Source organism: Mycobacterium sp. 2YAF39 (genome assembly GCF_052114565.1).
GTDB lineage: Bacteria > Actinomycetota > Actinomycetes > Mycobacteriales > Mycobacteriaceae > Mycobacterium.
The window spans coordinates 169,297-281,564 of record NZ_JBFREZ010000007.1; the positions used below are offsets into that span (position 1 = coordinate 169,297).

112 protein-coding genes, 4 tRNA genes and 1 pseudogene (2 of these 117 only partly in view) are annotated in these 112,268 nt (G+C 65.7%); 65 read left to right on the forward strand and 52 right to left on the reverse strand.

Features of this window, described 5'->3' with window-relative positions; all coding sequences use genetic code 11:
* The 10 genes from pdxS to AB4Z42_RS20660 all read right to left on the reverse strand — a co-directional run.
* A protein-coding gene (gene pdxS, locus AB4Z42_RS20615; RefSeq protein WP_442011074.1) for a pyridoxal 5'-phosphate synthase lyase subunit PdxS crosses the window boundary here: on the reverse strand, positions 1 to 837 show its 5' portion. 75 nt of this gene lie to the left of the window's left edge; 837 of the gene's 912 nt are visible here — the first part of the coding sequence; the start codon lies at positions 835 to 837; its stop codon lies off the left edge, out of view.
* Between the two features lie 66 nt (positions 838 to 903).
* Positions 904 to 1,971: an NUDIX hydrolase gene (locus AB4Z42_RS20620; protein WP_442011075.1), complete on the reverse strand. Its 1,068-nt coding sequence runs from the start codon at positions 1,969 to 1,971 to the stop codon at positions 904 to 906.
* On the reverse strand, positions 1,968 to 3,149 hold the full coding sequence (locus tag AB4Z42_RS20625) for a glycosyltransferase family 4 protein (RefSeq protein WP_442011076.1): 1,182 nt from the start codon (positions 3,147 to 3,149) through the stop codon (positions 1,968 to 1,970). Before AB4Z42_RS20625 ends, AB4Z42_RS20620 begins: the two co-directional genes overlap by 4 nt.
* Positions 3,149 to 3,991: a phosphatidylinositol mannoside acyltransferase gene (locus AB4Z42_RS20630; protein WP_442011254.1), complete on the reverse strand. Its 843-nt coding sequence runs from the start codon at positions 3,989 to 3,991 to the stop codon at positions 3,149 to 3,151. Before AB4Z42_RS20630 ends, AB4Z42_RS20625 begins: the two co-directional genes overlap by 1 nt.
* Positions 3,992 to 4,071: 80 nt before the next feature.
* Entirely contained in the window at positions 4,072 to 4,761 is a 690-nt protein-coding gene (gene pgsA, locus AB4Z42_RS20635) for a phosphatidylinositol phosphate synthase (protein WP_442011077.1), read from the reverse strand.
* A complete protein-coding gene (locus tag AB4Z42_RS20640) occupies positions 4,758 to 5,315 on the reverse strand; it encodes an HIT family protein (protein ID WP_442011078.1) in 558 nt (185 codons plus the stop codon). The genes pgsA and AB4Z42_RS20640 overlap by 4 nt, the downstream gene beginning before the upstream one ends.
* Complete coding sequence (gene thrS, locus AB4Z42_RS20645) at positions 5,312 to 7,366, reverse strand: threonine--tRNA ligase (RefSeq protein ID WP_442011079.1); 2,055 nt, start codon at positions 7,364 to 7,366, stop codon at positions 5,312 to 5,314. The genes AB4Z42_RS20640 and thrS overlap by 4 nt, the downstream gene beginning before the upstream one ends.
* A 73-nt stretch (positions 7,367 to 7,439) precedes the next feature.
* Positions 7,440 to 7,877 carry a TIGR02611 family protein gene (locus AB4Z42_RS20650; protein ID WP_442011080.1) on the reverse strand — a complete coding sequence of 146 codons (438 nt, stop codon included), beginning with the start codon at positions 7,875 to 7,877 and terminating at the stop codon, positions 7,440 to 7,442.
* On the reverse strand, positions 7,874 to 8,503 hold the full coding sequence (locus tag AB4Z42_RS20655) for a PaaI family thioesterase (RefSeq protein WP_442011081.1): 630 nt from the start codon (positions 8,501 to 8,503) through the stop codon (positions 7,874 to 7,876). The genes AB4Z42_RS20650 and AB4Z42_RS20655 overlap by 4 nt, the downstream gene beginning before the upstream one ends.
* Before the next feature lie 46 nt (positions 8,504 to 8,549).
* On the reverse strand, positions 8,550 to 9,398 hold the full coding sequence (locus AB4Z42_RS20660; protein WP_442011082.1) for an aldo/keto reductase: 849 nt from the start codon (positions 9,396 to 9,398) through the stop codon (positions 8,550 to 8,552).
* 60 nt (positions 9,399 to 9,458) lie between these two features.
* Here AB4Z42_RS20660 and AB4Z42_RS20665 point away from each other — a divergent pair, with 60 nt between their 5' ends.
* From AB4Z42_RS20665 to AB4Z42_RS20675, 3 genes are all read left to right on the forward strand, one after another.
* Positions 9,459 to 9,956, forward strand: a complete 498-nt coding sequence (locus AB4Z42_RS20665) for a DUF1990 family protein (RefSeq protein WP_442011083.1) — start codon at positions 9,459 to 9,461, stop codon at positions 9,954 to 9,956.
* Positions 9,957 to 10,063: 107 nt separating this feature from the next.
* The gene (locus AB4Z42_RS20670) at positions 10,064 to 10,771 is read left to right on the forward strand and encodes a GAF and ANTAR domain-containing protein (RefSeq protein WP_442011084.1); all 708 of its coding nucleotides are present in this window, start codon (positions 10,064 to 10,066) and stop codon (positions 10,769 to 10,771) included.
* Between the two features lie 233 nt (positions 10,772 to 11,004).
* Positions 11,005 to 11,835 carry a L,D-transpeptidase gene (locus tag AB4Z42_RS20675; protein WP_442011085.1) on the forward strand — a complete coding sequence of 277 codons (831 nt, stop codon included), beginning with the start codon at positions 11,005 to 11,007 and terminating at the stop codon, positions 11,833 to 11,835.
* Between the two features lie 297 nt (positions 11,836 to 12,132).
* On the opposite strand, the gene AB4Z42_RS20680 is transcribed toward AB4Z42_RS20675, so the two are convergent.
* The 3 genes from AB4Z42_RS20680 to AB4Z42_RS20690 all read right to left on the reverse strand — a co-directional run bounded on the left by AB4Z42_RS20680 (position 12,133) and on the right by AB4Z42_RS20690 (position 14,674).
* Complete coding sequence (locus AB4Z42_RS20680; protein ID WP_442011086.1) at positions 12,133 to 12,600, reverse strand: hypothetical protein; 468 nt, start codon at positions 12,598 to 12,600, stop codon at positions 12,133 to 12,135.
* 255 nt (positions 12,601 to 12,855) lie between these two features.
* Positions 12,856 to 14,463 carry a DHA2 family efflux MFS transporter permease subunit gene (locus AB4Z42_RS20685; RefSeq protein WP_442011087.1) on the reverse strand — a complete coding sequence of 536 codons (1,608 nt, stop codon included), beginning with the start codon at positions 14,461 to 14,463 and terminating at the stop codon, positions 12,856 to 12,858.
* Between the two features lie 136 nt (positions 14,464 to 14,599).
* Positions 14,600 to 14,674 (reverse strand) — tRNA-Val (locus AB4Z42_RS20690).
* Between the two features lie 139 nt (positions 14,675 to 14,813).
* Between AB4Z42_RS20690 and AB4Z42_RS20695 the strand changes: the two genes are divergently transcribed.
* From AB4Z42_RS20695 to AB4Z42_RS20745, 11 genes are all read left to right on the forward strand, one after another.
* Positions 14,814 to 15,356: a DUF6636 domain-containing protein gene (locus AB4Z42_RS20695; protein ID WP_442011088.1), complete on the forward strand. Its 543-nt coding sequence runs from the start codon at positions 14,814 to 14,816 to the stop codon at positions 15,354 to 15,356.
* A gap of 68 nt (positions 15,357 to 15,424) precedes the next feature.
* Positions 15,425 to 15,497, forward strand: a tRNA-Gly gene (locus AB4Z42_RS20700).
* Positions 15,498 to 15,524: 27 nt separating this feature from the next.
* Positions 15,525 to 15,595 (forward strand) — tRNA-Cys (locus AB4Z42_RS20705).
* Between the two features lie 16 nt (positions 15,596 to 15,611).
* A tRNA-Val gene (locus AB4Z42_RS20710) sits at positions 15,612 to 15,686 on the forward strand.
* Positions 15,687 to 16,112: 426 nt separating this feature from the next.
* Positions 16,113 to 16,427 carry a hypothetical protein gene (locus AB4Z42_RS20715; RefSeq protein ID WP_442011089.1) on the forward strand — a complete coding sequence of 105 codons (315 nt, stop codon included), beginning with the start codon at positions 16,113 to 16,115 and terminating at the stop codon, positions 16,425 to 16,427.
* Between the two features lie 378 nt (positions 16,428 to 16,805).
* The gene (locus AB4Z42_RS20720; protein ID WP_442011090.1) at positions 16,806 to 16,985 is read left to right on the forward strand and encodes a hypothetical protein; all 180 of its coding nucleotides are present in this window, start codon (positions 16,806 to 16,808) and stop codon (positions 16,983 to 16,985) included.
* Positions 16,986 to 17,185: 200 nt separating this feature from the next.
* Positions 17,186 to 17,599: a hypothetical protein gene (locus AB4Z42_RS20725; protein ID WP_442011091.1), complete on the forward strand. Its 414-nt coding sequence runs from the start codon at positions 17,186 to 17,188 to the stop codon at positions 17,597 to 17,599.
* Positions 17,600 to 18,687: 1,088 nt separating this feature from the next.
* The gene (locus tag AB4Z42_RS20730; protein ID WP_442011092.1) at positions 18,688 to 19,431 is read left to right on the forward strand and encodes an ANTAR domain-containing protein; all 744 of its coding nucleotides are present in this window, start codon (positions 18,688 to 18,690) and stop codon (positions 19,429 to 19,431) included.
* A 523-nt stretch (positions 19,432 to 19,954) separates the two neighbouring features.
* Positions 19,955 to 20,158 carry a hypothetical protein gene (locus AB4Z42_RS20735; protein WP_442011093.1) on the forward strand — a complete coding sequence of 68 codons (204 nt, stop codon included), beginning with the start codon at positions 19,955 to 19,957 and terminating at the stop codon, positions 20,156 to 20,158.
* Positions 20,159 to 20,234: 76 nt separating this feature from the next.
* The gene (locus AB4Z42_RS20740) at positions 20,235 to 20,939 is read left to right on the forward strand and encodes an ANTAR domain-containing protein (protein ID WP_442011094.1); all 705 of its coding nucleotides are present in this window, start codon (positions 20,235 to 20,237) and stop codon (positions 20,937 to 20,939) included.
* Between the two features lie 145 nt (positions 20,940 to 21,084).
* Entirely contained in the window at positions 21,085 to 21,264 is a 180-nt protein-coding gene (locus tag AB4Z42_RS20745; RefSeq protein WP_442011095.1) for a hypothetical protein, read from the forward strand.
* A gap of 173 nt (positions 21,265 to 21,437) precedes the next feature.
* On the opposite strand, the gene AB4Z42_RS20750 is transcribed toward AB4Z42_RS20745, so the two are convergent.
* Complete coding sequence (locus tag AB4Z42_RS20750; protein ID WP_442011096.1) at positions 21,438 to 21,653, reverse strand: hypothetical protein; 216 nt, start codon at positions 21,651 to 21,653, stop codon at positions 21,438 to 21,440.
* 460 nt (positions 21,654 to 22,113) lie between these two features.
* On the opposite strand from AB4Z42_RS20750, the gene AB4Z42_RS20755 reads away from it, so the two are divergent.
* The gene (locus AB4Z42_RS20755; protein ID WP_442011097.1) at positions 22,114 to 22,533 is read left to right on the forward strand and encodes a hypothetical protein; all 420 of its coding nucleotides are present in this window, start codon (positions 22,114 to 22,116) and stop codon (positions 22,531 to 22,533) included.
* A gap of 4 nt (positions 22,534 to 22,537) precedes the next feature.
* Here the strand turns inward: AB4Z42_RS20755 and AB4Z42_RS20760 are convergent, their stop codons facing one another.
* On the reverse strand, positions 22,538 to 22,894 hold the full coding sequence (locus tag AB4Z42_RS20760; RefSeq protein WP_442011098.1) for a helix-turn-helix domain-containing protein: 357 nt from the start codon (positions 22,892 to 22,894) through the stop codon (positions 22,538 to 22,540).
* 73 nt (positions 22,895 to 22,967) lie between these two features.
* Here AB4Z42_RS20760 and AB4Z42_RS20765 point away from each other — a divergent pair, with 73 nt between their 5' ends.
* From AB4Z42_RS20765 to AB4Z42_RS20795, 7 genes are read left to right on the forward strand one after another with little or no spacing between them, the layout of a single operon-like run.
* Positions 22,968 to 23,456, forward strand: coding sequence for an SRPBCC family protein (locus AB4Z42_RS20765; RefSeq protein ID WP_442011099.1), 489 nt, complete (start codon positions 22,968 to 22,970; stop codon positions 23,454 to 23,456).
* 32 nt (positions 23,457 to 23,488) lie between these two features.
* Positions 23,489 to 24,211: a Clp protease N-terminal domain-containing protein gene (locus AB4Z42_RS20770; protein WP_442011100.1), complete on the forward strand. Its 723-nt coding sequence runs from the start codon at positions 23,489 to 23,491 to the stop codon at positions 24,209 to 24,211.
* A gap of 35 nt (positions 24,212 to 24,246) precedes the next feature.
* Entirely contained in the window at positions 24,247 to 24,729 is a 483-nt protein-coding gene (locus AB4Z42_RS20775) for an RNA polymerase sigma factor (RefSeq protein ID WP_442011255.1), read from the forward strand.
* Positions 24,726 to 25,319 (forward strand): methylated-DNA--[protein]-cysteine S-methyltransferase, encoded by a 594-nt coding sequence (locus tag AB4Z42_RS20780; protein WP_442011101.1) that lies wholly within the window; start codon positions 24,726 to 24,728, stop codon positions 25,317 to 25,319. Before AB4Z42_RS20775 ends, AB4Z42_RS20780 begins: the two co-directional genes overlap by 4 nt.
* 37 nt (positions 25,320 to 25,356) lie before the next feature.
* Positions 25,357 to 25,782: a PPOX class F420-dependent oxidoreductase gene (locus tag AB4Z42_RS20785; RefSeq protein WP_442011102.1), complete on the forward strand. Its 426-nt coding sequence runs from the start codon at positions 25,357 to 25,359 to the stop codon at positions 25,780 to 25,782.
* Positions 25,783 to 25,822: 40 nt separating this feature from the next.
* Positions 25,823 to 26,332, forward strand: coding sequence for a hypothetical protein (locus AB4Z42_RS20790; RefSeq protein WP_442011103.1), 510 nt, complete (start codon positions 25,823 to 25,825; stop codon positions 26,330 to 26,332).
* A 28-nt stretch (positions 26,333 to 26,360) separates the two neighbouring features.
* Positions 26,361 to 26,879, forward strand: a complete 519-nt coding sequence (locus AB4Z42_RS20795) for a GNAT family N-acetyltransferase (RefSeq protein WP_442011104.1) — start codon at positions 26,361 to 26,363, stop codon at positions 26,877 to 26,879.
* Here the strand turns inward: AB4Z42_RS20795 and zapE are convergent.
* Entirely contained in the window at positions 26,855 to 27,892 is a 1,038-nt protein-coding gene (zapE, locus tag AB4Z42_RS20800; RefSeq protein WP_442011105.1) for a cell division protein ZapE, read from the reverse strand. The two genes, AB4Z42_RS20795 and zapE, sit on opposite strands and share 25 nt — an antisense overlap.
* Before the next feature lie 34 nt (positions 27,893 to 27,926).
* Between zapE and AB4Z42_RS20805 the strand changes: the two genes are divergently transcribed.
* The 6 genes from AB4Z42_RS20805 (at position 27,927) to msrB (ending at position 42,257) form a co-directional block, all read left to right on the forward strand.
* A complete protein-coding gene (locus tag AB4Z42_RS20805) occupies positions 27,927 to 28,730 on the forward strand; it encodes a pyrimidine reductase family protein (protein WP_442011106.1) in 804 nt (267 codons plus the stop codon).
* A gap of 58 nt (positions 28,731 to 28,788) precedes the next feature.
* Positions 28,789 to 30,357 carry an alpha/beta hydrolase gene (locus AB4Z42_RS20810; RefSeq protein WP_442011107.1) on the forward strand — a complete coding sequence of 523 codons (1,569 nt, stop codon included), beginning with the start codon at positions 28,789 to 28,791 and terminating at the stop codon, positions 30,355 to 30,357.
* Between the two features lie 35 nt (positions 30,358 to 30,392).
* Positions 30,393 to 31,664: an arabinofuranan 3-O-arabinosyltransferase gene (aftC, locus tag AB4Z42_RS20815; RefSeq protein ID WP_442011108.1), complete on the forward strand. Its 1,272-nt coding sequence runs from the start codon at positions 30,393 to 30,395 to the stop codon at positions 31,662 to 31,664.
* A gap of 82 nt (positions 31,665 to 31,746) precedes the next feature.
* Entirely contained in the window at positions 31,747 to 32,814 is a 1,068-nt protein-coding gene (locus AB4Z42_RS20820) for an oxidoreductase family protein (RefSeq protein WP_442011109.1), read from the forward strand.
* Between the two features lie 2 nt (positions 32,815 to 32,816).
* Positions 32,817 to 41,834, forward strand: a complete 9,018-nt coding sequence (locus AB4Z42_RS20825; RefSeq protein WP_442011110.1) for a nuclear transport factor 2 family protein — start codon at positions 32,817 to 32,819, stop codon at positions 41,832 to 41,834.
* A 9-nt stretch (positions 41,835 to 41,843) separates the two neighbouring features.
* Complete coding sequence (msrB, locus tag AB4Z42_RS20830) at positions 41,844 to 42,257, forward strand: peptide-methionine (R)-S-oxide reductase MsrB (RefSeq protein ID WP_442011111.1); 414 nt, start codon at positions 41,844 to 41,846, stop codon at positions 42,255 to 42,257.
* A gap of 11 nt (positions 42,258 to 42,268) precedes the next feature.
* On the opposite strand, the gene AB4Z42_RS20835 is transcribed toward msrB, so the two are convergent.
* From AB4Z42_RS20835 to hemE, 5 genes are read right to left on the reverse strand one after another with little or no spacing between them, the layout of a single operon-like run.
* Entirely contained in the window at positions 42,269 to 42,580 is a 312-nt protein-coding gene (locus AB4Z42_RS20835; RefSeq protein ID WP_442011112.1) for a hypothetical protein, read from the reverse strand.
* Positions 42,581 to 42,620: 40 nt separating this feature from the next.
* Entirely contained in the window at positions 42,621 to 44,270 is a 1,650-nt protein-coding gene (locus tag AB4Z42_RS20840) for an NAD-dependent malic enzyme (RefSeq protein ID WP_442011113.1), read from the reverse strand.
* A gap of 24 nt (positions 44,271 to 44,294) precedes the next feature.
* Positions 44,295 to 44,987 (reverse strand): hydrogen peroxide-dependent heme synthase, encoded by a 693-nt coding sequence (hemQ, locus tag AB4Z42_RS20845; RefSeq protein ID WP_442011114.1) that lies wholly within the window; start codon positions 44,985 to 44,987, stop codon positions 44,295 to 44,297.
* A 23-nt stretch (positions 44,988 to 45,010) separates the two neighbouring features.
* The gene (locus tag AB4Z42_RS20850; RefSeq protein ID WP_442011115.1) at positions 45,011 to 46,384 is read right to left on the reverse strand and encodes a protoporphyrinogen oxidase; all 1,374 of its coding nucleotides are present in this window, start codon (positions 46,382 to 46,384) and stop codon (positions 45,011 to 45,013) included.
* Positions 46,381 to 47,445: a uroporphyrinogen decarboxylase gene (gene hemE, locus AB4Z42_RS20855; RefSeq protein ID WP_442011116.1), complete on the reverse strand. Its 1,065-nt coding sequence runs from the start codon at positions 47,443 to 47,445 to the stop codon at positions 46,381 to 46,383. The genes AB4Z42_RS20850 and hemE overlap by 4 nt, the downstream gene beginning before the upstream one ends.
* A 190-nt stretch (positions 47,446 to 47,635) precedes the next feature.
* Here hemE and AB4Z42_RS20860 point away from each other — a divergent pair, with 190 nt between their 5' ends.
* Positions 47,636 to 48,217 carry a DUF3000 domain-containing protein gene (locus AB4Z42_RS20860; RefSeq protein WP_442011117.1) on the forward strand — a complete coding sequence of 194 codons (582 nt, stop codon included), beginning with the start codon at positions 47,636 to 47,638 and terminating at the stop codon, positions 48,215 to 48,217.
* Positions 48,218 to 48,220: 3 nt separating this feature from the next.
* Positions 48,221 to 49,504: an HRDC domain-containing protein gene (locus AB4Z42_RS20865; RefSeq protein ID WP_442011118.1), complete on the forward strand. Its 1,284-nt coding sequence runs from the start codon at positions 48,221 to 48,223 to the stop codon at positions 49,502 to 49,504.
* A 5-nt stretch (positions 49,505 to 49,509) separates the two neighbouring features.
* Here AB4Z42_RS20865 and AB4Z42_RS20870 read toward each other — a convergent pair whose 3' ends face one another.
* Positions 49,510 to 50,418 carry an alpha/beta fold hydrolase gene (locus AB4Z42_RS20870; protein ID WP_442011119.1) on the reverse strand — a complete coding sequence of 303 codons (909 nt, stop codon included), beginning with the start codon at positions 50,416 to 50,418 and terminating at the stop codon, positions 49,510 to 49,512.
* A 37-nt stretch (positions 50,419 to 50,455) separates the two neighbouring features.
* Between AB4Z42_RS20870 and AB4Z42_RS20875 the strand changes: the two genes are divergently transcribed.
* Complete coding sequence (locus AB4Z42_RS20875; protein WP_442011120.1) at positions 50,456 to 52,153, forward strand: alkaline phosphatase D family protein; 1,698 nt, start codon at positions 50,456 to 50,458, stop codon at positions 52,151 to 52,153.
* On the opposite strand, the gene dxs is transcribed toward AB4Z42_RS20875, so the two are convergent.
* Positions 52,134 to 54,050: a 1-deoxy-D-xylulose-5-phosphate synthase gene (dxs, locus tag AB4Z42_RS20880; protein WP_442011121.1), complete on the reverse strand. Its 1,917-nt coding sequence runs from the start codon at positions 54,048 to 54,050 to the stop codon at positions 52,134 to 52,136. The two genes, AB4Z42_RS20875 and dxs, sit on opposite strands and share 20 nt — an antisense overlap.
* A gap of 9 nt (positions 54,051 to 54,059) precedes the next feature.
* Positions 54,060 to 55,361, reverse strand: coding sequence for a Na+/H+ antiporter NhaA (nhaA, locus tag AB4Z42_RS20885; RefSeq protein WP_442011122.1), 1,302 nt, complete (start codon positions 55,359 to 55,361; stop codon positions 54,060 to 54,062).
* 118 nt (positions 55,362 to 55,479) lie between these two features.
* Between nhaA and AB4Z42_RS20890 the strand changes: the two genes are divergently transcribed.
* Positions 55,480 to 55,947 carry a hypothetical protein gene (locus AB4Z42_RS20890; protein WP_442011123.1) on the forward strand — a complete coding sequence of 156 codons (468 nt, stop codon included), beginning with the start codon at positions 55,480 to 55,482 and terminating at the stop codon, positions 55,945 to 55,947.
* A gap of 57 nt (positions 55,948 to 56,004) precedes the next feature.
* Positions 56,005 to 56,871 (forward strand): alpha/beta fold hydrolase, encoded by an 867-nt coding sequence (locus AB4Z42_RS20895; RefSeq protein ID WP_442011124.1) that lies wholly within the window; start codon positions 56,005 to 56,007, stop codon positions 56,869 to 56,871.
* Between the two features lie 43 nt (positions 56,872 to 56,914).
* Here the strand turns inward: AB4Z42_RS20895 and AB4Z42_RS20900 are convergent, their stop codons facing one another.
* Together AB4Z42_RS20900 and AB4Z42_RS20905 are read right to left on the reverse strand one after the other, a co-directional pair.
* The gene (locus AB4Z42_RS20900) at positions 56,915 to 58,156 is read right to left on the reverse strand and encodes a class I SAM-dependent RNA methyltransferase (RefSeq protein WP_442011125.1); all 1,242 of its coding nucleotides are present in this window, start codon (positions 58,154 to 58,156) and stop codon (positions 56,915 to 56,917) included.
* Positions 58,153 to 60,150 (reverse strand): APC family permease, encoded by a 1,998-nt coding sequence (locus tag AB4Z42_RS20905; RefSeq protein WP_442011126.1) that lies wholly within the window; start codon positions 60,148 to 60,150, stop codon positions 58,153 to 58,155. Before AB4Z42_RS20905 ends, AB4Z42_RS20900 begins: the two co-directional genes overlap by 4 nt.
* A 76-nt stretch (positions 60,151 to 60,226) precedes the next feature.
* Between AB4Z42_RS20905 and AB4Z42_RS20910 the strand changes: the two genes are divergently transcribed.
* The gene (locus AB4Z42_RS20910) at positions 60,227 to 60,898 is read left to right on the forward strand and encodes a potassium channel family protein (RefSeq protein ID WP_442011127.1); all 672 of its coding nucleotides are present in this window, start codon (positions 60,227 to 60,229) and stop codon (positions 60,896 to 60,898) included.
* Positions 60,898 to 61,563, forward strand: coding sequence for a potassium channel family protein (locus AB4Z42_RS20915; protein ID WP_442011128.1), 666 nt, complete (start codon positions 60,898 to 60,900; stop codon positions 61,561 to 61,563). Before AB4Z42_RS20910 ends, AB4Z42_RS20915 begins: the two co-directional genes overlap by 1 nt.
* 1 nt (position 61,564) lies before the next feature.
* On the opposite strand, the gene AB4Z42_RS20920 is transcribed toward AB4Z42_RS20915, so the two are convergent.
* The 3 genes from AB4Z42_RS20920 to AB4Z42_RS20930 are packed head-to-tail and all read right to left on the reverse strand — an operon-like array spanning position 61,565 to position 64,096.
* Positions 61,565 to 63,019, reverse strand: a complete 1,455-nt coding sequence (locus AB4Z42_RS20920) for an MFS transporter (RefSeq protein WP_442011129.1) — start codon at positions 63,017 to 63,019, stop codon at positions 61,565 to 61,567.
* Positions 63,009 to 63,728, reverse strand: coding sequence for a DUF3159 domain-containing protein (locus AB4Z42_RS20925; RefSeq protein ID WP_442011130.1), 720 nt, complete (start codon positions 63,726 to 63,728; stop codon positions 63,009 to 63,011). The genes AB4Z42_RS20920 and AB4Z42_RS20925 overlap by 11 nt, the downstream gene beginning before the upstream one ends.
* Positions 63,725 to 64,096 (reverse strand): OB-fold nucleic acid binding domain-containing protein, encoded by a 372-nt coding sequence (locus AB4Z42_RS20930; RefSeq protein WP_442011131.1) that lies wholly within the window; start codon positions 64,094 to 64,096, stop codon positions 63,725 to 63,727. The genes AB4Z42_RS20925 and AB4Z42_RS20930 overlap by 4 nt, the downstream gene beginning before the upstream one ends.
* A gap of 136 nt (positions 64,097 to 64,232) precedes the next feature.
* Between AB4Z42_RS20930 and AB4Z42_RS20935 the strand changes: the two genes are divergently transcribed.
* Positions 64,233 to 64,931: an alpha/beta hydrolase gene (locus AB4Z42_RS20935; RefSeq protein ID WP_442011132.1), complete on the forward strand. Its 699-nt coding sequence runs from the start codon at positions 64,233 to 64,235 to the stop codon at positions 64,929 to 64,931.
* Here the strand turns inward: AB4Z42_RS20935 and AB4Z42_RS20940 are convergent.
* Positions 64,928 to 65,668 carry a DUF3710 domain-containing protein gene (locus AB4Z42_RS20940; RefSeq protein ID WP_442011133.1) on the reverse strand — a complete coding sequence of 247 codons (741 nt, stop codon included), beginning with the start codon at positions 65,666 to 65,668 and terminating at the stop codon, positions 64,928 to 64,930. The genes AB4Z42_RS20935 and AB4Z42_RS20940 overlap by 4 nt on opposite strands.
* Before the next feature lies 1 nt (position 65,669).
* Positions 65,670 to 66,134 (reverse strand): dUTP diphosphatase, encoded by a 465-nt coding sequence (gene dut / locus AB4Z42_RS20945; protein WP_442011134.1) that lies wholly within the window; start codon positions 66,132 to 66,134, stop codon positions 65,670 to 65,672.
* Between the two features lie 25 nt (positions 66,135 to 66,159).
* Here dut and AB4Z42_RS20950 point away from each other — a divergent pair, with 25 nt between their 5' ends.
* Positions 66,160 to 66,636, forward strand: coding sequence for a DUF3093 domain-containing protein (locus AB4Z42_RS20950; RefSeq protein WP_442011135.1), 477 nt, complete (start codon positions 66,160 to 66,162; stop codon positions 66,634 to 66,636).
* 5 nt (positions 66,637 to 66,641) lie between these two features.
* Here the strand turns inward: AB4Z42_RS20950 and AB4Z42_RS20955 are convergent, their stop codons facing one another.
* Positions 66,642 to 66,944, reverse strand: a complete 303-nt coding sequence (locus AB4Z42_RS20955; RefSeq protein WP_442011136.1) for a DUF4193 domain-containing protein — start codon at positions 66,942 to 66,944, stop codon at positions 66,642 to 66,644.
* A gap of 164 nt (positions 66,945 to 67,108) precedes the next feature.
* Between AB4Z42_RS20955 and cei the strand changes: the two genes are divergently transcribed.
* Positions 67,109 to 67,765, forward strand: a complete 657-nt coding sequence (cei, locus tag AB4Z42_RS20960; protein ID WP_442011137.1) for an envelope integrity protein Cei — start codon at positions 67,109 to 67,111, stop codon at positions 67,763 to 67,765.
* A gap of 36 nt (positions 67,766 to 67,801) precedes the next feature.
* Here the strand turns inward: cei and AB4Z42_RS20965 are convergent, their stop codons facing one another.
* Positions 67,802 to 68,647 carry an inositol monophosphatase family protein gene (locus AB4Z42_RS20965; protein WP_442011138.1) on the reverse strand — a complete coding sequence of 282 codons (846 nt, stop codon included), beginning with the start codon at positions 68,645 to 68,647 and terminating at the stop codon, positions 67,802 to 67,804.
* Positions 68,648 to 68,784: 137 nt separating this feature from the next.
* Between AB4Z42_RS20965 and ppgK the strand changes: the two genes are divergently transcribed.
* The 3 genes from ppgK to AB4Z42_RS20980 all read left to right on the forward strand — a co-directional run bounded on the left by ppgK (position 68,785) and on the right by AB4Z42_RS20980 (position 72,446).
* Positions 68,785 to 69,588 carry a polyphosphate--glucose phosphotransferase gene (gene ppgK / locus AB4Z42_RS20970; protein WP_442011139.1) on the forward strand — a complete coding sequence of 268 codons (804 nt, stop codon included), beginning with the start codon at positions 68,785 to 68,787 and terminating at the stop codon, positions 69,586 to 69,588.
* 202 nt (positions 69,589 to 69,790) lie between these two features.
* Positions 69,791 to 71,308: an RNA polymerase sigma factor gene (locus tag AB4Z42_RS20975; RefSeq protein WP_442011140.1), complete on the forward strand. Its 1,518-nt coding sequence runs from the start codon at positions 69,791 to 69,793 to the stop codon at positions 71,306 to 71,308.
* 40 nt (positions 71,309 to 71,348) lie between these two features.
* Positions 71,349 to 72,446: a methyltransferase gene (locus AB4Z42_RS20980; RefSeq protein WP_442011141.1), complete on the forward strand. Its 1,098-nt coding sequence runs from the start codon at positions 71,349 to 71,351 to the stop codon at positions 72,444 to 72,446.
* On the opposite strand, the gene AB4Z42_RS20985 is transcribed toward AB4Z42_RS20980, so the two are convergent.
* A complete protein-coding gene (locus AB4Z42_RS20985) occupies positions 72,443 to 73,225 on the reverse strand; it encodes a hypothetical protein (RefSeq protein WP_442011142.1) in 783 nt (260 codons plus the stop codon). The genes AB4Z42_RS20980 and AB4Z42_RS20985 overlap by 4 nt on opposite strands.
* Positions 73,226 to 73,304: 79 nt before the next feature.
* Between AB4Z42_RS20985 and AB4Z42_RS20990 the strand changes: the two genes are divergently transcribed.
* The gene (locus AB4Z42_RS20990; protein WP_442011143.1) at positions 73,305 to 73,670 is read left to right on the forward strand and encodes a RidA family protein; all 366 of its coding nucleotides are present in this window, start codon (positions 73,305 to 73,307) and stop codon (positions 73,668 to 73,670) included.
* A 2-nt stretch (positions 73,671 to 73,672) separates the two neighbouring features.
* On the opposite strand, the gene AB4Z42_RS20995 is transcribed toward AB4Z42_RS20990, so the two are convergent.
* Positions 73,673 to 74,032 (reverse strand): DUF952 domain-containing protein, encoded by a 360-nt coding sequence (locus tag AB4Z42_RS20995; RefSeq protein ID WP_442011144.1) that lies wholly within the window; start codon positions 74,030 to 74,032, stop codon positions 73,673 to 73,675.
* A gap of 131 nt (positions 74,033 to 74,163) precedes the next feature.
* On the opposite strand from AB4Z42_RS20995, the gene AB4Z42_RS21000 reads away from it, so the two are divergent.
* Entirely contained in the window at positions 74,164 to 74,355 is a 192-nt protein-coding gene (locus AB4Z42_RS21000; protein ID WP_442011145.1) for a DUF7455 domain-containing protein, read from the forward strand.
* 63 nt (positions 74,356 to 74,418) lie between these two features.
* A complete protein-coding gene (locus AB4Z42_RS21005) occupies positions 74,419 to 75,435 on the forward strand; it encodes a YihY/virulence factor BrkB family protein (RefSeq protein WP_442011146.1) in 1,017 nt (338 codons plus the stop codon).
* On the opposite strand, the gene AB4Z42_RS21010 is transcribed toward AB4Z42_RS21005, so the two are convergent.
* Positions 75,425 to 75,661 carry a DUF3039 domain-containing protein gene (locus AB4Z42_RS21010; protein ID WP_442011147.1) on the reverse strand — a complete coding sequence of 79 codons (237 nt, stop codon included), beginning with the start codon at positions 75,659 to 75,661 and terminating at the stop codon, positions 75,425 to 75,427. The two genes, AB4Z42_RS21005 and AB4Z42_RS21010, sit on opposite strands and share 11 nt — an antisense overlap.
* 66 nt (positions 75,662 to 75,727) lie before the next feature.
* On the opposite strand from AB4Z42_RS21010, the gene AB4Z42_RS21015 reads away from it, so the two are divergent.
* The 3 genes from AB4Z42_RS21015 to AB4Z42_RS21025 all read left to right on the forward strand — a co-directional run bounded on the left by AB4Z42_RS21015 (position 75,728) and on the right by AB4Z42_RS21025 (position 78,052).
* A complete protein-coding gene (locus AB4Z42_RS21015; RefSeq protein ID WP_442011148.1) occupies positions 75,728 to 76,129 on the forward strand; it encodes a DUF3099 domain-containing protein in 402 nt (133 codons plus the stop codon).
* Between the two features lie 148 nt (positions 76,130 to 76,277).
* The gene (locus AB4Z42_RS21020; RefSeq protein ID WP_442011149.1) at positions 76,278 to 77,237 is read left to right on the forward strand and encodes a sigma-70 family RNA polymerase sigma factor; all 960 of its coding nucleotides are present in this window, start codon (positions 76,278 to 76,280) and stop codon (positions 77,235 to 77,237) included.
* Positions 77,238 to 77,359: 122 nt separating this feature from the next.
* Positions 77,360 to 78,052, forward strand: coding sequence for an iron dependent repressor, metal binding and dimerization domain protein (locus AB4Z42_RS21025; RefSeq protein WP_442011150.1), 693 nt, complete (start codon positions 77,360 to 77,362; stop codon positions 78,050 to 78,052).
* On the opposite strand, the gene AB4Z42_RS21030 is transcribed toward AB4Z42_RS21025, so the two are convergent.
* Positions 78,049 to 79,086 (reverse strand): DUF4192 domain-containing protein, encoded by a 1,038-nt coding sequence (locus AB4Z42_RS21030; RefSeq protein WP_442011151.1) that lies wholly within the window; start codon positions 79,084 to 79,086, stop codon positions 78,049 to 78,051. The two genes, AB4Z42_RS21025 and AB4Z42_RS21030, sit on opposite strands and share 4 nt — an antisense overlap.
* A gap of 110 nt (positions 79,087 to 79,196) precedes the next feature.
* Positions 79,197 to 79,880, reverse strand: coding sequence for a hypothetical protein (locus AB4Z42_RS21035; protein ID WP_442011152.1), 684 nt, complete (start codon positions 79,878 to 79,880; stop codon positions 79,197 to 79,199).
* 131 nt (positions 79,881 to 80,011) lie between these two features.
* On the opposite strand from AB4Z42_RS21035, the gene sthA reads away from it, so the two are divergent.
* The 4 genes from sthA to AB4Z42_RS21055 all read left to right on the forward strand — a co-directional run bounded on the left by sthA (position 80,012) and on the right by AB4Z42_RS21055 (position 84,325).
* Positions 80,012 to 81,418: a Si-specific NAD(P)(+) transhydrogenase gene (gene sthA, locus AB4Z42_RS21040; RefSeq protein WP_442011256.1), complete on the forward strand. Its 1,407-nt coding sequence runs from the start codon at positions 80,012 to 80,014 to the stop codon at positions 81,416 to 81,418.
* Between the two features lie 160 nt (positions 81,419 to 81,578).
* Positions 81,579 to 82,547, forward strand: a complete 969-nt coding sequence (locus AB4Z42_RS21045) for a proteasome assembly chaperone family protein (protein ID WP_442011153.1) — start codon at positions 81,579 to 81,581, stop codon at positions 82,545 to 82,547.
* Between the two features lie 32 nt (positions 82,548 to 82,579).
* A complete protein-coding gene (locus tag AB4Z42_RS21050) occupies positions 82,580 to 83,602 on the forward strand; it encodes an alpha/beta fold hydrolase (RefSeq protein WP_442011154.1) in 1,023 nt (340 codons plus the stop codon).
* Between the two features lie 36 nt (positions 83,603 to 83,638).
* Positions 83,639 to 84,325 carry a PhzF family phenazine biosynthesis protein gene (locus AB4Z42_RS21055; protein WP_442011155.1) on the forward strand — a complete coding sequence of 229 codons (687 nt, stop codon included), beginning with the start codon at positions 83,639 to 83,641 and terminating at the stop codon, positions 84,323 to 84,325.
* A gap of 9 nt (positions 84,326 to 84,334) precedes the next feature.
* Here AB4Z42_RS21055 and nrdR read toward each other — a convergent pair whose 3' ends face one another.
* On the reverse strand, positions 84,335 to 84,805 hold the full coding sequence (nrdR, locus tag AB4Z42_RS21060) for a transcriptional regulator NrdR (protein WP_442011156.1): 471 nt from the start codon (positions 84,803 to 84,805) through the stop codon (positions 84,335 to 84,337).
* A gap of 168 nt (positions 84,806 to 84,973) precedes the next feature.
* A complete protein-coding gene (locus AB4Z42_RS21065) occupies positions 84,974 to 85,423 on the reverse strand; it encodes a LysM peptidoglycan-binding domain-containing protein (protein WP_442011157.1) in 450 nt (149 codons plus the stop codon).
* A gap of 207 nt (positions 85,424 to 85,630) precedes the next feature.
* Here AB4Z42_RS21065 and lexA point away from each other — a divergent pair, with 207 nt between their 5' ends.
* Entirely contained in the window at positions 85,631 to 86,338 is a 708-nt protein-coding gene (lexA, locus tag AB4Z42_RS21070; protein ID WP_442011158.1) for a transcriptional repressor LexA, read from the forward strand.
* Here the strand turns inward: lexA and AB4Z42_RS21075 are convergent.
* Positions 86,335 to 88,365 (reverse strand): LGFP repeat-containing protein, encoded by a 2,031-nt coding sequence (locus AB4Z42_RS21075; protein WP_442011159.1) that lies wholly within the window; start codon positions 88,363 to 88,365, stop codon positions 86,335 to 86,337. The genes lexA and AB4Z42_RS21075 overlap by 4 nt on opposite strands.
* A gap of 238 nt (positions 88,366 to 88,603) precedes the next feature.
* On the opposite strand from AB4Z42_RS21075, the gene AB4Z42_RS21080 reads away from it, so the two are divergent.
* Together AB4Z42_RS21080 and mbp1 are read left to right on the forward strand one after the other, a co-directional pair.
* Complete coding sequence (locus tag AB4Z42_RS21080; RefSeq protein ID WP_442011160.1) at positions 88,604 to 90,904, forward strand: molybdopterin-dependent oxidoreductase; 2,301 nt, start codon at positions 88,604 to 88,606, stop codon at positions 90,902 to 90,904.
* 78 nt (positions 90,905 to 90,982) lie between these two features.
* Positions 90,983 to 91,222: a microaggregate-binding protein 1 gene (gene mbp1, locus AB4Z42_RS21085; protein WP_442011161.1), complete on the forward strand. Its 240-nt coding sequence runs from the start codon at positions 90,983 to 90,985 to the stop codon at positions 91,220 to 91,222.
* Between the two features lie 55 nt (positions 91,223 to 91,277).
* Here mbp1 and AB4Z42_RS21090 read toward each other — a convergent pair.
* From AB4Z42_RS21090 to AB4Z42_RS21115, 6 genes and pseudogenes are all read right to left on the reverse strand, one after another.
* Positions 91,278 to 91,751 (reverse strand): annotated as a pseudogene (locus AB4Z42_RS21090) (alpha/beta fold hydrolase); the annotation flags it as partial.
* A gap of 430 nt (positions 91,752 to 92,181) precedes the next feature.
* Positions 92,182 to 93,594 carry a GTPase HflX gene (gene hflX, locus AB4Z42_RS21095; RefSeq protein ID WP_442011162.1) on the reverse strand — a complete coding sequence of 471 codons (1,413 nt, stop codon included), beginning with the start codon at positions 93,592 to 93,594 and terminating at the stop codon, positions 92,182 to 92,184.
* Between the two features lie 45 nt (positions 93,595 to 93,639).
* Positions 93,640 to 94,512 (reverse strand): diaminopimelate epimerase, encoded by an 873-nt coding sequence (gene dapF / locus AB4Z42_RS21100; RefSeq protein WP_442011163.1) that lies wholly within the window; start codon positions 94,510 to 94,512, stop codon positions 93,640 to 93,642.
* Positions 94,513 to 94,516: 4 nt separating this feature from the next.
* On the reverse strand, positions 94,517 to 95,425 hold the full coding sequence (gene miaA / locus AB4Z42_RS21105) for a tRNA (adenosine(37)-N6)-dimethylallyltransferase MiaA (RefSeq protein ID WP_442011164.1): 909 nt from the start codon (positions 95,423 to 95,425) through the stop codon (positions 94,517 to 94,519).
* Entirely contained in the window at positions 95,422 to 96,108 is a 687-nt protein-coding gene (locus tag AB4Z42_RS21110) for a hypothetical protein (RefSeq protein ID WP_442011165.1), read from the reverse strand. Before AB4Z42_RS21110 ends, miaA begins: the two co-directional genes overlap by 4 nt.
* A 9-nt stretch (positions 96,109 to 96,117) precedes the next feature.
* The gene (locus tag AB4Z42_RS21115) at positions 96,118 to 96,993 is read right to left on the reverse strand and encodes a DMT family transporter (protein WP_442011166.1); all 876 of its coding nucleotides are present in this window, start codon (positions 96,991 to 96,993) and stop codon (positions 96,118 to 96,120) included.
* A 175-nt stretch (positions 96,994 to 97,168) separates the two neighbouring features.
* Here AB4Z42_RS21115 and AB4Z42_RS21120 point away from each other — a divergent pair, with 175 nt between their 5' ends.
* Entirely contained in the window at positions 97,169 to 98,602 is a 1,434-nt protein-coding gene (locus tag AB4Z42_RS21120) for a DUF349 domain-containing protein (RefSeq protein WP_442011167.1), read from the forward strand.
* 12 nt (positions 98,603 to 98,614) lie between these two features.
* On the opposite strand, the gene AB4Z42_RS21125 is transcribed toward AB4Z42_RS21120, so the two are convergent.
* Together AB4Z42_RS21125 and miaB are read right to left on the reverse strand one after the other, a co-directional pair.
* Positions 98,615 to 99,223 carry an Rv2732c family membrane protein gene (locus AB4Z42_RS21125; protein WP_442011168.1) on the reverse strand — a complete coding sequence of 203 codons (609 nt, stop codon included), beginning with the start codon at positions 99,221 to 99,223 and terminating at the stop codon, positions 98,615 to 98,617.
* Positions 99,211 to 100,785: a tRNA (N6-isopentenyl adenosine(37)-C2)-methylthiotransferase MiaB gene (gene miaB, locus AB4Z42_RS21130; protein ID WP_442011257.1), complete on the reverse strand. Its 1,575-nt coding sequence runs from the start codon at positions 100,783 to 100,785 to the stop codon at positions 99,211 to 99,213. Before miaB ends, AB4Z42_RS21125 begins: the two co-directional genes overlap by 13 nt.
* A gap of 157 nt (positions 100,786 to 100,942) precedes the next feature.
* Between miaB and AB4Z42_RS21135 the strand changes: the two genes are divergently transcribed.
* From AB4Z42_RS21135 to AB4Z42_RS21150, 4 genes are read left to right on the forward strand one after another with little or no spacing between them, the layout of a single operon-like run.
* The gene (locus tag AB4Z42_RS21135; RefSeq protein ID WP_442011258.1) at positions 100,943 to 101,671 is read left to right on the forward strand and encodes an amino acid ABC transporter ATP-binding protein; all 729 of its coding nucleotides are present in this window, start codon (positions 100,943 to 100,945) and stop codon (positions 101,669 to 101,671) included.
* A 19-nt stretch (positions 101,672 to 101,690) separates the two neighbouring features.
* On the forward strand, positions 101,691 to 102,524 hold the full coding sequence (locus tag AB4Z42_RS21140) for a glutamate ABC transporter substrate-binding protein (RefSeq protein ID WP_442011169.1): 834 nt from the start codon (positions 101,691 to 101,693) through the stop codon (positions 102,522 to 102,524).
* 31 nt (positions 102,525 to 102,555) lie between these two features.
* The gene (locus tag AB4Z42_RS21145; protein WP_442011170.1) at positions 102,556 to 103,230 is read left to right on the forward strand and encodes an amino acid ABC transporter permease; all 675 of its coding nucleotides are present in this window, start codon (positions 102,556 to 102,558) and stop codon (positions 103,228 to 103,230) included.
* Positions 103,227 to 104,129 (forward strand): amino acid ABC transporter permease, encoded by a 903-nt coding sequence (locus AB4Z42_RS21150; protein ID WP_442011171.1) that lies wholly within the window; start codon positions 103,227 to 103,229, stop codon positions 104,127 to 104,129. Before AB4Z42_RS21145 ends, AB4Z42_RS21150 begins: the two co-directional genes overlap by 4 nt.
* On the opposite strand, the gene AB4Z42_RS21155 is transcribed toward AB4Z42_RS21150, so the two are convergent.
* From AB4Z42_RS21155 to recA, 3 genes are read right to left on the reverse strand one after another with little or no spacing between them, the layout of a single operon-like run.
* Positions 104,126 to 104,956, reverse strand: coding sequence for a TIGR03560 family F420-dependent LLM class oxidoreductase (locus AB4Z42_RS21155; protein WP_442011172.1), 831 nt, complete (start codon positions 104,954 to 104,956; stop codon positions 104,126 to 104,128). The two genes, AB4Z42_RS21150 and AB4Z42_RS21155, sit on opposite strands and share 4 nt — an antisense overlap.
* 29 nt (positions 104,957 to 104,985) lie before the next feature.
* A complete protein-coding gene (gene recX / locus AB4Z42_RS21160) occupies positions 104,986 to 105,540 on the reverse strand; it encodes a recombination regulator RecX (protein WP_442011173.1) in 555 nt (184 codons plus the stop codon).
* The gene (recA, locus tag AB4Z42_RS21165) at positions 105,506 to 106,558 is read right to left on the reverse strand and encodes a recombinase RecA (protein WP_442011259.1); all 1,053 of its coding nucleotides are present in this window, start codon (positions 106,556 to 106,558) and stop codon (positions 105,506 to 105,508) included. Before recA ends, recX begins: the two co-directional genes overlap by 35 nt.
* A gap of 231 nt (positions 106,559 to 106,789) precedes the next feature.
* Between recA and AB4Z42_RS21170 the strand changes: the two genes are divergently transcribed.
* From AB4Z42_RS21170 to AB4Z42_RS21195, 6 genes are all read left to right on the forward strand, one after another.
* Positions 106,790 to 107,119 carry a hydrogenase maturation nickel metallochaperone HypA/HybF gene (locus tag AB4Z42_RS21170; protein WP_442011174.1) on the forward strand — a complete coding sequence of 110 codons (330 nt, stop codon included), beginning with the start codon at positions 106,790 to 106,792 and terminating at the stop codon, positions 107,117 to 107,119.
* Between the two features lie 2 nt (positions 107,120 to 107,121).
* Complete coding sequence (gene hypB / locus AB4Z42_RS21175; protein WP_442011175.1) at positions 107,122 to 107,895, forward strand: hydrogenase nickel incorporation protein HypB; 774 nt, start codon at positions 107,122 to 107,124, stop codon at positions 107,893 to 107,895.
* Positions 107,896 to 108,011: 116 nt separating this feature from the next.
* Positions 108,012 to 109,067, forward strand: a complete 1,056-nt coding sequence (locus AB4Z42_RS21180; protein WP_442011176.1) for a hydrogenase expression protein HypE — start codon at positions 108,012 to 108,014, stop codon at positions 109,065 to 109,067.
* Positions 109,068 to 109,096: 29 nt separating this feature from the next.
* On the forward strand, positions 109,097 to 110,893 hold the full coding sequence (locus tag AB4Z42_RS21185) for a nickel-dependent hydrogenase large subunit (RefSeq protein ID WP_442011177.1): 1,797 nt from the start codon (positions 109,097 to 109,099) through the stop codon (positions 110,891 to 110,893).
* Positions 110,894 to 110,896: 3 nt separating this feature from the next.
* Positions 110,897 to 111,856: a NifU family protein gene (locus tag AB4Z42_RS21190; RefSeq protein WP_442011178.1), complete on the forward strand. Its 960-nt coding sequence runs from the start codon at positions 110,897 to 110,899 to the stop codon at positions 111,854 to 111,856.
* On the forward strand, positions 111,856 to 112,268 hold the 5' portion of the coding sequence (locus AB4Z42_RS21195) for a DUF5947 family protein (protein WP_442011179.1). 280 nt of this gene lie beyond the right edge of the window; only the first 413 of its 693 coding nucleotides appear in the window; it begins with the start codon at positions 111,856 to 111,858; its stop codon lies beyond the right edge, outside the window. Before AB4Z42_RS21190 ends, AB4Z42_RS21195 begins: the two co-directional genes overlap by 1 nt.

Genomic DNA, 112,268 nt, shown 5'->3' on the forward strand with positions numbered 1-112,268 from the left:
CCCGCGCGACACCTTCGCCAGCACGTCGGGGTCGTCATAGAACGTCGTGGCCTTCACGATCGCGGCTCCGCGGCCGGCCGGGTCGCCGGACTTGAAGATGCCCGAGCCGACGAACACGCCTTCGGCGCCGAGCTGCATCATCATCGCGGCGTCCGCCGGGGTGGCGATGCCGCCCGCGGTGAACAGCGTCACCGGCAGCTTGCCGGCCCGAGCCACCTCGACGACGAGGTCGTAGGGCGCTTGCAGTTCCTTTGCGGCGACGAACAACTCGTCCTCCGACAGCGAGCTGAGGCGACGGATCTCGCCGCCGATCGCCCGCATGTGGGTGGTCGCGTTCGACACGTCGCCGGTGCCCGCCTCGCCCTTGGAGCGGATCATCGCCGCGCCCTCGGTGATGCGACGGAGAGCCTCGCCGAGGTTGGTCGCACCGCATACGAACGGCACGGTGAAGTTCCACTTGTCGACGTGATGGGTGTAGTCGGCAGGCGTGAGCACTTCGGATTCGTCGATGTAGTCGACGCCCAGGCTCTGCAGGATCTGCGCCTCGACGAAGTGCCCGATGCGGACCTTCGCCATGACCGGGATGGTCACCGCCTCGATGATCCCCTCGATCAGGTCGGGATCGCTCATGCGCGCTACGCCGCCCTGGGCACGAATGTCGGCGGGTACCCGCTCGAGGGCCATCACGGCCACGGCGCCTGCGCCCTCGGCGATGCGCGCCTGCTCGGGCGTGACGACGTCCATGATGACCCCGCCCTTGAGCATCTCCGCCATGCCGCGCTTCACCCGGGCGGTACCGGTCTGGGTGGCCGACCCATTATTAGGTGCGGTATCCACTGCTATCTCCTCCGAATCGCTACTGATCCAGTCTAAAGGCGGTCGCAAATCGCTTGAATCCGCATATCAGCGGATCGATTGCAACTCCCGCCGAGGTGCGGCGCCCCGCGCATCGGCCAGCGCGTTTGCTTCGTTCAACAGCTCGCCGAGCTGCACGGGATAAACCTTTTCGCCCTTGGCGACCAGCTCACGGATCATTGTCTCATCGCACCACCGGTGCCCATGGATGTAGGCCCGCTCCAGGCCCGAACGCCCGGCGACCGAAGGCTCGAAGCGATCGGTGCGGTGGATGAAGAACATCTCCTCGCTGTGAATGACCGATCTGTTGAAGTCGATCACCGCGTCGCGCTGCCAGACCGGTCCGTACATGTCGACGGGGTCGACGCGCAGCCCGGTCTCTTCCTCCAGCTCGCGCACAGCGGTCTCCGCCAGCGTCTCCCCCTGCTGTGTCGCACCACCGACGGTGAACCACCAGCGCGGCGCCGGGCCGTCCGAGCTCTCCGCGACAGCGGGATCCGATCCGCAGAACAGCAGCACCGCCCCCGACCGGTCGAGCAGCACGACGCGTGCGGACACCCGCCTGCTCACCGTCGGGGCAGCGTCGCCGGACGTCGCAGAAGCCGTCGCGCCGAGATCCCTCTCGGCGATCTCGAAATAGGTTGGTAGCGCCGCGGTTCCGCCGAGCCGCAGCAATCTCACGGCGGGCCGCTCTCGTAGCGCCAGGGTGTCGCGGACCGCGTCGTTGTGGAATCGGCGGGCCAGCAGCACGCGGGCCTCGGCGTCTGCCAGTTCGGCGACCAGCGCGAGCGGCAGCGACGACGGGTCGACCAGGGCGAGCGCGGCGGAAAGATCGTTCTCGGCGGCCTCCCGCTTCGCCCGGGGTGAGCGTTCGGCGACGTCGGCCAGCGCTGCCAGTCGCTTCCCCGCCGGCCCGCCCCCGTAGGAGTCGACGGCCACCGCGCGGGCGACCACGGCCCGCCGCGCCAGCAGACTGTCGAGCGCCTGCCAGGACAGGTCGTAGCGCACGTGCAACCGGTCCAAGCGGTTGGCGGTCTGAAGTGCCCAGGCCCCGACCAGCAGCAGGACCACGAGAAGCACCACCGCCAGCGCGGCCACCACGATCCAGGTGGTCAACGGGATCCCCTGGCCTTGGCCCGCAAGGCACCCACGGCGTTGCTCGCCGTGCCCGCGACCCGCACCTTCGCTCCCGCGCCTGCGACGGTCTCGTAGACGCGCATGATCTGGCCGGCCACCACCGACCAGTCATAGCGGCGCACAGCCTTGGCCGCCGCGTCGATATAGCCCGACCGAACGGCGTCGTCGTCCAGCACCTCGATCAGCCCCGCCGCCAGGGCTTCGGGGTCGTCGATCGGGACCAGCCGGCCCGCGGTTCCGTCCATCAGCACCCGCCGGAACGCGTCGAGTTCGCTCGCGACCACCGCGGTGCCCGCGGCCATCGCCTCGACGAGCACGATGCCGAAGCTCTCGCCGCCGGTGTTGGGTGCGCAGTACACGTCCGCACTGCGCAGCGCCGAGGCTTTCGCGGCGTCGTCGACCTGGCCAAGGAACCGCAGATGCTTCGCGAGTTTCCCCGCGGACCGACGCAGTTCGTCCTCCTCGCCGCGACCGACGATCAGCACCTCGATGTCGCCGAATCGCTCGACCAATCGGGGCAACGCCCGCAGCAGTACGGCCATGCCCTTGCGGGATTCGTCATAGCGCCCGAGGAACAGCACCGACTTGCCCGGGCGCGGGTAACCGTCCATCGGCGGCGCCGACTCGAACGACGCGACATCCACTCCGTTCGGTATCTCGACGGCGTCGCTGCCGAGGGATTCCATCTGCCAACGCCGTGCCAGATCGGACACCGCGATGCGGCCCACGATCTTCTCGTGCATCGGCCGCAGGATCGGCTCGAAAACGCTGAGCGTCAACGACTTAGTGGTCGACGTGTGAAAGGTCGCAACGATCGGACCCTCGGCGATGTTCAACGCCAACATCGACAGGCTCGGCGCGTTGGGTTCGTGGAGATGCAGTACGTCGAATTCGCCTTGCGCCAGCCACTTTTTGACCATGCGGTGCGTGGCGGGGCCGAAGCGCAGCCTCGCGACCGATCCGTTGTACGGAATCGGTACCGCTTTGCCGCCCGATACCACGTAGTCGGGTAGTGAGCCGTGCGATTCGGAGGACGTCGGCGCCAGCACGCTGACCACGTGGCCGCGGCCGTGCATCACCTCGGCCAGCTGCAACACGTGGGACTGCACGCCACCGGGTACGTCGAACGAGTACGGGCACACCATCCCGATGCGCATCAGGTCACCCCGAGTTTGGCGCGCCGCTCGTCGGAAAGATCTGCCAGCCACTGCGGCTGCATCATGTGCCAGTCGGCAGGATGCGCGGCGATGTTGCGCGTGAACCGATCTGCCAGCGCCTGGGTGACGGCGACGACGTCCTTCGAGCTGGTGTCCAGCGGCTCCTGGAGATCGATGACGCAATCGTCACCGTCGTAGTAGACGTGTGCCGGAATGAGGTGGGCCCCAGTGGTGATGGCCAACTTCGCCGGTCCCGCGGGCAGCCGGGTCGGTTCTCCGAAGAGGTCCACTTCGACCCCGGACCGGGTGAGGTCACGGTCAGCCATCAGGCAGACGAGCTTGTTCTCGCGCAGGCGCTCGGCGAGAAGCTCGAAGGGCGGACGTTCACCGCCCGATGCCGGAAACACCTCGAAGCCCAGGCTCTCCCGGTACTCGATGAAGCGGCGGTACAACGACTCCGGCTTCAGTCGCTCGGCCACGGTGGAGAACGTGCCGTGCTTGTGGACGAGCCAGACGCCGGCCATATCCCAGTTGCCGCTGTGCGGCAGCGCCAGGATGCCGCCGTGGCCGGCGTCCATGGCTTCCTGCGGCCTGTGGGTGCCGATACTCACGGAGTCGAAGTGGCGACCGACCTCGTCCAGATCCATCGTGGGCAACCGGAACGCCTCCCGCCAGTACCGGGCGTAGGAGGCAAGCGAAGCACGCATCAGCCCGTCCGGCACGCCGGCGGGCTCGACGCCCAGGACGCGGGCGAGGTTCTTGCGCAGCTGTTCGGGTCCCCCGCCGCGCGCAGCGTAGTGCGCACCGGCGCCGAACGTGTTGCGCGCCACCGCCTCCGGCATGGCACGAACAAGGCGCCAGCCTGCGGCGTACCCCCAGTCGGTGAACCTGCCACTAAGCGAGGATCCCGACCGGCTCTCCGTCACGACTCTTCCCCCTGCCCTGCGGGCGGGTGGTGGCCGGATGTCTCGGGTGTCTCGTCGGGTTTCGTCATCCGATCCATCGCCCCCGGTGAGGTCCGCACACTGTGCACGCGCTGGCCGAGGGTGATGAGGCTGGTCACCGCGAGCACCCACATCGAGACATGCAACAGCCACGGCACGCCGAACAGCCCCGACAACCCCGCCCCGGCAAGCACGATGACCAGCCGTTCGGGCCGCTCGATCATGCCGCCCTCGGCGGACAGTCCGCTGGCCTCGGCACGCGCCTTGATGTAGGAGATCACCTGCGAGGTGACCAGACAGATCAACGTCGCCACCACGAGCGATGTGCTGTGGATGCCGAATGCGATCCACCACAGCAGTCCACAGAAAATGGCTCCATCGCCGATGCGGTCGCACGTGGCGTCGAGCACCGCACCGAACCGCGTGCCGCCGCCGCGCTGACGGGCCATGGCGCCGTCGAGCATGTCGGCGAGTACGAAGACGGAGACGGAGAAGCTGCCCCACCACAACTGGCCGATGGGTAACAACGTGAGCGCAGCCAGCACGGTGCCCGCCGTGCCCAGAATGGTGATGCTGTCAGGAGTGAGCCCTGCACGCAGCGCAGCCTTGGCGATCGGCCGAGACAATTTCTCGTAGGCCGCGCGTGTCATCAGGTAAAAATTACTCACTGCTGCTTCGCCCACTCCGTCGCCAGTAACTCGCGTGTCTCGCTCAGCAGCTGCGGGACGACCTTTGCGCCACCGATGATCGTGATGAAGTTCGCGTCACCGATCCAGCGCGGCACCACGTGCATGTGCAGATGGTCTGCCAGCGAGCCACCCGACACCTTGCCCAGGTTCAGCCCGACGTTGAACCCCATCGGGCTGGACACACTCTTGATGACGCGAATCGCCTTCTGGGTGAACGCCATCAGCTCGGCGCTCTCGGGCTCGGTCAGGTCTTCGAGCTCGGACACCCGGCGGTACGGGACAACCATGAGATGGCCCGGGTTGTACGGGTACAGGTTCAGCACGACGTAGACGACCTCGCCGCGCGCCACCACCAGACCGTCCTCGTCGGACAGCTTGGGGATGTCGGTGAATGGTCGCGACGGCTCCGCATCGTTGCGCCGCAGCGGAGTCTCCGCGATGTACGACATCCGGTACGGCGTCCACAGCCGCTGCAGGTGGTCGGGATCGCCGGCGCCTTGGTCGACTATCGAATGGTCATCGGACTGGCTCACGGCTTGATGCCCACCTCGACCAGTTCGGCTGTGGGGGCTGCGTTCTCCCGATTCGCGATCCACTTGGCGATGGCGGCCACCGCCGCCTCGCGCGGTACACCGTTGATCTGGGTGCGATCGCCGAAGCGGAAGCTGACGGCGTCGGCCTCGATGTCCCGATCGCCCGCCACGAGCATGAACGGCACCTTCTGGTTGGTGTGGTTCACGATCTTCTTGGCCATCCGGTCATCGCTGACGTCGACCTCGGCGCGGATGCCTGCCATCTTCAGTTGCGTGGCAAGGCCGTTGAGGTATGGGATGTGGTCCTCGGCGACGGGGATGCCGACCACCTGCACCGGGGCCAACCATGCGGGGAAGGCGCCGGCGTAGTGCTCGGTGAGGATGCCGAAAAACCGCTCGATGGACCCGAACAGCGCGCGGTGAATCATCACCGGACGCTGACGAGTTCCGTCGGCAGCGGTGTACTCCAATTCGAATCGCTCGGGGAAGTTGAAGTCCAGCTGGATGGTCGACATCTGCCAGCTGCGGCCGAGCGCGTCCTTGACCTGCACTGAGATCTTGGGGCCGTAGAACGCCGCGCCGCCGGGGTCAGGCACGAGATCGAGGCCGGAGGCGGCGCCCACCTCGGCCAGCACGCTGGTCGCCTCCTCCCACAGCTCGTCGGAGCCGACGAACTTCTTCGGATCCTTGGTGGACAGCTCGAGATAGAAGTCCGTCAGGCCGTAGTCACCGAGCAGGTCGAGCACGAAGCGCAGCAGCGACGTCAACTCGTCGCGCATCTGGTCGCGCGCGCAGAAGATGTGCGCGTCGTCCATCGTCAACCCACGGACCCGGGTCAGACCGTGCACGACGCCCGACAGCTCGTATCGGTACACCGTGCCGAATTCGAAGAGCCGCAACGGAAGTTCGCGATAGGAGCGCCCGCGCGACCGGAAGATCAGGCAGTGCATCGGGCAGTTCATCGGCTTGAGGTAGTAGTCCTGGCCGGGCTTGCGTACCGTGCCGTCCTCGTTGAACTCCGCGTCGAGGTGCATCGGCGGGAACATGCCGTCGGCGTACCAGTCCAGGTGGCCCGAGATCTTGAACAGCTCGCCCTTGGTGATGTGCGGGGTGTTGACGAACTCGTAGCCGGCCTCGCTGTGCTTGCGCCGCGAGTAGTCCTCGAGCTCACGCCGGATGATGCCGCCCTTGGGGTGGAAAACCGCCAGCCCGGAACCGATTTCATCGGGGAAGCTGAACAGGTCGAGCTCCGCGCCGAGCCTGCGGTGATCGCGCCGCTGCGCCTCTTCGATGAACTCGAGGTGGCGGTCGAGCGCTTCCTGCGACTCCCACGCCGTCCCGTAGATGCGCTGCAGGCTCGCGTTGTCCTGGTTGCCGCGCCAGTACGCGGCCGAACTGCGGGTGAGTTTGAACGCCGGAATGTAGCGCGTCGTCGGGATGTGCGGCCCGCGGCACAAGTCGCCCCACTCCCGTTCACGGGTGCGGGGATTGAGGTTGTCGTACGCGGTCAGCTCGTCTCCCCCGACCTCCATCACGTCGGGGTCGCCGGACTTGTCGTCGACGAGTTCGAGCTTGTACGGCTCGTTGGCAAGCTCTTCGCGCGCTTGATCTTTGGACTCGTAGACCCGCCTCGAGAACAGCTGGCCTTCCTTGACGATCTGACGCATGCGCTTCTCGAGCGCTTCGAGATCTTCCGGCGTGAAGGCGCGCTTGACGTCGAAGTCGTAGTAGAAGCCGTCGGTGATGGGCGGTCCGATGCCGAGCTTGGCCTCGGGGAATTTCTCCTGCACCGCCTGGGCCAGCACGTGGGCGGCGGAGTGACGGATGACGCTGCGGCCGTCGTCGGTGTCGGCCGCCACCGGGAGGACGTCGACGTCGGCATCGGGGACCCACGACAGGTCCCGCAGTCGTCCCTCGGGGTCGCGCACCACGACGACGGCGGCGGGGTCACCGCGGCCCGGCAGGCCCGCGTCCCGGACCGCCTCACCCGCGGTCGTCCCGGCAGCGACCCGGATAGGGGCTGCTGGGGCGGGGCTGACGGCGGCGCTCATCGGTGTTTCTCCAATTGGGTCGGAGGGTTACGTCGGGGTATGTCGAACGCGACCATGTTATCGGTGCGTCTCCTCAGGACCCCAAGCCAATAGGGCTGTTCAGCCACGGCCAATCCAGGCCGAAGAGTTCAGCGGTCCAGTCGGCGGCGCCCAGCAGCCACAGCGTGGCGGCCACGACCAGCGCGGTGAAGATGCCGCCGAGGATCTGGATGGACCAATGTCGCGCTTGAAACCAGTCCATCACCTTGTCGTAGCGCTCCTTGGCGTAGGCCAGCAGCCGTCGTGCCCATTCGAACTCCGTCGCCAGGATGCCGAGCCCGATGAACAGAATCGCCCAGCCTGGACCCGGGTACGGGATGGCGATGATGCCGACGACGAACACCACCAGACCGACTATCCCGACGCCGATGCGGTAGACGAACTCTGCCTTGGGACGGTCGCGCAAACGGTCGCGCCAGCGGGCGGCCCATCGACGGGTGCGGTTGGGCTGCTCTTCCGCGTCCTGTTTCACGGTTGGCCCGGCCGCAGTTTCACGAACAACGCGTGCGACTCGGCGAGGACGTCGTCGCCGTCCAGCAGCCGGCCCGATACGAAGATCTTGCGGTCCTCGATGCCGTCGATACGGGCGTCGACCTGCAGCTCCTTCTCGACGACGGCGATCTTGCGGTAGTCGACGTGCAGGAACGCGGTGCGCTGGGCACGGCTGCCGCTGAGCGTGAAGGCGGCGTAACCCAGCAGACCGTCGAAAAGCTGCGCCACCGCGCCGCCGTGAGCCGCGCCGTTGCGGCCTAGGTGGAAGCGCCGAAACTGCGCCGTGCCTTCGATGCGCTCGTCCGGCGTCTTGTGCAGGTCCAGCGGGATGGACAGCAGATTGCCGCGATTGGGCAGATCCATGCGGCGTCCGGACGGCGAGGCCCATTCGTCGGCGTAGTAAGGCGCCAGTAGTTGCGTCACCTTTTCGACGAGGTCGGCAGCCTCGGTGATCACGTCGTCGGGTGCGTCCGCGGCGCGGGCATGGTCCTGCAGGGTGCGGACAGCATCGACGAACCGGCCGTAGTCATCTCCACCCTTGGTGGTCGGTACCGGCGGATTGAATCCCCCACCGGGATGCGCACCCGAAGGTTCGTCGGTGATCACACGAACACCGTATTGCCTGGCTCAAGCTTCGGTCGGACTGCCTGCCTCAGCTTTCGCCGGACCCGGCCTTGCTCAAGGTCTCGAACTCGTCGTCGGACAACTCGATATCCGCGGCCGCGACGTTCTCCTCGAGATGGGCGACCTTCGACGTGCCGGGGATCGGCAACATCACCGGCGACCGCTTGAGCAGCCAGGCCAGCGCGAGCTGCGACGGGGACGCATCGTGGTCGGCGGCGATGCGCTGCAGTGGGCCGTCCGCGGCGGCCAATGGTCCGGCGGCCAGGGGGAACCAGGGAATGAAGCCGATGTTCTGGGCCTCGCACGCTTCGAGAACGGGTTCGGCCTTTCGCACCGACAGGTTGTACATGTTCTGCACCGACACGATCGTCGCGACCTTCTGGGCGGCTTCGAGTTGGCCGGCGTCGACCTCGGACAGGCCGATATGGCGGATCTTGCCCTCCTGCTGAAGCTTCACGAGCTCACCGACCTGGTCCTCGGCCGGGAACTTGTCGTCGATGCGGTGCAGCTGGAAGAGGTCGATGGTGTCCACGCCAAGCCTGCGCAGGCTCATCTCGCACTCCTGGCGCAGATACGCAGGGAAGCCGAGGACCGGCCACTCGTCGGGGCCGGTGCGCAACAGGCCGGCCTTCGTCGCGACGACGACCCCGTCCGGGTAGGGGTGCAGCGCTTCTTTGATCAGCTCCTCGGCCACATACGGGCCGTAGGAGTTCGCGGTGTCGATGAAGTTGACACCGAGCTCGACGAGGCGACGCAGCACGCGTATGCACTCGTCGGGGTCAGCCGGCGGGCCCCATATGCCTTTACCTGTCAGGCGCATCGCGCCGAATCCCAGACGATTGACGGTGAGATCACCGCCGATGGCGAAGGTGGTCATGGTTGGCAACCGTACGCCGACGTCGTGAACGGGGCGCAGGTCGCGATAGCCTCTGCCGCAATGAAGCTGAGTGACCTTGCCGCGCTGCCGCTGACGTATTCACAGGTCGGCGCCACCGCAGGAACGCTGCCGCCCGACTACCACCATGTGCAGAAGTCGGCGGTGATCGGTCGCGGCCGGCAGCGCTTCGAGGACGCCGCCGCGGCGGGCATGCGGTGGGGCATGCTGCGCGGCGCCGGGGTCAGGGTCACGGCGACGACCGAAGTCGCCGCCGTCGGGTCGGACGTCATCGTGCACCTGGGTCCTGTGCAGGCGCCGTGCCGTGTCGTCTACGTCGTCGACGAACCCGATCGCCGTGGGTTTGCTTATGGCACGCTGCCCGGTCACGCCGAGTCCGGCGAGGAGCTATTCCTCGTCCGCTACGACCCGGCCACCGAGAACGTTTTCGCGGACGTGACGGCGTTCTCCCGGCACGCCACGTGGTGGAGCCGGCTGGCCTCGCCCTTCACGTCGCTGGTGCAGCGAGTCGTGACCTCCCGCTACCTGAAGGCTCTCTGAGGCAAGGCTTCGCTGTCTCGCAGGTAGCGGCGCGAATGATCTTGCTCACCCGCGGTCAATAACGCGTAACCTAGTGAAACTTGATCAAGTCGTCCGGGCGGTGAGCGGTGAACAATCCAAGCGTCTTAGAAGGCACCCACCTGCGTATTGCCGAGCTCGTGCAGGGATTACACGGTCGCACCGATGCCGATTCGGAGACCATGATCGCCGAGCTGGCCGAGCACGCCGCCGTTGAGATTCCGGGCGCCCAGTACGCGGGCATCACCATCACCCGCAACGGCAAGCACATCGATACACCCGCCGCCACGCACGCGTATCCGATGTTGCTGGACAAGATCCAGCAGCGCCACGCCGAGGGTCCATGCCTCACCGCGGCATGGGAGGAAAAGACCATCCATGTCCCCGACCTCGAGACCGAACAGCGCTTCCCGCTCTACCGGCAGGACGCGCTGGCCGAGACGCCGATTCGATCGATCATGGCGTTCCAGCTGTTCATCGCCGGCGAGACGATGGGCGCCCTGAACGTGTATTCCGAGACACCCGACGTCTTTGACGAAGAGTCCAGGAACATCGGCTTGGTCTTCGCCGCGCATTCGTCGGTGGCGTGGAATTCGGCACGCCGCGATGAGCAGTTCAAGCAAGCACTGGCGAGCCGCGACATCATCGGTCAGGCCAAGGGCATGATCATGGAGCGCTACGGCGTCAACGCCGTGCAGGCGTTCGAACTGCTGCGCAAGCTGTCGCAGGACTCCAACGTGCCGCTGGTCAAGGTCGCCACGAATCTCGTCGAAGACAGTCAGTCAGCGACTCAATAGCGTCGCTCGAGGTTCTTGATCACACGCTCGTCGTGATCGCTGAATTGTGATTGCCACGTCGACGAATCGCGGCCGACCTCCCAGCGTGCGATCAGGTTGCGTATTTTGCGGGCCGTTGCCGAAGCGTGACGAACCCTTGATCGAATTGCGAAGTCTCGCCTGAGCTTTGAATCGTGTTGGCGCCCCTACGATCAGATATTGACAAGGTTGTAATTTCGAAGGAATCGGAAGCCATGCGTGTGGTTGTTGGGCGTGTTCTCGCAGCGATCGTGATGGCTGCGAGTGTGGTTACGGTGCCCGCGGGCACCAGTACAGCGGCGAGCCAGTCATACCGGCCCGCCATCGAATCGCTTCTACCGGCGCAGGGCGCGGTAGTGGGTATCGCTCACCCGGTGGTGGCGACGTTCAGGGCCCCGGTCGCCGACCGGCGCGCGGCCGAACGCTCTCTTGACATCAAGTCTGTGCCCGCGATGACCGGCAAGTACCAATGGGTGGAAGACAATGTCGTGCAATGGATTCCAGATTCGTTCTGGCCGGCGCACAGCACGGTGGCACTGTCGGTGGCCAACCTGCCCATCACCGACTTCCAGACGGGACCCGCCGTCGTCGGCGTCGCCAACATCGCGGACAAAACGTTCACCGTGACCATCGACGGTTTGCCACCGACCGAACTACCTTCGCCGCACCACCGGCCCAACTGGGGAAAGCCGGGAGTGTTCCCGGCGTCGATGGGGCGGCCGGAGTATCCGACGCCCGTCGGCACCTATACCGCACTGGCCAAAGAACGTGACGTGGTGATGGATTCGAGCACCGTCGGGATTCCCGTCGACGCAGCCGACGGCTACAACATTGACGTGGAATACGCCGTCCGATTCACGCAGCGCGGCCTCTTCGTGCATTCAGCGCCGTGGTCCGTCAACCAAATGGGATATGAGAACGTCAGCCACGGCTGTATCGGACTCAGCACCGAAGACGCCGAGTGGTACTTCAACACCGTCAACGTCGGTGACCCGATCATTGTGCGGGAGAACGGCATCGAGGTTCCGCGAACGGTGTCCGGCTAGTTCCTTCAGCTGTTTCCAGCCCGCCCTCGGTAGGGCCGGCATTCCCGACGGCTTGCTGAACTATGAGCGACACTGTCGCTAAACACAAACGCGTACAGAGTGTTTAGCGACGGTGTCGCTTTCGTCGTATAACAGGACCCATTGCATATCCGGCATCCCCGGTCTCCCATCCCAGGGACAGGCCCCGCCTCTAGCCTTACCCACTCATGGTGGTGTCGCTTGGTCCCATTCGCAGTCCGGGCACAACCGAGCGACCCGCCCCCATTACTGGGGACGGGTCGTCGGGGAGGAACTGAGTTAGTGCTGGGCGCCCGCAGGGCCGGGCGCGATCGGCTGACCGGCTACTGGCGCACCGCTGGGCGCGGGTCCCACGGGATCGCCCTTACCGGCGGCCGCGCCACCCATGGTGGTCAGCGGAAGGCCTCCCACCACCGGAGCACCAGCAATCGGAACCAACGGCGGAACGATCGGGACCGGCGGAACCAGCGGCGGAATCGGCGGAACCAGCGGCGGAGGAACGATCGGTGGCACCAGGGGCGGAGGAACGATCGGCGGAGCGAGAGGCGGCCCAGGCAGCGCCATCGGCACACCCGCCATCTCATTGACCGGAGCGCACACCATTCCGGGCGCTGCTGGGGCCTGGCCTGCCGACGTCTGGTACTCGCACCCGCCGGCTGCCGCCACGGGGCTCAATGCGATGGCGACGCCACACAATCCAGCTCCGACAGCAATCACTCTGATGTGGATTCGATCAAAGATCGCCATCACCCATCGACTCCTTCATTCGCGCTCAGACGTTCCACTTCACGTTGTGCAGCAGAACCAAATGCCATAGATGTCATCTAGGACGACGCCGTCAATTTATCGACATAAAGGGCGACGGTGGAACACGCCGCACCGTGCCGTTTCCAAATGGTGACGTTCGACGTCGCGTGAACCCCGTTTCGGCCGGAGTTCCTTGCTAATGAGACGATTTCGTCATCGGACTGTGTCCAAAACGTTGGCTGAGACGCGCCGGAACTACACCTCGACCAGAGGCGACTCGGCCGGCTTCTTCGGAAGGAACGCCGCGGGAATGAACGTCAACACAACCAGTACGACGGCCACCATGAATACTGTCGTGTAGGCATGGGAGAGATCCAGCTCCACGTTGTACATGAAGTCGGGAGCAAGCGACGACGGCGGTATCGCAGATGGGTCTACCGGTATCCCGTTCTCAGCGGCCTTCTGCTGCAGTATCGCCATTTCGTTTGCGGTGGAGATATTTTCGCTGCGGTTGAACTGATTGGTCAGGATCATCGACACCAGTGCGCCGCCCAGGGCGCCGGCCACCATCTGGTTGATCATCATCAGCGTCGATCCCCGCGCAAGCTGATGCTCTGTCAGCGTCAGCACCGCCGATCCGGACAGCGGCAGCAAGGTGCAGCCTGAACCCATGCCTGCGATCACCAACGCGGTAACCAGGATCGGTGAGTAATCCGCCTGCGTGGCAACGCCGTAGGTGAACATGCCCAGTCCCGTGACAGCAAGAGTGAGGCCGATCAGCACGATCTTGCCGGGGCCGAATCTGTCCATGAGCGTCCCAGCAATAGGCATGGTCAGCATGGCGCCGAGTCCCGAGGGGATGATGTGCATCCCAGCCTCAAAGGGCGTCAGGTGCATCAACTGCTGGAAGTAGCTCGGGACCAGGAGTCCGATGGAACCCGCGACGATGTAAAGAAGCATCGCCACGTTGGCCATCCCGACGGTCCGATTGGTCAGCAACCGGAAGTCGAGCAACGGATGATCCGCTCGGTACAACGAGTGCAGGACGAACGCGGTGATCAACACAAGGCCGACCAACAGCGGTATCAACACATGGCGATCGGTCACCGTGCCGCGCCCGGGCATCTCCGACACTCCGTACAAGAATGTCGCCACGCCGGGCGAGAGCAGAAGCATGCCGATGAAGTCGAAGGTTTCGGACGGTTCCGATTCATCTCGCGGAAGGAAGATGGCAGCCAGGACGACTGCCATCAGACCTATCGGCAGATTGATCAGGAACATCCACTCCCACCCGTAGTTTCGGATGAGCCAACCGCCCAGCAGTGGTCCGCCGATAGGGGCGAGCAGCAACGGGATGGCCGCCAGCGCCATCACGCGGCCGAGTCGGTTCGGGCCGGCCTCGCGCGTCATGATGGCAAGCGTCAGGGGCATCAGGGGGCCTCCAGCGACGCCCTGCACGATCCGAAAGATGATGAGCAGCAAAATGTTCGGGGCAATCGCGCACAGAAGCGATCCCAACGTGAATGCCAGAATCGACGCGACGAACAATCGCTTGGTGCCGAACCGGTCGGCCGCCCAACCGGTCATCGGAGTGACGGTCGCCAGCCCGAGCACGTAACCGGCCATCGTCCAGCCGACGATGGCCTGAGTGGAGTCGAACTCGACGACAAAGGTGCGTTGCGCGACGGCGACGATGGTGGCATCGAGGCTGGCCATGACCGAGACCAGCAGGCACACGCTCCCGATCTGCAGGAGTCTGGCATCGATTCGATCGGGATATTGGCGTTCGGTGGTCGTGGGCTCGGCTGGCGTGCGCGTCGAGGCCCCCGGCGGCGATCCCGGATCGACGACGCGCTCCCCCATGGCCATCAGCATCTACCGCGTCGCTGCTCTCCGAGGCCAGAACGGGTCGAATCAGAGGATCCGCCCGGCGACAAACCTGCACGTCGGCTTGGGTAGTCCTATTCGGTGAAGATGTCGTAACCAGATCGGTGTGAGGTGGTGGTCCCGACTGGGATCGAACCAGTGACCTTCCGCGTGTGAGGCGGACGCTCTCCCCCTGAGCTACGAGACCGGGGAGCCCGACCAAAGGGTCGAACGACGTCGAAGACTAGCACGCCAGCGGCTTTCGACCCGAATTTGTTTCGCCACGACGGCCCGCGCTTTTCGCAGGTTCGTCGGCCCATCCGGGATTGCCGGGCTATCGTCACGCCGTGGCTCAACTCGACCGACGTCTCGTGTCCGCGGTTGCCGGTTTGGCCGCGCTGCTGGCGCTCGTTGCCTGCGCCGGCTCCCCCGGCCCGCAGCCCAGCAGCCCGCCCACCGGTGCCAGTCAGGACAAGGTGGCCGCTACGGGCTCAGCGCCGGACACCTCGATGACGGAGCCGACGGCCGAGCCGCTGGATCAAGAGGTGTTCGAGTACACCGGCTTCCTCTCCCCGACGGGCAACGTTGCCTGTGCGATCGATGCCGACCTGGCCCGTTGCGACATCATCGACCACGACTGGTCACCGCCGCCCCGCCCCGCCGACTGTGAATTCGACTACGGGCAGGGGATCTCGGTCGCACCCGGCGAGCCCGCCGCGTTTGTGTGTGCCGGCGACACCACCTTCGGTCCAGACGAGGTGCTGCCGTATGGACAATCGATCACTGCTGGACCGATGAGCTGCGAAAGTGCCGAGTCGGGCATCACCTGCCGCGACACCCAATCGGGCAACGGCTTCACGATCTCGCTTGAGGCCTATCGGGTGTTTTGAGGGATTTGTAGTGTTTCCCTTGGGTCGACTATTGTCGTCCTTCGCGACGCACGAGGCGTTCGTTGCGCGCGGATGTAGCGCAGTTGGTAGCGCATCACCTTGCCAAGGTGAGGGTCGCGGGTTCGAATCCCGTCATCCGCTCGAAGGGTGTAGTGGCGTCAACCCAGTGGTGGAGTGGCCGAGTGGTGAGGCAACGGCCTGCAAAGCCGTGCACACGGGTTCGATTCCCGTCTCCACCTCAACGATTTTGTCTAGGCGCGATTAGCTCAGCGGGAGAGCGCTTCCCTGACACGGAAGAGGTCACTGGTTCAATCCCAGTATCGCGCACCAAGTTCGACGCAGGTCAGGCCATATAAGCCAGACCGGTAGCGAACCAAATGGGCCAGCTATGGGCTAACCGATTGCGGCGCTAGCCGACGCGAGAGGTAGCTAAGCCATGGCCACCACACCTGTAACAAATGTTCCATCTGAGGTTGCGTCCCTACCCGGCGCTGACTTCGCCTCCTTTTGGGAAGGCGCTCCGCCCCATCGGACGGTGTTCGGAGTCGACCGCTCAATCATCGACAGCGATGCTCGCGTTTACGCGGCGGCCATCCAGCTCGCGGACGGCACCGTCGACGACGGGACGATCGAGGCGCCATGCCTGTAGGACTGTGACGGCGAACGGGACGGAATACATCTCAACAGCGACCAGGCGCGCGAGCTTGCTGCTGCGCTCCTGCAGACTGCCGACGAGGTCGACGGGTGGGCCGGGCGATGAAAACGATTGACTGGCCCACTGGTGCTACTGAGGTCTCTGATTGGGCTGACGTCGGACATCCCAGTGAGTTCCGGTCTTTCGACGGGCCGATATGGACGATCCCCGAAGTTCAGTACACGAACGACGCACCCGCCCGGGTGTTCGTCTCCGGAACGCAACTTCGTGACGGCACCGTCGAGGAACGCTGCATCCGCCTCGAAGGCGTCGCCTGGGAGGACATGCTCACCAGCAGCGTGGCGCGGAAAATCGCTACCGCGCTCGCCGAGGCAGCGGACAAGCTTGACCGCCTCAACGCGGAGGTAAAGCAATGACCGCCACACCGGACCAGATATTCGAAGTCGCGCGCAAGGCGTTATCGCAAGAAGCCCGCGACCTAGTTGAGGTACTCAGCCCGACTGATTTCACCATGCGCGAGCTGATCGCCCTTATTGCTGTGCTGCAACCCGTCTACGACCGATACCGGGCGCGTCTCGAGTGCCCTCCCACGCCCCTGAAATTGATACGCCGACCCAAGAAACCAAGCTGTCCTAGCTGACGTCCTAGCTGTTGTTCGGCCCCGCCCAACTCTTCAAACGGCGGGGCCGCGCTCTGAGTGCTGTAGCCAAGAAATCTCCAAGAAGGCATTGGGACTGTGTTGTCAGCACCGGCTGAAAGGTCCGGCACAACAACCGCAGATAGGAAAACCTCGGATGCTTAACAGGATCTGCCCACCGTTTCCTCCGCCGGATCTCTACACCGTCATCTCTTGCGACAACGCAGGCCAGACGTCGTCCCGCCTCGTGATCGCCGGCAGCCCTGCCGATGCAGAGGAGACGCACCGCGGGCACTACCCCGGCGGCGACATCATCAGCGTCGTGGGCAACGAGTAGGAACCGCTCACCGAAGCCCTCAGCGTTGGGCGGTATTTCAAGAAGTTTGGATAGGACTTCTTGGTTTCCTGCCTTTTCTAGGGCGGGGCCGAACCATGTCCGCGGCTTAGCCTGCTCGGTGCATTGAGAATCTGTTGAGGGCAACCCGCGAGTCTCTTCTCAACCACAAAGCGCTGTGGCTCCAAAGAGAAGGAACTCCAATGAGCACCACCCCCTCCACAACCACGAACAGCACTGTTCACGCGATCAAGAAGTTCGCCACCGCCGCGGCCATTGCGGGGGCGCTAGGTCTTGCCGCCCTCGGCATGGCCAACGGCACCGCGGCCGCAGCACCTGCCGACGACTCCGGGTCCACTACTTCCGCCGCTTCCGAGCAGGCCGGACCGAGCTCCTCTACAGCCGGATCGACCTCCCCTACAGGGGACTCCGACGGTTCTGCGATCCCAGCGCCGAAATCGGCCCCGACCGCCGGTCCGGCAGCCAAGACCGCTAACACGCCGACTGACACGCCGACCTCTACCGTCGGCAACGGGCGGCAGCCCGGCGATTCGGCCGACTCCGGGTACGTCGCGCAGGTGCCCGGCGGCTTGCCCTTTAATCAATTCGCGAACTAACGAATGTGCGTGAGATTCGACGATGGGCAACACCGATGAGCTTGCCCACTGGTTAGGCGGCAGACACCAGTTCAGCCGTGGACCCATCCACTAGAGCCATTAACTCAGCCATTACGTCCACAACGCTCTGGATGCAGAGCAAAGGAAGATTGTGACGTATGAGCTTCTGAACAAGCGCCAGGTAACCGAGGACGACTTGCGCTGAGTCGACCTTGCTGGGCAGGCGCGAGGTCCTCGCTCACACTCCCTGCTTGGGCGGGGCCAAACTCTGTCTTGCCGCCCATGGACAACCTCAACCCGCGTAACGGCGAAGATAGCGACGGTACAACCCGTCCTCAGTGCCCACCGACGCGACATCGCCACATATCGACCGACCTTCATCGGTTGAAGGAACCGATCTGCCCTAGCCGGTGTCCTACCAACTGTTCGGCCCGCCCTCACCCCACATGGGCGGGCCGAACCTGTGCGCTTGTCGAGCTGCCCTCAACGCGGGCCCGGACCCTTACGTACGACCTTTTAACTTCTAGCCACGCTTGGGGGTGAGCCGGAGACTCATCGTCCGCATCATTGAGAGCATGGCCGCCGCCGCTTGGGAATGGCGGGCCGAACCGGTCTAGGGCGCCCCGCACCCGGCGCTGTTCTACCTTCCGAACCATGTGTCGCTCTCCTAGCCAAGTGAAATTGATTCCACGTTCGACACTCCCGGCATGGGCTTGGAACTTCCTAAAAGGGACGCGGTGGCCGGGCGCCCGAGCAGCCCTGGCAGGTATATCTGCCGCAAGGCCGTTTTCCGTCGCGGGTTGCGCCCTGTTCGTGCGCCCATGGGGGCCGAACGCATTTGCCAGTTGTTTGACCGCTCGACGAGGCGGGCACGCGTTAAGGGTCAGCGCGGCGAAGTCGGTCACGCTTCGGCTGACGTGATAGGCGGGCCGACGGAGTGAGTCCCTAGGTGGTTCAGCAGCGAGCCCTTGCCGTCGACCCGCCGCCTGGCAGGGGGCGTTCGACCGCGCCGAACTGGTATCAGGCATACACTGAGGTCGTAGTGTGCCCGTAGCAGCGGTTATCGCATGCTTTGAAGGGCACCAATCATGAGTGCTGATCTTTATGCGCCATTGGCTAGGCTCATAACCACCGCAGAGGCTATCGAGGGTCTACGAGACCTGTTCGCTGCCGAAGAGTCCCTAGACGTTGTGGCGGAGCGGGTCGCCAAGACCGCCCTCGCGGCGATACCGAATGCGGACGTCATCAGCATCACCGTGCTGTCGTGGCCCGATGCCCGCACCGCGGCCTACACCGACGAACGGGCGCTGGACCTTGACCGCCAGCAATACGCTTCCGGCCGAGGGCCGTGCTTGGAAGCCGCGTGGCAGGGCACGCCGCTTCGAGCGGTCATGGACGACGAACATGAACGGTGGCCCGAATTCGTTGAGGCCGCGCAGCGACAAGGATTCCGCGCAAGTTTGTCGGTTCCGCTGCTGATCGTAGGCATGGATAGCGAGCAGGAACTTGTCGGCTCGCTCAACATTTACAGCCACACCGCAACCGCGTTCGATTCCTTCGACGCTGAACTTATGCGTCTGTACAGCGTGGCCGCAGGTCAAGCGATTAGCAACTCCAGCCGATGGCAGAGCGCCCGAGAGACGGTGACCCAGCTTGAGACTGCGCTCATCTCTCGCTCCGACATCGACATGGCCAAAGGCGCTCTCATAGCACTGCACGGATGCAGTCCAAGCGAGGCATTCGACAAACTGATAGACGAATCCCAAAGGCGCAACATCAAACTGCGCGACGTCGTCCGCGAAATGCTGGACCGGATGCAGACGAAGACCTAGCCATCGCTACTCGGCCTGTCGGTGCCCTGGTGTCACCGCTTCCGACTCGGGCTAGACCAGTTGCCGCGCCCCAAACCGACCTAAAACCGTCAACGTTTGGGTCCAGCGAAGTCGGGCACGCGTAGCGGCAGGCGAGATTCGTTGGCCGGCGAATTGACCTCGCTAAGTCTCGCGGTTCAGTCAAATGTGTGCCTGGCGAGACCGAATCCGCAACGGCGGAGCGGGTATTGGCGTCGATGGCCCGGGATAGCAGCGCTGCGCCGGGCGCCGGCGGGGATTGTGCGGGCGGGGTTGCGACAAGGCTTCCATTAGGAGCCACCAGATCAGGTTCGCCGATCAACCCCGCTCACCAGCTACACTACGCTCCTCGCTCGTCCTCGTGTTCATTGACAGGACAGCCGCACTCAGCGCAGTAGTAGTCCTCGCCCATGAAGCGGCCGCACACGTCGTACCGGGCACACGGTGGGCCGGCAGCTCACTCATCAGTGGCCATAAAGTGGTCGCGAAGGTACCCACCGATCCCGTGGTCGCCAAACTGGACAGCTTGCAATCCGAACTGCGCGACGGCCCCTGCGTCACTGCCTTGCGCGAGTGCCACACGGTGCACGTCACCGACCTGGCCGGCGAAAGCCGATGGCCACAATTCACGGCGCGAGCTATCTCGCTGGGAATACGCAGCCTGCTGTCGTTCCAACTTTTCGTAGTCAAGAGAACCTCGGTGCGCTGAACCTCTACAGCAATAACAAAGATGCATTCACCGAAGAGTCGATAGAGATCGGCACCATCTGGCGCAGCGCGCCGCCGTGGCTTTGGAAGCCGCGGCCAGCGAAAAGCAATTCAAAGCGGCTTTGGCAAGCAGCGACATAATCGGACAGGCCAAAGGCATCCTGATGAACCGCGAAAAGCTCACCGGCCTAAGAGCATTCAACCTGCTTCTACACACTTCCCAGAACGCCAACATCAAACTCACCGATATCGCTCAGTGGGTTGTCGACGAGCACGAACAAGCCCTCGACGGTAAGAGCACCCGGCAGCGCTGCAGCCATGAACTTTTTTCTCAGCTGTTCGAGGCGGCGGACGAGTGTCGGCCGTCCAGCACGAGGTGCAACATCGTTGCTCGTCGCCTTTTAGAAAGTTCCAAGGTCGCGTGCGGATACTCGTGCCGCTACAGGTGTCGGACGGCACCGAGCTGCAACAGGAGGCATTGCACGATGAAGGCAACGAACTTGAAGAGAATCGCGGTCGCCGGCGCCGTCTCAGGCGCGCTGGGTTTGGCCGCAATCGGACTCGGGGCGGGTACGGCCAACGCCGATGAACTGGACGTGATCGCACCGCTCATTCCCCCCGGGATGGCAGACGACGTGGTGGGGTATCTGCCGTTGATCCAGAGTGTCGGCGAAATCGGCGGCGACGCCGGACTCGGCGAACTGAGCAAGGTCCCAGTTCTCGGACAGATCGGTGACCTGGGCCAGTTGCAAGATCTCGTGTCACTTGCAGGCGGCTTCTAGGGTTCGCCCCTACCGACCTCGGCCCGTCACGTTCCCCCACGTGGCGGGCCGAGCCATGCCCCGATCGCCCTCCAAGAAAAGTCCAAGATCGCCGGCGGATGCTTATGTCAGTCAGCCAGCCGCACTCCATACGAAGCAGGTAGTAATGAGCATCAAGCACATCGCCGCCGCCACCGCAGTCGTCGCCGCCGTGGGATTCGGCGCCATCGCGGGAGCCGTCAGCTTCAGCGAGTCGGCCGCCAGCGGCACGACACCGGAAATGGCCAGCGTTCAGTCCTGGAGCAAACTGCTTGCCTCTGCCCCGCAGCCCGAATTCCGGCGCTGATTTGACCATCGCGACGGTCAGTATAGTTTGCTCAGAGGGTTAGATCCGTGTAAAAAGGGTTATCTGAGTTAGCGAGACCACCGCCGACACCGGCACGCACACCCGGCACCTGCGGTTGGTCCAGCGAAGCCCCCGCGCTGGGGTCGGGGGCTTCGCTCCAAACTTCAGGACCGTTAGCAGCGGTGCTCTCGGTCGGACGCGTCGAACGCAGCCGTGATGACGGCAGCGTCAGCATCCGGGTGCTCGCTGGCCACCGCTGCTATCGCAGGGACGGTGCCCGGGCCCAGACACGACCCACCATGAGTAATGCGCCCGCGCGTGAGCGCGTTGTTGAGCATGCCCTGGAACACGTCACGCAGTTCGCCATCTGCGCGTGAGTCGACGATCACCCTCTCAACGCTAGGTCGGCCGACAACGAGCGGCACTGAAGCTGCCTGGTGTTTGCCACACGCTTTACATGAGCGTCAAAAACTTGCGGCTGATGACGGTTCAACGCAGGCCCCCGAGCCAGCCGCAGATTTCGAAAACTGTGTGTTAACTGCGTGTCGAACTCGGCTCGACGGGTATCCGAGACCCATGGCGAGTGAAGCGTTGTTCGCGACGGCCGGTCTTTTCGGACTGTTTGTCGCCATGTTGACAGGCGCGTTGTGGGACACCCCGCTGGTGGCGTCGCCCATCCGGTATTTCCGGTCGGAAGGCCGCCACACGATGCCACGTTGATCGCCGGCGCGAATTGCATTGGGAATCAATTGCTGACACAGCGCCATCACCGCGAAACCGCTCGTACACCGCGAGTCACCCACTAGGCTTCCCGAAGGCCAACAAGTCATGACGACCTAGGGGTGGGACATGATTCGCCAACTCGCCGCCGCCGCCGCGATCGCCTGCGCTGCCATCAGCGTGGCACCGGTGGCCATTGCCGACGATTTGAAGTATCCCGACACGTCGGGGCGCTACCCCTCTGACGTGCCCGGCATGAATTACGAAGCCCACCTCACCGCACCCTGCACCAACCTTGACCGCTTCACGTTCGGCCGTGGTCCTGGCGGCGAGGTGTTGCAGTGCCGCTGGATCGTCAACCAGTGGCCGCCTCAGTACACGGGATTCTGGGTTGCGACCTATGAGTTGTTCGGCGTCCAAGAGACGGGCGCGCCATGCCCCAAACCTCAAGCGGCAGCCCAACATCCCGATGGACGCCCGATGCTGTGCCTGGGTGCCAAAGGTTGGCAGCCCGGCATCTTCACCCGGGACGGCTTCTTCCCGGTGTGACGCTCTAGCTGCGCAGAGTCCTACTCGGCGACGTTCCGAACGTCCGCTTGTACATGCTGCTGAAGCGTCCCGCGTGCCCGAAACCCCAGCGGCCGGCGATCGCCATCACGGTGTCGACGGACGGGTCGGCGGCCTGTAGCTCGCGGTGGGCCTGGTTCAGCCGCAGGGATCGCAGATACTCCAGCGGTGTCGATCCGACATGGCGCCGAAATGTGTACTGAACCGATCGAGGCGTCACGTTGGCAGACGCCGCGATGTCGCTCAACGTGATGTCCCGATGCGCGTTGTCGTGGATGAACGCGATCGCTTGTCGCAGCAGCCTCGGCTGCGCGGTCGGCGGTTCGACTTTGTTGGAAGACATTTCGTGTTCGATTACCCGCTCAGGTATCCCCAAAACGGGCCCGACGCAGATCACACCTTGACACGATCTGGCCATGACCGAACGCATCGAAGTCCCCCGCACCATTGCCGCTCCAGCAGCCGATATCTTCGCGGTGCTCTCTGACCCGCAGGGCCATGTCGCGATCGACGCCACGGGCATGCTGCAGAGCGCTGAGGGCGATCGGGTCAAAGCGGTCGGCGACAGCTTCGTCGTGCACATGGATCGCGAGTCGCTCAACGACTTTCCACTCGGCAAGTACGAGGTGACCGTCTCGATCACTGAGTTCGACCAGGACAGCCTCATCGCGTGGACGATCTTCGGCCAGATCAAACCCGATATCGGCCACGTGTACGGATACCGGCTTGAACCCACCGACGACGGGACCCTGGTCACGTCGTTCTACGACTGGTCGAACATCGACCAGCACTGGCGCGACGCCAACATCTTCCCCATCGTGTCGGAACTGGCGCTGCGCGCGACCCTGGGCATCTTGGACCGCTCCGTCCACCGCGGCTATCCCCAGGCGTCAACCATTGGTTGACGACGCCCTCGCGTCAACTTAAGGTTGACGCTATGACCGAGCCTGCGAAGATCACCAACCCCGTCCGCCTCGACGACCTCATCGACGTCATCAAGAAGGTGCACGACGAACCGCTCGAGCAACTCATCGACGCCGTGCTGGCCGCCGAATCCCTTGGCGAGATCGCCGACCACCTCATCGGCCACTTCGTCGACCAGGCCCGTCGATCCGGCGCGTCGTGGACGGAGATCGGCAAGTGCATGGGCGTCACCAAGCAGGCCGCCCAGAAGCGGTTCGTCCCCAAGTCACCCACCGATGCCGAGGCGCTCGATCCCAATGCCGGATTCAGCCGGTTCACCGACCGGGCCCGCAATGTCGTCGTCGTCGCACAGAACAAAGCGCACGAGGCCGGCAACAACGAGATCACGTCCGATCACCTGCTGCTCGCACTGTTCTCCGAGCCCGACGGACTGGCGGCCAAAGCCCTCGCCAATCAAGACATCGACATCGACGCGGCCGCCAGGACGGTCACGCTGCCGCCGAAGGCCGACAAGGTCCCCGCACTGGTCCCGTTCAACAGCGCCGCCAAGAAGGCGCTGGAACTCACGTTCAGGCAAGCACTTCGCTTGGGCCACAACTTCATCGGCACCGAACACATTCTGTTGGCGCTACTGGAAGCCGAGGACCGGGACGGCCCGCTGCAGCGCCTCGGCGTCAGCAAGGATGTCGTCGAACGCGACGTTCTCACCATGTTATCGGCCTTCCCCAAAAGCTGATCTCACATCGGGCGGCGGTGAGGCGTCTACAGAATGTGAAGGTGCGCCCGTTCGAAGAGGTGGTAGCCGAGCACGGCGCGACCGTGCTGCGGGTCTGCCGCGCCGTCGTCGGGCCGCTGGACGCCGAGGACGCCTGGTCCGAGACCTTCCTGTCCGCGCTGCGCGCCTATCCGGAACTGCCCGACGACGCCAACGTCGAGGCTTGGCTGGTGACCATTGCGCATCGCCGCGCCCTCGATGTCGGCCGCGCCCGCTCCCGTCGACCCGTGCCGACCGACACCATGCCGGAGCACCCGACACCACACGCCGATCCGGCCGCCCGCGACCCCGACCTGTGGGCGGCACTGCAACGACTGCCCACCAAACAACGCCAGGCCGTCGCCTACCACCACATCGCCGGCATGCCGTTCGCCGAAATCGCGGTACTGCTCGACAACTCCCCCGACGCTGCCCGACGCGCCGCCGCAGACGGCATCAAGTCGCTGCGCCAAACCTATCTGAAGGACGAAACATCATGACCCTCAACATCTTCGACGAACTACAGGCTGATGACGACACGCTGTCACGGTTGCATGCGCGGCTCGAACAGGCCGCCGAGTCAGACCGGGCGCTCGACGTCGCCTACCGCACGATCGACACCCCGGTCGGCACGCTGTTGCTCGCCGCGACCACCGTCGGGGTGGTCCGGGTGGCGTATGACATCGAAGGCCACGACGCCGTCCTGTCTCAGCTCGCCGGGGTCGTCAGCCCCCGCATCTTGCGCTCCCCGGCCCGGCTGGACGCGGTTGCGCGCCAGATCGACGAGTATTTCATGAAGCGCCGCACCACTTTTGACGTTCCGGTCGACCTGCGGCTGGCCAAAGGATTCCGGCGCGACGTCGTCGAGCATCTGCGCGACATCGGCTACGGCCACCGGGAGAGCTACGCGGCCGTCGCCGCCGCCATCGGTCATCCCCGCGCGGTACGCGCGGTCGGCACGGCCTGCGCCCACAACCCGCTTCCGGTCGTGGTGCCATGCCATCGCGTCGTGCGGTCCGACGGTTCCGCCGGCCAGTACGTCGGTGGCGTGCTAGCCAAATCGACGCTGCTCGAACTGGAGGGCGGCTGAGGGGAATTAATCGCGGCCCGCGGCAGTAGAAGAATGCATGGAGCTCAACGACGCTGCACGCGAACTGATCGGGTCAGGGGCTGACGCGACGCTGGTCACTCTCAATCCCGACGGCAGCCCGCAGGTCACGCTGGTATGGGTGGCGCTGCAGTCCACACCCGAAGGCGACGAGCTCGTCACCGCGCACCTGGCCGAACACAAGAAGGTTCGCAATGTTCGGCGCGATCCCCGCGTCGCGGTGACGATCATTTCGCCCGAAGGCCCTGGCCAAGTCATGCGGCCTTATCTGGCGATCAACGGCACCGCGCGCATCGTCGAAGGCGGCGCACCCGAACTGCTCGAAAATCTGGCGCAGACCTTGGCGAACCCTGACGCGAAGTTTCCGCCGCCCGACGCGCCACCGGGATTCTTGACCCGTATCCGCATCGACAAGGTCGGCGGCATCGGCCCGTGGGTGTCCTGAAGCTGCAGTAACAGGTTTCAGTTTGTGCCATAGTGCGTGCATGCGTCGCTGGTTTGCCCTCCTGGTCGCCGTGATGGCGACCGTCGCCGGTCTCACGGCGATGCCTGCTCAGGCCGCACCTGAGGAGTCCCCGCCCTCTCCGATCGGCCGACTCGGAGAGACATTGCGGATCAACTTCGAGGGCCTGGTCGCCGACATCACCGTGAACAGCCTCGATCCGTCACCGGTCCCGCCCGGATTCGGCTATCCGCCGCGGCCGCCGCGATATCAGGTCTGGCGCGCCCAGGTCACCGTGCACCCGATCCAGGTGCCCACGCCGTACGCCCAGGCCATCACGTACCAGTTCCGTGGGGTCACCGCGACCGGTGACTCCTACGAACCGCGCAACACCGACGCACCCGACGCGTTGTCCCGATCGTTGATGAACGCCCCTGCCGGGTCGACCATCAGCGGTGGCGTCTGGTGGGACTGCTACCGCGACCTCATCTCGAATGTCGTCCTGCTCGACAAAGTCACCGGGCAGCATCTCGCGCAGTGGAACGTCGCCTGACCGTCGGACATTCGTATTGCGCATCGTCGTGACGGCGGCCGTCGTCGCCGATCTTCCCGAACTCGCCGACGTGGCGGCACGAACGTTTCCGCTGGCGTGCCCGGAGTCGGTCAGCGCCGACAACGTCGCCGCGTTCATCGACGAGAACCTGTCCGAGCAGCGATTCCGCGACTACCTCGCCGACCCCGACCGGTTGGTGCTCGCCGCACGCGAGGATCGGCGGATGGTCGGCTACGCAATGCTGATTCGCGGTGTCCCCGACGACGACGATGTGCAGCGCACCGTCACGCTGCGCCCGGCGATCGAACTGTCGAAGATGTACGTGCTGCCCGACGGCCACGGCGCCGGCGTCTCCGCGGCGATGATGGACGCCGCACTCGTGTGGGCCGGCGACCAGCACGCCCAATGCGTGTGGCTGGGCGTCAATCAGAAGAATGTGCGCGCCCAACGCTTTTACGGTAAGCACGGCTTTGCGATCAACGGCACCAAGACTTTTCGGCTCGGCGAAGCCACCGAGAACGACTACGTGATGGTGCGCCCGGTCTGACCCGCCGCCGTCAGCGCAAGCAATCGCGACGTCGCGCGCAGGTACTTCTTGCGGAACCCGCCGGCCAGCATCTCTTCGCTGAAAATCGTGTCCATCTTCGCCCCGGACGCGATCACCGGAATGCCCGCGTCGTACAGCCGATCGGTCAGCGACACCAGACGCAACGCCACGTTCTGGTCGTCAATCGCGTGCACGCCGGTGATGTAGACCGCGGGCACGCCTTCGATGAGCGCCAGGTATCGCGACGGGTGCATGGTGGCCAGATGGGCGCACAGCGCGTCGAAGTCGTCCAGCGTCGCACCGGGTGTCTGCGCGGCGCGGGTGGCGACCTCGTCGTCGGTCAACGGCTCCGGCGCGGCAGGCAGGTCACGATGCCGATAGTCGGGCCCATCGATCCGCACGGTCGTGAAAATCGCTGCGAGAGTGTTGATCTCGCGGAGAAAGTCCTGTGCGGCGAATCGGCCCTCACCGAGCTGCTCGGGCAGCGTGTTCGACGTGGCGGCCACCGACACCCCCCGTTCGACGAGTTGTGACAGCAGCCGCGAGATCAGGGTGGTGTTTCCGGGGTCGTCGAGTTCGAACTCGTCGATGCACACGACGACGTAGTCGGCCAGCAGCTCGATGCATTCGACGAAGCCGAAGACACTCGCCAGTTGCGTCAACTCGCCGAATGTCGCGAACGCCTTGGGTTCTGCCAGCCGGTAGTACGACGACGCCAGCAGATGTGTCTTGCCGACGCCGAAACCGCCGTCGAGGTAGACCCCGACGCCGGGGAGCACCTCGTGACGGCCGAACAGCTTCTTCTTGCCTGCCCGGCGCTCGACCGCCTGAGCGCAGAACTGCTCACAGGCCTGCACGGCCGCGGACTGCGACGGCTCTGCCGGGTCGGGGATGTAGGTGGCGAAGCTGACGTCGGCGAAGGTCGGCGGCGGGGTGAGCTGAGCGATCAATCGCTCCGGTGTGACCTTGGGATGTCGGTCGATCAAATGTCCGACATCGCTGGACCCGTGCATGCAGGCACCTTAGCGGCGTGTTGCAATGCTGTTCATGGCCGATACCGCCGCCGGGACGCAGTTCACCGTGTTGAGCCCGACCGACGCCATCGAGGACGGGCGGCTCGCCGACTTCTACGCCTACCCCGACGGTCTGCAGACCTGTTGGGTCCGCGGCAACATGATCGCCAGTCTCGACGGCGGCGCGACCGCCGACGGTAAGGCCGGCGGCCTCGCCGGGCCGGGCGACCGCAGCATGTTCAGCCTCATGCGCCACGCAGCGGACGTCATCCTGGTCGGCGCCGCCACAGTGCGGGTCGAGAACTACTCGGGCGCGCAGGTGCCCCTCGCGGATCGACACGCCCGGCAGCGGCGCGGCCAGGCCGAAGTGCCGCCGATCGCCGTCGTCACGCGCAGCGGCGATCTCGATCCCGAAGCATTGTTCTTCACCCGCACCGAGGTCCCGCCGTTGATCCTGACGGCCGCCGATTCCTTCGACGACACCCGGTTGCGGTTGGGCGCGGTGTCCGACGTGCTGAACGCGTCCGGGCCGCAATCCGATTCCGTCGACGGAGCCACAGTGCTCAAGCTGCTGGCCGACCGCGGGCTGTTCCGTGTGCTCACCGAGGGTGGCCCACTGTTGCTGAGCCAGCTGATCGCCGACGACCTTCTCGACGAGCTGTGCCTGACGGTGGCGCCCATCCTGGTCGGCGGGTCCGGACGACGCATCGCGGCCGGCGCCGGCGAGGTTCACGCACGAATGCGGCCCGCGCATCTTCTGTCCGACGACCAGGGCTACCTCTACACCCGCTATGTCCGGACTCGCGGAGCCGCCCCGGCGGCGACATTGGGCGGATGACGCGCGAGCCGTCCTAGCGCGACGAGGATTCAACGCGGGAATCAGTACTGTGGTCGGCATGCAAGGGCGTCGGCCGGTTCGGGTGTTGGGCATTGCGGCACTCGTGCTGTCGGTTCTGCTGGCCGGCTGCGCGCCTGGTCTGGCGGCCAATCCACGCTTCGCCACCGATTCGGGCGCCCATCCGCAGGGTGAGCCGCAGACCACGCAGGTACCGCAGGGCCCACCGCCGATAGAACCTCCCAAGAACGACCTGTCCTGGCGCGAGTGCACCTCGCAGGTGTTCTCCGACGCCTCTGTCGCCCCCGTCCCCGGCGTGCGACTCGACTGCGCGACCTACGACGCCGACCTCGACCCGATCAAGGGCGCGTCCGGATCGATCAGCATCGGTGTCGTTCGCGCGACGACCAACGAGACCCCCGGCGATGCCGGGCCGCTGGTGATGACCACCGGTTCGGACCTGCCGACCTCGATGCAGCTGCCGGTCTTCTTGACGCGGTCCGGCGCCGACGTGCTCAAGGCGCGGCCGGTCGTCGCGGTGGACCGTCGCGGCATCGGCATGTCCGGGGCGCTGGACTGCCGGGATCTGTACGACCGTCAGGCGATGCAAGATCAGGCCCAGTTCCAGCCCGGCGACGACCCCGTCGCCAACTTGGGCGAGATCACGCAGGCCGCGACGACCGGTTGCACCGACACCATCGCCCCCGGCGACTCGGCCTACGACAACGCCCACGCCGCGGAGGACATCGAACGGCTGCGCAGCACCTGGGACGTACCCTCACTGGCGCTGTTCGGCATCGGCAACGGCGCCCAGGTGGCGTTGGCGTACGCGGGCAGCCACCCCAACAAGGTGGCGCGGCTGGTCCTCGATTCCCCGCTGCCGCTCGGGGTCGCCGCAGAGGCCGCGATGGAACAGCGCGTCAAGGGCGAACAATCCGCGCTCGATGCGTGGGCCACTCAATGCGTAACGGTCAACTGCCCCTTGGGTCCCGACCCGAAAGGCGCCGTCGATGCGGTGCTGGACCAGGTGCGGGGATTCGACGCGACGAGCACGCACTCGGTGGCCACCGTCGCCGAGGCGATCGCCACGGCCCTCGCGTACCCGCGCGGTGACCGCGTCGCCTCCACCAACCGGCTGGCGTCGGCGCTGGCCGGCGCCCGCTCCGGGGACTGGGGCGCAATGGACACCCTGATCGCCGAAGCCGAGACGCTGCGCGGCACCGACGGTCAGTTCGTCAACAGTTGCAGCGACTCGTTGAACCGCCCGACCCCCGACCGGGTCCGCGAGCTGGTGGTCGCGTGGGAGAAGCTGTACCAGCAGTTCGGCCAGGTGGGCGCACTCGAGTTGGTGCAATGCCTGAACTGGCCCAGCGGCTCCGCTCCGGAAGAGCCCCAGAATCTCAAGACCCCCGTCCTGCTCCTGGGCGGCCAGCACGACCCGATCGTCGGTAACGAGGGCGTGGCCGCCGTCGCGGCCACCGTGATCAACGCGGGGGCGGCCAACAGGCGCGTCATGTGGCAAGGCATCGGCCACGGCGCCTCCGTCTACTCCCCCTGCGCGTTGCCGCCGGTCATCGGCTATCTCGACAGCGGCAAACTGCCCGACACCGACACGTTCTGCCCGGCCTGACACCTCGCCTCAACAGGGTCGGGTACGGTTCGCTGGTGCGTGATCGTGTTCTGGCCGCCTTCCGGCCCCGCACCTCCCCGCCGGCTCTGGCCACGGTATTGCGGTCGATCCTGTGGCCGGTGGCCATCCTGTTCATCATTCATCGCAGTTACGTCCTTGCCACCAATGGCTACATCACCGACGACTACGGACCGGTGTACCGCGCCGTCGTGAATTTCAAAATGGGCTGGGACATCTACAACGAGCACTTCAACCACGTCGACCCGCACTATCTCTACCCTCCCGGCGGCACGCTGATCATGGCGCCGTTCGGCTACCTCCCTGTCGACGCATCGCGGTACTGGTTCATCACCTTCAACACGATCGCGATCATTCTCGCCGCGTACTTCCTCATCCGGCTGTTCGGTTTCAAGTTCGACTCGGTTGCGCTGCCTGCCCTGCTGACTGCGATGTTCATCAGCGAGAGCGTCGTCAACACACTGGTTTTCGGCAACATCAACGGCTGCATCCTGTTGCTCGAGGTGCTGTTCTTCCGATGGCTGCTGGACGGAAAACGCAACCACGAGTGGTTGGCCGGGACGGCGATCGGCCTGACCCTGGTGGTCAAACCTCTGCTGGCGCCCCTGCTGCTGATCCCGCTGCTGAACCGGCAGTGGCGCGCGTTGATACCGGCGTTCCTGGTGCCGGTCGCGTTCAATCTCGCCGCCTGGCCGCTGGTCAAAGACCCGATGAACTTCGTGACGCGCACTACGGCCTACATATTCACCACCCGCGACTACTTCAACAGCTCGATCGCGGGCAACGGGCTTTACTACGGACTGCCGATCTGGCTGACGCTGTTGCTGCGGTTGGCCTTTGGCGTACTCGCTCTGTTGTCGTTGTGGCTGCTCTACAAGTACTACCGAACCCGCGATCCCCTGTTCTGGATGACGACATCGTCGGGCGTGCTGCTGATCACGTCGTTCCTGGTGCTGTCACTTGGTCAGGGCTACTACTCGATGATGTTGTTCCCGTTCCTGATGACGGTCGTTCTTCGCAATTCGGTGCTCCGAAATTGGCCCGCATGGCTGGCGATCTACGGATTCATGAGCGCGGACCGGTGGCTGCTCGGGCATTGGCCGACCACAGGCCGCTTCCTCGAATACATGAAGTTCACCTACGGCTGGTGCCTGATGCTGATCGTGGTGTTCTGCGTGCTGTATTTCCGCTATTTGGACGCCAAGTCCGAGAATCGCCTGGACGACGGCATCGACCCACCGTGGATGACGGATGCAGCGAAAACACCCGCCCCCGCCCAAAGCGGATGACGACATCGTAAATTCGCTGCGATAGCTCGCCGATCCAATACGATTGGCCTGCACGCAGGGAGGCCACGGGGAGGTGGTGCGAATGCCATTGATCCCGAATGATCCGTCGTCCATCACCGCTGACTGGCTCAGCGAAGTCCTCGATGCCGATGTGCGGGTATGCAAAGTCGAACAGATCGCCATCGGAGTCGGACTGCTGGGTCGGCTGTACCGGGTGCACCTTGACGGCGGCCCCGACCTTCCGGCGACCCTGGTGGTCAAGCTGCCGACGCTGGACCTGACCGCACGGAAGAACCTCTGCGAAGACGCCGAGTTCTACCTTCGCGAGGTCTCCTTCTATCAGCAGGTCGGGCTCCGCAACCCGCTGCGGCCTGCGCGGCCGTACTTCGCCGCCTTCGACGCCGCAGCACACGATTTCGTCCTCGTGCTGGAGGATCTCGGTCGTCTCCGCAACGCCGACCAGATCACCGGATGCACCGTGCCCGACGCCGAGACGGTCATCGACGGCATCGCACGCCATCACGCGCACTGGTGGGACAACGACCGCCTCGCCGCGCTGCCATGGCTGAAGACCTACAACACTCCGCCCTTCTCAACCGTCGTACGCGACGCTTACGAGGCCGCCTGGCCGGCCTTCGCCGACCTTGTCGGCTACGACATGTCGCCCGCGATGCGTGACTTCGGCGAGCGCCTTCCCTCGCTGATGCCGTGGTACATGGCCGAAATCACCCGCCCTCCACACACATTCCTGCACGGCGACCTGAGGCTGGACCAACTGTTCTTCGCCGTCGGCACCCACGACGCGCCGCTGACAGTGCTGGATTGGCAGATCACCGCAAAGGGCCGGGGCGCATACGATCTGGGGTATTTCTTGAGCCAGAGCCTTACCGCCGAAACGCGGCGCAGATGTGAGGATCAACTGCTCGACAGGTACGCCGAGCGTCTCGTCGAATACGGTATCGACTATCCCCGGGAAGAACTGCGGCGCGACTACCGGCTCACCACGGCGTGGTGCTTCATCTATCCCGTCATCGCCGCCGGCCAGATCGACATCGCCAACGACCGACAGTTGAAGCTGCTGCGCACCATGTTCACTGGCTCCGCGACGGCGATCGAGGACCACGACGCATTAGCGCTGAGACCGGACTGACGATGGCCGAGAGCCGCCGCACCTGCAACTCATGCGGTACGACGAACGAAGAGGACGCCCGCTTCTGCGAAGGCTGCGGTGCATCGTTGGCGCGCACCTGCGCAACCTGTGGGGTTGAAGCGAAATCGACCGCCCGGTTCTGCCGCGGCTGCGGTGCTCCACTCGACGGCCAGGCCGCCGCGCGGGACGTCCCCTCCGCGGGTCCGGTGCGCAAAACGGTGACCGTCATGTTCGCCGACCTCGCAGGCTCGACCACATTCGAGGAAAGGGTCGACGCCGAGACGGCGCGTGAGGTCATCGGTCGCTACCACGACCTTCTGCGTGCCGCCGCAGAGCGCCACAGGGCCGGCGTGACGAAGTACATCGGCGACGGTTTCATGGCCGTCTGGGGGGTACCGGAGGTCGGGCCCGACGACGCCGTCCATGCGGTCGACGCCGCGGTCGAACTTCAGGAGCGCTTCATCGGCTTCGCCGCCCAGATCGCCGACACCCTCGGAGTCGAACTCGCACTGCGCGTCTCGGTGAACACAGGCGAGGTGGTGGTCGGGGCGGGCGACGCCGACCTGGTCGGCGATGCGCTCAATGTCGGTGCCCGTCTCGAGGCCGAATGCCCGCGCGGCCGCGTGGTGGTCGGGGAGGAAACCTGGCGGTCGACGCGCGGCCGTTACAGCTACGAATCCCTCGGCGAGGTCCAGGTGAAGGGCCGGACGGCGCCCGTGGCGGTGTACCAGTGGCTCAGCCGTCAGGCCGAATCCACCGACGCCGCACCCTTCGTCGGCCGGACCGACGAGGTACACCGAGTCCAGGCGGCAATGGACAACGCGATATCCGCGCGGACGGCCAGATTGGTAACAGTCATCGGCGACCCCGGTGTTGGCAAGAGCCGATTGTCGGCGGAGTTCGCGAGAGCTCAACCCGACGCGCGGGTGGTCGAGGCCCGGTGTGACCTCGATGCGACCGTCGCGCTGGCGCCCCTCGTCGAGGTGCTGCGCGCAAGCGACCTCGAAAACGATGTTCCCGCAGATGTTCCCGAGCGCGACCGGCTGCTGCGCGACCTCGACGGCCTGGCAAGTGGCATCCCCGGTTCCGTCGAGGAGAACTTCTGGGCACTGCGGCGATGGGTCGAGGTGCTGGCGACTGCCAGCCCCGTCGTGCTGGTGCTCGACGACATTCACTGGGCCGACACCCTGCTGCTTGATTTCATCGAGCACCTCGTCGAGTGGGTGAAGGAGGCGCCCGTCCTGGTGCTGGCACTCGCACGGCCCGAACTTCGCGACATCAGGCCCGAACTCGTCACCGTCAGCCGGTGGGTGTCCGAAGCAGTCCACCTCGGTGGCCTCGACGCCGGCGCGACCGCAGAACTCGCCGCGACGGTGCTGGGCGCCACTCGCCTACCCGACGAACTGTTGAACCGCCTCCCGTCGTCCACCGGCGGCAATCCCCTGTTTGTGCGCGAGCTGATCGGAATGCTCGCGCACGACGGAGTTCTCGTCGAGGAACCACATGGCTGGCGACTCACCATCGACGTCGACGCCATCGCGATCCCGCCGACGATCCATGCGCTTCTCGCATCACGTCTGGAGCGGCTCGACGCCACCGATCGGCGCGTACTGGAGATCGCCTCAGTGGTCGGCAGCGACTTCTCGCTGGGCATCGTGCGGGCACTCGCCGGCAAGGGCGCTGAGGGAATCAAGTTGTCCCTCAGGCGACTTCGTCGGCTCGAACTCGCGCAGCCGAGCGGAGCCTACGTCGGCGACGAGCCGGTGTGGCGCTTCCACCACGTGCTCATCCGCGACGTCGCCTACCGCAGGCTGCTCAAGTCGGATCGCGCCGATCTGCATGAGCGCCTTGCCGACTGGGTCGTCGCGGGCGGCCACAGCGTGGCGTTCGATGCCGACGAGATGATTGCCAGGCACCTCGAAGCGGCACACACCTACCGGGTCGAACTCGGCACCGTCGACAAGCACACCGGCGAACTCGCCCTCCGATCTGCGCGCCACTACGCCACTTCGGCCCGTCGCGCGCTCGACCGCGACGAGCTGGTATCTGCAGGCACCCAGGCGGCTCGCGGTGCAGCCGTGGCGTCGGCCGACGATACGCTGCACGCCGAGCTGTTACTCATCGGCTGTGAGGCGTATTTGTCTGCAGGCGACGTCGCGGCGGGCGCACCACTTGTCGATGACCTCGAACGCATCGCCGACGACTCGTTGGCGCCATGGGCGACCTGTTATCGGTGTCAGTTCGTCGTACACACCGAACCAGAGCGGTTGCCCGAGGTGGACGCCCGGCTCCAAGGCGCCATCGACGAGTTCGGCCGCCGCAAGGATCCGGCGGGTCTGGCCAAGGCGCACAGGGTGCGAGCAAGCGCGCGGTCACGCCTCGGCCGGATCGGTGACTGCGAGGCCGACCTCTTCGAAGCCCTGATCGCGGCGCGACAAAGCGGGGACCACCGACAGATCACCGCGGCGTTGGGCGCCGCTCCGGGCGCCGCACTATGGGGCCCCAGTCCGGTACCCAAGGCAGGCGGCCGGTGTCTCGACGTCGTCCGGATGCAGCGGATGACGACGGCCGCACCGTCACTGGAAGCGACATCACTGCGTCACCTGGCGGTGCTCGAGTTGCTTCGGGGCCGACCGGACAAGGCTAGGAAGATGCTCGCCGACGCACGCCAGGTCGTCGCCGACCTCGGCCTCCGGCACGGGTTGATGGAGACCGAACTCTTCGCCGGAATCATCGAATCCATGGACGGTGACCCTGGTGCCGCCGAACCGCACTTCCGCACTGCGCTGGACGGTTTCAGGGCGCTGGGCGTGGGAGCCGACGCCGGGCAGGCCGCCGCGCTGCTGGCTCGGATGGTGCTCGCTCAGGGGCGGGTCGACGAAGCGGATCGATACGCCGCCGAGAGCGAGCGGCTCGCGGGCCGCAACCTCAAGACGGCGATCGCCTGGCGCTCCGTGCGAGCAGAGATCCTGGCGGCGCAGGGGCGGCATGAGGAAGCCGGTGCGTTGGCCCACGATGCGGTTGTGGTGGCGGCGGGAACCGACCTGGTGCTCGACCACGCCGATGCGTGTCTTGCATTGCGCCGGGTGCTCGATGCCGCAGGAGACATTGAAAGCGCCAACGCTGCTCGCTCCAATGCCGAGGCGTTGTACGTCGCAAAAGAAGTGACGGCCAGGATTGGCCGGGTGGGAGTGCCGAACGTTCCGGCCCCGCCTGTAGTGACGCAGCTGAAACCATCGCGGCTCGCAGCGACGAACCAGGCAAGTGAAGTAGTCGATGCCGCGTGGCGGGCTTTTCAGGGTCACAACTTCGACGGTGCACTCGCCGACTTTTCGGACCGGATTGCGTACGACGATCGCCGACGATTCAGTGGAATGCCGATCAAGGATATTGGCGAGTTACGCGTAGCTACGCAACGGGCCCGCGCTCAATTCCAATACAGCGACTGGAGAACGCTGGCCGTCCGGGGCGAGCGACTCGAACTACGTTCAATTCGCGTGTGGGATGACGCAGGCAACGAGGCGACGACCCTGAACGTCTTCGAAATCGGCGATCACGGAAGGGTCGAGTCTTGGTGCCGCTTCGACGAGGACGACTTCGAAGGCGCCTACCGAGAACTCGACCGTCGCTACTACGCGGGAGACGGTGCGGCGTTCGCTGCCAGCGGCAATCTGTCGACGGAGTGCATCGCCGCGGTGAATCAAGGTGACTTCGACCGCTTGTTCGGTGAACTCAGCAATCCCGACGTGCATGCCGAGTCGCACACGCGATCCGCGTTCCCCAATCGCTCGGCGGGCGACCTGCACGCCAGCTTCGAGTCTCTCGCTGCCATGGTCGCGTCGTCGCGGACGTGGCTGGCCACGGTGTGCTGGGTGTCTCCACTGTGGACGGTCAGCCGCTTCGAGCGCGAGGCCGTCGGTCACGACGGCGAGTTGTACTCGTGGACCAGGATTCTCGTGATCGGCGTCCGCGACGACCGGCTTGTGACGCTGTGCGAGATCGAGCTCGACGACGAGGAGGCGGCGTTCGCCTACGCCGAAGAGCAGGCGCGCGAAACCACCAGCCGCTTGGCAGTGACGAATCAGGCCGATCGCATGGTGCAGGCGTTCTGGGCCGCGATGCGCAGCCACGATGTCGATGCCGCGCTCGAATGTTGCTCCGAAGGGATCGTTTACGACGATCGGCGGAGTATCACTGGTGACCCGATTCACGGACTTTCCGCGCTCGGTGTAGCTCTTTCGCGCATTCTCGAGCAGTACACCGATTTCACGTCACACACGATGGCGGTGCGTGGTGAGCGTCTGCTTCTCGGCTGGAGCCGATGGTCGACTGACGGCGGATTCCAGACGACGTATCTGCATGTCATCGAGACCGGCGAGCACGGTCGGGTCGTCCATGAAACGCGGTTCGACGAGGACGATTTCGAAGGCGCCTACCGCGAGTTCGAAACGCGGTATCTCGCGGGCGAAGGTGAGCCGTTCGCCGAAGAGGGCCTCGTGGCGTTGGACTGGGTCGTCGCAATGAACCGAGATGACGTGGACCGAGCATTCGGCGAGCTCGTCAGTCCTGGAGCACAAACCGAGAACCGTTCGCGGATGGCTTTTCCGGACCGATCGGTCAGCGATCCCGTCACAAGCTACATGGACCTCAAATCCATGGTGGTCTCGATACGGACGTGGCCGTCGGCGGCGTGCTGGCTGTCGAACGGCTGGTTCGTTGTTCGCATCGAGCGCGAAGCCGTTGGTCCGAACGGCGAAACGTACGCCTGGAGCTGGCTCAATGTGAGCGCGGTCCACGATGGGCGGTTCGCTTCCTCTTGTGTTTTCGATGTCGAGGACGAGGACGCGGCGTTCGCCTACGCCGAGGAGCAGATGCGGACGATCACGAGCCGCCTGCCCGTGACGAACGCATCCTGCAAGCTCCTACCGGCCTTCACCGAGGCGATGCGGACTCACGACGTCGACGCCAGCCTCGCGTCCTTCTCGGAGCACCTCGTGTACGACGATCACCGACGCCTCTCCGGAGATCCCATCGTCGGCCTCGACGCGATGAGGGCCGCTATCCAACGCATCTTCGAGCAATACAGCCAGTTCGAATTCCGCGTGCTGGCGGTTCGCGGCGAACTTTTGAGCCTCGTCCTGAGTCATTGGTCGGACATCGATGGAAACGAGACGGTCACTCTCTACGTGAACGAGACCGATCTCAACGGCCGAAGCCTCTACCAAGGCCGCTTCGACGAGGACGACTTCGACGGCGCCTACCGAGAGCTCGAACGCCGTTATTACGCCGGAGAGGGTGCGGAGTTCGCCGAACACGGCGCCACGTCGACCAACTGGGCGCTCGCCTTGAACAGGGCCGACTTCGACACAATGTTCGACGAACTCACTGCAGCCGACCTCCGTGTTGAGAATCGTTCGCGCTCAGCGTTTCCGGACCGTTCAGCACAGGAATATCGCACCATGTTGGAAGAGCTGACCGCCATGGTGGTCTCGGTGCGAACGTGGGTGTCCGCCATACATTGGCTGTCGCAGCACTGGTGCTTAGCGCGCGGCGAACGGGATGCAGTCGGAGAGCAGGGCGAGCACTACTCATGGCACTTTCTGCTCGCGTTCGAGTTCCGCGACGGACGCGTGGCGTCAATGTGCGAGTTCGAACTCGACGACGAGGGCGCGGCGTTTGCCTACGCCGAAGATCAGGTTCGGCGGAACACGACCAGGCTCCGGATCAGCAACCGCGCGAGCGAGCTTGCCAAGGCCGCGTCGCAGGCGCTGCAGGCGCATGACGTCGACGCGCTCCGCGTTGATCCGTCGGAACACTTCGTGTACGACGACAGGCGGCGCATCAGCGGTGACCCGATCGAGGGGGCAGCCGACCTGCATGCTGCGACCGAGCGCATCTTGCACAGTTACCCGCACACCGAATGGCGGACGATCGCGGTGCGCGGCGAACGTCTGGAAATGCACTCGAGTCGCCTGTGGGATGACGACGGTAATGAGGCGACGACCCTAAATGTGATGGAGTTCGACGACGCCGGGCGACTCGAATACTTCGGGCGGTTCGAAGAAGACGACTTCGAAGGCGCCTCTCGTGAACTCGACCGCCGTTACTTCGCAGGAGAAGGGGCGGCGTTCGCGGAAAACGGAGTCCCCTCGAGTGAAGCGCCGCGGGCGATGGACCGAAATGACTTCGACTACTTGTTCGGGGAACTCTGCTCGCCCGACCTGCTCGTCGAAAGTCGCTCGAGCAGGGCGTTTCCCCATCGCTCGGCAGGCGATCTTCGCCGTGGCTTCGAAGACTTGAACACGATGGTTGCCTCGAAGCAGACGTGGAACTCTGCGGTTGTCTGGTTGTCTCCGACCTGCAGCGTTATCCGCCTGGAACGCGAGGCTACTGGACATGAAGGCGAGAAATACCGGTGGGCGATGATTCTCGCGGCTGAACACGCCGACGGCCGGCTCATCTCGCTGTGTGAGTTCGATCCCGAGGACGAAGAGGGGGCGTTCGCCTACGCCGAGGAAAGGATTCGGGCGGCAACCCCTCGGCTTGCGGTGACGAATAGGGCTGGCGAGACACTGCGAGCGCTACAAACGGCGATGCAGGCTCACGGCATCGACGCCAGCATCGCTTGCTATGCGGAGCCGTTTAGCTACGGCGATCATCGCCGCATCGGTGGTGGCCCGATCGACAGCCGGGAGGCGATGCGGGCGGCAATCCTGCGTGTCTTCGACCAGTACACCCAGTTCGAGCATCGCGTTCTCGCAGTCCGGGGACAACGCCTGGTTTTGTTCTGGAGCCGGTGGTCAGACGTCAACGGCAATGAGACTGTCGGATTGTTTGTTCATGAGAGCGGCAATGACGGGCGGATCGGGCACACCGACCGCTTCGACGAAGACGACTTCGAGGGCGCCTACCGCGAACTCGAGCGCCGCTATTACGCCGATGAGGGCGCCCAGTTCGCCGAAGCGGGCAACACGTCGACCGAGTACGCGATGATCGCGAACCAGGGGAACCTCGACCGCGTATTCGACGACCTCACCGCCCCCGGCTTTCACCTCGAGAATCGAACGCGCTCAGGCTTTCCCGATCGTTCCATCGCCGAGTTTCGCGCCAGTATGGACGAGCTGGGACATATGGTCGCATCGGTTCGCACCTGGAACTCCGCCATCTGCTGGCTTTCGCCGAACTGGTGTGTCTGCCGCATGGAACGTGAAGCCGTCGGCCAAGGCGGCGAGAACTACTCATGGACGCGGGTCGTCGCCTGCGAGATCGTCGATGGGCGAGTCACATCCATGTGTGCCTTCGAAGTCGAGGACGAAGCCGCGGCATTTGATTTCGTCGAGCAACGGATGCGAGCAGCCAGCAGCCGAATTGCCGTCACCAATTCAAGCGTTCTGTCGGCGGACAGGCTCGGCAGCGCCATGAACGCGCACGACATCGACGCGATAATGAAATGCTTCTCCGACCAGTTGGTATACGACGATCGTCGGCGCCTGACCGGTGATCCCATTAGCGGAAGGGCTGAGTTCCGATCCGCGTTCGAGCGAATCCTCTCCCAATACAGCCACTTTGAGAGACGCGTCCTGGCGGTCCGGGGTGAGCGCTTGAACCTGCATTGGGGCCGCTGGACAGACGACTCCGGCAACGAGACGTCCTACCTGCATGTCTTCGAGATGGATGACGACGGCCTGCAGATCTATGAGGGCCGCTTCGATGAGGACAACTTCGAAGATGCGTACCGCGAACTCGAGAAGCGATATATCGCCGGCGAGGGAGCGCCCTTCGCGAAGTCCGTCGAGCTCTCGACAGAATGGATAAGTGCGCTTAATCGAGGCGAATTCGACCGGATGCTAAGCGAATTCAGCACACCAGATGTGCACGCCGGAATCCGTTCTCGTTCTGCATTTCCGGAGCGCTCGGCACTGGGTCTCAGCGCCAGCCTTCATGAGCTCGACGCGATGGTCACGTCGATACGGACGTGGAACTCGGCCGTCACGTGGCTGTCGCCGAACTGCAATGTCGTCCGCATGCATCGCGAGGCGCTGGGGCCCGAAGGGGAGAAATATGAGTGGACGCGGCTCTACGTAATCGAGTTCAGAGATGGGCTGCTCGCTTCGCTCTGCGAATTCGAACTGGAGGACGAGGACGCGGCGTTCGCCTACGCCGAAGAACAGCTACGGGCTTCCAGCAGTCGGCTTGCCGTCACAAACCGGTCGTGCACGTTGGTGCAGAAGCTGGCGAATGCTATGTGCGCCCATGACATCGATGCCCTGGTCGCGGTCGCATCGGACGACTATTTGTATATCGATCACCGACGCCTCAGCGGAGATCCCATTTGGGGTCGCGTCGAGTGGGAATCGGCTCTCAAGCGGCTGTTCGAGCAGTACAACCACTTCGACTTCAGCCCGCTGGCGGTGCGTGGCGAACTGCTGAGTCTGCACAAGAGCAGCTGGTCAGACGACGCAGGAAACATGAGTTCGTACCTTCACGTATTCGAAATCGACGACGACGGCCGAGCGGTACACGAGGCGCGTTTTGATGAGAACGACTTCGACGACGCCTACCGCGAGCTCGAGCGGCGGTACTACGCCGGCGAGGGTGCGATATTTGGCGAATCCGGCGCCATTGCCACCGAGTACTCGGTGGCATTGAACCAGCAAGACTTGGATCGGTTCTTCGGGGAGCTCTCGACGCCCGACATGCGACTGGAAAACCGTTCGCGCTCTGTGTTTCCCGATCGTTCGATTGCGGAGTTTCGCACAAGCCTCGAGGATTTGCACGCGATGGTCTCCTCAATGAGAACCTGGAATTCGGCCCAGGCTTGGGTATCGCCGGCCTGGGGAATCGTCCGTCAGGAGCGGGAAGCCGTCGGGCTGGACGGCGAGCGTTTCGCCTGGACTCGCATCTATGTGGCAGAGATCCGAAACGGGCGGGTTGCGGCGCTGATCCAGTTCGAGAGCGACGATGAGGTCGGGGCGTTCGCTTACGCCGAGGAACGCGCGCGACTTCGTGAAAGTGGCTAGCGTGGAGATATGACGACCCCTGCCCCCAAGCTGCAGCTAACCGACGACGAGTGGCGCAAGAAGCTCACCCCTGAGGAGTACGCCGTCTTACGCCAGGCAGGCACCGAGCGGCCCGGCGTCGGCGAGTACACCGACACCAAGACCGAAGGCGTCTACCAATGCCGGGCCTGCGGCGCCGAACTGTTCCGCAGCAGCGAGAAGTTCGAATCCCATTGCGGCTGGCCGTCGTTCTTCGATCCGGCCAACTCAGACGCAGTGATCTTGCGCTCCGACGACACCCTGGGCATGCATCGCGTCGAGGTCATCTGCGCCAACTGCCACAGCCACCTCGGTCACGTCTTCGAGGGCGAGGGTTATCCGACGCCGACCGATCAGCGCTACTGCATCAACTCGATCTCGCTGCGCATGGTGCCCGCCGAGTAGCGAGCGGAAGGCTAAGCCGGGTAGACGGCGAACTCGGTGCTGTCGGCGGCGTCCGCGACGCAGGTGAAGAGCAGCGGTGCCGTCATCGCATTGCCGGAATAGCAGGTGAAAGCGTCGATCTGCTGATACTTGTCGCCGGCCGGGTCGTACGCGGCAGCGATGTCCGACGCGGTGACGCAGTCGATGTCGCCGACGGTGATGCTGATGACCTGACCGTCCCGCGGAGGGCACTGAGCGCCCTTCGGCGGTTGCGCGACTGCGCTCGGCGCTATCGCGAGCGCGACCAACGGCAGCGTCGCGGCAGTCAATGCCTTGATGACCATCGACCAATGATGAGCGGCATCTGCGGCAAATGTCCCGGTTTCAGCCAGTCGGGTATTCCGGCACCCACCGAACCTCGGCGATGCGCGCGGCCAACTCGTCGTCGCTGCGCTGGGGCGCAACACCGTCGGCGACAGCTTGCCGACCCACCGCGAGCGCGATCTTTACGGCGATGTCGGGCACCTCGGTCCACGACGGCAGCAGCGGCGCATCGGGATCCGACAGCGCGGGAGACGCGTCACCGAGGCTGGCGGCCGCCGCCCGCATCATCTCGTCGGTGACCCGGGTCGCCTGCGCAGCCGTCACGGCGAGCCCCATCGCGGGGAAGATGTAGGCGTTGTTGCACTGCGCCACCGCCCGCTCGACACCGTTGCGCCGCAACGGTGCAAACGGTGACCCCGTCGCGATGAGCGCCCGCCCGTCGGTCCACTCGTCCAACTCGGCCGGGTGTGCCTCCGCCCGACTGGTGGGGTTCGACAACGGAAAGATGATCGGTCGCTCGGTCTTGCTTGCCATCTCGCGCACGATCTCTTCGGTGAATGCCCCCGCGGCTGTCGAAAGCCCCAGCAGCACACCGACATCGACGTGCTGCACGACGTCAGTCAGCTGTGCCGGTCCCGACAGGCCCCAGGCTGCGACACCCTCGACCGGCTTCGCGAACTTGCGCTGACCCTCGGACAGGTCGGTGCGATCGTCGGTGAGTAGACCCACCACGTCGACCACCCAGATGCGGGCCGCGGCTTCGGCGTCGGACAACCCCTCCGACATCATCTCGCGGTGCACCATGTCGAGCACTCCGATGCCGGCCGATCCCGCCCCGAGCATCACGACCTGCTGTTGAGACAGGGGCTTGCCCGCGACTTTCGCCGCGCCGTGCAACGCGCCAACGGCGACCGCCGCGGTGCCCTGGATGTCGTCGTTGAAGGTGAGGAGCTTGTCGCGATAGCGCGCGAGGATCGGCTGCGCGTGCGCCGTCGCGAAGTCCTCCCACTGCAGCAACACATTCGGAAGTTCGTCGCGGACCGCGGCGACGAACTCGTCGATGAACGCGTAGTAGTCCGCGTCGTCGATGCGCCGGTGACGCCAGCCAAGGTAGCGGGGGTCCTCGAGCAGCTCGACGTTGTCGGTGCCCACGTCGAGCACGATCGGCAGCGTCCGCGCCGGGTCGATTCCGCCGATGAGGATGTACAGCGACAGCTTCCCGATCGGGATGCCCATACCGCCGATGCCCTGGTCGCCGAGGCCGAGAATCCGTTGGCCGTCGGTCACGACGATCACGTCGGGGTCTTTGTGCGGTCGGTTGCGTATCACCTCGCGCAGGTGCTCCCGGTCGGGATAGCTCACGAAAAGTCCACGGGGCCGCCGGTAAATCTCGCTGAACCGCTGGCAGGCCTCGCCCACCGTTGGGGTGTAGACGATCGGCATCGTCTCAGCGATGTGATCGCGCAACAGCCGGTAGAACAGCGTCTCGTTGCGATCCTGCAGTGCACGCAAATAGATGTGTTGATCGAGACCCTCGCGGCGCGTGGAGAACTCGTTCCAGCTGTGGGCAACCTGCTCGTCGAGCGTCTTCTCCGCAGTAGGCAGCAGACCCAGCAGCCCGAACTTTCGACGCTCGGCATGAGTGAACGCGGTGCCCTTGGTGGTCAACGCGTCGAACAGCTTGTCCTGTCCGGTTTTCTGCTCGGTCAACTGGGGTCCTTCCACCGGGATGGATTACGGGAGTCTGCTGACCAACTCTTCCACCCCGACGCGTGGACCGGTGAAGAACGGCGTCTCCTCACGGACGTGGCGACGCGCATCGGTGTAACGCAGCTTCCACATCAACTCGACGATGCGGGCAAGGTCGGGACCCTCGAACGCCAGGATCCATTCGTAGTCGCCGAGCGCGAACGCGGGCACGGTGTTGGCCCGCACGTCGGGATACTCGCGGCCGGCCATACCGTGCTCGACCAGCATCTTGCGGCGCTCGTCGTCGGGCAGCAGATACCAGTCCAGCGACCGGACGAATGGATACACACAGAGGTAGTCGCCCGGCGCCTCACCGGCGATGAACGCCGGCACATGGCTCTTGTTGAATTCGGCGGGCCGATGCAGTGCGACGACGCTCCATATCGGGTCGCTGGCCAACCCGAGCGCGGTGCGGCGGAACGCCGAATAGGTCGCCTGCAGATCCTCGACCCGCTCGGCGTGCGTCCATATCATGAAGTCGGCATCGGCACGGAAGCCCGCGACGTCGTATAGACCACGGACGACGACGCCGTTGTCCTCCTGCTGTTTGAGAAACATCGCGGTCTCGTCGACGACTGCGGAGCGCTCGTCCCCCAATGCCTCGGGTTGCACGGAGAACACCGAGATCATCATGTATCTCGTCATCGAGTTGAGGGTGTCGTAATCGAGCTTGGCCATGACTTCTATCGTGCCACGCGCGCTCAGGCCCTATTCGTCGCTCTCGCGACGGTGATCAACGACGTCGCCGCCTTCGTCGCCGACGCTACGCACGCCGGGACGCCGATGCCGTCCAGATAGGCGCCCGCGACCGCCAGTGTCGGCGGTAGACCGGCGCGCAATTCGGCCACCAGTTCGCCGTGGCCGGGACCGTACTGCGGCATGGCGTCGAGCCAGCGCTGTACGTGGCAGTCGACCGGCTCGACGGCCATCTCGAACAGCAAAGCCAGGTCCTGGGCGGCCCACGCCAGCAGGTCCTCGTCGCCTGCGTTCGCCGCCAGATTGTCACCGAACCGGCCATAGGACAGCCGCACCAGCTCGACGTTGCCGCGGCGTCCCCACTTCTTCGTCGTCAACGTAACCGCCTTGGCGTGCAACCGTTCTCCCCCGGCGACAAGCACACCGGACTGCTCGGGCAACGGGGTGCCCCCGGGCAATGCCAGCGCCACCAATGCGCTCGACGCCACGTCGATGCGACGAGCCGCGGCCGCGGTGCGCGGGGCGACCCCGTCGGCGAGGCGGGCGAGCCGTGGCGCGGGCACGGCCAGCACCGCCGCATCCGCGTGGTGGCGTCCGCCCTCGTCGTCGACGATCTCCCAGCCCTGCTGCGTCCGGCTGACCTGCTCGACCGCGACCTGGACCCACCGGATACGCGACCGCTGGACGAGTTCGTCGACGAGCACCGCATATCCGCCCTCGATCGCCCCGAATACCGACCCGGGCACCGCTGGCGCCGACGCCGCCAGTGCGTCGCGCACTGCATCCGTCAGACTGCGCGCGCCGCGGTCCAGCGCCGCGGCCAGCGGCGGAACGGCCGATCGAACACCGATGGTGGCCGACGACCCCGCGTACACGCCCGCCAGCAGCGGATCGACCGAGCGGGCCACCACCTGGTCGCCGAACCGGTGCCCGACCAGCTCCGCGACGGCCGGATCGGCGCCGGGACGCCAGCTGAAAGGCCGCTCACGCTCATCGCGAATCCAAGCCAGTGTCGCGTCGTCCACGAGCCCGGCCAGTGCCGCGGGATCCGCCGGAAGGCCCTGCAGGGTGCCCGTGGGCATGGGATGCAGATGTGCCTGGCTGTAGATCAGCGGCCGCGCCCCCGTGGTGCCGATCTGCCGATCACCAAGGCCCAACTCGGCGAGCAGCGCGGGTACCTCGGGGCGGCGGGCGACGAACGCTTCCGCGCCGACGTCCATCAACTCGCCACCGATCCGCTCGGTGCGTAGCACGCCCCCCAGCCGGTCCGCCGGGTCGAACACGGTGATCGATGCATCCGGACCTGCCGAAACCCGCAGCCGGTAAGCGGCGACGAGACCTGAAATACCGCCGCCGACAACGCAATACGACGCACTCACAACGAATGCACCAACGCCACCAGTTCAGTGATCACACCGGGGTCCGTGCCGGGCAGCACACCGTGGCCGAGGTTGAAGACGTGGCCGCCGGCCCCGGCATCGATCGCGCGGCGGCCGTCCTCGACGACCGCGCGTGCCGCCCGCTCGACGACGGGCCAGCCCGCCTGGAGGACGACCGGATCGAGATTGCCCTGCAGTGCCGTCTTGGCCGGTACCCGTGCCGCGGCGTCGGTCAGCGCCGTGCGCCAGTCCACGCCCACGACAGCCGGGACGCCATGGCCGGAGACGGCCTCGGCCATCGCACCCAGCAGCTCGGCGGTGCCCACCCCGAAGTGGGTCATCGGCACGCCGGCGTCCTTCAACGTCGAGAACACCCGCGTGCTGTGCGGCAGGACGTAGGTGCGGTAGTCGGCCAGCGACAGCGTCCCGGCCCACGAGTCGAACAGCTGGATCGCGTCCACACCGGCCGTGACCTGGGTCTGAAGGAATGCGATCGTCACATCGGTCAGCGTCGTCATGAGCGCGTTCCAGGTGTCGGACTCGCCGAGCATCATCGCCTTGGTCCGCTCGTGATTGCGGCTCGGACCGCCCTCCACGAGATAGGAGGCCAACGTGAACGGCGCGCCGGCGAACCCGATGAGCGGCACGTCGCCGAGTTCGCCGACCAGGTTCGTGACCGCTTGAGCGACCGGCGCGACCTGTTGTGGTTCAAGCGGTTTGATCGCGTTGACGTCGGCACGGGTGCGCACCGGGTGATCGATGACCGGTCCGACGTCAGGCACGATGTCGAGTTCGATGCCCGCTGCCCGCAGCGGTACGACGATGTCGGAGAACAGAATGGCCGCGTCCACGCCGTGCCTGCGAATCGGCTGCAGGGTGATCTCGGTGATCAACTCCGCGTCGAAGCACGCCTGCATCATCGTGTTCTTCGCACGCAGGGCCCTGTACTCGGGCAGCGAACGCCCAGCCTGCCGCATGAACCACACCGGCACGCGGCCCGGTTTGCGGCCGCGAGCGGCGGCGAGATATGGCGAGTCGGGCAGCTCACGGCGGTTGGTCATCGTCTTCAATGCTGCCATGAGCCCCCGGCTGCACCCCAATTCCCGGCACGGCAGCACCTGATTTCGCCTTTTGGATAGGAGGGACCGCCCATCGGCGCAGCAAACAACGTCTGACCACTGACGATCCCCTTGACCCCCGAAATCGGCGCGCCTGCGCACAGACCTGGCGGAATGGGGCTAGCGTCGAACGGTGACCACCGCCGAACCGGCTCAATTTCGCGAAGCGGTGGCGGCAATGAATGCCACCACCGTCCGCGCGGAGATCGAGCTCGGCCCGATACGCCCGCCTCAGCGGCTGGCGCCGTACAGCTACGCGCTCGGCGCGGAGGTTCGCCACCCCGAGACGGCCATCGTCCCCGAACGCTCCGAAGGGGACGCTTTCGGACGGCTCATCCTCCTGCACGATCCCGAGGGCGCCGAAGCGTGGGACGGCACGATGCGCCTGGTGGCCTACATCCAGGCCGACCTGGACTCCAGTGAGGCCGTCGATCCGCTGTTGCCCGAAGTCGCGTGGAGCTGGCTCGTCGACGCACTCGAGGAGCGGCACGAACACGTCACCGCACTGGGTGGGACCGTCACCGCGACCACGTCGGTGCGTTACGGCGACATCTCCGGCCCCCCACGCGCCCATCAGCTGGAACTGCGGGCGTCGTGGACGGCGACCACGCTGGAGTTGGGGCCGCATGTGGAGGCGTTCTGCGAGGTGCTCGAGCATGCCGCCGGCCTGCCCCCGACAGGGGTGACCGACCTGAGCTCCCGCACGCGCGCCTGACGGATGGCCGACGCCCAGGAGGAGAGCCCCGAGTCGGGCTCGGAGGACGAACCCGAAGCCACTCCGCTGCTCGCGCCGCGCGACGGCGTCCCCGAACTGGCCGTCAGCGCACGCGAGATCGCAGATGCCGCCGAGCTGTTGGCATCCGGCGACGGCCCTTTCGCGGTCGACGCCGAACGCGCCTCCGGTTTCCGCTATTCGAATCGCGCCTACCTGCTGCAGATTCGCCGGGCCGGCGCGGGGACGGTGTTGATCGACCCCGTCAATCACGGCGAGGATCCGCTCACGACCCTGGCTCCGGTAGCCAAGGTGCTCGCCACCGACGAGTGGGTATTGCACGCGGCCGACCAGGACCTGCCGTGCCTGGCCGAGATCGGCATGCGGCCGACGAAGCTGTACGACACCGAACTCGCCGGCCGGCTGGCGGGATACGACAAGGTGAACCTCGCCGCGATGGTGCAGAGACTCCTGGGCCTGCAATTGATGAAGGGCCACGGCGCCGCGGACTGGTCGAAACGGCCGCTGCCTGCGGACTGGCTGAACTACGCCGCGTTGGACGTCGAAGTGCTGCTCGACCTGCGTCACGCCATCGCCGCTGTGCTCGAGGAGCAGCACAAGACCGACTGGGCCGCACAGGAATTCGATCATCTGCGTATGTATGAGGCCATGCCGACACGACGCGACCGCTGGAGGCGCACGTCGGGCATCCACAAGATCCGCGATGCCCGCGCGCTGGCAGCGGTCCGTGAACTGTGGACCACGCGCGATCACATCGCGCAACGCCGCGACATCGCGCCCGGACGCATCCTGCCCGACGCGGCGATCGTCAACGCCGCCACCGTCGACCCCGATACAGTCGAGAAGCTCACGGCGCTACCGATATTCGGCGGTTCGCGACAACGCCGCTCGGCGAATGTGTGGCTGGAGGCGCTGGCCCGCGCGCGCACCACCGACGACCCGCCCACATCCGCGGAGCCGTCCACCGGCCCTCCCCCCGCGTCGCGATGGGCACGTCGAAAGCCAGAGGCGGCAGCCCGACTGGAGGCGGCACGAGCCCGTGTTGCCGAGCTGTCGCAACAGGTTTCGGTGCCCGCCGAAAACCTCATCACCCCAGAGATCGTGCGCCGGCTCTGCTGGGATTGGCAGCCGCTTGCGACCTCAGAAGAGACCGCGTCGGCGATCGACGAGTTTCTGCGGGCGGCCGGGGTGCGGCAGTGGCAGCGCGACCTCACCGACCCGGCGCTGACCGAGGCGCTCTACCCCGACCCCGCGGCGCCGGAAGAGTAAGGAGCTCAGCCGACGCGGTCGACGTGGGCGAGGAAGTGCTCAAGTACTGCGTCCGGGGCTTCGATCTGCGGCCAGTGACCGATGTCATCGGCCAGCATCACGACATCTGCATCCGGAATGACCTCGGCGTACCGACGCGCCATGTGCGCTCCGGAGTTGGGGTCGATGGGTCCGTCGATGAGCCGCATCGGCACCGCGGTTTCACGCATGGCGCGCACCCACCGGTTGCGGTGCGTGTACCGATCGCCAATGAACCGTCCGACCTTGTGCAACACCCGTTTGCCGTCGTTGTACTCGAGGATCTGGTGGAACCGCCCCATCAGTTCACGTGAGGGCTTGGTGTTCGGGCCGAACATCTCATTGATCGTGGGCTCCACGATCCGCCGCGACAGCGGGCTGCCCTGCAGCGGGCTCATCAGATCACCCAGCGGCGTCCCCGACATCAGCTTCTGCATGGTGCGCGGCGTGTAAGCCTCGTTGAACAGCCCGCCGTTGAGCCAGGTGACCGACTGATAGTTCACCGATCCATAGGCCTGCTGGCCGAATTCGCTGCGGGCCAACAGTTCCTGCCCGACCGAGTCACCGAGGTCGTGCGCGAGCATGTGGCACTGCCCGACGTTCAGATGGTCAAGCAGCGCCTCGTGCATGTCCGCGTGATCGTGCACCGAGTAGCCGTACGCCACGGGCTTCGCCGAGAAACCCATGCCGAGCATGTCGGGCGCGATGACGGTGAACCGTTCGATGAGGGTGGGCCAGATCAGCGACCAGTCCCACGAGTTGAACGGATAGCCGTGAACGAGCAGCAGATTCGGCGCCCCAGGGAAAGGCGGCCGTTCGACCCGGTAGAAGATGTCGAAGCCCAGGTAGTCGAAGTACTGGCCGGCGGCTTTCCACCGGTCGAGTTCAGCATCCATGTGTCCAGTCTCGCCGAGACTCCCCTACGGTGAAGTGGTGACCCTGCTGCTCGGCCCCGCATTGCGGCACGTCTCCGACACCACTGCCCTGATCTGGGTGCAGACCGAGCATGCGGGCACGGTGGAGATCCTGGGCTGCTCGGCGCCGACGTTCGAGGTGCAGGGCCACCATTTCGCCCTGATCACGGTGACCGGACTGACGCCGGACACCGTCACCGAATACGAGGTCAGCGTGGACGGCCAGCAGGTATGGCCGCTGCCGGACTCACGGTTTCCCCGCAGCATCATCTGGACCCGTGGGCCGGAATCGACGGCGCGCCTCCGCGCGATCTTCGGGTCATGTCGCTACCCGAAGACCGACGACGACAAGGTCGACTCGAAACTGGGCCTCGATGCGCTGGACAGCTACGCCGACCGCATGGCGGGACAACCCGTCAGCGACTGGCCGGACGCGCTGATCCTGCTCGGCGACCAGTTGTACGCCGACGAACTGACCCCCGAGACGCGTCGCCGAGTCGCCGGCCGTCGGACCCGCCTCAAGAAGCAGGCCCAGCGTCCACCCGATGAGGTGGTGAGTTTCGCCGAATACGAACGGCTGTACTGCCATTCGTGGGGCGACCCGGAGATCAGGTGGCTGATGTCCACCATTCCCACCGCGATGATCTTCGACGATCACGACATTCGCGACGACTGGAACACCTCCGAGTCGTGGCGCATCGAGGTGAACGAGAAACCGTGGTGGCGCGACCGCATTCAGGCCGGCCTGGCCTCGTACTGGGTGTATCAGCATCTGGGCAATCTGAGCCCCGAGGAATTGGCCGACAACGAGGACTACCAACACCTGCTGACCATCGACGGTGACACCTGGCCGTTCCTGAAGGATCTGGCCGACCGGGCCGACTACGAAGTCGACTCCAACAAGGGCATCCGGTTCAGCTATCGGTGGGACCTCGGACGCAGCAGGCTCATCATGGTCGATTCGCGCAATGGACGAATACTGGATTCCGGGCAGCGGATGATGATCGGCGACCGCGAGTTCGAGTGGCTGGAAGACAACGCGACCGAGCGCCTCGAGGAGATCGACCATCTGCTGCTCGCATCGTCTCTGCCCTGGCTGTTGCCGCCGGTGATCGGCGATCTGCAATCGGTGAACGAGCGCATGGCCGACCGCCCCGGCCGGCGGGGCCGCCTCGGCGAAAAGCTCCGGCGCGCAGGAGATTTCGAGCACTGGCCCGCATTCATCAAGTCATTCCTGCGGCTGAGCGAACTGATCGTGCGCGTGGGGAACCATGAGTCCGGCCCGGCTACCGTGTCCGTGCTCTCCGGCGACGTGCACCACAGTTACGCCGCCCGCGCCGACCTGACCGCCCCGGAATCGGACCGACCGGTGCGCGCAGCGGTGCATCAACTGGTGTGCTCGCCCGTGCACAACTACGTTCCCGGGTTCGTCAAACCGGCGTTCAGGCTCGGATGGTCGGAGCGGATGTCAGGGCTGTCGGGTCGGTGGGCGCGTCGGCACGGGGTACCACCACTGCCCGTCACGTGGACGAACACCTGCGGTCCATTGTTCGGAAACACTATTGCCACACTGCAGGTCGACGGCCGCAAAGCACAGGTGTACTTCGAGCAGCCCCGCGGTCAGACCGAACTCGAGGAGGTCGGCCGCGTGACACTGAGCCGTCCCGACACCGGCGAGATGGCCGCGAACGAGCGGGTCAGTCGAAGCGCTGGCTGACTTCGCGCTCGGGTGCGGCCGATGCGCCCTGTGCGGCGACCCAGCCCGTGATCTGGCGAGCGACGTTGCGGTCGGTCAGCCCGACGTCGGTGAGCACCTCACCGCGCGACGCCTGTGCGAAGAACTCCTGCGGCAACCCGACATCGCGGCAGGGCACGTCGATCTCGGCCCGGCGCAACGCCGCCGACACCGCCGACCCGATGCCGCCGTTCACGCCGTTGTCCTCGATGGTCACGACCAGCTTGTGCGCGGCCGCCAACTCCCCCACGCCCGCAGGTACCGGAAGCACCCAGCGTGGATCGATGACCGTGACGCCGATGCCCTGGTTCCGCAGCCGTTCGGCGACCGCCAGTGCCATCGCCGCGAAGGGTCCGACCGCGACCACGAGAACGTCGTCAGACAGGCCATCGGTTGGTACGGCCAGCACATCGACGCCGTCGCGGCGTTCGATCGCCGGAATGTCTTCGCCGACATCGCCTTTCGGGAAGCGAATGGCGGTCGGTCCGTCCTTGATGTTGAGCGCCTCGCCGAGTTCCTCACGTAAGCGGACACCGTCACGAGGCGCGGCCACCCGCATGCCGGGGACGATGCCCAGCATCGACAGGTCCCACATGCCGTTGTGGCTTGCGCCGTCCGGACCGGTGACGCCCGAGCGGTCCAACACCACCGTGACGGGCAGCTTGTGCAGCGCGACGTCCATCATGATCTGGTCGAACGCCCGGTTGAGGAACGTCGAGTAGATGGCCACCACCGGATGCAGGCCGCCCATCGCCAGACCCGCGGCCGACGTCATCGCATGCTGCTCGGCGATTCCGACGTCGAAGAATCTGTCGGGGAATCGATTCCGGAACTCGGACAGGCCCGTCGGGCCGGGCATCGCGGCGGTGATGGCCACGACGTCTCGGCGCCGTGCGGCGTAGGAGATCAGAGCGTCCGCGAACGCCGACGTCCAGCCGGGGCCGGGCACCGATGTCGCCAGCCCCGTCTCGGGGTCGATGACGCCGCACGAGTGCATCTGGTCGGCTTCGTCGTTCTCGGCCGGGGCGTACCCCATGCCCTTGCGGGTGACGACGTGCACGATCACGGGCGCGTTGAAACCACGCGCATGTCGCAGCGCGCTCTCCACCGCATGCTCGTCATGACCGTCGATCGGACCGACGTACTTCAGGCCGAGATCGGTGAACATCACCTGCGGCGACAGCGCGTCCTTGATACCGGCCTTGATGCTGTGCATGCACTGGTAGCAGAGCTCGCCGATGATCGGCACCTTCTGAACGGCCTTGCGGCCCTCCTCGAGCACTTTCTCGTAGCCGGGCTGCAGGCGAAGGCCCGCCATGTGTTCGGCGAAGCCGCCGATCGTGGGTGCATAGCTGCGTCCGTTGTCGTTGACGACGATGACGACCGGGCGCCGGGCCGCGGCGATGTTGTTCAGCGCCTCCCAGCACATGCCACCGGTCAGGGCGCCGTCGCCGACGACGGCGACCACGTGTCGGTTGCGGTGCCCGGACAGCTCGAAGGCCTTCGCCAATCCGTCGGCGTACGACAACGCGGAGCTGGCGTGGCTGGACTCGACCCAGTCGTGCTCGCTCTCGCCGCGCGACGGATAGCCCGACAGACCGTCCTTCTTGCGCAGCGTGTCGAACTCATGACTACGCCCCGTCAACATCTTGTGCACATAGGACTGATGTCCGGTGTCGAAGATGATCGGGTCGTGCGGCGAGTCGAACACCCGATGCAGAGCAAGGGTCAGTTCGACGACGCCGAGGTTGGGGCCGAGGTGCCCGCCGGTTGCAGCGACCTTGTGAATCAGAAATTCGCGAATTTCCTGCGCCAGATCATTCATCTGCGACTGGGTCAATTGCTGCAGATCAGCGGGGCCGCGGATCTGTTCAAGCATCCCGTCAGTCTACGCACCGGGTTCGGTTCGGTCCTCCCGAGCGACGTAGATGTCGGGCACACCGTCGTGATCTGTGTCCTCGGTCTCAATCTCGTAAATGCGTCGATATGCCGCGTTTCGGCTCAACAGCACCACAGATGCCAGTACACCTGCGACAACAGACCCGACGAGCACGCCGATCTTGGCGTCGTCACCGGCTGTCGTGCCGTCCCCGAACGCCAACTGACCAATTAATAACGAAACCGTGAACCCGATCCCCGCCAGCAGCGACACGCCCAGAACGTCGCGCCAGGCGAGGTCGTCATCGAGGTTCGCCCCGGTGAACCTGGCGAGCAGATAGGCCGTGCCGAGCACCCCTACCGGTTTGCCGATCACCAACCCGGCGATGACGCCGAGGGTGACGGGATGGGCGACATCCGTCACAAAGCCGGACCAACCGCCGACCGTCACACCGGCCGCGAAGAACGCGAACACCGGGACCGCAAAGCCGGCCGAGACCGGACGCAGTCGACGTTCGAAGTCCTCGGCGCACGCGTGCCGACCGACGACGGGAACGGCGAAGCCCAGCACGACGCCCGCGACCGTGGCGTGGACGCCGCTGGCATGTACGAGTGCCCATGTGGTGACAGCCAGCGGGATCAGCAGCCACCAGTGCCGCACCCCACGCTGAACGGCGAGAGCGAACAGTCCGCCTGGCACCAGCGCCAGCGCCAGGGCCACCGGGGACAGGTGGTCGGTGTAGAAGAACGCGATCACGATGATCGCCAGCAGATCGTCGACCACGGCCAGCGTCAGCAGAAACGTGCGCAGCGCGCTCGGCAGATGGGTCGATAACACCGCCAGCACCGCCACCGCGAATGCGATATCGGTGGCCGTCGGGACCGCCCACCCGACGGCGTTCTCCGGATGCCCCGACATCAGGTTGACTGCGATGAAGGTCGCCGCAGGCACCGCCATACCGCCGACCGCCGCGAGGATCGGTAGCGCGGCACGACGCGGATCGCGCAGATCACCCGCGACGAACTCACGCTTGAGTTCGACACCGACGACGAAGAAGAAGATGGCGAGCAGTCCGTCGGCGGCCCATGCCGAGACGCTCAGGTGCAGATGCAGCGGGACTGGCCCGAACGCGAAATCCGATACCGCGTCATAGCCGCGCGACCAGGGTGAGTTCGCCCAGACCAGCGCCGCGCCCGCGGCCATCAGCAGCAGGACGCCGCCCACGGTTTCCCTGCGGAGGATCTCGGCCAGGCGACTGGCCTCCGTCCATGAACCGCGGGTCAGGAGGCGACGGCTGAGTGGATTGCTCACTGTGCGCCTCCTGGTCGCCGTTCATCGACTGCCGACCAGACTTCCCGGCACACCTTCGGTCAAGGTAGCAGCAGGTATCGCACCGCCGCGCGATGACGTCAGATACGTTGGAACAGCCATGATCATCGAACGGCAGACCGTCATCGACGCACCCGCCGACCGGGTGTGGGCCCGCGTGGTCACACCCGAGGGCATCAATGACGAACTGCGGCCGTGGATGACGATGTCCATGCCGCGCGGCGCCGCGGATCTGACCGTCGACACCGTGCCGATCGGCACGCCTGTCGGCCGCTGCTGGATGAAGCTGTTCGGGATCATCCCGTTCGATTACGACAACCTGATGATCGCCGAGTTGTGGCCTGGCCGTGGATTCGACGAACAGTCGACGATGATGTCCATGCGCAGCTGGCGCCACGTGCGCACCCTCAACCCGGGCGGTGACGCCGAAACCATTGTGCGCGACCGCCTCACATTCCAATTGCGGCTTCCCCTGCGCATGCTGACACCCATTATCGCGATAGGTGTCCGCGCATTGTTCGGGCATCGGCAGCGGCGGCTGCAGATGCACTTCGCTGCCCGGGCTTGAGCCAGCACTGGTGCCAGTAGGTTGAGGACTATCCGACGCACCCAGAAATGAAATCTGATGTCGCACAGCCAGATCGTGATCACCGACGCCGGACCGGTCGAAGTCAGATATCTGCCTGCAGGCAAGCCTCCCGTGCTGTTGTTTCCCGGCGGACACACAACTGCAGCGACACCGATCGGCGAGCACATCTACACAGAACTCGGGCACGGGGTGCTGTCCTTTTCACGGCCCGGGTATGGGCGCACAGATGTGGGCCGTCTCGCCGCCGCTGAATTCACGACGGTCATCGTCGATGTGTGCCGCCAGTTGCAGATCGAACGGTCAGTCGCCGCAGTCGGTGTCTCCTTCGGCGGGCTGCAGGCCATCCACACCGTCGCGTCGGAGCCCGACCTCGCGCCGCGACTGATTTTGCACAGTTGCGCGCCTTCGTCACTGCCTTATCCCGATACCTGGCACGAACGCGCTGCAGTCCCCCTCGTGTTCGGCCCGGCGACACAGAAGTTGACCTGGGCCGCAATTCGCCGGCTCGTAACCAGCGATGCGGGGTTGAAGACCATGATGAAGTCACTGACGCGTCTGCCGGAAGACCAGTGGTGGCCGCAAATGTCGCTTGCCGACCGAAATTCCGCGCGGGCTACGTTCAACGCCATGGACTCGGGCTATGGATTCGTCAATGACGTCGGCCAGGCCAGCCGTCGACAGAGCAATTATCGCGCTCGCATTCAGGCATCAATAACGACTCCCACGCTGGTCACCGCTTCTCGGTCGGACGGTGGCGCCTCATTTCGCCATGCCGAGAACTTCGTGGCGACCATCCCGCAGTCCTATCTATACGAGTCGACTGCGCCGACGCACCTCTACTGGATCGGGCAAGCTCGAGCCGGCATAACCGAAGCCGTTGCAAACTTTCTCGCCCCTCAGTAGGTGGTCGCTCTGCGACCGGAATGCCCGCACGTCGGCATCGGAGTCAGCGGGTGAGCACGGCGACGCACTCGACATGGTGCGTCAAGGGAAACGAATCGAAGACGCGTAGATCCTCGACCGAATATCCATGCGCACGGTAGAGCCCGATGTCGCGGGCGAACGAGGCTGCCTCGCAACCGATGTGAATCACCCGGGGCACCTGCGCGTCGGCCAGCAGATCGATGACTTCGCGGCCGGCCCCCGACCTCGGCGGGTCGAGAACGGCGACATCGGGCTGCTGTCGCTGCGAGGCCAGCGCGCGCCGTACGGAGTCGGTGACCACGGACACCGATCCCAGGTCGGCCAGCGCCGTGCGTGCCGACCGTGACGCCCCGCGCGATGTGTCGACAGTGACGACACTCCCGGTCTCACCGACGGCCTGCGCCAGCACCGCAGCGAAAACGCCTGCGCCACCGTACAAATCCCAGGCGGTCATACCCTCACCCAGCTGGGCCCAGTCGGCCACCAGATCGCTGTACATCTGCGGGGCGTCGCGGTGCGCCTGCCAGAACGCGGTCACCGGCACCCGCCACTCGCGGGCCCCGACCCGCTGCACCGCCTCGTATCGGCCCTCGATCACGTGAGTGGTGAGTTTGCGGCCTTCCCGCGGCCCCGACTGCACCACGTGCCGCTCCCCGTCATCGTCGACCGCCACGTGAACGTGGGCGCCGTACGGCCAGACCCAGCTGTGAATGCCGTCGAGCATGTCGGGCGGCAGCTGTGCGCAGCCGAGGTCGTCGACCAGCTCCTCGCTGTGATAGCGATGAAATCCCGCTCGGCCCTCCGGTGAGGTGTCCAAGCGCACCCGGGTCCGCCAGCCCGTCGCGCCGCGATCACCCACCGACTCGGCCACGGCGTCGTCCTCGTCACGCCATACGTATCCGCCAAGCCGGACCAACTGGTTGGCGACCACCGCGCCCTTGAGCCGCCGAACAGCGGCGGGCTCGGCGAACGCCATATCGCAGCAGCCAGCCCCGTCCACACCGGCGATCGGGCAGATCGAGTCGACGCGGTCCGCAGACGGCTCGATCACCTCGACGACGTCAGCGTGCCAATACGATCCGCGGTCGGAGACGCCGTCTCGCAGACGGACCCGGACCGTCTCACCCGGCAATGCGTAGCGGACGAACACCACACGACCGTCGTGGCGAGCGATACAGCTGCCGCCGTTCGCAGCCGGTCCCACAGTCAAAGTGAGCTCCGACGGCGCACCCGCCGGTTCGTCGTTCGTCCCGTCGACGCTCAATCCAGGAAGCCCCTGCGTGCGTCGCCCGGAGCCGACTGTGGCTGAAGCGTCTTGAGCCGCTCCGACGAACTCAATTGCCACGGAACCGATGTCACCATCACGTTCGGCTCGAACAGCAGCCTGCCCTTGAGGCGCAGCGCACTCTGGTTGTGCAGCACCTGCTCCCACCAATGACCGACCACATATTCGGGAATGAACACCGTCACGACGGTGCGTGGCGACTCCTTGCTGACCCGTTTGACGTAGTCGAGTACCGGGCGCGTGATTTCTCGGTACGGCGAGGCGATCACCTTCAGCGGCACGCTGATATCGCTGCCTTCCCACTTGTGCACCAGCGCACGCGTCTCCCCGTCATCGACGCTGACGGTGATTGCCTCCAGCACGTCGGGACGGGTAGCCCTGGCGTAGGCCAGCGCTCGCATCGTCGGCAGATGCAGTTTGGACACCAGCACGATCGCGTGATTACGGCTCGGGAGCACCATGCTGTCGGCCTCGGCCGCGGCCTGTTCCTCCAGTTCGCGTGCCACGGTGGTGTAGTGCTTCTGGATCGACTTCATGATGAGGAACAGCGCACCCATTGCCAAGATGGCAATCCAGGCACCTGCCAAGAACTTCGTCACCACCACGATGATCAAAACGGTTCCCGTGCAGACGAATCCGATGGTGTTGATCACGCGGGAGCGCTTCATCTTGGCGCGCACGACGGGCTCGGTCTCGGTGCGCAACAGTCGTGTCCAGTGCCGGACCATGCCGATCTGGCTCAGTGTGAACGACACGAACACCCCGACGATGTAGAGCTGGATGAGCGCGGTCACCTCCGCGCGGAATGCGACGACGAAGGCGACAGCGGCGAACGCCAGGAACAGAATGCCGTTGGAGAACGCCAGCCGGTCGCCGCGGGTATGGAGCTGCCGGGGCAGGAAACGGTCCTGGGCCAGGATCGACGCCAGCACCGGGAACCCGTTGAAGGCGGTGTTGGCGGCCAGCACCAGGATCAGCGCCGTGACGCCGGCGATCAGGTACAGCCCGATCGGGAAGTCGTGGAAGACTGCGTCGGCGAGCTGGGCGATGAGGGTCTTCTGGTGATAATTGGGCGGAGCACCGACCAACTGCGTCTCTGGATGCTCGACGATCTGCACGCCGGTTTCCTTGGCCAGCATGATGATTCCCATGAACAGCGTGATGGAGATGCCGCCGAGTAGGGCCAGCGTCGTCGCCGCGTTGCGCGACTTCGGCTTGCGGAACGCCGGGACGCCGTTGCTGATGGCCTCGACCCCGGTCAGCGCCGCACTGCCCGACGAGAAGGCCCGCGCGACAAGGAAAACCAGCGCGAAACCGAGGACTTCTCCGTGGTCCGGGTGCATCTCGAAATCGGCCGACTCGGCCTTCAGCTCTGTGCCGAGAACAAAGATCTGGAAGAACCCCCAGGCGAGCATGATGAATACGCCGACCATGAACGCGTAGGTGGGAATCGCGAAGGCGGTACCGGACTCCCGGATCCCGCGGAGATTGATCGACGCCAGGACCAGGATGGCGATGACGGCGAAGATCACCTTGTGCTGGTTGATGAACGGCACCGCCGACCCGATGTTCGACATCGCCGAGGACATCGACACCGCGACCGTCAGCACGTAGTCGACCAGCAGCGCACTCGCCACCGTCAGGCCCGCGGTCGGGCCGAGGTTGGTGGTGACCACCTCGTAGTCGCCACCGCCCGACGGATATGCGTGCACGTTCTGCCGGTAACTCGCGATCACGATGAGCATGACCCCCGCCACCGCCAGCCCGATCCAGGGCGTCATCGAATAAGCCGTCAGACCCGCAACCGACAGCACCAGGAAGATCTCCTCCGGGGCGTATGCCACCGAGGACAGTGCGTCGGAGGCGAACACCGGCAGGGCGATCCGTTTGGGCAGCAGGGTGTGCGACAGCTTGTCGCTGCGGAACGGCTTGCCCAGGACCAACCGCCTCGTGACGGTCGAAAGCTTTGACACGAGTGCCAAGAGTAAGCGCAGGAGTGAATGGTTGTAGCGTTCCGAGTGCGCAGGTTCGACCGGAAAGGACCAACTGGTGCGAGTAGTGGTGATGGGATGCGGCCGCGTCGGCGCGTCGCTGTCGGACAGTCTGGCCCGCATCGGCCATGACGTCGCGGTCATCGACCGGGACAGCACCGCCTTCCACCGTCTGTCCGCCGACTTCCCCGGCGAGCGGGTGCTCGGCATGGGCTTCGACCGCGATGTGTTGCTGCGGGCAGGGATCGAAGACGCAGGGGCGTTCGCGGCCGTGTCCTCGGGCGATAACTCCAACATCATCTCGGCGCGCGTTGCCCGCGAGACGTTCAGCGTCGAGCGCGTCGTGGCCCGTATCTACGACGCAAAACGCGCCGCGGTCTACGAACGGCTGGGCATCCCCACGGTGGCCACCGTGCCGTGGACGACCGACCGGCTGCTCCACGTGCTCACCCGCGAAACCGAGACCACCAAGTGGCGTGACCCGACGGGGAATGTCGGTGTGACCGAACTCTCACTGCATGAGCAATGGGTGGGTCATCGCTTGACCGCCCTCGAGACCGCCACAGGCGGCCGCGTGGCGTTCGTGATCCGATTCGGCGAAGGCCTGCTGCCCGAGCCGAAGACGGTCGTCCAGGCCGGCGATCTGGTCTTCATGGCCGCTATCGCCGGGCATATCGCCGAAGCGCTGGCGATAGCGGCGCTGCCGCCCAGTGAGGACGTCGAAGCGTAATGAGAGTCGCCATCGCCGGAGCCGGCGCGGTCGGCCGGTCCATCGCCCGCGAGCTCGTCGACAGCCACGACGTCACGCTCCTGGAACGCAACCCCGACCACATCGATGTCGATGCGATCCCTGCGGCGCACTGGCGCCTCGGCGACGCATGCGAGCTCACCGTGCTGGAATCGGTGCAGCTCCACGACTTCGACGTCGTCATCGCCGCGACTGGCGACGACAAAGTCAACGTGGTGGTCAGCCTGCTTGCCAAGACCGAGTTCGCCGTGCCTCGCGTGGTGGCCAGGGTCAACGATCCGCGCAACGAGTGGCTGTTCGACGAGAACTGGGGTGTCGACGTGGCCGTCTCCACCCCACGCATGTTGGCCTCACTCGTGGAGGAGGCCGTCGCCGTCGGCGACCTGGTGCGGTTGATGGAGTTCCGCAAGGGCCAGGCGAATCTGGTCGAGATCACGCTGCCCGACGACACCCCGTGGGGCGGGAAGCCCGTCAAACGCCTCGATCTGCCCCGCGACGCCACACTGGTGACGATTCTGCGTGGACCGAGGGTGATCGTGCCCGAGGGCGACGAACCGCTCGAGGGCGGCGACGAGCTTCTCTTCGTCGCGGTCACCGAGGTCGAGGAACGACTGCAGGAACTGCTCCTCAATCCCGAGGCGCGCTGACTCACTTCGGGATGTACGCCGGCGGTGGGGCCGCCCGGTCATGACACTGTGCCGTCGATTCCGCGGAGACGCGCTCGGGGTCGCACTGTTCGTTGCGAATGCCCAGGCCTGAGATCAATCCAGCGACCGTGAACAGCCCGGCCGTCACCAGCATGCCTTGCCGAAAGCCTTCGAAATCGACGGCGCCACCGATGATTACGCCCGTGAACGCGATGGCGATCAGACCCGCGATGCGCGAGAGCGCATTGTTGACCGCCGAACCGATACCGCTCTGCGCGGGATCCACGGCGGCCAGGATGGCCGCGGTCAGCGGCGACACCGTGATCGTCAGACCGAGACCGAACACCACGAGCCCGGGCAGCATCTGCGTCCAGAAGTCGAACGGCTCGCCCGCCCTGGACATCAGCACATAGCCGACCGCCGCGATCAGCGGCCCGACCGCCATGAACAGCCGCGGCCCGTGGGCGCCCGCCAGCGTGCCGAACCGGCGGGCCAACAGGAACGACAGCACAGGGACCGGCAGGGTGGCCAGTCCGGCCGCAAGGGCTGACAGGCCCGCGGTCTCCTGCAGGAACAGCCCTATGACGAGCAAGCCGAGCGAAACCCCGGCGTAGAGGAACACCGTCGCGAGGTTTCCGACCGCGAAATTGCGGGCCGCGAAGATCTGCAGCGGCATCATCGGCTCGGGGGTTCGCCACTCCCACAAGGGGAACGCGGTCAGACACGCGAGACCGACGACGAGTCCGACCACCACCGCCGGATACGAGAAGCCCAGCCGCTGGCCTTCGATGAGGGCATACACCACACCGGTGAGGCCGAGCGCGTTGAGCGCCGCCCCGACGAAGTCGATGCGGGCCGACCGGTCCGAGGAGGGGAATTCTTCCGCAGGCAACCTGGTCGTCAGGTACAGCGTGATCGCCAGCGGCACGATGTTGACCCCGAAGATCCACCGCCAGTTCAATGCGTCGACCAACACTCCGCCGAGCAGTGGGCCGATCACGAAAGCCGTTCCGGTCCAGGCGGTCCAGGTACCGATTGCACGAGCCTGGGCCGCACCGGAGAAGCGGGCGTTGATCATCGCAAGCGAACTGGGCACCAGGAACGCCGCGCCGACGCCCTGAACGCACCGCGCGGCGACGAGCACCCAGCCGGTGGGCGCGATCGCGCACAGCACCGAGGAGACGGCGAAAACCGCGAGGCCCATCCGCAACACCGTGAGCCGCCCGAACTGGTCCGAGATGGCGCCCGCGACGAGGATCAGCGCGCCGAGGGTGAGCAGATAACCGTCGACCACCCACTGCTGCAGCGCCAGGCCGGCAAGGCCCTCATGCGCGAACTCCCGGCCGATCGCGGGCAATGCGAGGTTGACCACGGATCCGTCGAGGAAGGCGACGAAAGAGGCCAGCACGGCGACCGCAATGAGCGGTTTGTCAGTGTCGGCGGCCTCAGCGCGCATCCGGCTGCGCCACGCCCGGATTCTCGCTGTGTGCGTCCTCCGGGAGGGCTTGCGCCTCCAGGGCTTCCGCGGCGTCGTACGCGTGCATCGCGCGCTGTGCGGTCCGGATCGCCAGATAGGTCACCAGCGCCGCCACCGCCGTCAACGGCCAGCCCATCGAGATACGGGCGACGCCAAGCCAGCCTGTCTGATCGGTGTCATACAGACGGTGCTGCACGACGAAGCGGGATGCGAACACCACCACCCAGACCATCGTCGCGATGTCGAACGCGAGCACGGCCTTGCGGACCGTGCGCCAGTCGCGGTCGTGATCGTTGACCCAGCCCCAGACGTACCCCACGACGGGACGGCGGATCAGTACCGAGAGTGTGAATACCGCCGCCCACACCAGCGACGACCAGATGCCAAGCAGGAAATAGCCCTTGGACTCGCCCATGAAGTAGGCGATCAGTGCGCAGACTCCGACGCCGATGAAGCCGGAGATCGCCGGCTGGGTGGACTCGCGACGCACGAGCCGCCACACGAGGATGACGGCTGCCACGCCGAGGGCCGAGATGATGGCCGCGGTGAGCCCGAAGAACTGCGATGCCGGTACGAACGCCACGACGGGCAACGATGAATAGATCAGGCCGCTGATGCCACCCATTTGCTCGAGGACGGCGTGGGCCTTGGTGGAACGCTTCCCCGGGTCGGTGCCGGGGTCACTCACTTCTGGATCTCGTAGTGCGGGTTGTAGATCGCCTTTGAGCCGTTGTCCAACTTGCCGACCCGACCGTGCACCTTGAGGGTGCGACCCGATTCGATGCCGGGGATGCGGCGCTGGCCGAGCCAGACCAGCATCACGGTGTCGGTCCCGTCGAACAGTTCGGCCTTGACGCCACCGGCGCAGCCCTTGCCGTTGCATTCGACGCTGCGCAGGGTGCCGACCATGGTCACCTCTTGGCCGCGTTGACAGTCGATCGCCTTCTGGGCGCCTGTGCTCTCGGCTTCGTCGGTGAGCTCTTCGACGTCGAGTTGCTCAGGGGTGTCCGTCAGCCGCCGAGTGAGTCGGCGTAGATACCCTTCGGCCGTAGCCATGGTCTCTCCTGACGTCCAGCAGATCTAGCGTTGATCTAGTACCCCAATCAACGCCACGCTAGACCTGTTGGTTCCGATCTGCCACGCGGGGTGGGTCGACGCGCCGATCGCAGTGTCCGCAGGCCATCATCGTGTGATGGCGGTCTCTCTTTCGGGTGTCACGACGGTGCTGCTGCCGGGCACCGGATCTGACGACGACTACGTCTACCGGGCGTTTTCGGCCGCCCTGCACGATGCGGGTGCGATCGTCGTCACCCCGAAGCCCCAACCGGAGCGCCTCGTCGCCGGCTACCGCGACGCGTTGGACAACGCCGCACGCACGGCACCGATCGCCGTCGGCGGGGTCTCGATAGGCGCCGCGGTGTCCGCCGCGTGGGCGCTTGCCCATCCCGACCGCGCGGTCGCGGTCCTCGCGGCCCTGCCCGCATGGACGGGTGCGCCCGACTCGGCGCCCGCGGCGGTAGCTGCGCGCTACTCAGCAAGTGTGCTGCGTCGCGACGGGCTGGCATCGGCCACGGCGCAGATGCGGGCGGGCAGCCCGCTATGGCTGGCCGAGGAGTTGACGCGATCATGGGTCGGCCAGTGGCCGGCGCTGCCCGATGCGATGGAAGCCGCCGCGACGTACGTGGCGCCCACATGCAGCGAGTTGGAGCGGCTCGCGGTCCCCATGGGGATCGTCGCGGCAACCGACGATCCCGTGCACCCCGTCGAGGTCGGCGTGGAGTGGATGGCGGCGGCTCCGCGTGCGGCGTTGCGCACGATCACGCTCGACGAGTTGGGAGCCGACCCGGCGGTGCTTGGCGCCGCGTGCGTGTCCGCGCTGCTGGAGGCCTAGCCGCCGGTGATGGTCCGCAACTGCTGCATCGCGGACCCCTGCTCGCTGCGACGTGCGGCGGGCGTCGGCGGGGCCGGCGGTTGGTCGCCAGTCGGTTGCCCCTGTTGGGCCGCGGCCTGTTCGGCGGCCGCCCGCAGTTGGTTCGCCATCGGTTCCGGCAGCTCCACGGGAAGTGGGGTGCGCACCGGCAGCGGGGTTTCGCCCCGGCGAACCACTGTGTCGGCCAACGCGTCTCGCGCCTCTGTGGCCAGCGCGTCGGCGTTCTCCTCGGGTCCGTTCACAACGCAACGGATCATCCAGCGATATCCGTCGACGCCGATGAACCGCACCACGCCGGCGCCCTGTTGGCCCGGTGCCGCACCGACGACCTCACGGCCCCACCGGCCGTCCTTGATCGCGACCTCGGTGGCGTCCTTGCGCAGCGATTCGGCCAGTTCGGAAGCGACCTCACGCCACAACCCCGCCGTCTTGGGTGCTGCGTAGGCCGCGACGGTGAAGCGGCCGTTGGGCGTGACGACCCACACGGCGCTCGGCACACCCTGCTGTGTGAGCTCCACCTGAACCTGTCCGGCCTCCGGGAGCGGAATCAGCACCGACCCCAGATCGAGGCGGCCCTCCGTCGCGGTCGTCGGGTCGTCGAAGTCCTCGATGTCGAACGGGCCGTCGAGGTCGTCCTCGACGTCGGCTGCCGAGGTGGCCTCGTCGCTCACGTCGCCTTTTTGCTTACCGAATGCCATTTCACAAACTCGCATGTCCGCCGGAGGAACCGTGGCCGCCGTCGCCACGGGAAGTTTCTGCCAGGCCGGCCTCGTCGAAGGAGGTCACCTCAACCAGCTCGGGCAGTTCGACTCGCTGAACCAGAAGCTGTGCGATCCGGTCTCCCCGGTGCACGACGATCGGTTCGGCGGGGTCGAGGTTGATCAGCGCCACCTTGATCTCGCCGCGGTATCCGGCGTCGACCGTGCCTGGGCTGTTCACGATCGAAAGTCCCACGCGGGCAGCCAAACCCGAACGCGGATGAATCAGCCCGACCATGCCGTAAGGGATGGCGACCGCGATGCCGGTCGGCACGAGCGCACGATGGCCGGGCGGCAGTTCGACGTCGATCGCGCTGCAGAGGTCGACGCCGGCGTCCCCGTCATGGGCACGGCTCGGCATCGGCAGATCAGGGTCCAGGCGCACGACCGCGAGAGTGGTGGACACGACGTCAGAGATTACTCTTGGCCGCGTGTCCGACACGCGCGCCACGTCCCAAACCGTGCGCTACCGCGAACGGCTGATGGTGCCGTGGTGGTGGTGGCTGCCCGGACTGGGGTTGGCGGGGCTGATCGCGCTCGAGGTCAACCAGGGCGTGCCCGCCCTGCCCCTGTGGGTGCCCTACGCCGTCCTGATGCCGGTCGCCGCGGTGGCGCTGCTGTTGCTCGGCAAGACCCAGGTGCGAGTGATCGACACCGGCGGCGATACCGAACTGTGGGTCGGCGACGCCCATCTGCCCGTCAGTGTCGTCTCCCGGCTGGCCGAGGTGCCGCGCAGCGCCAAGTCGTCGGCGCTCGGCCGTCAGCTGGACCCGGCCGCCTACGTCGTACACAAGGCATGGGTGGGCCCGATGATTCTTCTGGTTCTCGACGACCCCGACGATCCGACGCCGTATTGGCTTGTGAGTTGCCGTCGCCCCGAGCGCGTGTTGTCCGCCCTGAACGCCTGACCCCGTCAGGCCGCGCAATCCGTGCAGATCATCATGCCGTTCTTCTCACTGGCCAGACGGCTGCGGTGATGCACCAGGAAGCAGCTCGAACACGTGAACTCGTCGGCCTGCTTCGGGACGACCCGCACCGACAACTCCTCGCCGGACAGGTCGGCGCCCGGCAGCTCGAATGATTCAGCGGATTCGGACTCGTCGACGTCAACCACCGCCGACTGGGCCTCGTTACGCCGCGCCTTCAGCTCCTCCAGCGAATCCTCCGAGACATCGTCGGTTTCGGTGCGCCGCGGGGCGTCGTAATCGGTAGCCATTTCTCGTCCCCTCCATCAAACCTTGCAGCAGAGCTTTGTACCAGCGTCGAACGCATCCACCAAATGATTCGTGCCCGTAATGAAACACGTTGCACTGTGATTTACATCACACTCTCGTCGATGCCACCGCAAGGTCGCAGCGACGGGGCCTCTAGAGTGCTCTCGTGGTCGCGCAAATCACAGAGGGTACGGCATTCGACAAGGACGGTCGCCCATTCCGGCGTCGCAACTACCTGCCGGGCATTTTGCTGCTCGTCGCCCTGTCCGTCGTGACGTTGACGGTATGGGTCATCGCCCTGAATCAACCGGTCGATGTCGAGCAGACCGCCGCGTGCAATCCCCCGCCGGCACCGGCGGACCCGAACACCCCGCCGACGGCCCTCGGCGAGCGCGTCACGCGCAGCGAGATGATCGATGTCACCCCCGCCAAGCTCGCCGACACCACGATCCGGGTGCTCAACGCAAGTGGACAGGGCGGTCAGGCCGCCGAGGTGGCAGGCGCACTGCGCGACCTGGGTTACGCCGAGCCGAGCGCGGCGAACGACGACATGTACGCGAACACGCGGCTGACATGCCAGGGCCAGATCCGGTTCGGGCCGTCCGGGCGGGCGGCCGCGGCCTCGGTCTGGCTTGTCGCACCGTGCACGGAGCTGTTCGAGGACGATCGCACCGACGACACCGTCGATCTCGCGATCGGCACCGACTTCTCCGACCTGAGCCGCAGCGACGACATCGAAGCGGTCCTCGCGAGCCTTCGTCCGGACGCCACGCAGTCGGCCGACCCCGCGCTATTGAGTAAGATTCACTCGACCACCTGCTAAGCGCGTATTCCGCTGACAATCAACGGGTTTCGCGACCTAGAGGGCCCCGGCTTCTTTCAGCGCGGCGGCCAGCTCGTCGGCAACGTCGGGGGCCGACGCGACGATGAACCCCGGCGTGTTGTCAGCGGGCGGCAGCCGCAGCACCGCGCCGGCCTCGGCGGCGATGAGCGCGCCCGCGGCCCAGTCCCAGACATGCACACCGTCCTCGTAGTAGGCGTCCAGGCCGCCTGCGGCCACCATGCAGAGATCGAGTGCACACGATCCGAGACGACGAATGTCGCGGACGGCGGGCAAAAGCGTGGCCAGGACCTCGCCCTGCCGCGTCCGTTGCTCGGCGGAATAGGAAAAACCGGTGCCTACCAACGACATTGACAGCTCCGAGGCGCTGCTGGCCTGCAGCACAGTCGTGACTCCCCCGCGCTGTAGCCGCGCCCCGTGGCCCGCCGCGGCGGAGTACAGCGCCCCGGTCGGCACGTTCGCGACGGCCCCGGCCACCGACGCACCATCGCGCTGTACGGCGACCGACACGGCATACGTTTCGATGCCGTAGACGAAGTTCACGGTGCCGTCGATGGGGTCGAGCACCCACGTGAGCCGTCCGTCGCGGCTGTCCGCCGACCCGCCCTGCTCCTCGCCGAGGACGGGCTCCCCGGGGCGCAGGACGGCTAGCCGGTCACGCAACAGCGCCTCGGTCTCGGTGTCGACGACGGTCACGGGGTCGGTCGGAGTGCTCTTGGCCCGCACCGGCGAGGTGGTGTTCTGCGTTGTCGGCGAATCGCCGAAGACCTCGGCGCGACGCTTTCGCACGAACGCCGCCGCCTCGGTGGCCAATCGCTCGGCAACCGAACGCAGTCCTTCGGGATCGGTCAGATTTTCGACCACCTGCCTATCGCAACACAGTTCGCCGATACGCGGGACCCCCGGTCGCCAACCGGTTGCACGACTGCCGCACATGAGTTTTCCCGAGCCATTAAGGTGTGTGGCGCGTCGCACTGCCGGGCTGAACTAGAGGAGTGCCCATGACAGCCACCGATTCATCCGCTGCGTCCTCCGCTGAAGGCGGCCAGCGGCGCGGCTTCGGCATCGACGTCGGCGGCAGCGGCGTCAAGGGCGGCATCGTCGACCTCGACACCGGGCTGCTGATCGGTGACCGGTTCAAGCTGGAGACCCCACAGCCCGCCACGCCCGACGCCGTCAGCAAGACCGTGGCTGCCGTCGTCCGCGAGTTCGGCTGGACCGACAAGGTCGGCGTCACCTATCCCGGTGTGGTGTCCGACGGGATCGTGCACACCGCGGCGAACGTCGACAAGAGCTGGATCGGCAGTAATGTGAGCGAGTTCTACAGCAAGGCGCTCGACGGGCAACAGGTCACCGTGCTCAACGATGCCGATGCGGCCGGCCTGGCCGAGGAGAGGTTCGGCGCCGGCAGGGACAACACCGGCGTCATCGTGCTGCTGACCTTCGGCACGGGCATCGGCTCGGCCGTCATTCACAATGGTGTGCTGCTGCCCAACACCGAGTTCGGCCACCTCGAGGTCGGCGGTAAGGAAGCCGAGCACCGCGCGGCCTCCTCGGTCAAGGAAAAGAAGGACTGGAGCTACGAGCGCTGGACCCAAGAGGTGACGAAGGTGCTGGTCGCGATCGAGAACGCGATCTGGCCCGACCTGTTCATCGCCGGCGGTGGCATCAGCCGTAAAGCCGAAAAATGGGTCCCGCTGCTGAAGAACCGCACGCCTGTGGTCGCCGCGGCCCTGCAGAACACCGCAGGCATCGTCGGCGCCGCCATGGCCGCGGAGATCGACGTCACCGCTACTGGGAAGTAGCCGCGCCCAAACCAACGAATTTGCCGCTCAGCGCGGCAGTGGCACACACTGTCGTTACAATGGACGACGGCGGCCGCAGCCCGGATAAGCGGCGAATCAAACCGCCGATATTCGACAGCCGACATTTTTCGATGGCGCACGATCCCAACCTGCGGTGGGATCCCCACTGCCCACCGGAACAAAGCGAGACGAAAGGGTGTACGTGGCAGCGACCAAGGCGGCAAGCCCGGCAACCGATCAGCCGGTGAAGCGCACCGCTCCCAAGACCGCGGCCAAGAAGGCAGCAGCCAAGTCCGCCAACGGATCGGCGCCCGCCAAGCGGGCCACCAAGGCGACCGCCACGAAGGCGAGCACCGCGACCAAGCCCGCCAAGGCGGCCAAGACTGCCCCCGCGAAAGCCGCGCCTGCCAAACGAGCCGCAAAGGCCGATGCGGCGCCCGCCGCAAGGGGACGGGGCAAGAAGGCCACCTCCGCTGAGCCGGACGCGACCAAGACCGACGCCGACGCCGAGGGCGTCGAAACCGAGGCTGAGCCCGATGGCGACATCGAGGTGGACGAGGCCGACATCGACCTGACCGATCTCGAGGTCGAGGACGACACGACCGAGGGTGACGCCCCCGCCGCGGAGTCCGAGGACGGTGCGGCCGCCAAACCGGCCGCCAAGGTCAAGGCGGCTGCGCCCGCCGACGACGACGAGATCGCCGAACCCAGCGAGAAGGACAAGGCATCCGGCGACTTCGTCTGGGACGAAGAGGAATCCGAGGCGCTGCGGCAGGCCCGCAAGGACGCCGAGCTGACGGCGTCGGCCGACTCGGTGCGTGCCTACCTGAAGCAGATCGGCAAGGTGGCGCTGCTCAACGCCGAAGAAGAGGTCGAGCTCGCCAAGCGCATCGAGGCAGGCTTGTTCGCCACCCAGCTGATGGCCGAGAAGGCCGACCGCGGCGAGAAGTACTCGCCGAAGGATCGCCGCGACATGGCGTGGATCTGCCGCGACGGCGACCGCGCGAAAAACCATCTGCTGGAGGCGAACCTGCGTCTGGTGGTGTCGCTGGCCAAGCGCTACACGGGCCGCGGCATGGCATTCCTGGACCTCATCCAGGAAGGCAACCTCGGTCTGATTCGTGCGGTCGAGAAGTTCGACTACACCAAGGGTTACAAGTTCTCGACCTACGCGACGTGGTGGATCCGCCAGGCCATCACCCGCGCCATGGCCGACCAGGCGCGCACCATCCGCATCCCGGTGCACATGGTCGAGGTCATCAACAAGCTCGGACGCATCCAGCGCGAGCTGCTCCAGGATCTTGGCCGCGAGCCCACGCCCGAAGAGCTCGCCAAGGAAATGGACATCACGCCCGAGAAGGTGCTGGAGATTCAGCAGTACGCGCGTGAGCCGATCTCGCTGGACCAGACCATCGGCGACGAGGGTGACAGCCAGCTGGGCGATTTCATCGAGGACTCCGAGGCCGTCGTCGCCGTCGACGCGGTGTCGTTCACCCTCCTGCAGGATCAGCTGCAATCGGTGCTGGAGACGCTCTCCGAGCGCGAGGCGGGTGTGGTGCGGCTGCGGTTCGGCCTCACCGACGGCCAGCCGCGCACTCTCGACGAGATCGGTCAGGTCTACGGCGTGACCCGCGAGCGCATCCGCCAGATCGAGAGCAAGACGATGTCGAAGTTGCGGCACCCCAGCCGTTCTCAGGTCCTGCGCGACTACCTCGACTAGCACTTGGCCGGTTCGTAACCGGTCGGTATGGTGGCGACTCGTGCCCGAGAAGCCTGCGAAAGTACCGCCTGTCCGCATCGCCCGTATCGTCGATTCCGCGCGCACCGCGCTGCAGAAGGTGACCGGAGCGATGGTTCCCCGAAACGTCGCACTACTGGAGACCGCACAGGGCGCCTGGGTGAGCCAAGCTCTCTACGCCGCGGCCAAGCTCGGCATCGCCGACGAGCTCGCCGATGGACCCAGAACGGCCGACGACATTGCCGCGAAGGTGGGCGCTCACCCCGATTCGCTGTTCCGCTTGATGCGCATGCTGGCGGGCCGGTCGGTGTTCAACCACCGCGCCGACGGCACGTTCGAGCTGACCGCGATGGGCCAGGCCCTGCGCGCCGACGTCCCCGATTCCATCCGATCGATGGTCCTGTTCATCGGCTCGCCCGAGCATTGGGCGGAGTGGGGCGAACTGCTGCACTCGGTGCAGACAGGCCTGCCGGCGCCCGAAAAGCTCTACGGCAAGCCCTATTTCGACCATCTCGATGAGGCGCCCGAGCAGGCCGCACTCTTCAACGATGCGATGTCGACGATGGCGTCGTTGGCCAACGGCCTGGTGGTGCCCGCCTACGACTTCTCGGCATTTCGCCTCATCGTCGACGTCGGAGGAGGCCACGGCCGGCTGCTGAGCGCCATCCTGCAGTCAGCCCCGACAGCGCGCGGCGTGCTCTTCGACCTTCCGTCCGTCGTCGCAGGCGCAGGCCCGCTGCTCGACGATGCAGGCGTGACGAGCCGATGTGCGATCGAGGGCGGTTCCTTCATGGATTCAGTCCCCGACGGCGCCGACGCCTACGTGCTGAAGTCGATCATCCACGACTGGGACGACGACATCTCCGAGAAGATCTTGCGCAACGTTCGCACCTCGATCGCCCCGAATGGCCGACTGCTTCTGCTCGAAGTCGTACTGCCCGAGCGGGCGACCGCGAATTGGGGAGCCGTCCTCGACACCGAAATGCTGGTCTCAACGGGTGGCCGGGAGCGCACCCGCGCAGAGTTCGCCAACCTGATGGCCCGATGCGGATTCCGGCTCACCCGCGTCGTCCCCACCGCGACGCCGATGATGTCGATCGTGGAGGCTGCGCCGGCCTAGCGCTTCTTCTCGCGCACCTTGTACGTCGAGGGCCACGACTCGCGGGTGTCGTCGCCGACGAGCGGAACACCCTTGCTGCCGATCCTGATGTCGAAGGCTTCCTTGCCCGCGCCGACTTCGCGGTTGGCGTGCTCGGTGGCGAGGTAGATCAGGTTGTCGATCTCCGCCTCCGCGAATGCGACGAAGGTGGTGTTGCGGACGATCTCCTCCTCGGGCGGAGCCATCCGCTCCGGCAGCAGGCGCGACGCCAGCGCCGCGAGACCCAGCAGTGAGAACGGAATGACCCAATAGCAGACGAATGACAGCGGCGTCTTCGTGTCCAGGATCGTGGCCTGGCCGTACACGATGGGCGGTATGGCCGCCGACACCGTCATACCGGCGAACGCGGCCACCCAGATCCAGGTCAACACGTTGGTGATCTTCTTGAACAGATCCGTCGCGATGACGTCTTTCGGCTGGCCGACCTCGGCGAACTCACGGACGAACGGCTTGCCGACCAGGACGCTGCCGAGTGCGACGAGGAAGATCCCCGCGGTGCTCAGCGGCTGAATCCACTGCTCCATGAACGACTGACTCAGGGTGAACGTGAGCACCGCCAGAATCAAAAACGTTCCGACAGCCCCGATTTCAAGGGTGCGCCCAGCCGCTCCCCTCATCCGGCCGATCACGAATGATCCGATCGCGACCGCCAGGGCAACAAGCACGGCGGTTCCGAACGGGACGTTGCCGACCAGGACCCAGTAGACGATCCACGGCGCGAAGCCAAACAGAATTCCCACGATGGCGAGTTTAGGTTGTCAGTCAAGGGCGCGACTGTAAACCTGTTGCGCCGGCGAATACCGCGAATAGGTTGTACTGATGCTGCGGCGCAACGTGTCCTCGGGCTCGGAATTCGAGTCGACGGTCGGGTATTCACGGGCCGTTCGGATCGGGCCGCACATCGCGGTGGCGGGTACCACCGGGGCGGGTGATGACATTGCTTCGCAGGCTCGGGATGCGCTGCGTCGCATAGATATTGCGTTACATGAAGTGGGTGCATCGATGTCCGACGTCATCCGCACTCGCATGTTCGTCACCGACATATCGCTGTGGGCGGAGGTCGGCGAGGTGCACGCCGAGGTGTTCGGGGACATCGGGCCCGCCGCCACCATGGTGGAGGTGACGGCGCTCATCGCACCCGAACTGATGGTCGAGATCGAGGTCGACGCCTACGTCGCCGAGTAGCCCTAGGCCGACACCGCCGCGAATTTTCCGTCCGCGTCCGGCCGGTACGAGGTGACGCTAATCACAGCCTTCACGGGTAGTGGTCCGAACAAATGTGGGAACACCATCCCAGCGGGATCAGAGGGAACACCCGGTTCCCAGCGGACCGGGGAGCACAACAGTGCAGGGTCGACGCGAAGCAGCACCAGATCGGTGCGCCCGGCGTAAAGCCGGTTCGCAGGCAGATGCACTTGCTCAGGCGTGGACAGATGCACGAAGCCATTAGTGTCCAGCGAGGCGGGCCGGAGCTCGCCGTCTGCCTGCGCCGAACCCCACTCTTCAGCACCGCAAATGTGGACCAAAACGGCCGACGATGGTTGCATACCGCCAGCCTGCCTCGTCGGCAACTTGGTGTAACGGTGAGACACGACACACCGGTAAACCCCTAGGGAACAAGGCCAGAACCGAAAGCGTCTGAGACAGTAGAGATACGCGAGCAATCGATGGAGGTGCCATGACCGCAACGCTTATTAGCCCGGAACTGACAAAGGCTGACCGCTGCGATCGCTGCGGGGCCGCGGCTCGCGTACGGGCAACACTCCCGTCGGGCGGCGAACTCCTGTTCTGCCAGCACCACGCCAACGAGCACGAAGCCAAGCTGGTGGAGCTCGCTGCGGTGCTGCAAGTCAGCCCGGTGGAGGCCTAGCACCCGACACGCCCGTCGCCCGGCTGGGCGGGATTCACCGTCGTCAGGAATGCTGGACTGGTCATGAGCGATCAGTCCCAGCCCTTACCGGTTCCCCCATCGCGCCATCACATCAGGCACATCGTCGGGCGCACACTTTCCAAAGCCTGGGACGATTCCATCTTCTCCGAGTCGGCGCAGGCGGCGTTCTGGTGTGCGTTGTCGCTGCCCCCGCTGCTGCTGGGGATGCTGGGCAGTCTGGCCTACATCGCGCCGTTGTTCGGCCCGGAAACCCTGCCGGCGATCCAGGAGCAGTTGATCGGCACGGCCGAGCGCTTCTTCTCCGCCAACGTCGTTGACGAGATCATCGCGCCGACCGTGCGCGACATCGTCAGGGGCGCCAGAGGCGAAGTGGTGTCGATCGGCTTCGTGATCTCGCTGTGGGCGGGCTCGTCGGCGATCTCGTCGTTTGTCGACTCCGTCGTCGACGCCCACGACCAGACACCGCTGCGCCATCCCGTGCGGCAGCGCTTCTTCGCCCTGGGCCTGTACGTGGCAATGCTGGTTGCGGCGATCGCGGCAGCGCCGTTCGTCGCGCTCGGGCCGCCCAAGATCGCCGAGAAGCTTCCCGAAAGCTGGGACAACGTACTGGCCTTCGGCTACTACCCGCTGCTGTTCGTCACCTTGCTGGTCGGGGTCACCATTCTCTACCGGGTGTCGTTGCCCGAACCGCTGCCCTCGCACCGACTTGTCCTGGGCTCGATACTCGCGACGGTCGTGTTCCTGATTGCGACGTTGGGACTGCGGTTCTACCTGACATGGATCACCAGCACCGGATACACCTACGGCGCGCTGGCGACCCCGATCGCGTTCCTGTTGTTCGCCTTCTTCCTCGGCTTCGCGATCATGTTGGGCGCCGAACTGAACGCCGCGATCCAAGAGGAGTGGCCCGCGTCCCCCACCCACGCCAAACGGTTCCGGTTGTGGGTGAAGGGCAAGGCCGTGTCGCTCAACGGCACCGAGCCGCCCGCACCGAACGCAGAAGATGCGAAGGCGGGATTGCCGGCGTCGCCGGCGGGACCAGACGCCGCTACTTCTTGAGCTGCTCGTAAATTCGCTTGCAGTCGGGGCACACCGGCGACCCGGGTTTGGCGGCCTTCGTGACCGGAAACACCTCGCCGCACAGCGCAACGACGTGCGTCCCCATCACCGCGCTCTCGGCGATCTTGTCCTTCTTGACGTAGTGAAAGACCTTCGGGGTGTCGCTGTCTGTCCCGTCGTCGACCTGTTCGTCGGTGTCGGTGCGTTCGATCGTCTCGGTTCGCATGCCACCCATTTTGCCCGTAAGAATTCCGACAGGTACAGCCAACCGCGAGTGTGGAACAGTGGAGGTATGAAACAAAGCCCCGAGCTGAGTTTCGATGATGACGGCCAGCCGGTCCTGATAACCCGCGCCGCGCCCTCTTACGAAGTCCAGCACCGCGAGCGGGTACGCAGGTACCTCAAGCTGATGTTCTGGCGGGTGCCGGCGTTGATCGGGGCCGCGGTTGCATACGGCATCTGGGAGAACGGACTCATCTCGGTGGCGATCCTGGTCGCGTCGATCCCGTTGCCGTGGATGGCAGTGCTGATCGCCAACGATCGTCCACCGCGCCGTGCCGAAGAGCCCCGCCGGTATGAGTCCACACGGCGAATTCCGCTGTTTCCAACAGCCGAACGGCCGGCCCTGGAATACCGCGCACACTCGACGCGGCAATCTGCCGAGGCCGAGCCGCCTCGCGATGTTCCTAGCTGAGGATTTTCTAGCTCTATTCTCAGTACATTCTCAGGTCAAGATCGGATAACCGCAGATCAGAAGGTGTGAAGCGGCCGATGTTCGGGAACTCTGACGAGCACATGGGCGTTATAGCTCATGAACAGTTCGACCCGATCAGGAGGCCGTCATGGCGAATGCCACCATTAGCCGCATCGAGGGCGACCTGGACGCCCAGAGTCCAGCCGCCGACCTCGTACGCGTGTATTTGAACGGCATTGGCAAAACGGCCTTGCTCAATGCCGCCGACGAGGTTGAGCTCGCAAAGCGCATTGAGGCAGGGCTCTACGCGCAGCATCTGCTCGCCACGCGGAAGCGGTTGGGCGAGAACCGCAAACGTGATCTTGGCGCCGTGGTCCGCGACGGCGAGGCCGCTCGTCGCCACCTGCTGGAGGCCAACCTTCGCCTGGTCGTGTCGTTGGCGAAGCGCTACACCGGTCGCGGAATGCCGCTCCTGGACCTGATTCAGGAAGGCAACCTTGGACTGATCCGTGCGATGGAGAAGTTCGACTACGCCAAGGGATTCAAGTTCTCGACCTACGCAACGTGGTGGATCCGTCAGGCGATCACCCGCGGTATGGCCGATCAGAGCCGCACGATCCGGCTGCCGGTCCACCTGGTGGAGCAGGTCAACAAGCTCGCGCGGATCAAGCGCGAAATGCACCAGACCCTGGGCCGCGAGGCCACCGACGAGGAGCTGGCCTCCGAATCGGGCATCCCCGTGGAGAAGATCACCGATCTGCTCGAGCACAGCCGCGACCCGGTGAGCCTGGACATGCCCGTCGGAAGCGACGAGGAAGCCCCCCTCGGTGACTTCATCGAGGACGCCGAGGCCATGTCGGCCGAGAACGCGGTGATCTCCGAACTGCTGCACACCGATATCCGCCACGTGCTGGCCACGCTCGACGAGCGTGAACAGCAGGTGATCCGGTTGCGCTTCGGCCTTGACGACGGCCAACCGCGCACCCTGGACCAGATCGGCAAGCTGTTCGGACTCTCACGGGAGCGTGTGCGCCAGATCGAGCGCGAAGTGATGGCCAAGCTCCGCAACGGCGAACGCGCCGATCGGCTCCGGTCCTACGCCAGCTAGACGTTGCCCCTGGATGCCCGCCGGTACGCCCGGCGGGCATTCTCACGCCCACGTGTCGGTGTGCGTAGCGCCGCTGTTCAAGCCAGTCGGCCGGTAGACTCTGCTCGACGGAGGGTTGTGAAATGAACGATCTGGTCGATACCACCGAGATGTACCTGCGGACCATCTACGACCTCGAGGAAGAGGGCGTAGTGCCGCTGCGTGCGCGTATCGCCGAACGCCTTGACCAGAGCGGTCCCACCGTCAGCCAGACCGTCTCCCGGATGGAACGCGACGGCCTGCTGCACGTTGCAGGCGACCGGCACCTGCAGCTCACCGACAAGGGCCGCGGTCTCGCCGTCGCCGTGATGCGCAAGCACCGGCTCGCCGAGCGGCTGCTCGTCGACGTCATCGGGTTGCCGTGGGAAGAAGTCCACGCCGAGGCCTGCCGCTGGGAACACGTCATGAGCGAGGACGTGGAGCGTCGCCTGGTCCGCGTTCTCGACAACCCCACCACCTCCCCCTTCGGCAATCCCATCCCAGGCCTTGGTGAGCTTGGTCTGTCCGCCCCGGCGGGCTCCGACCAGATCAACCTCGTCCGGCTCACCGAGCTGCCCGCCGGAATGCCCGTCGCCGTCGTGGTGCGACAGCTGACCGAGCACGTCCAGGGCGACGTCGAGCTGATCGGGCGGCTCAAGGACGCCGGCGTGGTGCCGAATGCCCGTGTGACCGTCGAAGCCAACGACCACGGCGGCGTCATGATCGTGATCCCCGGGCATGAGCAGGTCGAGTTGCCCCACCACATGGCACACGCCGTGAAGGTCGAGAAGGTCTAGCCCGCACGGCGCCCGAACGCGCGCCTGGGCGGCAGCCGCACACCCAGTCGGCCGGCGAGCCGATATCCGGTCGTCGCCAGATCGCGGATCTGCTCGGGTCGCATACCCGATTGCAGGGCCGTGTCGAGCATGCCTGCCATGCGATGGGTTTCGTCGCACCGTAGCGCCGCGTCCAACGACACCCCCGCCAGCGGCCCGTCTCCGCGCGCATAGGCCGAGAACGCCAGCAGCACAAGCGCTTCGGCCCGCCACGGCTCCGGAAGGGTCCGCGACAGCTGCGCCCACAACGATTCGGCTTCTCCTGCGTTCTCGCTGGCCGCCAACGCGTAGAGCGTGTCGCGCACCAGCGGATCGGTCAGCGCACGCGCCAGCCGCGCGGCGGTGTCATCGGACAACGGCTGCCCGTCCGCTACCTGCGCGGCCGCCGCCATCGCCATTTCGACGTCGCGTCGTGCGTCGGCATCCGAGGTGCCGACGCCACAACCGTCGATCACCGCGGCCAGCGCCGCACTGCGAGCCGGGTCGGCGACGGCGATGACGTCCTGCAGTTCCGTACGTCGCGCATAAAGCCTGCGTCCATCCAGCACGGCAGCCATGGCCAGGGGCGATGCGGATGGGTCCTCGACAGTGCCTGCGTGCCCGCAACCGTCGGCACAATGCCACCGTCCCCCGGCTGCGACCCGATCGACGACATGCGCGGCGAGCAGTTCGATCCCGCGTTCTGCCAGTACGGAAGTCAGGGACGCGGCCAGTTGGCGGTATTCGTCGTTGCACATCCGGCAGCTCGCCGTCTCTTCATCGACCACGATGGCGATCGCGGCATCGGGTTCGGAGGTCGCCGCCACATCGGCGATGTGCTCGACGGATGCGGTCAGCTCATCGGAAAGATCAATGCGCATAACGCATCCCATCTCGCCGCGATCGACGGTCACCAGGACGAGAGATTTCTCGGGCACGAAACCGAGGACGGCGGGCAGCGCGGCGATCAGGACGCCGGGCCGGTTCAGATGGAAGTCGGATGATTGCGGTGTCATGCCCCAACCGTCGTTCCAGCGGCGGACTCCCCCGGGCGCCATGACGCCGTGCGGCGCTTCGTTGGGGATGAAATCGCGGTTGGGGATGAATCAGCAGATGAAGCGCGCGGTCAGCCGTTGCGGCGCAGCTTGACCACCGCATCCCTGAACAACGTGTCCAGCGATGACGTATCGGCGTCGTCGACCGCCGGGTCCTGCAGCCAGGTGGCACTCACCCGCGTATCGCCGATCTGGGCGGCGAACGTGAGCGTCGCGCGCTCGGAGTCCGGTGTCGTCACGGTCTGCTCGACGGCGTAGGTGTCGTCGGCATCGGCTGGTGGGGCGGGCAGCACCGTCGCGTTCACCGTTGACGCGTCCTCGGCCTGGCCCACCTCGAACGAGGGACACCTGCGCAGTTGGTCCGACCGGTCGCGCAGCGGCGGAGCGGGCCGGGTCACGACGACGATCAGCCTGCTCGCGGTCTCGGTGTCGACACCCTCCACACCCACGACCTCACTGTGGAACAGGACCGGTGGCGCGCAGTCGGCGGGAGTCACCGCGGCGCCCGTCGGGACGCCGTCGATGTCCTGCAGTGCGAGGTTCACCGCAGCATCGTCGAGCACCGCGGCTCGATACTGGGGCGGGAACTGGTTGGGTTCGATCAGGAGGCTGACAATCGGCGCCGGGGGTTTTTCGCTGGGTGCCGCGACGGGCGCCACCGACCCGGCGATCATCCGGCTGCATCCGCACAGCAACACCGCCGCCGTCAGCAGCGCACAGCCACGCAGGCACCACGACAGGACCATCAGCGTCATCGTCTCATCGGCCGGTCCGGACGCCGGTCAGGCGCGCGAGTTGCCGAACGGGCGATTAATTTCACGTGCTGGTGACGCTTGTCGGCGTGCAAGATCCGCGCAAGCGGCGTAGACCTTGTGCCATGGGTTCCATGGTGGAGTATGACCTCGTCGTGATCGGTTCCGGTCCGGGCGGTCAGAAGGCCGCGATCGCGGCGGCAAAGCTCGGCAAGACGGTGGCGGTCATCGAGCGCGGCCGGATGCTCGGCGGGGTGTGCGTGAACACCGGAACGATTCCGTCCAAGACGCTGCGTGAGGCCGTCGTCTACCTCACGGGTATGAGCCAGCGTGAGCTGTACGGGGCGAGTTACCGCGTCAAGGAGAAGATCACTCCCGCCGACCTGCTTGCCCGCACCTCCCACGTCATCAACAAAGAGCAGGACGTCGTGCGGTCGCAGCTGATGCGCAACCGGATCGACCTGATCGAAGGCCACGGCCGATTCGTCGATGCGCACTCGGTGATCGTCGAGGATCCGACCAGAGGCGAGCGCACCACGGTCAGGGGCGAATACATCGTGATCGCCACCGGCACAAAGCCTGCCCGCCCGGCCGGCGTGGAGTTCGACGAAGAACGCGTGCTGGACTCCGACGGCATCCTCGACCTGAAGTCCCTGCCCACCACGATGGTGGTGGTGGGCGCCGGTGTGATCGGCATCGAGTACGCCTCGATGTTCGCCGCACTGGGCACCAAGGTCACCGTGGTGGAAAAGCGCAACGACATGCTTGATTTCTGCGACCCCGAGATCGTCGAGGCGCTGAAGTTCCATCTGCGCGACCTCGCGGTGACCTTCCGCTTCGGCGAGGAGGTGACCGCTGTAGACGTCGGCGCCGCGGGCACGGTCACCACGCTGGCCAGCGGTAAGCAGATCCCGGCCGAAACGGTGATGTACTCCGCGGGCAGGCAGGGCCAGACCGAACGCCTCGATCTGGCCAACGCCGGACTGGAGACCGACAACCGCGGCCGAATCGTCGTGGACAGCAACTTCGCGACGAAGGTCGACCACATCTACGCCGTCGGCGACGTGATCGGCTTTCCGGCGCTCGCTGCCACGTCGATGGATCAGGGCAGGCTGGCCGCCTACCACGCATTCGGTGAACCGGCCAAGGGCATGACCGACCTTCAGCCGATCGGCATCTACTCCATCCCCGAGGTGTCCTATGTGGGCGCCACCGAGGTCGAGCTGACCAAGAAATGCCTGCCCTACGAGGTCGGAGTGTCGCGTTATCGCGAGCTCGCCCGCGGCCAGATCGCAGGCGACTCCTACGGAATGCTCAAGCTGCTGGTGTCGACGGACGATCTCAAGCTGCTCGGGGTCCACATCTTCGGCACCAGCGCCACCGAGATGGTCCACATCGGCCAGGCCGTGATGGGCTGCGGCGGCAGCATCGAGTACCTCGTCGACGCGGTGTTCAACTACCCCACCTTCTCCGAGGCCTACAAGGTGGCCGCGCTGGACGTGATGAACAAGCTGCGCGCGCTGAACCAGTTTCGCGTGTAGCTGACCGTCGTCGCCAAAGGCAGCCGGTGGACGGCCGAATTGCGCGGTACTTGCCGTCGAACGCATGGGTACGGCCGGAATGGGAACGCAACATGGGCCAGACTGGTTGTCACGATGCGAAGGCGATTCACCGCCTTCACACCGTCGAGGAGGCGTGGAGATGGCGGAACAAGCGGATCAACCCGAGCAGCAGTACCAGCCGGATCAGACCGGCATGTACGAGCTGGAGTTCCCGGCGCCCCAGCTGACCTCGCCGGATGGCCGGGGACCGGTCATGATCCACGCGCTGGAGGGCTTCTCCGACGCCGGTCACGCCATTCGGCTGGCCGCCGAGCACCTGAAGAACACCCTGGACACCGAGTTGGTCGCCTCGTTCGCCATCGACGAACTGCTGGATTACCGGTCGCGACGGCCACTGATGACCTTCAAAACCGACCATTTCACGCACTACGAGGATCCCGAACTCAATCTCTACGCGATGCACGACAGCCTCGGCACGCCGTTCCTGCTGCTCGCGGGCATGGAGCCGGACCTGCGCTGGGAGCGTTTCCTCACCGCTGTGCGTCTGCTCGCCGAACGACTGGGGGTGCGCCGGGTGATCGGCCTGGGAGCCATTCCCATGGCCGTCCCCCACACCCGTCCCATCACGCTGACGGCGCACTCCAACGACAAGGAACTGATCGCCGAGCATCAGCCGTGGGTGGGTGAGGTGCAGGTGCCCGGCAGCGTGTCGAACCTGCTGGAGTTCCGGATGTCTCAGCACGGGTACGAGGTCGTCGGATTCACCGTTCACGTGCCGCACTATCTGGCCCAGACCGACTACCCCGCCGCCGCGGAGGTGCTTCTCGCCGAGGTGGCCAAGACCGCTTCTCTGCAGATCCCGCTGGAGGCGCTGGACGCCGCGGGAGCCGAAATACAGCAGAAGATCAACGACCAGGTCGAGGGCAGCACCGAGGTCGCCCAGGTCGTGACCGCGCTGGAACAGCAGTACGACGCCTTCGCCGCCGCCCAGGAGAACCGATCGCTGCTCGCCCACGACGAGAACCTGCCCAGCGGCGACGAGCTTGGCGCGGAGTTCGAGCGATTCCTCCGGCAACAGGACAGCGGCACGGACGACGACGCCAAATAGCGCCCACCGGTGAGGGGAGCTAAGTTGTCGCAATGGCCGCGCGAACCACCAACCTGCGAACCGTGCGGGAACTCACGCCCGAGCTGGAGTTCCGCACCATCCACGGATACCGGCGCGCGTTTCGAGTAGCGGGCTCCGGTCCCGCGATCCTGTTGATTCACGGCATCGGCGACAACTCCACCACCTGGAGCACCGTCCAATCCAAGTTGGCGCAGCGGTTCACCGTCATCGCCCCGGATCTTTTGGGCCACGGCAAGTCCGACAAGCCCCGTGCCGACTACTCGGTGGCCGCCTACGCCAACGGCATGAGAGACCTGCTGAGTGTCCTCGACATCGACAAGGTCACCGTCGTCGGTCACTCACTGGGCGGTGGCGTGGCGATGCAGTTCGCCTATCAGTTCCCTCAGCTGGTCGAACGGCTGATCTTGGTGGGCGCCGGCGGCGTGACCAAGGACGTCAACGTCGCACTGCGGATCGCCTCACTACCGATGGGCAGCGAGGCGTTGGCCTTCCTCCGCCTACCTTTGGTTTTGCCTGCGTTGCAGATCGCCGGCCGCGCGGCGGGCACGGTGTTCGGGTCCACCCCGCTGGGGCGCGACTTGCCCGACGTACTTCGGATTCTCGCCGACCTACCCGAACCCACCGCATCGTCGGCGTTCGCGCGCACACTGCGCGCGGTGGTGGATTGGCGCGGCCAGGTGGTCACGATGCTCGACCGATGTTATTTGACGCAATCCGTTCCCGTCCAATTGATTTGGGGAAGCGGAGACTCGGTGATCCCGATGAGTCATGCCCGGATGGCGCATGCGGCGATGCCCGGCTCACACTTGGAGATCTTCGAAGGTTCCGGACACTTCCCGTTTCACGACGATCCCGACCGATTCGTCGAGGTCCTCGAACAGTTCATCAGTTCCACCGAGCCCGCCGTCTACGACCAGGACTATCTCCGCGGCCTGCTGCGCACCGGCATCGAAGCAGACACGATCACCGGCTCGGTCGGCACGCGCTTCGCGGTTCTCGACGCGATGGGGCACGACGAACGCAGCGCCACCTGATCGCACCGCCGCAACGACGGTAAGTAGCATCGGGCCATGGCCATCGATGTGACAGTTCTGCGGGTCTTCACCGACCCCGACGGCAATCACGGCAATCCGCTGGGTGTCGTCGACAACAGCACCGTCGAGCCCTCCGACCGCCAGCGTATCGCCACCCAATTGGGTTACAGCGAAACGATATTCATCGACATGCCGGCCGGCGGGTCGAACACCGCGCACGCGCGCATCTTCACGCCGGCGATCGAGTTGCCCTTCGCGGGGCATCCCACGGTTGGCGCCTCGTGGTGGCTCCGCGATCAGGGGTCTGCGATCAACACATTGCAGGTACCCGCCGGCATCGTGCAGGTCATGTACGACGGCGACCTGACGGCCGTGAGCGCACGCTCGGAATGGGCCCCGGACTTCGCCATCTACGACCTCGGCTCCGTCGACGAGTTGATGGCGGCCGATCCCGCCGATTACACCGACGACGTCGAGCACTACCTGTGGACGTGGCTGGACGAGTCCGCCGCGACGATCCGCTCGCGGATGTTCGCCAGCCACCTCGGCGTTCCCGAAGACGAGGCGACCGGTGCCGCCGCAGTGCGGATCACCGACTACCTCAGCCGCGATCTGGAGATCGTGCAGGGCAAGGGGTCGATGATCTCCACCGAATGGAGCCCCGAGGGCTGGGTGCGTATCGCGGGCCGCGTCGTCAGCGACGGGACAAAGCAGATCGACTGACCGGGCCGCTCAGCCCGGCGCCGGCTGGGGAGACTTCCGATGCTCCCGCAGCGCCTTGATCTCCCGCTCGAAATCCTCGGCCGACGAGAAGCCGCGGTAGACCGAGGCGAACCGCAGGTATGCCACCTCGTCGAGTTCCCGGAGGGGGCCGAGGATGGCCAGTCCCACCTCATTGCTGGGCACTTCCGGCGCTCCCGCGGCGCGCACGGCGTCCTCCACCTGCTGTGCGAGCAGGTTCAGCGCATCGTCGTCGACCTGCCGCCCCTGGCACGCCCGGCGCACGCCCTTGATGACCTTCTCCCGGCTGAACGGCTCGGTGACGCCGCTGCGTTTCACCACGGCAAGGACCGCGGTCTCAACGGTCGTGAAGCGGCGACCGCATTCCGGACACGATCTTCGGCGCCGAATCGCCTGGCCTTCGTCCGTTTCCCGGGAATCGACCACTCTGGAATCGGGATGACGGCAGAACGGACAGTGCATCACCGCTCCTTCGCCGCGCCAACATACGACCAACTCGAACGTCTTCGAGCGTACCTGCGCGGCGGTCCGCCAGCCCGGATTGGGGTTGTTTGGAAGATGTGAGGCGGACACGGTCCCGAATGCCTCCGAATGGCCTTGTACGGTAATCGTTTTCAACGCCCACGGCGATCAGCCGACAGGCGCGATCAACGTCTGGCCGGCGTCCACCGCAACGGAGTCAAGCTTGTTGAGTTCGCGAATCCGGTCGACGACCTGTCCGACCGGGGCGTCGGGCGCCACTCGGCCCGCGACCTGCTGCAGCGTCTCGCCCATCTGGACCTGAACCACCGCGAGGCGGTCCGGAACCGGCGCCGACACCCCGACCACCCCGCCGAATTGAGCCACCAGCCCGAGCCACACGGTGATACCCGCGGCGACCAGCGAGAGCAGCACGGTGGCCATCGGTGTGATCGGGCGCCGCCGATGCGACGTGCGCGACATGCGGACGCCCGAGCTCCGGTACCGCACCGGTGCGCCGGCCGGCCGCCGTGAGGACTGCCGCCGCCGTGCGGGGACGGGCCGGATTCCCGGCCTAACCACGGGTGCTGCCTGGATTTCCCGCGTATTGAGAATCGTCATCTTCCTACCTTCCGGTCCGGGTTGTTCGCTCTTGTGTTCGAACATACTCGCTCAGGTGTTCGATTAATAGAACATGTGATCGAACTGTTGCCAAACGATATCGGGACCCTCCGACAAGTCCCGCGCCCCGATCTGCGGACTCGGCGGAATGCGACACGCCTCGAACACATGTTTGATTTATCGGCTCCCGCGGGCTAGATTCGCGCCATGGATTCCAGCAGCGATGCCCCGGGCGGCACGGAAAGCACCGGCGGACGCGGCGGGCTCGACACGGGTCTGACCGAGCGTCAGCGCACCATTCTCGACGTGATCCGCGCCTCGGTGACCAGCCGGGGCTATCCCCCGAGCATCAGGGAGATCGGCGATGCGGTCGGGTTGACGTCGACCTCGTCGGTGGCTCACCAACTGCGCACGTTGGAGCGCAAGGGCTATCTGCGCCGCGATGCCAACCGACCGCGCGCAGTCGATGTCCGCAGCGCTGAGGACGTCGCAGCGGCTTCGGTCGTCACCACCGATGTGGCGGGGTCCGACGCCCTACCGGAGCCGACGTTCGTACCTGTGCTCGGCCGCATCGCCGCCGGCGGGCCGATCCTGGCCGAAGAGGCCGTCGAAGACGTCTTCCCACTGCCACGTGAGCTGGTCGGCGAGGGCTCGCTCTTCCTGCTCAAGGTGGTGGGTGACTCCATGGTCGACGCGGCCATCTGCGACGGCGACTGGGTGGTCATCCGTCAGCAGAACGTCGCCGACAACGGTGACATCGTCGCCGCGATGATCGACGGCGAGGCGACGGTGAAGACGTTCAAACGCACGCGCGGTCAGGTGTGGCTGATGCCCCACAACCCCGCGTTCGATCCCATTCCCGGCAACGAGGCTGCGGTGCTGGGCAAGGTCGTGACGGTCATCCGCAAGGTCTAGCGGGGCTCGTCATCTGAGACAAAGCCGTTCACCCGCGCGAGTTCTTCACTCGCGAACCAGATTTCGGCACTGGCATCCTCATACATCGCGCTACCCGGCGCCCAGTACACGCCCGACCTGGTGTTCGCCTTGATCGGATAGCCGTCCGGCGCCTCGTTGAGGTCGTCCAGCGGCAGCTGGAAAGCTACGCGCGGCTCGGGTTCGTCGATCTCGATGCGGGCGTGACGCCCGGTATCGGTGAGCGGATCGCGCGCGACGACGGGGGGAATGGTGAGAACACGGGTCGGTGCGGTGTCGACCGCATCGGTATCTTCGTCATCCTCGATCTCGTCAACCTCGGCGGGAGGCTCTTCCTCCTCGACGTTCGCAGGCGCTCCCCACGGGTCGTCGTCCGCCGAGCCGAACTCGTCACGATGTGCGAAGTCGTCACCATGCGTGAAGTCGTCATCGTGCGCGTGATCGGGTGTTAGGTCCTCACCACTTGGCATGTCGTCGCCATGGGGCAGTGAGCCCAGACCCTGACTGGCGTAACGGTCGCCGAACATCGCCGCGGCGTATTCGTCGTCAGTGGTAGCCCGCTCAGACCCGCCGACACTGCCGTAGGCGTGTTCGGGATCGCCGCGGAACCTCGCATCGTCCGATACGTAGGAACCGTCCGGCGCGAAGGGGTCCTCGCCCTTGCGACGCCGCAGCAATGTCGCCAACAACACGACTCCGATGAGTGCCACCAACGGCACCAGGGCCAACAGCCACCACCAGCTGAACTTGAACCACTTGCTGCCCTTGGAATCTGATGAGGCCGAGGTGCCCGGCGCTTCAGGCGCCTTCTGTCCCGGCACCTCCAGACCCGACAACTCGGAAGCCAGATTCCCCGGCTCCGTGTTGAATTCGCTCGTCGAACGATCCCACGAGACGACGCCACCGCTGAAGCGCTGCGTGATGACGTCACCGGACTCGGTCTGGTCGGCGACCGGTGCGCCGAGCGCACCCTTCGCGCCGTCCAGTTTGTCCCAGGCCGCGGCCATCGCGCCGCGCACGATCACCGCTCCGTACTCGGGCGTCCAGAAGATGATCGGCTTGTCCTCGGCGGCGAAGCTGCTCATGCGGCTGTCGGTGGCCAGTCCACCGTCGACCTCGCTGGTGATCGGGAATCCGAGGTCGCCCTCCGGACCGCCCACGCTCTCGTACTTGGCCAGCACCTGCCCGGTCACGACGTGCGCCCCGGTGTCGGGCGTGTAGAAGATCGCGCCGCCGGCGAAGTTCTGCCTCAATCCGTTCTTGCCGATGGGAACGGGCGCGCCCTCGGCCGCGCCGAGCGGGCCCAGCGCTCCCCCGGCGGCGCGCCGGGCCGCGTTGATCGCGGCCGCAGGGTCATCGGCGAACTGCAGGTCTCCCAGCTGCCCGGCCAGGTCCGGCGGCACGGTGGTGAACGTCTTCTTCCCGAGGTCGTACGACAATTCGCCGCCGGTGAACTTCTGGCTGACGACGTCGTCGCGGTAGGTCTCATCCTCCGAGGGCACGCCGAGCGACCCCGCCGAGCCACCGAGCTTGTCCCATGCGGCGTTGATCGGGCCGCGGACCACCCGTGCGCCGGTCGCGGGGGTGAAGAAGATGACCGGCTTGTCCGACGCGCTGAACGTGACGTTTGCGCTATCCGGGGCCCGGCCGGGGCCCTCGTCGATCGTCGGGAAACCCAGATCGCCATCGGCAGGCCCGCCCAGCGACTCGTACTTCTCCAGGATCGCGCCCTGCACGAAGTGTGCGCCGGTCGCAGGCGTAAAGAACATCTTGCCGCCAGCGAAGTTCTGGCCGAAGCCCTCACCGATGGGATAGACGTCGCCGTTCCTGGGTCCCAGCGGGCCGCCGTCGCCGCCGCTGGCCTCCCACGCCGCCGTGATGGCACCATTCGCATCGACATCCGGTTGCGCCGCCGCGTCCGGCGCCAGCAAAACAGTCGTCGACGCCGCCAGCAAACCGATGATCACCCGATGGATCACCCTGCGGCGCCGACTCTTCTGCCCGCCCATTAAGCCTCCCGCGGTCGGCAAAAATTCCATGAAAAGTATCGCGCCCGTCAACTGTCTGTCAGATCACGGCAAATAACCAAGGGACACACCCAAACTCTGAAAGAGAAATTACCCCGGTAATGCACAAAAACTGCGGATCTCGCGCCCCAATGCGCCGAATCATGTTGCCCGAAAGCCATGCTGCGCCCGATATCGTTGACCTCGGCGCCAACGTATTCGCGGCCTAAACTCGGAACTCATGCCGCCCACGACCACCAGCCTCGCGCATTGGGGCGCATTCACGGCTAGCGTCGACGCCGGCGAAATCGCCTCCGTCACCCCGTTTGACGGCGATGCCGACCCTTCTCCTTTGTTGGGAAATCTTCCGGGTTCTCTTCGCCATCGATCCCGCATCGCGGAACCGGCCGTTCGGCGTGGATGGCTGCGCGACGGTCCCGGGGCGACCTCGGCACGCGGCGCTGACGAATTCGTCGGCGTGTCATGGGATGAACTCACCGAACTGCTCGCAGACGAACTTCGGCGCGTCGTCGATACCCACGGCAACGAGGCGATATACGGCGGCTCATACGGGTGGGCCAGCGCGGGCAGATTTCACCATGCCCAGAGCCAGGTTCACCGCTTCCTGAAATTTCTTGGCGGATACACCTTTTCGCGGCACTCCTACAGCCTGGGTGCGACCGGCGTGATAATGCCACACATCGTCGGCACCCATGATGACCTGTTCAAACGCTCCACGGATTGGGAGGTCATCGTCGAACACACCGATCTCCTCGTGTGTTTCGGCGGCCTGGCCTTGAAGAACACGGGAATCAATCATGGCGGCACCACCGCCCATCCCGCCCGCGATGCGCTGCACCGCTTCCGCGACAAGGGTGGACGCATCGTGTCCTTTTCGCCCATGCGCGACGACGTCGACGGCGACTGCGAATGGCTGGCTCCGGTACCGGGCACCGATGTCGCGATCATGCTGGCACTCGCCCACGTTTTGGCCACCGAATCCCTGGCCGACCGCGACTTCCTGACCAGGTACTGCACCGGGTACGAGCGCTTCGAGCGCTACCTGCTGGGGGTTGACGACGGCGTGCCCAAGTCGGCGCACTGGGCGTCGGAGATCTGCCGATTGCCCGCCGACGCGCTCGTCGTGCTTGCGCGCCGGATGGCCCGATGCCGCACGATCGTCACCGTCAGCTGGTCACTGCAGAGAACGCGGCACGGTGAGCAGGCACCGTGGATGGGACTGACCCTCGCGGCGATGCTCGGTCAGATCGGCCTTGCGGGAGGTGGATTCGGCCACGGCTACGGGTCGATGAACGAGCCCGGTCTGCCGCCGCTGCGTTGCCGGCTGCCGTCGCTGCCGCAGGGCCTCAATCCAGTGCAGGCGTTCATCCCGGTCGCCGCGATCAGCGACATGCTGCTGCATCCTGGTGAGCAGTTCGACTACAACGGGCGACGTTTGACGTATCCCGACATCAGGCTGGTCTACTGGGCCGGCGGCAATCCGTTCCACCATCACCAGAACATTCCGCGATTGCGCCGGGCGCTGAGCCGTGTCGACACCGTCGTGGTCCATGAGCCGTACTGGACGGCAATGGCCAAACACGCGGACATCGTCGTGCCGTCGACCACCGCGTACGAACGCGACGATTATTCGGGTTCACGAAACGACCCGATGTTTGTGGCGATGCCCGCACTCGCTGAGCCGTTCGCCGAATCCCGGGACGACTACACCACATTCGCGGCACTGTCCGAGAAGCTGGAATTCGGGGCGCAGTTCACCGAGGGTCGAACGGCTCGGCAATGGCTGGCTCATATGTACGACAAATGGTCCGCGGGACTGGATTTCGCGGTGCCGACCTTTGACGAGTTCTGGAGTCTTGGCCGACTGCGACTGCCCACCGAAGACCGCCTGACCCTGATGGGCGATTTCCGCAACGACCCTGTCACCCACCGACTCGGCACTCCCAGTGGGCGTATCGAGATCTTCTCCGAGGAGATCGACGGGTTCGCCTACGACGACTGCGCCGGTCACCCGAAGTGGTACGAGCCGACCGAGTGGCTCGGTGGCCAACGCGCAGCGGACTATCCACTGCACCTGCTCGCCAACCAGCCGGCGTCCCGGCTGCACAGCCAGCTCGACGGCGGTGCGACAAGTCAGGCGTCGAAAGTGCGGCAGCGCGAGCCGATCCGGATGCACCCGATCGATGCGGCATGTCGGTCGTTGGTCGACGGTGACGTGGTGCGGGTGTTCAACGACCGCGGCGCATGCCTGGCAGGTGTGGTGATCGACGATCGGTTGCGGCCCCGCGTGGTGCAACTGTCCACGGGTGCGTGGTTCGATCCGCAGGACCCGTCGGACCCCGACGCGATGTGCGTGCACGGCAACCCCAATGTGCTCACCGACGACGTCGGGACGTCAGCGCTGGCCCGCGGTTGCACCGGTGCGCACGTCCTCGTCGAGGTGGAGAAGTTCGACGGGGTCCCGCCGCCGGTCAAGGCGCACGATCCGCCGGTGATCTCGAGCGCGACACGCCCAGCGTGACCTGGACCACCCTATGGTTTGCCGCGACGCGCTTCGGGGAAATCCCAGGTCACCAACGAAGCGAGGAGGAACCTGCAAATGTCGTCAGATAACAGCGGCCCCGAGGAAGCAATCAAGGGTGTCGTCGAAGGCGTCAAGGGCAAGGTCAAAGAGGTCGCGGGCGCGGTAGCCGGACGCGACGATCTGTATCGCGAGGGCCAGGCCCAGCAGGACAAGGCCGACGCACAGCGTGATGCCGCGAAGAAGGAAGCCGAAGCTGAGGCCGCGCGCGGCGCCGCCAAGACCGCTGAGAAGCGGCAGGAAGCCGAGCAGAACTAGCTCACCAGACGAGAGGCCCCCGAATCCCATTGGGTCGGGGGCCTTTCGCCTGTCTTCAGGCCAATTCCTTGAGCAGCCGGTCGGTGAGTTCGTCGGGACTGTCGATCGTCAGCATGTGATTGGCACGGGCGATGAGATGTGTGCGAACGTCGGGAATCAACCTCTGCGCCCTGGCAATCGCGGCGTGCGGACCGCCGCGGTAGATGACCTCACGGTCCCCGATGAGCACCGTCGTCGGCACGGCAATCCGGCGCAGCGTGTCATCGGAAAGCACGGTCGGCGGTGTCACCGCGGTCGGGATGTGTTTGCTTGTCAGCAGCGCCGTCACAATCAGATCTGCTATCGGATCGGTTTCGACATTCGGTGTGTTCGACAACCATTGCATGAATTGTCGTGCCCGCTCAGGTGAGCGCCGCAGATTGGCGGAGAACACTCCGCGATAGAACTCGAGGGTGATGGGCGCGAACGTCGCGGCAGGGCACAGCAACACGAGGCGATTCACGAATTCGGGCGCGAGCACCGCGAGATTGGCCGCGAGCCAACCACCGTAGGAAAGCCCGACGACCCTTGCCTGCTCGACGTCGAGCGCGGCAAAGCACCTGGCGCAACCACGCGACGAGTTTGGCCTTTCCGAGTATCCGCCTGCTGGAAAGACTCTTGTTGCCTTCGAAGATCGTGTCGATGCAGTAACAGCGGTAGGTCGTGCTCAACGCCTCGATGACCGGTCGCCACATCACGGCGGTGGCGGCCGCCCCGTGGAGCAGGACGAGCGGCGGCGCCGACTCCGAACCACTGACGATGACGTGCGTGGTGCCGAATTCGGTTCCCAGATCACGCTCCTCGCAGTCGACGGGCCAGCCGGCGACGACGGCGTCGTACTTCGCGATGAAATCGTCGCGGGCCTGTGGACTACGAAACGGGTCCAGCTTCGACATGCGCCGATGGTAACGACGCCCGACCTAGAAGGTTGAGTACTCGCTCAAGCTGGCGGCCAACGAGATCGGCACATGAGCCTTGATCCTGGTGCCGTCGGCGGTGTGCTCGGTCGCGTCCACCCGGCCGTCGGCATGCACCTTGCTGACGAGATCGCCGCGGTCGTACGGAATCGTCACATCCACCACGGTGTCTGTCGGAGCGATCAGTTCGGACATCCGCTGCTGCAGCCGCGCCAGACCCTCACCGGTGTGCGCCGAGACGAACACCGCATCCGGGAGCGCCCGCCGAAGATGGGCGAGCGCGAGGTCGCTTGCGGCATCGATCTTGTTGACCACCACCAACTCTGGCGCGGGCCTGCTGTCGTGATCGACAGTCACCTCATTGACCACCTTGCGCACCGCATTGATCTGGTCCAACGGCTTGACGTCGGAACCGTCGACGACGTGCACCAGCAGGTCGGCGTCGACGACCTCCTCCAACGTGGACCGAAACGCCTCCACCAGTTGTGTCGGCAGATGTCGTACGAACCCGACCGTGTCCGTCAGAACGAAGGCTCTGCCGTCTTCGAATTCCCCACGGCGCGTTGTCGGTTCGAGAGTCGCGAACAACGCGTTCTCCACCAGGACACCGGCGCCGGTCAGCGCATTGAGCAAACTGGACTTGCCCGCGTTCGTGTAGCCCACGATCGCGATCGATGCCACATCACTCGCCAGCCGGCGGCTGCGCTGGGTGTCGCGGATCTTCTTCATGTCCTTTATCTCGCGGCGCAACTTGGACATTCGCTCGCGGATGCGTCGACGGTCGGTCTCGATTTTGGTCTCGCCGGGTCCGCGGGTACCAACGCCGCCACCACTGCCGCCCGCGCCGCCGCCCTGTCGCGACATCGACTCACCCCAGCCGCGCAGCCTGGGCAGCATGTACTCCATCTGGGCGTACGCCACCTGCGCCTTGCCCTCGCGACTGGTGGCGTGTTGGGCGAAGATGTCGAGAATCAGTGCGGTGCGGTCGATCACCTTGACCTTGACGGCCTTCTCCAGCGCATTGAGCTGCGCGGGGCTCAGCTCACCGTCGCAGATCACGGTGTCCGCGCCGGTGGCCAGCACCACTTCCCGCAGCTCGGCCGCCTTGCCCGAGCCGATGTAGGTCGACGGATCCGGCTTGTCGCGGCGCTGGACGAGCCCCTCGAGCACCTCCGAGCCGGCGGTCTCCGCGAGCGCCGCGAGTTCGGCCATGCTGGCATCGACGTCGGCCGCGCTGCCCTCGGTCCACACCCCCACCAGCACGACGCGTTCGAGGCGCAGCTGGCGGTACTCGACCTCGGAAACGTCGGTCAGTTCGGTCGACAGACCGGCCACACGGCGCAGCGCCGTGCGGTCTTCGAGAGCGAGCTCACCCGCACTGGGTGTCTCGTTGCGTGGGAATTTGGGATACGTCATAAGCGAATACAGCGTCGCACGCCTATTGCGGCCGCTGCACGTGAATTAACGCTGGGCAGCACGCCACCATTCCTCGGACAACTCACCGCGGGCAACAAGAACCGACGGGCCACGCAGGAAGCTGCTGGCGTCGGTGACCGTGACGGTGACGTCCCCACCGGGGATGTTCACCCGCAACGTGCCGGTGGACGCGCCGGCGAACGCCAACGCGGCGACAGCCGCGGCCACGGTCCCGGTACCGCAGGACCGCGTCTCGCCGACACCACGTTCGTGCACCCGCATCGACACCTCGCCATCAACGGGCGCGGTCAGCACCTCGATGTTGACCCCTTCGGGGAACTGCGTGCGGTCGAACGACACGGGCGCGGCGACGTCCAGCGATGCCAACTCGTTGTATGTCATGACGGGATCGACGCAGGCCAGGTGGGGATTGCCCACATCGATCGCCAGCCCGGCGAAGGGTCTGCCACCGACGATCGCCTCGCCGACGCCCAATTGATTCGTCTTTCCCATCTCGACGGTGACGTCGGCGCCGGTGGCGTCCCAGTCGTGCAGCACAACGGGCCGCGGTCCGGCCAGCGATCCGACGACGAACTCGTCGCGATTCTCGAGCCCGGAGGCTCGCAGGTAGTGCGCGAACACCCGAACCCCGTTGCCGCACATCTGCGCGATCGAGCCGTCGGCGTTGCGGTAGTCCATGTACCAGTCACCGGGCGCGACGCCCTCGGGAATCCGGTCGAATACGCCCGCGGCCTCCGCGGCCGCTGCCGTCGTCACCCGCAGCACACCGTCGGCACCGAGGCCGCGGCGGCGGTCGCAGAGCGCGGCCACCGCGGCAGGCGTCAGCATCAGCCGGCCTTCCGGGTCGGGCAGCACCACAAAGTCGTTCTGTGTGCCATGCCCCTTGGCGAACTCCACCTGCTCAGGATACGTCGCGCCAGATACGCAAGGCTTCCTCGAGGGTGTCGGCCGCCGCGCCGTCAAGCCAGCTGATGCGGTGGTCCCGACGGAACCACGACCGCTGCCGTCGCACGTAGCGGCGGGTCCCGAAGAACGTCGGTTCACGCGCAGCGGTTCCGTCGCCTCCGTCGTCGAGGTCGGCGATCACCTGCGCGTATCCCAGCGCGCGAGAGGCTGTCACGCCGTCCCGCAGGCCGCGGCTCAGGAGGCCGCGGACCTCGTCCACCAGCCCGTCGTGGAACATCGTGTCGGTCCGCTGGGTCAGGCGTTCATCGAGACGTGTTGTTTCCCAATCCAACCCGACGATCGCGGTGCCCCATCGAGGTGCGCCGATCGCCGGGAAGGACGCCGCGAAAGGCTGCCCAGTCAGTTCGACTACCTCCAGCGCCCGCACGATGCGTCGTCCGTCGGTGGCCAGGATCGACGCCGCCGCCTCGGCGTCGGCGCGTGCCAACTCCTGGTGCAGAGCCGATACACCGACCTCAGCGAGCCGCTGTTCGTATTTGGCGCGCACCTGCGGGTCCGTCGCCGGGAAGGTCCATTCGTCGAGCAGCGACTGGATGTACATCATCGAACCGCCGACCACGATCGGCACGGCGCCGCGGGCGGCGATGGCTTCGATGTCGACCGCTGCCGCCTGCTGGTAGCGGGCCACGCTGGCGGTTTCGGTCACCTCGAGGACGTCGAGCTGATGGTGCGGGATGCCGCGCCGCTCGGCGGGCGCCAGCTTCGCGGTGCCGATGTCCATACCGCGGTAGAGCTGCATCGCGTCGGCATTCACGATCTCGCCGCCGAGGTGCTCGGCGACGGCGAGCGCCAGCGCCGACTTTCCGGTCCCGGTCGGGCCGACGATCGCGATCGGACGTGTCATGGATGCCAGACGCCGACGAAATAGCCCACTCCGTAGGGCGCACCGCGGTACAGCCCCTTGGCCGACCGCGGGCCGGGCTCGGTCAGTCCGGCCAGCACCTGATACGCGACCCGTCCCACGATCGCGTCAGGCAGCCGCGCGAGTGCGGCCGCGTCGCCTGCGGCCAGCGCATCGTCGAGCGCGGCCTGCACGGGAATCGAGTTCGGGTCGTAGCCGCCGGGGGCGGGCTGGGTCAGCGTGTTCGCCCCGTCGGCGACGACGAGCACACCGATGGGGTCGGCGGCCTCGTCGATCTCAGCGCGCAGCGCTTCGCCATGTGCCAGCGCCGCATCGACGTCGTGGTCGTCGGCGTAGACCCGCACCTCGGCGTGCGCCTCGGGCTGGGCGCGGCCGCGCAGCCAGCCCACCACCAGCGCGCACAGCGGAAGCTCCGTCAGCGCGACGGACGGGCCCGGTGACAAGGCGACGGGTACGTCGACGCCGTAGCCCGCGAATGTGCCGGTCTGTCGGGGATCCACCACGAGATCGGAGCGCCCCACCCCGATGGCGATCCACCGCGCGGGCAGCGCCGTCGCGGCCGTGAACGCCGCCTCCCTCAGGTCGGAGAGCTCGGCTGCGGCGCCGGAGGCCAGTTCGGGCACCATGACGGGCGCCGACGGGACGATCGCGATGGCGCTCAGCACGTGACCACGCTAATGCCGGGTCGCCTTGTCGCCTGCTATGGCCGCTTCGCCGCGGGCCAGTGCGCCGGTCGCGAAGACCATCACCGCGACGGCGACGATCAGCGTCAGCCAGCCCGCTTCGCCGGGCCGCAGCGTCTCGCCGAGGATCACGACGCCGAGCGCCGATGCCACCACCGGTTCGGTGACCGTCATCGTCGGCAGGGACGCGGTCAGCGATCCGGCCCGGAACGAGAACTGCTGCCATGCGGTGCCCGCCACCGCGATGACGACCCAGGCGTACAGCTCCGGTGTGCGCAGCAGCGCGATGAGACCGTCGTCGAGGCGGTCGACCACGCCCTTCGTCAGCACCGCGAAGACGCCCCACAACGCGCCGGACACGACGGCAAGCAGCACGGCACTGATCGGACCCTTCACCATGCTGCCGCCGATCACGCACAGCACCAGCACGGGTCCGAGCACCGCCACCACCGCGGCCCACGTTTCCAACGAGGCATGGGAGTGCCCCTCGGTCGGATTGCCGACGGTGACGATCACCGCTACAGCGGCCGCGAGCAGCACCGCCCACGTCCACTCCCACCGCGTCACCCGACGGTGTGACAGCCGTGCGTGGATCGGCAGCGCGAACAACAGCGAGGTCACCAGCAGTGCCTGCACGAGAAGCACCGAGCCCAGGCCCAGCGCGGCGGCCTGCAACCCGAATCCGACGCCGGCGACGAGGCTGCCCAGCCACCATTGGCGGTCGCGCAGCAGCTGGAGAAACAAGGCGGCATGGCCGACCTGCTCGTCGGTCACCTCGTGCGCCTGGCGTTGATGCATGACGTCGCCGATCGCGATGAACAGAGCAGCGCCGAGGGCGAGCAGGGCGGCGATATCCGCCTTATTCATCGCGATCCTTCCGTCGTCGTTGACAGAGCGTAGGCGGACGCTTGAGAGGCGCAACGCGAAAGCCGTGCGCACACGGCGCGGCGACCTGTTTGAATAGCGTTCGAAAGCGAGCTATCAGGCGCCGCGTCGCGCGGCAGGTGCGCGGATCACCGCGTGGAGGGTACGAGAAACGAATATGACGATCAGCGAGCCAGGAGGGCAGCCCTCCTCGCCGAAACCCGCGTCTGGGTCTCTCCCACCCAGACCCGCGTCTGGGTCTCTCCCACCCAGACCCGCGTCTGGGTCTCTCCCGCCCAGACCCGCGTCTGGGTCTCTCCCGCCCAGACCCGCCCCGCGGCCGGGACCGCCGCCGCGTCCCGTCCCGCGTCCCGGCAGGGCGGCGCCGACGCTTGCGGCGCCCCCGTCCAGCGACCCGCACCGGTTCGGCAGAGTCGACCCCGACGGCACGGTGTGGCTGGTCACCGGTTCCGGTGAGCGCGTCATCGGGTCCTGGCAGGCCGGCGACACCGAGGCCGCATACGCGCATTTCGGGCGCCGCTTCGATGACCTGCACACCGAAGTGGCTCTGATGGAGAGCCGCCTGGAGTCCGGCACAGGCGATGCCCGCAAGATCAAGACAGCGGCGAAAGCGCTCGCCGACACCCTGGCGGATGCGCATGTGCTCGGCGACGTCGATGCCCTGGCCGCGCGACTGGCCACCATCGCCGAGCACGCCGACGAGACCGCACAGGCCGACAAGGCGAAGCGCGAAGAACACCGGGCCGCCCAGCTCGCGCGCAAGGAGGCGCTGGCCACCGAGGCCGAGGAACTGGCCGCCAACTCGACCCAGTGGAAGGTCGCGGGTGACCGGCTGCGCGAAATTCTCGACGAGTGGCGCACGATCACCGGGCTGGACCGCAAATCCGACGACGCGCTGTGGAAGCGGTACTCCGCGGCCCGCGAGGGGTTCAATCGCAGGCGCGGTTCGCATTTCGCGGACCTCGACCGCGAGCGGGCCGGCGCCCGGCAGGCCAAGGAAGCGATCTGCGAGCGTGCCGAGGCGTTGGCGGACTCCACGGACTGGGGACCGACCGGCGCCGCGTTTCGCGACCTGATGACCGAGTGGAAGGCGGCTGGACGTGCGGCCAAGGACGTCGACGACGCGCTGTGGCAGCGGCTGAAAGCGGCGCAGGACACATTCTTCTCGGCACGCAACGCCGCGACCGCCGAACGCGACACCGAGTTTCGCGCCAATGCCGAGGCGAAGGAAAAGCTGCTCGCCGAAGCCGAGAGGCTCGACACCAGCGACCTCGACGCGGCAAGGGCCGCACTGCGCACGATCGGCGACAAATGGGATGCGATCGGCAAGGTGCCGCGCGAGCGAGCCGCCGACCTGGAACGTCGGCTGCGTGCGGTGGAGAAGAAGGTGCGCGACTCCCCGACCGGCGGCGTCGACCCGGAGGCAAAGGCGCGTGCGGACCAATTCCGTTCCCGCGCAGAACAATACGAACGCCAAGCCGAGAAGGCCGAAGCCGCAGGGCGGGAGAAGGACGCCGCCGAATCGCGAGCCAACGCCGAACAGTGGCGCCAGTGGGCCGACGCGGCCGCCGAGTCCCTCGGGAAGCGTTAACGCTGCGCCGAACTAGGCCTCGGGCTTGTTCTTGTCCTTGTTCTCGTTCTTGTCCCAGCCGTCGAGTAGACCCTTGCGCTGCTCTTCGGCGACGTGGCGGCGGCGCTGTTCCTCGGCGGCGAGTTGAACGGCGGTACGCGCCCACACCGCGCGCGCCCAGTGGTACGTCACCACGATCACCGCGAGCCACGCGACGATGAGCCCGATACCGGGACCGGGATAGGAACCGGGCGCCGTCTGTCGTGACCACACCGCGAGCAGGCCGATCAGGGACGCCACCGTCGACCCGGCCAGCGCGATCCACGCCAGCGCCCAGCGCCGCGTCAACAGCGCCAGCATCGAGAAGCCGACACCGAATACCAGCACCAGCCAGGTGAACACGCGCGACGGCAGCGAAATCCCCTCCCGGATCGCCGCCTCGCTGCCGATGAGCACATCCAGTCCCCTGGCCCCGCCGGCGTGGGGCAGGATGAAGGACACCAGGAGCACGAACACGCCGATGGCGATGACCAAAGCCCTTGCACCAGGGTCGATCTCACGTGCGACACGGCGTTCGGCCGCTTCGATGTCGCCCTTGAAACTCTCGAAGTCGCCGTGGTCTGGCTTGTTCACCGGCCGCACCCGGTCGACACCTGCGGTTCGGCGGGGACGCCGATACTGGGCATACCCAAACCGACACCGGTGCGCGGACGTCCCCACGCAGGCGGGGGGCCCTCCCCCGCCGCGTGGGCGTCGCCCGCGCGGGTGCGGCGGTGGGCGGCGATCGCCGAGTCGGCGATCAGGTGATGCGGGGCAGCGCCGGTGATCGTCGTCGTGACGATGTCGCCGGGACGGATCTGCAGACCATCGGGGTTGAAGTGCACCAGCCGGCCGTCGCGTGCCCGCCCGGACATCCGCGCGGTGGCGGCGTCCTTGCGTCCTTCGCCGGTGGCGACCAGCAGCTCGACCGTGCAACCGATCAGCGCCGTGTTCTCTTCCAGAGAGATCCGCTCCTGCAGTTCGATCAGCCGCTGATACCGCTCGGCCACAACGTGTTTGGGCACCTGGTCGTCCAGCTCGGCGGCGGGGGTGCCGGGCCGCTTGGAATACTGGAAGGTGAATGCGCTTGCGAACCGCGCCTGCTCGACGACATCGAGCGTGGCCTGGAAGTCGGCCTCGGTCTCGCCGGGGAATCCGACGATGAGGTCGGTGGTGATCGCGGCGTGCGGAATGGCCGCACGCACGCGCTCGATGATCCCGAGGTAGCGCTCGGCACGGTAGGACCGTCGCATCGCGCGCAGGATCCGATCGGACCCGGACTGCAGCGGCATGTGCAGTGTGGGACACACATTCGGTGTCTGCGCCATCGCTTCGATCACGTCGTCGGTGAACTCGGCGGGATGCGGCGAGGTGAAGCGCACCCGCTCCAGTCCGTCGATGCGTCCGCAGGCACGCAGCAGTTTGGCGAATGCGCCGCGGTCGCGCGGCTCGTCCGGGTCGGCGAAGGAGACGCCGTAGGCGTTGACGTTCTGACCGAGCAGGGTTATTTCCAGAACACCCTGGTCGACGAGCGAGGTCATCTCTGCGAGGACGTCGCCGGGCCTGCGGTCGACCTCCTTACCACGCAGGGCAGGCACGATGCAGAACGTGCAGGTGTTGTTGCAGCCCACGGACACCGACACCCATGCGGCGTAGGCGGACTCGCGGGTGGCGGGCAGGGCGGACGGGAACTCCTTCAGCGCCTCGACGATCTCGACCTGGGCGGCCCTGTTGTGACGGGCGCGGTCGAGCAGTACCGGAAGCGATCCGATGTTGTGCGTGCCGAAGACGACGTCGACCCACGGCGCCTTTTTCAGCACCGTGTCGCGGTCCTTCTGCGCCAGGCAGCCGCCGACGGCGATCTGCATGTCGGGCTCGGCCTGCTTACGAGGGGCCAGATGGCTGAGGTTGCCGTAGAGCTTGTTGTCGGCGTTCTCCCTGACCGCGCAGGTGTTGAACACGACGACGTCGGCGTCGGTGTTGTCGGCGGCCTTGCGGTACCCGGCGGCTTCCAGCAACCCCGCCAGCCGCTCGGAGTCATGGACATTCATCTGGCAGCCGTACGTGCGGACCTGATAGGTGCGAGTGTCATGGCGAACTTCCGACGAACGCTCGCGCGAAGCGGCATCAGCACCGCTGCGCGCGGTCGCATCTCGGGTCGCCATCGAAGTCACTGCTTCATCGTACGGACAGGTCAGCCGTGCGATTCGAGCGGATTGACGACTTCTGAGCACGCTGGGCGTTACCTGGGTAAGGTCTGCACACATGGAGGCAGGCGGGTCGGAAGTGAAAGAGGTCGATCCGGCTCCGGGAGCCCATCCCATGATCTCGATGGAAGCCGTCAACAAACATTTCGGCAGCCTGCATGTGCTCAAGGACATCGATCTGAAGGTGGGCCGCGGGCAGGTCATCGTGGTGCTGGGGCCGTCCGGTTCGGGCAAGTCGACGCTGTGCCGCACCATCAACCGTCTCGAGACCATCGACTCGGGCACCATCGCGATCGACGGCGAAGTGTTGCCCGCCGAAGGCAAGAAGCTGGCGCAGCTCCGGTCCGACGTCGGCATGGTGTTCCAGTCGTTCAATCTGTTCGCGCACAAGACAATCCTGGAAAACGTGACGCTGGCGCCGATGAAGGTGCGCAAGGCGTCCAAGGACAAGGCCCGCGAGAACGCCATGGCGTTACTCGAGCGGGTCGGGGTGGCGAATCAGGCGGAGAAATACCCGGCGCAACTGTCGGGTGGTCAACAGCAGCGGGTGGCGATCGCACGCTCTCTGGCGATGAACCCGAAGGTCATGCTGTTCGACGAGCCGACGAGCGCGCTGGACCCGGAGATGATCAACGAAGTCCTCAACGTCATGACATCCCTCGCCAAGGAGGGCATGACCATGCTCGTCGTGACGCACGAGATGGGGTTCGCGCGGGGTGCGGCCAATCGCGTCGTCTTCATGGCTGACGGAGCGATCGTCGAAGCGGCCGAGCCGCAGGAGTTCTTCACCAATCCCAAGAGCGAGCGCGCCAAAGACTTTCTCAGCAAGATCCTCAAGCACTAACCCCGAAAGGAATTCGAAAATGCCGTCATTGCGAATCCGGTTGGCCGCAGCCGTCGCAGCTGTCGCACTCCCCCTCACTCTTACCGCTTGCGGCGGCGGCAACTCCGGGGGCAGTGCCGCGTCGGGCGACAAGGACAAGGTCGTCATCGGGATCAAGTTCGACCAGCCGGGCCTAGGCCTGAAGAATCCGGACGGCACCTACAGCGGGTTCGACGTCGACGTCGCCACGTACGTCGCCCAGCAGTTGGGTTATGGACCCGACAAGATCGAGTGGAAGGAAGCCGTCTCCGCGCAGCGCGAGAACCTGATCGACAACAATCAGGTCGACTACGTCGTCGCCACCTACTCGATCACCGACGAGCGCAAGAAGCGCGTGGACTTCGCGGGTCCCTACCTCGTCACCGGGCAGAGCCTGCTGGTCAAGGCCGACAACAATGACATCACCGGCAAGGATTCGCTTTCGGGCAAGATCCTCTGCTCGGTGAAGGGCTCGACTCCGGCGCAGAAGATCAAGGACGAGTTCCCGACGGTGCAGCTGCAGGAATACCCGAACTACTCGGCATGTGTCGAGGCCCTCAAGTCGGGCAAGGTCGCGGCAGTCACCACCGACGAGGTGATCCTGGCCGGTTACGCCGCGCAGTCCCCTGGTGCGTTCAAGCTGGTCGGCGGAACGTTCTCGGAGGAGAACTACGGCATCGGCCTGAAGAAGGGCGATACCGAACTGTTGAACAAGATCAACGATGCACTGAAGAAGATGGAGACCGACGGAGCCTGGGCGGCAGCGTTCGAGAAGAACCTCGGCCCCGCGGGCATCAAGACGCCGGAACCACCGGCCATCGCCGCGAGCAACTGAGGTCCGGCGGCGGTCTTTCAGCGGAGCGAGTATGGAGGTCTTCAGAGCCGGAGCGTTCTTCGACGCGTTCTGGGTCACCATTCAGTTGACGTTGTTCTCCGCCTTTTGGGCGCTGATCATCGGCACGGTGCTGGCGGGGATGCGGTTGTCGCCGGTGCCGGTGCTCAACTGGCTGGGCACCACCTACGTCAACATCGTGCGCAACACCCCGTTGACGCTGATTATCCTGTTCACCTCGCTGGGGCTGTACACATCGCTGGGTATCGAGCTGGCCAACCGGGCTTCGCCGACGTTCCTGGTGGACAACAACTTCCGGCTGGCGGTACTCGGCCTGTCGGTCTACACGGCGTCATTCGTCTGCGAGACGCTGCGCTCGGGGGTCAACACGATCCCGTTGGGCCAGGCCGAGGCCGCCCGGTCATTGGGACTCACGTTCAGCCAGAACCTGAGGCTCGTCCTGCTTCCCCAGGCCTTCCGCGCAACGATCATCCCGATGGGGTCGGTGCTGATCGCGCTGACGAAGAACACGACGATCGCGTCGGTGATCGGGGTTGCTGAGGCGTCGCTGCTGATGTCGGAGTGGGTGGAGAAATCGTCGGCGCTGCTCATCGTCGGCAGCCTGTTCGCGGCCGGATTCGTCGCGCTCACATTGCCATTGGGGTTGTTGTTCGGGTGGCTGGGCAAGCGGTTGGCGGTGGCCAGGTGAGCGGATCATCCATCCTCTTCGACGCACCCGGCCCACGCGCCAAGGTCCGCAACTACATCGCGACCGGGATCACCGTGCTGGCCTTCATCGCCGTGCTGGTCTTCGTCGGTATCGAGCTCGCGGCCAAAGGCCAACTGGAGTGGGCGAAGTGGGAGCCGTTCATCACGCCCAACGTGTGGGAGAACTACCTCATCCCCGGCATCGAGGGCACGCTGAAGGCTGCCGGGCTGTCGATCGTGCTCGCGGGAATCCTCGGCGTCGTACTCGGGGTCGGCCGTCTGTCGACACACTCGTGGATCAATAAGCCGTGCGCGGTTTTCGTGGAGTTCTTCCGCGCGGTACCCGTGCTGATCATGATGATCTTCGCGTACTTCCTCTATTCGAGGTACGACGTCTTCGCCTCCGAGTACTCCACGCTGGCGGGTGTCGTGACCGGCCTGACGCTGTACAACGGCGCGGTCATCGCCGAGATCGTCAGGGCGGGTGTCAATGCACTGCCCCGCGGGCAGTCGGAGGCCGCGTCGTCGCTCGGCATGCGGTGGGGGCAGACCATGCGGTCGATCCTGCTGCCGCAGGCGATTACGTCCATGCTGCCGGTACTGATCTCGCAGTTGGTCGTCGTCCTCAAGGACACCGCCCTGGGCGTGGCCATCACGTACCCCGAGCTGGTGTCGCAGGGCACGAACATCGGCGCCTCGTTCACCAACCTCCTGCCGGCACTCGTCGTCATCGCGGTCCTGATGATCGTCGTCAACTTCACGCTGTCGTCGTTCGCCGTGTGGCTGGAAGCCAGGCTGCGCCGATCACGCCGCGCTCCAACGCCGCTGGATCCCGGGACGATCGAGCAGGAAGGGGCACCCGGCGCGACGGTGAAGCTGGCCGAACCGGGCGGCGTCTAGCTCTGGATCTGGTCCGCGCAGCGCTGCATCTGTTGCGCCGTGGGCGGCTGATAGAACGACAGCACCGCATGATCACATCCGGCGCCGTCCAGTTCCGGCAGCCGGGCCAGTTGCTCCTCGACGTGACCGTCCTTGGCCGGCAGGACGAACAGCTGTATCGAGCGCCGGATCTCGGCCGGGTCGCGGCCGACCTCTACGCATGCCTCGTCGAGCAGGGCGCTGGTTTTCGCCCAGGCCGCCACGTCGCCGTGACTGGGAACGTTCCATTCGTCGGCGTGACGGGCGATGACGCGCAACATCTTCGGCTTCTCGCCACCGATGACGATCGGCGGATGCGGCTTCTGAAGCGGTTTCGGATTGGCCAGCGCATCGCGCAGTCGATAGTGGCGGCCCTCGAACGTGACGGAGTCCTCGGTCCACAGTCGCCGGATGAGAGTCAGTGCCTCGTCGAGCATCTCGACCCGCACGCCCGGGCTCGGGAATTCGAGACCGTAGGCGCGGTGTTCGTCTTCGTGCCAGCCGGCGCCCAGTCCGAAATCCAGCCGCCCGCCGCTGATGTGGTCGACCGTCACCGCCATCTTCGCCAGCATCGCCGGGTTGCGGTACGTCACACCGGTGACCATGCACCCGATACGGGCACGCGAGACGACGCCGGCCATGGCGGCCAACGACGTCCACCCCTCGTAGGTCGGTTCCTTGAAATCCGACAACCCGTAGAAGTGGTCATAATTGGCAACCGAGTGAAAGCCCAGCTCGTCAGCCCGCGCCCAAAACTCTTGGAGCACCGGGTAGTCGAATGTCGGAGCGATCTTGGCCGATAGCAGCATGTGCGCAATTTACCTCGCGGCGCCTGCGGTCACACCGATCGTCGCTCCCGTTCGCTGGCCAACGCGACCTTCACGACGTCGAACGCCATGCTCTGGCTGTAGCCGCGGCGCGCGAGCATTCCGACGAGTCGACGCGCCACCTTGGTGTCGTCATCTTCGCCGAGCTTTTCGCGGCGCAGCTTGTCGCTGACCAGTTGCTCGGCCCGCCGCCTCTCGGCGCCCGCGTCGATGTCCGCCAACGCCGCATCGATCACGTCGTTGTCCACACCCTTGTTGCGCAGCTCGGCGGCCAAGGCCCGCTTGCCTTTTCCCGCGTTGACCCGTCGTGAACGGACCCACTGCTCGGCGAAGTCCGCATCATCGATCAGCCCGACCTGCGCCAGCCGATCGAGCACCTTGGCGCTGATGTCCTCGGGATAGCCGCGTTTGGTCAGCTGCCCCTCGAGCTCGGCACGGGTGCGTGCCCGCGCGGTGAGCAGACGCAGACACAGGCTTCTCGCCTGCTCCTCGCGTGTGCGGGGATCCTGCGGCTGCTCCTCGCGAGGGGCCTCAGAAATCGATGGGGGTGGGAAGGACTTCGTCATCGGACAAGTCAGCGGTCACCACGGCACCGATGCCGAGCTTTTCCTTGATCTTCTTCTCGATCTCGTTGGCCACGTCGGCGTTCTCCATCAGGAAGGTCCGCGCGTTCTCCTTGCCCTGGCCCAGCTGCTCACCCTCATAGGTGAACCAGGAACCGGACTTACGAATGAAGCCCTGCTCGACGCCCATGTCGATGAGCGAGCCTTCCCTGCTGATGCCCTTGCCGTAGAGGATGTCGAACTCGGCCTGCTTGAACGGCGGGGACACCTTGTTCTTGACGACCTTCACCCTCGTGCGGTTGCCGACCGCGTCGGTGCCGTCCTTGAGGGTTTCAATCCTTCTGACGTCCAACCGAACCGAGGCGTAGAACTTCAACGCCTTTCCGCCCGTGGTCGTTTCGGGTGAACCGAACATCACACCGATCTTCTCGCGGAGCTGGTTGATGAAGATCGCGGTGGTGCCCGAATTACTCAGTGCACCGGTGATCTTCCGCAGCGCCTGGCTCATCAGCCGGGCCTGCAGGCCGACGTGGCTGTCCCCCATCTCGCCTTCGATCTCAGCGCGCGGAACCAGTGCGGCCACCGAGTCGATGACCAGGATGTCGAGCGCACCGGAGCGGATCAGCATGTCGGCGATCTCCAGCGCCTGCTCCCCGGTGTCGGGCTGGGAGACCAGCAGCGAGTCGGTGTCCACACCGAGCTTCTTGGCGTACTCCGGGTCCAGCGCGTGCTCGGCGTCGATGAACGCCGCGATACCGCCGGCGGCCTGCGCGTTGGCGACCGCGTGCAGCGCGACGGTCGTCTTACCCGAGGATTCCGGGCCGTAGATCTCGACGACCCGGCCTCGCGGCAGGCCGCCGATCCCGAGCGCAACGTCGAGAGCGATCGACCCGGTGGGGATGACGGAAATCGGCTGGCGAACCTCGTCGCCGAGCCGCATCACCGAGCCTTTTCCGTGGTTCTTCTCAATCTGTGCGAGCGCCAGTTCGAGGGCTTTCTCGCGGTCGGGGGCCTGCGCCATGGGGTTGGTCTCCATCCTCGTGCGTGATCGTGTTTCGATCGGTTGGCCGTGACGCTAGAGGTCGGTACCGACAAGTCGGCGTGACCAGCATCCCGCGCTGACCCCACAGTAGACGAACACCTGTTCGATTCAAGCGGACACGCCGAGTGTCACGACCGCAGCTGTCTGCGATCTCTCGCAGGGAGAAGATCCCGGGCCTATGGTGGGGTCATCCGGCCAGAGCGGACAGATATGCACGAGATGGCGTTGACGCAAAGTGTTGTCGATGCGGTGTGCGAACACGCCGCAGGCCGTCGGGTGCACAGCGTCAGGCTGGAAGTCGGTGCGCTGTGCGCCGTCGTCCCCGATGCGATGACCTTCTGCTTCGAGCTCGCCACCGAGGGCACCGTCGCCGACGGCGCCAGCCTCGAGGTCGACATGCGTCCCGGTGAGGCGCGATGCCGCACATGCGACGCCTCCTTCGAGCTGACCGACCTGATCTTGTTGTGCCCCTGCGGCAGTGCCGATGTCGACGTGGTCGCCGGCCGTGACTTGAAGATCCTTTCGATGGAAGTGAGCTGAGCATGTGTGCAACCTGCGGGTGCGGCGACGCCGCGGCGACCGTCACGATCGCCGGCCATCCCCACACTCACGACCATCCCCACACTCACGATCACGAACACCCGCACACCGAAACCATCACCCTGGAGCAGAAGGTTCTCGCGAAGAACGACGGGCTGGCCGAGCAGAACCGGCAGTGGCTGGCCGACCGGGGGATCCTCGCGTTCAACATCACCAGTTCACCCGGCGCGGGCAAGACCACCCTGCTCGAGCGCACCATCCGCCACCTCGGCTCGCAGCACGAGGTCGCGGTGATCGAAGGTGATCAGGAGACATTGCTCGACGCCGACAGGATCACCGCGGCCGGGGCGCGCGCGGTACAGATCAACACCGGCGCGGGGTGCCACCTCGACGCGGAGATGATCGCGCGTGCTCTGCACGCCCTTGCGCCTGACAACGGTTCGCTGCTGTTCATCGAGAACGTCGGAAACCTGGTCTGCCCAGCGTTGTTCGATCTCGGCGAGCGCAGCAAGGTCGTCGTCATCTCGGTGACCGAAGGCACCGACAAGCCGTTGAAATACCCGCACATGTTCGCCGCGGCGGGGCTGGTGCTCATCAACAAAATCGACCTGCTGCCCTACGTCGACTTCGATCTTGAAACCTGTGCGCGGCATGCCCGTTCGGTCAATCCCGGAGTCGAGATCATCCCCGTCTCGGCTACCAAAGGAGACGGAATGGATATCTGGCACCAGTGGATTGACGCGCGTGCAAATGAACTGCGTACGACGGTCGCTTAGGTGTGATTGACAACACACTTGTGCCGGAGTAGACCGAGAACTAGCGACGCGCAAGTGGGCCGAAGGGCGACTCCTGCGCCGCAGGGATCCCAGCCCGATCCCGGAAAGCCGCAAGCATGCTAAGTGAAGCTGCCCAAAAAGCGGAAGAAACCTTGATTCACGTTCTGTGGATCAACGCCGGCCTCAGTTGTGACGGCGATTCCGTGGCATTGACAGGCGCCACCCAACCAAGCATCGAGGAGATCGCGCTCGGAGCACTTCCCGGTTTGCCTCAAATCGCCGTGCACTGGCCGTTGATCGACTTCGAGTGCGGACCGGCGGGCGGTGCGGACGACTTCCTGGAATGGTTCTTCAAGGCGGATCGCGGTGAACTGGAGCCGTTCGTGCTGGTCGTCGAGGGGTCGATCCCGAACGAGAACCTCCACCAGGAGGGCTACTGGTGCGGGTTCGGCAACGACCCGGCGACCGACCAGCCGATCACCACCAGCGAGTGGCTCGACCGACTGGCCCCGAAGGCCACCGCGATCGTCGCCGTCGGGACGTGCGCGACGTACGGCGGCATTCACGCGATGGCCGGGAACCCGACCGGCGCGATGGGCGTGCCGGACTACCTCGGCTGGGACTGGAAGAGCAAGGCCGGCATCCCGATCGTGTGCGTGCCCGGCTGCCCCATCCAGGGGGACAACCTCTCCGAAACGCTGACCTACCTGCTTTACATGGCGACCGGACAGGCGCCGATGATTCCGCTCGACGACGCGCTCCGACCCCAATGGCTGTTCGGCGCCACCGTGCACGAGGGGTGCGACCGGGCCGGCTACTACGAGCAAGGCGATTTCGCGACCGAGTACGGTTCGCCGAAATGCATTGTGAAACTTGGCTGCTGGGGGCCGGTCGTCAAGTGCAACGTACCGAAGCGCGGCTGGATCAACGGCGTCGGTGGCTGCCCGAACGTCGGCGGGATATGCATTGGATGCACGATGCCGGGCTTCCCTGACAAGTTCATGCCCTTCATGGACGAGCCTCCTGGCGGAAAGATCTCCACGACCGCGTCGGGCCTTTACGGCTCGGTGATTCGCAATCTGCGCCATATCACCGGAAAGACCGTCGACAAAGAACCGAAGTGGCGGCATTCGGGCAAGGAACTGACCACCGGAGCGAAGCGCACCTGGTAAGTGCGCACCGCGGAGAAAGGCAAAACTCAATGACAACCACAGTTCCCGGACCCCAGCACACCAAGAAGGATCCGAGCACGCTCGTCGACATGTCGTGGGATCCGATCACCCGGATCGTCGGCAGCCTCGGCATCTACACGAAGATCGACTTCGAGAACCGCGAGGTCGTCGAGTGCCACAGCACGTCATCGATCTTCCGCGGCTACTCGATCTTCATGAAGGGCAAGGACCCTCGCGACGCGCACTTCATCACCAGCCGCATCTGCGGGATCTGCGGCGACAACCACGCCACGTGCTCGTGCTACACACAGAACATGGCCTACGGCGTCAAGCCGCCCAATCTCGGCGAGTGGATCGTCAATCTTGGCGAGGCCGCGGAATACATGTTCGACCACAACATCTTTCAAGAGAATCTCGTCGGCGTCGACTATTGCGAGAAGATGGTCTCCGAGACGAACCCGGGTGTTCTGACCAAAGCCGAGAACACGCTTGCGCCGAACTCCGAAGCGCACGGGTACCGCACCATCGCGGACATCATGCGTGCTCTGAACCCGTTCACCGGCGAGTTCTACCGCGAGGCATTGGTGGTCAGTCGCTGGACGCGCGAGATGTTCTGCCTGATGGAGGGCAAGCACGTTCACCCGTCCACGCTGTATCCGGGTGGTGTGGGCACGGTCGCGACCATCCAGCTGATGACGGACTACATGACGCGGCTGATGCGCTACGTCGAGTTCATGAAGAAGGTCGTCCCGATGCACGACGACCTGTTCGACTTCTTCTACGAGGCGCTGCCCGGCTACGAGCAAGTCGGCTTACGCCGGACGCTGCTGGGCTGCTGGGGTTCGTTCCAGGATCCGGAGGTCTGCAACTTCGCCTACAAGGACATGGAGAAATGGGGCAACGCGATGTTCGTGACCCCAGGCGTCGTCGTCGACGGCAAGCTGGTGACCCACTCGCTGGTGGACATCAACCTCGGTATCCGAATCCTTTTGGGCAGTTCGTATTACGATGACTGGACCGACCAGGAGATGTTCGTCAAAAACGATCCGCTGGGCAATCCGGTCGACCGCCGCCACCCGTGGAACCAGCACACCAATCCGAGACCGCAGAAGCGCGACATGGACGACAAGTACAGCTGGGTCATGTCGCCCCGGTGGTTCGACGGTAAGGACCATCTGGCACTGGACACTGGCGGCGGTCCGCTGGCCCGGCTGTGGAGCACCGCCCTCGCCGGTCTTGTCGACATCGGTTACGTGAAGGCCACCGGCGGCAGCGTGCAGATCAACCTGCCCAAAACTGCCCTCAAGGGCCCGGTCTCACTGGAGTGGAAGATCCCCGAGCACGGGAGCAACACCCTCGAACGCAATCGGGCGCGGACCTACTTCCAGGCGTATGCCGCGGCGTGCGCGCTGCACTTCGCCGAGCAGGCACTGATCGAAATCCGTGCCGGGCGCACCAAGACGTGGGAGAAGTTCACGGTGCCCGACGAGGCCATCGGTTGCGGCTTCACCGAGGCGGTCCGCGGTGTGCTCAGCCACCACATGGTGATTCGGGACGGCAAGATCGCGAACTACCACCCGTATCCCCCGACACCGTGGAACGCCAATCCACGCGACAGCTATGGGACGCCGGGCCCGTATGAGGATGCGGTCCAGGGACAACCGATCTTCGAGGAGAACGATCGGGACAACTTCAAGGGCATCGACATCATGCGGACGGTCCGCAGCTTCGACCCCTGTCTGCCGTGCGGAGTACACATGTACCTCGGTGACGGGAAGACACTCGAGAAACTGCACTCGCCGACCCAGTCCGTGACTGGGGAGTAATACATGGCCTCGGCAGGACAACAAAGCCCGGAGGCACTCGACGACGAAACGCGGTGGCGTTCAGCAGGGGATCGGATCCAGACCCTGCTGGACGCCAGCGCGGGCAGCGGCACCATCGTCCGTGAGCGGACCGAACAACTGGCCGCCGAGCTCACCGACCTCTACGGGGCTGCGCTCGAGCGGATCATCTCCGTCACCGCCGAGGCGGCCCCCGAACTGGTCGATCGATTCGCCGCCGACGAACTCGTCGCCAGTCTCTTGCTCGTCCACGGACTGCACCCGCACGGCCTGGAGCGCAGGATCTCCGATGCCCTCGACAGTGTCCGGCCGTACCTGGGTTCGCACGGCGGAGATGTCACGCTGCTCGAGGTGGAGGACGGCCAGGACGGGCCAGTGGTCCGCCTCGAGTTCGCGGGCAGTTGCAAGAGCTGCCCATCGTCGGCGATCACCCTCGAATACGCCGTCGAAGACGCCGTGCGTGCGGCTGCACCCGAGATCACGTCGATCGATGTCGTAGCCGCGCAACCGGACTCGACAGATTCGTCCGGCCTCATCTCGGTGGATTCACTGATGAGCCGCGTACACGACAAGGAGACAAGCGCCGCCTGGTATCCGATTCCCGACATCGGGGACCTCGCCTCGGGCGAGGTCGGCGGATTCCTGATCGCAGGGGTGCCCATCCTGGCCTGCCGCGTCGGCGACGACCTGTTCGCCTATCGCGACCGGTGCGGTCGGTGCCACAACTCGATGGCCGGCGCTGTCCTGCACCGCCCGATGGGTGCGCCCATCGGGCAGGCGGTCCTCCGATGCCCGCGCTGCCAGGCACATTTCGACGCGGTGCACGCGGGGGCAAGCGTCGACGACGGCGCCGAGACCGAGGCGCACCTCGACCCGATCCCCCTACTCCGTCGCGACGGTGTGCTGTCGGTCGCGGTGCTCGCGGAGCCGACCGGGGTGATGTGATGGCGAACCCCATAAATTCCCCGGTCGCTCCGCTCCTGCCCTCCGTAAGTGCTTACGACGTGCTGGCACGCATCCGGGCCAACAAGCGTCCAGCGTCTCAGGACGGCGAACGCTGCGAGATGTGCGCCGAGCCGATCGCCGACGAGCACCAGCACGTCGTCAATGTCGCTGCGCGCCAACTGATGTGCACGTGTCGAGGCTGCTACCTGCTGTTCACCGATCCGGAGGCCAAGCTCCGATACCGCGCGGTGCCCGATCGGTACCTCACCTTCTCCGACTTCACGTTGGACCGGAGGGCCTGGGAGGCCTTGCAGATACCCGTCGGGCTGGCGTTCTTCTTCCATAACTCCGATATGGACAAGACCGTCGCCTTCTATCCGGGCCCTGCCGGTGCCACCGAATCCGAACTCGA

Bases quoted from the DNA above. Each gene is read 5' to 3' on its own strand.
- AB4Z42_RS20685 (WP_442011087.1), bottom strand. From the start codon at position 14,463: ATGGGGGAGCGCGTCGTCGATCCGGGATCGCCGCCGGGGGCCTCGACG.
- AB4Z42_RS21050 (WP_442011154.1), top strand. From the start codon at position 82,580: ATGGCCGCGCGAACCACCAACCTGCGAACCGTGCGGGAACTCACGCCC.
- AB4Z42_RS21045 (WP_442011153.1), top strand. From the start codon at position 81,579: ATGGCGGAACAAGCGGATCAACCCGAGCAGCAGTACCAGCCGGATCAG.
- AB4Z42_RS20720 (WP_442011090.1), top strand. From the start codon at position 16,806: ATGCTTAACAGGATCTGCCCACCGTTTCCTCCGCCGGATCTCTACACC.
- AB4Z42_RS20675 (WP_442011085.1), top strand. From the start codon at position 11,005: ATGCGTGTGGTTGTTGGGCGTGTTCTCGCAGCGATCGTGATGGCTGCG.
- AB4Z42_RS20625 (WP_442011076.1), bottom strand. From the start codon at position 3,149: ATGCGCATCGGGATGGTGTGCCCGTACTCGTTCGACGTACCCGGTGGC.
- AB4Z42_RS20930 (WP_442011131.1), bottom strand. From the start codon at position 64,096: ATGGCTACGGCCGAAGGGTATCTACGCCGACTCACTCGGCGGCTGACG.
- hypB (WP_442011175.1), top strand. From the start codon at position 107,122: ATGTGTGCAACCTGCGGGTGCGGCGACGCCGCGGCGACCGTCACGATC.
- AB4Z42_RS20665 (WP_442011083.1), top strand. From the start codon at position 9,459: ATGAAGCTGAGTGACCTTGCCGCGCTGCCGCTGACGTATTCACAGGTC.
- AB4Z42_RS20990 (WP_442011143.1), top strand. From the start codon at position 73,305: ATGCTGCGGCGCAACGTGTCCTCGGGCTCGGAATTCGAGTCGACGGTC.
- recX (WP_442011173.1), bottom strand. From the start codon at position 105,540: ATGACGAAGTCCTTCCCACCCCCATCGATTTCTGAGGCCCCTCGCGAG.
- ppgK (WP_442011139.1), top strand. From the start codon at position 68,785: ATGACAGCCACCGATTCATCCGCTGCGTCCTCCGCTGAAGGCGGCCAG.
- miaA (WP_442011164.1), bottom strand. From the start codon at position 95,425: ATGACACGTCCGATCGCGATCGTCGGCCCGACCGGGACCGGAAAGTCG.
- recA (WP_442011259.1), bottom strand. From the start codon at position 106,558: ATGGCGCAGGCCCCCGACCGCGAGAAAGCCCTCGAACTGGCGCTCGCA.
- AB4Z42_RS20955 (WP_442011136.1), bottom strand. From the start codon at position 66,944: ATGGCTACCGATTACGACGCCCCGCGGCGCACCGAAACCGACGATGTC.
- hflX (WP_442011162.1), bottom strand. From the start codon at position 93,594: ATGACGTATCCCAAATTCCCACGCAACGAGACACCCAGTGCGGGTGAG.
- AB4Z42_RS21190 (WP_442011178.1), top strand. From the start codon at position 110,897: ATGGCCTCGGCAGGACAACAAAGCCCGGAGGCACTCGACGACGAAACG.
- hemQ (WP_442011114.1), bottom strand. From the start codon at position 44,987: ATGGCCAAGCTCGATTACGACACCCTCAACTCGATGACGAGATACATG.
- AB4Z42_RS21145 (WP_442011170.1), top strand. From the start codon at position 102,556: ATGGAGGTCTTCAGAGCCGGAGCGTTCTTCGACGCGTTCTGGGTCACC.
- AB4Z42_RS20760 (WP_442011098.1), bottom strand. From the start codon at position 22,894: ATGTCTTCCAACAAAGTCGAACCGCCGACCGCGCAGCCGAGGCTGCTG.
- AB4Z42_RS21155 (WP_442011172.1), bottom strand. From the start codon at position 104,956: ATGCTGCTATCGGCCAAGATCGCTCCGACATTCGACTACCCGGTGCTC.
- sthA (WP_442011256.1), top strand. From the start codon at position 80,012: ATGGTGGAGTATGACCTCGTCGTGATCGGTTCCGGTCCGGGCGGTCAG.
- hemE (WP_442011116.1), bottom strand. From the start codon at position 47,445: ATGACCAACCGCCGTGAGCTGCCCGACTCGCCATATCTCGCCGCCGCT.
- AB4Z42_RS21065 (WP_442011157.1), bottom strand. From the start codon at position 85,423: ATGACGATTCTCAATACGCGGGAAATCCAGGCAGCACCCGTGGTTAGG.
- AB4Z42_RS21140 (WP_442011169.1), top strand. From the start codon at position 101,691: ATGCCGTCATTGCGAATCCGGTTGGCCGCAGCCGTCGCAGCTGTCGCA.
- AB4Z42_RS20765 (WP_442011099.1), top strand. From the start codon at position 22,968: ATGACCGAACGCATCGAAGTCCCCCGCACCATTGCCGCTCCAGCAGCC.
- AB4Z42_RS20790 (WP_442011103.1), top strand. From the start codon at position 25,823: ATGCGTCGCTGGTTTGCCCTCCTGGTCGCCGTGATGGCGACCGTCGCC.
- AB4Z42_RS21055 (WP_442011155.1), top strand. From the start codon at position 83,639: ATGGCCATCGATGTGACAGTTCTGCGGGTCTTCACCGACCCCGACGGC.
- AB4Z42_RS21015 (WP_442011148.1), top strand. From the start codon at position 75,728: ATGAAACAAAGCCCCGAGCTGAGTTTCGATGATGACGGCCAGCCGGTC.
- AB4Z42_RS20915 (WP_442011128.1), top strand. From the start codon at position 60,898: ATGAGAGTCGCCATCGCCGGAGCCGGCGCGGTCGGCCGGTCCATCGCC.
- AB4Z42_RS20870 (WP_442011119.1), bottom strand. From the start codon at position 50,418: ATGGATGCTGAACTCGACCGGTGGAAAGCCGCCGGCCAGTACTTCGAC.
- AB4Z42_RS21000 (WP_442011145.1), top strand. From the start codon at position 74,164: ATGACCGCAACGCTTATTAGCCCGGAACTGACAAAGGCTGACCGCTGC.
- AB4Z42_RS21075 (WP_442011159.1), bottom strand. From the start codon at position 88,365: ATGGGCGGGCAGAAGAGTCGGCGCCGCAGGGTGATCCATCGGGTGATC.
- nrdR (WP_442011156.1), bottom strand. From the start codon at position 84,805: ATGCACTGTCCGTTCTGCCGTCATCCCGATTCCAGAGTGGTCGATTCC.
- AB4Z42_RS21025 (WP_442011150.1), top strand. From the start codon at position 77,360: ATGAACGATCTGGTCGATACCACCGAGATGTACCTGCGGACCATCTAC.
- AB4Z42_RS20825 (WP_442011110.1), top strand. From the start codon at position 32,817: ATGGCCGAGAGCCGCCGCACCTGCAACTCATGCGGTACGACGAACGAA.
- AB4Z42_RS20780 (WP_442011101.1), top strand. From the start codon at position 24,726: ATGACCCTCAACATCTTCGACGAACTACAGGCTGATGACGACACGCTG.
- AB4Z42_RS20730 (WP_442011092.1), top strand. From the start codon at position 18,688: ATGAGTGCTGATCTTTATGCGCCATTGGCTAGGCTCATAACCACCGCA.
- AB4Z42_RS20630 (WP_442011254.1), bottom strand. From the start codon at position 3,991: ATGCCGGAGGCGGTGGCGCGCAACACGTTCGGCGCCGGTGCGCACTAC.
- AB4Z42_RS20920 (WP_442011129.1), bottom strand. From the start codon at position 63,019: ATGCGCGCTGAGGCCGCCGACACTGACAAACCGCTCATTGCGGTCGCC.
- AB4Z42_RS21010 (WP_442011147.1), bottom strand. From the start codon at position 75,661: ATGCGAACCGAGACGATCGAACGCACCGACACCGACGAACAGGTCGAC.
- AB4Z42_RS21170 (WP_442011174.1), top strand. From the start codon at position 106,790: ATGCACGAGATGGCGTTGACGCAAAGTGTTGTCGATGCGGTGTGCGAA.
- mbp1 (WP_442011161.1), top strand. From the start codon at position 90,983: ATGTCGTCAGATAACAGCGGCCCCGAGGAAGCAATCAAGGGTGTCGTC.
- AB4Z42_RS20805 (WP_442011106.1), top strand. From the start codon at position 27,927: ATGGCCGATACCGCCGCCGGGACGCAGTTCACCGTGTTGAGCCCGACC.
- AB4Z42_RS20820 (WP_442011109.1), top strand. From the start codon at position 31,747: ATGCCATTGATCCCGAATGATCCGTCGTCCATCACCGCTGACTGGCTC.
- AB4Z42_RS20895 (WP_442011124.1), top strand. From the start codon at position 56,005: ATGTCGCACAGCCAGATCGTGATCACCGACGCCGGACCGGTCGAAGTC.
- AB4Z42_RS20660 (WP_442011082.1), bottom strand. From the start codon at position 9,398: ATGACCACCTTCGCCATCGGCGGTGATCTCACCGTCAATCGTCTGGGA.
- thrS (WP_442011079.1), bottom strand. From the start codon at position 7,366: ATGAGCGCCGCCGTCAGCCCCGCCCCAGCAGCCCCTATCCGGGTCGCT.
- msrB (WP_442011111.1), top strand. From the start codon at position 41,844: ATGACGACCCCTGCCCCCAAGCTGCAGCTAACCGACGACGAGTGGCGC.
- AB4Z42_RS20995 (WP_442011144.1), bottom strand. From the start codon at position 74,032: ATGCAACCATCGTCGGCCGTTTTGGTCCACATTTGCGGTGCTGAAGAG.
- AB4Z42_RS20810 (WP_442011107.1), top strand. From the start codon at position 28,789: ATGCAAGGGCGTCGGCCGGTTCGGGTGTTGGGCATTGCGGCACTCGTG.
- AB4Z42_RS21120 (WP_442011167.1), top strand. From the start codon at position 97,169: ATGACGATCAGCGAGCCAGGAGGGCAGCCCTCCTCGCCGAAACCCGCG.
- miaB (WP_442011257.1), bottom strand. From the start codon at position 100,785: ATGGCGACCCGAGATGCGACCGCGCGCAGCGGTGCTGATGCCGCTTCG.
- AB4Z42_RS21185 (WP_442011177.1), top strand. From the start codon at position 109,097: ATGACAACCACAGTTCCCGGACCCCAGCACACCAAGAAGGATCCGAGC.
- AB4Z42_RS21030 (WP_442011151.1), bottom strand. From the start codon at position 79,086: ATGACACCGCAATCATCCGACTTCCATCTGAACCGGCCCGGCGTCCTG.
- AB4Z42_RS21115 (WP_442011166.1), bottom strand. From the start codon at position 96,993: ATGAATAAGGCGGATATCGCCGCCCTGCTCGCCCTCGGCGCTGCTCTG.
- dxs (WP_442011121.1), bottom strand. From the start codon at position 54,050: ATGCTTGAACAGATCCGCGGCCCCGCTGATCTGCAGCAATTGACCCAG.
- AB4Z42_RS20835 (WP_442011112.1), bottom strand. From the start codon at position 42,580: ATGGTCATCAAGGCATTGACTGCCGCGACGCTGCCGTTGGTCGCGCTC.
- AB4Z42_RS20680 (WP_442011086.1), bottom strand. From the start codon at position 12,600: ATGGCGATCTTTGATCGAATCCACATCAGAGTGATTGCTGTCGGAGCT.
- AB4Z42_RS21020 (WP_442011149.1), top strand. From the start codon at position 76,278: ATGGCGAATGCCACCATTAGCCGCATCGAGGGCGACCTGGACGCCCAG.
- AB4Z42_RS20940 (WP_442011133.1), bottom strand. From the start codon at position 65,668: ATGGCATTCGGTAAGCAAAAAGGCGACGTGAGCGACGAGGCCACCTCG.
- AB4Z42_RS20755 (WP_442011097.1), top strand. From the start codon at position 22,114: ATGATTCGCCAACTCGCCGCCGCCGCCGCGATCGCCTGCGCTGCCATC.
- AB4Z42_RS20785 (WP_442011102.1), top strand. From the start codon at position 25,357: ATGGAGCTCAACGACGCTGCACGCGAACTGATCGGGTCAGGGGCTGAC.
- AB4Z42_RS20725 (WP_442011091.1), top strand. From the start codon at position 17,186: ATGAGCACCACCCCCTCCACAACCACGAACAGCACTGTTCACGCGATC.
- AB4Z42_RS21080 (WP_442011160.1), top strand. From the start codon at position 88,604: ATGCCGCCCACGACCACCAGCCTCGCGCATTGGGGCGCATTCACGGCT.
- lexA (WP_442011158.1), top strand. From the start codon at position 85,631: ATGGATTCCAGCAGCGATGCCCCGGGCGGCACGGAAAGCACCGGCGGA.
- AB4Z42_RS20770 (WP_442011100.1), top strand. From the start codon at position 23,489: ATGACCGAGCCTGCGAAGATCACCAACCCCGTCCGCCTCGACGACCTC.
- AB4Z42_RS20865 (WP_442011118.1), top strand. From the start codon at position 48,221: ATGGCCGACGCCCAGGAGGAGAGCCCCGAGTCGGGCTCGGAGGACGAA.
- AB4Z42_RS21035 (WP_442011152.1), bottom strand. From the start codon at position 79,880: ATGACGCTGATGGTCCTGTCGTGGTGCCTGCGTGGCTGTGCGCTGCTG.
- AB4Z42_RS20745 (WP_442011095.1), top strand. From the start codon at position 21,085: ATGAGCATCAAGCACATCGCCGCCGCCACCGCAGTCGTCGCCGCCGTG.
- AB4Z42_RS20890 (WP_442011123.1), top strand. From the start codon at position 55,480: ATGATCATCGAACGGCAGACCGTCATCGACGCACCCGCCGACCGGGTG.
- AB4Z42_RS20935 (WP_442011132.1), top strand. From the start codon at position 64,233: ATGGCGGTCTCTCTTTCGGGTGTCACGACGGTGCTGCTGCCGGGCACC.
- AB4Z42_RS21005 (WP_442011146.1), top strand. From the start codon at position 74,419: ATGAGCGATCAGTCCCAGCCCTTACCGGTTCCCCCATCGCGCCATCAC.
- AB4Z42_RS21135 (WP_442011258.1), top strand. From the start codon at position 100,943: ATGATCTCGATGGAAGCCGTCAACAAACATTTCGGCAGCCTGCATGTG.
- AB4Z42_RS20715 (WP_442011089.1), top strand. From the start codon at position 16,113: ATGAAAACGATTGACTGGCCCACTGGTGCTACTGAGGTCTCTGATTGG.
- zapE (WP_442011105.1), bottom strand. From the start codon at position 27,892: ATGCACGGGTCCAGCGATGTCGGACATTTGATCGACCGACATCCCAAG.
- AB4Z42_RS21180 (WP_442011176.1), top strand. From the start codon at position 108,012: ATGCTAAGTGAAGCTGCCCAAAAAGCGGAAGAAACCTTGATTCACGTT.